This is a genomic window from Paenibacillus sp. TC-CSREp1, from assembly GCF_050171015.1.
Taxonomy (GTDB): Bacteria; Bacillota; Bacilli; order Paenibacillales; family Paenibacillaceae; genus Paenibacillus; species Paenibacillus silvae.
This window is the reverse complement of record NZ_JBNOKM010000015.1, coordinates 1-115,343: the sequence shown is the minus strand read 5'-3', so window position 1 is coordinate 115,343 and position 115,343 is coordinate 1. Positions and strand designations below refer to the sequence as shown.

The following is a 115,343-nucleotide window of genomic DNA, read 5'->3' as shown; positions in this document are numbered from 1 at the left end:
CGTTACCGATTTCGGAATGGTCACGATGCCGTTCTGAAGGTCCCAACGCAGAATGATCTGTGCCGGAGATTTGCCGTGTTTGGCAGCGATGTCCTGAAGCAAAGGGTGCTCCATCAGATGACCTTGTCCCAGTGGAGACCAGGCTTCAATCTGAATTTCGTGTTTGCTGCAGTATTCACGCAGCTCTGTCTGGGTGAGCAGCGGATGAAGCTCGACCTGATTGACAGCAGGTATTACGGTGGCATCCATCAAGAGGTCCTCCAGATGATGAATCTGAAAGTTGCTCACGCCGATGGCGCGTACACGTCCTTCTTTATATAACTTTTCCAGTGCTCTCCAGGTATCTTTATACTTACCTTTGACAGGCCAGTGAATCAGGTAGAGATCAAGATAATCAAGCTCCAGACGTTTCATGCTGTCTTCGAAGGCAGCAAGTGTGCTTTCATACCCCTGGTCACTGTTCCATACCTTGGTTGTAATAAACAGATCCTCACGGGCAACACCGGCTTCACGAATACCTTGCGCGACACCGGCTTCGTTATTGTATACTTTGGCGGTATCAATGCTGCGGTATCCGGCCTCTATCGCTGTTCTTACAGCGTTTACGACCTCGTCGCCATCCTTCACCTTGAATACGCCAAACCCAAGCCAAGGCATTTTGACCCCGTTATTAAGCGTTGTTGTGTCCTGAACGTGTTTCATGATCTGTCATTCCTCCTCTGATTCTTCGGTTCAACATAATGTTATTACCCTGCAATTGGGAAGTTATGCCCTGCAGGCTGGCATACAATCGTATGTATGCCAGCCTGTCCTCCCATATTATACTAAAGTTTACCTGCACTTGAAAAAGCATATTAAGCTCACAGAGAAAAGACTCCTGTTTTATCCTTTTCCGGCAGCCGCAGGTTTGGTTTTAGCGCTTCCGGGTGATAAGATGAAGTATACGAGAAAAAGAATGAAGCATACTCGATATAAAGGCTCTTCATGAACGGGGAGCTGTCCAGTCGAGCGGCAGGAAGCTTTTACATAATCCTAACTGACAAGATGCGGTTATTTCGGTAACTACCCGTGCCGCAAGATGAATGATAAAGGAGCAATATGAATTATGGCTAAACCTAAAAAAACCAAAACAGCAGCAGCCTGGTCTCTCGTTATTATGGGTGCCGGCTTCGCGGCATCCTTGCCATTTCAGGGGGTTCCCGTAGGTAAACTTCTGGTAGGGTCTTTTGAGGCGGGGCTGGTAGGAGGACTTGCGGACTGGTTTGCAGTAACGGCACTATTCCGCCATCCGCTTGGTATTCCCATTCCCCATACGGCACTGCTGCCTAAAAACCGGGATAAGATGACAGAAGGTCTGGTCTCTGCTGTTGAGAATAATCTGCTGAACAAGGACAGCATCACAGAGAAAATTGCTGGCTTCAAAGCAGCTGAGATTGTACTGGACACACTGGGTCGGGAACTGCACAGTGACGGCATCAAAACGATGATCGATACGCTGTGCAAACGCATTTTGGCAGGACTGCCGCTGGAGCAGATTGCTCCGATGGTTGCCAAAGAGATCAAGTCACAGGCCGGGGCGTTTGACCTGGGGCCTATTCTGGAACGGGCCGCAGTACAGGTCACGGAGCGAGGATATGATGCTCGGGCTCTGGATTATGCGCTCAAGCAGGCGGAAGAGTGGCTGGTGCAGCCGGAGACCATTCTGTTCCTCGGTGAAAGCGGCATGAAAGCGATCAGTGGTATCCAGATGAACGGACTCATGCAGTTTGCGATGAACGCGTTTATGGGTTATTTGAATGAAGACCGTCTGGGCAGCATTATTCAAGGATATCTTTTTGACCGGGTAGAGGATATGAAACGGGAAGGCAGTGCGCTGCGCTACAAAGTGCTGAATATGCTGCGTATGCAGGCGATGCGTCTTGCGGCGAGTGAAGCTGTGCAGGATGGCCTTAACGGCTGGAAGAACAATCTGCTGGATGGCTGGAATGCCGAGGAAACCGTGCTGAACAAACTCACTGAGATGCGGGATAAAGCGTTGGTGGCGATGGAGGATGGTCGTTACGTAGATACGTATGCACTGCCTGCGATTGAGAAAGTTCTGGCTGATCTGCGTGCGGATGAAGCGTTAATGACAGGTATGAATGCGAAAATTGTAGAAGGCGTCACCACGCTGCTGGAGAAAAACCATTCCAAAATCGGGAATCTCGTTCGTGAAAATGTAGATAAAATGGACAATGCTTCGCTCATCTCGCTAATTGAAGACAAGGTGGGGCAGGATCTGCAGTGGATTCGGATCAACGGCGCAGTGACCGGATTTATTATCGGGGTTGTGCTGACCGCGCTGCGAATGGTGCTGGAATGACAGGAAAGGCCGAGCCGATCTGGCTGGCAGATGAAAAGAGCTGCTTGTTTGTAGAGCAGGCTCTTTTTAGAACATTCGAGCTTCAGTGGAGCATAGCAAACAAAGAAGGCTTTCTTTTGACACCGAACGGTGTTCGAAAGAAAGTTTTTTGCTTTTCATATGGAAAAAGTTAGGGTTTTGCTGGTACAACAGTCTTAGAACCGGGTAATATACACCCAAATATAGGCATGAATCATCTAGGAGAAAAGTTTCAGGAAAACGCTCCTGTGAGCGGATGTGTCTTATGTTGATTTTGTACTATGATGCATGTAACAGGTGGAGGGGGCGCTCTTTACTTACACAGGTTTGAGCCAAAAGGGGGAATTGCTATTCCGCGCACGAAATGGATGAGAAGTTTATTCGCACTGATGATGGTGTTCACTATATTGCTGGGAGGGTGTCAGAAGATGACCGAAAGTGAGAAACAGGCGTTGTACCAGGAGGCTGAGAAGGTTGTGGTGCAGCACTTTAAAGAAAAGTTTGAACTGGATGTGGTCGTTACAAGCAAGGAACTGCTGCCAGAGATGGCGATGTCGCAGATCGGACTTAAAGGGCATGTGAAGGATCATGAGGATCAGAACTTTGGCATATCGTACGACTATAAGAAAAAAATTACCAAAAATCTTGTAATCAGTCCTGAGCTGGAAGAAGTCATTAAAGCTAAAGGTCATGATCCATACGCCAAATAAAAGGGGAGGTGCAGTGATTGAGTAACGGCAGGAACATCGATGATGAAACGTACAAAACTTTATCGGAGTTAGCCTATCAGGATCAAAAGGCAGGTGACCGCCTGACCGAGCTTCCCGGGTGGCAAGTGCTGGAGGGCACAGAGAGCAATAAATTTTCCGGCTTCGATGCCGTGACGTTCTATAATCCGGAGACAAAGGAGGCTGTCATTGCCTACCGAGGAACCGAGGGGAGTGCCTCTTTGGACCGCTCGGTGCCTGACTTTGTGATGGATGCACGCATCGGGGGCGGAGAGTTGATCCGTAAGGGACAGCAGGAGACAGCACGAGTTGTAGACAACCTGACACCGGAATGGCTTGATAAAAGTGTCCAGAATGTCAAAGATTTCACAGGTGTTTCCAAAGTGGAGAGCTGGGCAGGCGACCGGGTAAGAGATGTACAGAACTGGACGGGCGATCGAGTGAAGGATATTGAAAAAAACGTGTCTCCTACGGGCTGGGCTAACCAGATGTATCAATCCGAGGATTATGCGAACCGGATGAAAGACAAGTACAGCGACTTGAATTTCTCCCTGACAGGACACTCTCTTGGTGGTGGGGATGCACAGTATGCCTCTGCTTATACCGGCCTTCCTGCGGTTACATTCAGTGCACCTTCAATTATGGGCAATCTGACGCCCGAAATGCGTCGCAGGGTCGAAGCGGGCGAACTCGATGGTCAAGTTGTGAATTATGCGAGTCCGGGCGATCTGGTCGCTAGCGGAACGTTGGGCGGATATGATCGTCATGTAGGTTCTACGTACTATATTGATTCAAATTATGCAGATGCCAACAATGGCGTAAGTTTGATTGATAAAATCAAGAATACCTTTGGCGGGGAAAACTACCACAGCCTCGATCAGTATGACTTCAAGAATGGTTATATCTCCAACGAGTTGTATGATCCGGTTACGGGTGAACGAGTACGTTATTCACCAAGGCTTATGGAGAATCTCGGACCGCTCAGCAAAGCGGTGGGTCCGATGGGACTAAGAGGCGGTGCGGGCAGAGGTATGGCAGCTGCGCTGGGGTCTGGTCTAATCCAGGTTACGCCGGAAGAACTGAAAAGTGTGGCTTCCCGCTGGAAACAAAATGCCCAGCAATGCAATGCCGAGCTGAATCAGGTGCGGACACGTATGGCTCAATATTTACATTCAAGTCGTAGCCGCAGGCTGGAGCCTATTGTGACTCAGTTAGACGCATCCATCCAGGAGCTGAGCACGTGGCATATGAAGCATACAAGCCAGTTCCTGAACTTTATTGAGGAAAAGGCGGAGGCTTTCCGGCAGGCTGATGAGAGCCCTGTACATTTTAACTAATGTTAAAAGGCCGGCTGGAGAGATGAGCATTCAAGGTAAGAACGTGCACTGAGGGGGAGGGAACCACGGATGAGCGGACAATTGCTGGTGGAACTGAATGATCTGCGGATTGCGGAGAAAGAGCTGTCACAGCTGCTGGTTCGCATGCAAGCGGATGAGCAGGAGGCAAGAGCGCTGTACAGCCGTCTGAACGATTGGAAAGGACAATCTGCCGATCATACGAGGCAGCAGATTGAAGAGTTTTTCGCAGGCCTGGCCAAGCGTATTCAAGCCATTGAAATGCAGAAGCGGAGCTTGAATCAGTACATTGAAGTGATGATTCAAACGGATCAGCAGCGTTAAAAACCAGCGTGTACTGCCATATTGCGGGTGGCATGCATCGCATCATCATTCATGTAAAAAGGAGTCTTGCACCAAAGGGATGTTCCCTTATGGCGCAGACTCCTTTTTACATGAGAGTTAGCTGTTTATTCAATAATGAAGCTGCGTATTCAATTGTGAATTAACGCTTTTTGCGACGTGTTGCGAGTGCGATGCCCAGGAAGGACATGATCAGAGCCAGAATGGAAACGATCAGCGTTGCTTGCTGTAGCTTCAGCGTTCCCGTATCCGTATCCGTGTTGTTAGGTTGACCTGTTACCGTATCGGAGAGCGCATCTCCGAGAGTAGTGTCATCATTTGCTTTCTTGTCATCCGTTGCTGTGTCAGCAGCTTTGTCATCTGTTGCGGTTCCCGCTGTACCTGCACTGTCATGTCCGTCACTTGCAGCGGCATTACCGGTAACTGCAGGGTCTTCACTAATTGTGGTGATGCTGTGCGGATTGTTGTCGCCAGGCTTTCCTGTCCATTCTACAATGCTTCCGTCGCTGTAATATTGAAACGCATCCCAGGCCACTTCTGCTTCATTCTTCGGGTTTTGTGCAACAAAGTTGAACTGCTGGAATTGTCCAGCCAGAATGCCCTGGTTATCTCCGTCAACCTCCCATGTAATGGAGGTCACTTCGTTCGATTCGTTCTTTTCGGTCGAAATTTTCCAGCCCGTTAGCGGCTGATATTGCTTGAACGTAACCTCTTTCGGGACTTTCAGTGTAATTTTGGTGGTTGGCAGTTCTTTCTCGGATGGCACCTTAATGGTGTACATCTGCCATGCGCTTGTCTGTGCATTGGATGGATTTACGGTGACGTGAGCGCTCGCAAAGCTGGCAAACAGCAGAAATGCTGCTGTACCTGCTGCTACAGTTGATGTTAGTTTGGATACCCATGATGTTTTCTTCAAAGATATAACCCCTCTCAATTGTTGTAAAAAAAATATGCTGTTCTGCTTAAACATTGAAGGCAGAACTTATGGCTTCGCTGCTTTGATGCTGAACTCGGCATCGAGCGCATCGAGCGATCGTGTCAACGCATGCACTTTAATGCTCCAGTTACCTGGCATGGAGATGTAGTCATCTGCCTTGTAGATGCCGGTATCATTTTTAGGAATGGTGATCTCGTAGATGCCCATATCCATATCAAGATGTGTCAGGGACAATGTGACCTGTTCAAGGTCCTTGACTACACTGCCGTCTGCTCTCTTGATGCTGACTTCAAACTGGTTCTCTCCCGTCACGTTTGGGCTGATCTGAAGTGTAATTACCGAGCCATCTTCTGTTGTCTCTGTTCCTTGATAAGGTCCGGCTGACGCTGGCTGGCCTGGAGAGAGATGTGTCAGGATTGCAGCCAGTGCAAGTATAATGGCACCTGCAGCAAGTTCGACCTTGAGGCTGCGGAATAAACGTGATCCCGTGGCTGCTCTTGCCCGTTTGGTATGATACCATGCAAATACAAGCATCACCACAAGCAGCGCGATTTTGCCAATCAGTACGAGACCATAGGCAGTCGTAAAGAGAGAGGTTAGCACTGGTGCAGGCAGGATGACCAGACTGCCATAGATGCCGGTAGCGACCAGAACGGCGACGGCACCCATTCCCCAAGCCATAAATCTGCGCAGAGTAACCCAGTAAATCTCGCCACGTACTTTGGCAGGAAGCCGATTTGTAAGCAGCGGCAAGCATACAGCCATGGCGGTGAGAGCCCCGATCCAGAATGCAGCGGCCACCAGATGTACGAAGTTCATAGTCACTGCAAGCACACGCTGCTCCGCAGCTGCAGGATGTCCTGTCATGGCGTGTGTGAGCAGCCAGCCCAGTACAAGCAGCAGTGTTCCGTATGAGGACCAGATGCGCACACGGATGGTTCGGTCCAGATCGTAGCCGGATAAAAGCGTTACGGCGATCAGCAGGGCGATCAGCATCTGCAGCATCCAGATCTGCCCGAAGGATGTGAGCTTCAGTGCGCTGCCCATCAGAGCCCAGCTGAATTGATTCAGATCGACACCAGACTCGTACAGCGTGTTCAGTGGAAGGCTTACCAGTGCGGCGAAGGATGCAGCACTATAGCTGATCCACAGCAGCTTGTAACTGCCTGGCACATCCATCGGTTCTCGCTGCAGCGATGCGGGGGCAATTCGCAGCAGTAGAAAGGCCAGAATGCCCAGCATAACGGATAGTCCAAGATATTGAATCCAGTCCGTAAACGAAACGATCCATTTCAGGGGTCCGCCAGTTGCACCCGAACCGGATGCAAGGTCCTTCAGACCCGCAGGTGAACCGGATGGTTCGCCGATATGGAACACATACACTCCAGAGATCGGGTGGCCATCGGCAGATACCGCTTTCCAGCTGACAGTGTAGGTGCCATCGCCTAGCCCGGAGCGTAGACCGGTTTCCAGAATATGCGGGCGCTGCGGGTCGATCTGTACATTGCCGTCGTCCGCCTGATTACCGTCCGGGCTGGTAATTTTAATATTATAAAAGGCGGTCTGCAGTGATTCATTAAACTCCAGCGTCAAGCGCTGGGGTGCGGTGACGAGCAGTTCATTTTCTTCCGGCGACGCCTTTACCACGTAAGCATGAGCAGAGGCCCATTGCGGCATCACAAGGCAGAGCACCAGCAACAGGCTGGTGAGCAGTACCCAATGACGCTTGTTCCATCGCAGGGTCAAGCTCTTAGTATTCAAAAAAATCATCACCCTCAGGTTATAGATTTACAGATTATTCCCATGATTGTTCATTCGCGCACAATCTATACCATTATAACTTTGTCCAAAATGAAGGCGTATGACTACATTGGGCTATAAAAAATCATGGTTTTCCGCATAATTGTGACAAATGCATGAAATGACATGTGTGCTGCTGCTTGCGCTATTACATAGCGCACAGCATAACCTGCTGAACGCATGTTATCATCCATTGTTCGTGTGTTCATATTTCGTTGTTCGTGTCATTCAGGCGTCCGGACGATTCGGAGCTATCTTACTTACGTGGCTTGCGTCCGGCAAGCCCGCTCTCCAGCGCATAACGGGTAAGCTGGACCCGGTTCTCGAGCTGTAGCTTTTGCAGAATGTTCTTCAAATGGTTTTTCACGGTCTGATCGGAGATGCCTAACTGCTCGGCAATTTCGCGATTGGTATACCCGGCTGATACCCACTGTAAAATCTCCAACTCACGCGCGGTTAACGGGCTTTCCTGTACTTCCTCATGACGAGGGGGCGGAAACTCCTGCAAAATGCGATATGCCAGCTCCTTGCTGAGCGGAGCATCGTCACTGACAATCGCCCGCAGGTATTCCAGCCAGGTGGAGGGAGACAGATTTTTGCGCAGATAACCTTGAGCGCCTTGCTTCAATGCTTCAAAGAGATAAGTGACATCATCCGATACGGTCACCATCACAATGATAACGTACGGGAAACGAAGCTTGATTTGTCTGGTTGCCTCCAGTCCATCCATATCAGGCATCTGCACATCCATAAGGATAAGATCCGGCATCCATTGCTCTGTCAGCTCCAGTGCCTCTTGTCCGTTCCTCGCGGTGCCAATGACCTCAAACAGGCTATCCTCGGATAAAATGCTGCAGATCGCTTCACGTGCATGCGCGTGATCGTCCACGACAAGTACACGAACCAGTGCCATATTATGTGCGCCCCTTTCCAATGATCATTCGCGTATCACCGGGCCTGGATTCCAGCCGGAATATCCAGCCCATCTGCTCGGCTCGCTCCTTCGTAATTCGCAGGCCGTAGCGGTCCTTGAGCAGCATCGGGTCTCCCTGAAGACCAATGCCATTGTCTTGTATGTGAACAAACCAGTCAGAGAGGCTGCCTTCTGCGTGAACTAGCACTTTGGTAGCCTTGGCATGCTTGCGAACGTTCAGAAGTGCTTCCCGAATACAGGCGAGCAGCTCTACTTGTTCCTTGGCGGAGAGAGAAATCTCAGTCCAATGCCATTGCACGTCTGCTTCAGGAACAGTATCGCTGACGATGGATTCAACCTGTGCTTGCAGGGCAATTGCGTCAGGATCAGCGATGGGGGAAGGTACATAACGTAACTGAGCAATAGCCTGTCTTACATATGTATTGACTTCGTGTACCGTTTTCTGAATCTCGCGGATTTCCTGCTCGTGACTTGTGCCGCTAAGGCTCCGTCCTGCCTTGTCGGCTTTGACAGAGAGCAGGAACAAGGATTGTGAGATGCCATCATGCAGTTCGCGCGCCAACTGATCACGGGCTGCAAGAGCAGTCTTGGATGCTCTTTCCTGCTCCAGAGCGGCCCTTGCACTTTCCAGCATGCGGAACAAACGGCTCAGCAGCGTCACACTAACCAGGTAAACGATGACAGGTGTCAGCCAGTTCCCGGCATCCATCGACAGATAAGGCATCAGAAACTGGTGGCGAATGTACTCCCATAATCCCACAGTGATCGTGGGGATCAGCAGGATCATCCATTTAATCTGTTTGTAGGACATATATACATAACTCCTTTTAAGGGCTGGATACATCATACTGCAGCTGGCTGTAACTTTTCCATACAGGACGTCAAGTTATTCATGGAATGAGGGTAATGGGATCATTATAACGCAACCTTGTCCAAGACCCTAGTCCAGGCCATTGTCAGGAAAGCGGGCAGGATCACGGAGCATATAGAAGCATATCTAAGAATGACACAGGGTGAAATGTTGTCACGCTAGGTGAGGCTACATGTGCTCTTCTCAGGAGGGCTCTGCCCGTTTTCGCTATGAAGGAAGCTCCTCTATACTTATATAGAACGAGAAATCATTACAAAACATGTTAAGGAGTGACGCAACAACATGAGTCAAGAAGTATTGGAACGCCGCAGTGAATTGCTCAAGAAAAACATTCACCAGATGCTTATTCAAGACAATCAGCACGGGATCAGTCGCCAGGACAACATGTTTTTGCAGCAGATGATCAAAGAGCTGCATCAGACCTCACATGAACTCAATACGATGAGCAGCGAAGAAACATCACAGGACTGAATCCAGCATGCATTCAGTGCATCTGATATGAGATTAACTTCACGATGAAAATGAAAATGGCGCTATCCCTGTATGCATGGGATAGCGCTTTGACGTTTCGGAGCCGGGTGTCTACGGTGATCGCTGATGAGCGGTACGTTTCTCGATATAACCGATAAACAATTCCGCAAGCTCCGGGTCAAATTGTGTGCCAGAGCAGGCACGAAGCTCCTCAATGGCTTCTTCTATATTTTTCGTCTCCTGATATGGACGCTCGGTTGTCATGGCATCAAAGGAATCAATGACGGTCAGCATCCGGCACAGCTTCGGAATCTCTTGCCCTTTCAGGCCATAAGGATATCCTTGACCATCGTAGCGCTCATGATGCAGTTCGATATACGGAATCAGATCGGCGAAGCGATCGTTCGTCATCACCATTTTTTTGCCCCAGGTCACATGGCCTTTAATCGTATCCCATTCTTCTGAGGTCAGCTTTTCCTTTTTGTTCAGAATTGACCACGGAATCTCCAGCTTCCCGATATCATGAATCAAGGCCCCGAGCACAAAACGCCGCTTCTCTGCATTGTCCAGCTTGAGCACCTCGCTAATATCCAGCGCGTACTTGTAGACCCTCTTGGAATGTTTGAACGTATCCATGTCTTTATATTGAAACAGGTTAAGCTGCTGCTCGATGTCACGGACGTCCTGAACCAGATCGATCTCGTGCTCCATGCCGTCATTGCTTCCATGGCGATGCACGTTGTTTTTGCCCTGCTTTTTGGCATAGTAGAGCGCTTTGTCGGCTTGATCCACCAATTGAGACTTGTTATACATATCCACTTGATATGCGGCAACTCCCCCGGAGAAGGAGAGACAGCCATGTGGCAGCACCTCGACTCCTTCAAATGGCGTATCATTCAGCTGCTTGCGCAGCTTATTCATGAATCGGTAGGACTCATCGAGATCCATGCCTGGCATCAGGAGGGTGAACTCCTCGCCTCCATAGCGAAAAGCGGTAACGGGAGTACCCGCTGTTTTGCGAAGCAGAAAATCTCCGAGCAAGGCCAGCAGGCTGTCACCCTGAAGGTGACCAAACTGATCGTTGTATTTTTTGAAATCATCAATATCCAGCAGTCCGAGACAAAGCGGTGTTCCCTGTGTGCGTGCTGTATTCAGCTCGATCTCCAGCATGTTTTCGAAATAACTATGATTAAACAGACCTGTTCGCTGATCCGAATTTGCCTTTTCTTCAATGGACTGGTACATGATGAACAGCTGTTTGAAGGCGTGGGATAACAGAATGCCGAGACTCAAGTATAAAAGCAGACCGAGCATGCCGTTATGCACGACCAGAATGGTAAGCACCAGCGCCAGAATAAGCGTACACAGATACACCAGAAGGGATTCGGTCACAAATACCCGTTTCATCTGCTGCAATGCATCCTTGGTTGAAAAAAGAAAGAACAATCCCAGTGTGATGGTATTAATCATAAAATAAGCTGCCAGGGCCGCAAAATAAGGGAGCAGGTTATACCCGTCAATAGCTCCGGTTTGTCCGCCTGTCCACTCAAACACGGCGGAAGCTCCCGTAATCATGAGACTGTAAATACTGAAGTTGACAACATGCTTCCACCATGCGAGCTTGCGGTCCTTGATTAACAGTATGATGGAGATTGGCAGCAGCACCGAGAGACTGAAGGCCCCGCCGAACATAAATATACAGGCAAGATACACTGAGGAATCCATGGATTGCTGATTGCCCTTCGGGGGAATCTGGAATGTAAAATAGTCGAGGATGAGCGCAGCTCCCAGCATAGTATAGACCATGACCCATTCGGCTGTAGTCAGGTGGAAATAGGACCACTGGTTCGTATAGATAAAAACGCCAATCCCGGTACAGCTGAGCAAAAAAACATACATTTTGCTTCGATCTGTTTTGCGGATAAGGTTACGAATAAAGTTCATAAAAAAATCTCCTGCTTGGGTTTAGTCATCTCGTGATGTTAGGTATAAATGAACGCTGCAGCACAACGTCTCGTATACGTATGAGTGACTCGTTGCATTTATATTGATTATTGTTGTACAGGTTTATACTATACGTTGTTTAACATAACAAGATCGCTCCCGAAAATCCAGCAAGAAAAAACAGGCCGCTCGCAGCCTGTTTGTCTGGTTGGCAGTAGAACCTAGCCGCCAAGCTTGTATCCCGAAGTTAATGCCACAACGACAGAAGCTACGATAATGGCGTTGATCACAATGCGGGAATATTTAATACCCTCAAATTTCTTCATGGAAAGACCTCCCTTCCTTGGAGTCTGTCTGGTCAGTCTGATGCTCATTGAGGTTGGTATGTTTCTGATGTTTCTGTCTTTGCGGATGGCACCGCTTTCGTGCCCCGATCCACCATCATGTATTGGATGAACAGGAATATACCCACATTCATCACAACATCACCGATGCTGATGACCTGTGTTCGTGGATACGGATTGGACAGCGGAATGATATCACCGAGAAATGCCAGGTGAGTCGAGGCGTCCATCATGTAATGTTTGGATACAGCTCCACCTTCCCGAAGCAGATCGACATAATAGGGACCAAGCACTGCGGAAGCTTCCACAGATACAGGCATTCGGCCTCCATTGACAGCCATCACGAGGAAATTGAGAAACACCCCGATCCAGATTAGCGTAAACCCCCGATGATGTCGGTTAAGCCACAGAAAAACAAGACCGGTGACATATACAGCAGCAAACAGATAACCATTAATCGATGCGACCCAGCTCCATCGTTCCTGAAGATAGAAAATGCCAAATTGAAAGAGCAGCAGCAGAGGGAAGATCCAGCCGCTGCGCAGCCGGAGTGTAGCAAACTGGTGGAGTCCATATCGGACACCTCCTCTGAACAGACCAACAATCAAGCCGATCAGAATACCGTCATATACCATGATTAACTCCTGTTCTTGCGGAGATGCGCAACGATGATTGCGTGTTTGTGTACCTAAGAAATTCGACCTGTTTTTGGCAATTCCTGCATTGATCATCTGATTTTGAGAAAGAATTTTGTAAAACCATATACAAAAACCGTGCTCCCGAAAACATAGGTCGAAACCTGAATGCAATTCGGTAAGCACGGTTCTTGTTTTTTGCTATAAACAGAGCAGTTCAGACATAAAAATATGAAAGCTGGTTATTCAGAGCCACCATTCAAATAATTGAAGAAAGGCTGATCCACCCAGAAGTTATATGAGGTGATCTTTGCTTCAGGGGCCAGCTTGCGGAAGCCGTCCTGAATCGCTTTGGCATTTTCTTTCAGTGAGAAGGATTGAGCATAATAATGTCCAAGCGTAATTTTGTTATTGGTAATCACCGGGAAGTTCGCCAGTGCCGTTGGTGAATAATACAGCGGCTGCCACCAGGAGTTGATAATCAGCGGCGAGGTGCTGTTGCTGTTCTTTTTGGCGTAGTTCAGTACGATGTCGTTAAAACGGGCTTTGTCTGCTGTGTTATTGAACTCGAACTGAATATCATATTCCTTCGCGTAGGCAATGTAGTTGCCATTTTCGATCTGCGTAACTTTGTAGTCCGGTGTTTCTTTGGGCTCGCCCCATTCTTTCAAATAAATGAAGGCAGAGGTTTTCGGTTGGAACTGCACATCCGCGTCAATGCCTTCACTGCGAAGCAGTCCGATCAGCTGCACGGCATGGTTGATGCTGTCATGACCATATGTCAACGTCAGCTCATCAATAAAATTGGAGTCGAAGCGGCTGTCTTTGAGGTTGTACCCTGTAACCAGATCCTCGCGGAGCGCCTGATCCACAATCTTTCTCAGCTCGGGAGCTTCAATCAGATCTGCTGTGCGATATGCAGCATACAACTTGGAGTAGATATCTGCATCATTGGAGCGTCCAATTTCATTTTTATATTTACCTTGGCTTATCAGCACACGTCCAAGCAGAATGTTCGCTGCATCCTTGCTTGCAGCGCCGCCCTTAACAAGAGCGGGATACAAGCTCTCCGGAACCAGTCCTGTATCAATTGCTGCAGCTAGTTCCTGCCCGGCTTGTCCTTGCAAACGGTTAGGCTTGATGCCAGCCTTTGCAAGTGCTTTGGCTGTTTTGTCAGCAGGATAAGTATATGCGAGTTCTTTAAATCCCGCTGCTTTTACGGCAAGGAACACTGCTGTGTAAATGCTCAGTTGATCCTGGGCATGCACCTCGGTTCCGGTCAAAACTCCGTTATGGAACAGGGCAACAGCTGCATCGTAGGCTGCATCACCCGATTTAAGATCGCTAAAGGCAGGTGCCTGTGCGGCCTCCTTATCTGAAGTGTCGGCTGTGCTGCTTGCTTCTGTAATGGCAGCAATCGCTTGAATAAAGTCACCTTTGGTCGTTTGCTTTGGCAACTGAATGCCATATTTGGCTTGCAGGAATTGAGCAAAATCTGCTGCGCTTTCGGTGTAGACAGCGGCTGGTTTGGCTGCTGGTGTTTGTACAGTCAGGGTAGCCTTAGGTGCAGCCGGAACCGGAGTTGCTGTGGCAGCAGAAGCAGGCAGACTAAAGCTGAGGCTGCCGAGTGTTACCGGAGCTGCCAGCAGGGCTGCCAGCGTAATTTGCGTGAACTTTTTCAAATGAAAGGCCTCCTTAAAAATGAGTTGAATAGAATAGAGGAATATGCCATAATTCTGACAAATCCTATCAGAAATATAATAATTGGATTGACTTTAGCACGGAGTCGCGCCAGATGTCAACGAAAAAAAAGCCATTCACGGCAAGGCTTCCAGAGGCTGGAAACCCACATTTTACGACGATGTTCCATATGAGTGTAAACGCTGAAAGTTGTATTGACAAGGATCGACATTATCCGCTAGGATATAAAAAAAGAATGTTGAAAAGGGGAATTTTCGAAAATGAAAAGAGGTTTATCGTTCGTCTTATCAATTGTAATGCTTGCTATTTTGCTGGCTGCTTGTGGGAATTCGGCTTCTAAAGACGAACAATCCGCTCAATCCGCTCAAGGCGGAGATTCTGAAAAATCCCTGCGCATGGCACTTGTACTTCCTGAAAAAATCGGGGTCAACCCTTTCTTTGTACAAATGGATGAAGGCTTCAAAAAAGCAGGCAAGGAGTTCAATGTCGATACCAAAACGATTGAATCCACTGACCCTGCTGCATTCGAGCAAAATCTTCGCGCAGCTGTTGCCGAGAACTATGATCTGATCATTACGGCAACATTCCAGGCAGAAGATGCACTGAAAAAGGTTGCTGCCGAGAATCCGAACAAGTCGTTTGCGATTGTAGATACAACGGTTGATCTGCCTAACGTTCGCAGCGTTGGTTTCCGTGAGTATGAAGGCGCGTATCTGTTGGGTGCTGCAGCTGGACTTTCTACCAAAACAGATAAAGTGGGCATGATTGCCGCAATGGACGTGCCATTGATCAAAAAATATACAGAAGGTTTCAGAGCGGGTCTGGAATCGGTTAATCCAAAAGCAGAATTCCTGGTGAACTATGTGGGTGGATTCAATGACCCGGCCAAAGCTAAAGAGCTGGCGCTGGTGCAATTCGGTAAAGGGGCTGACTTCATTGCGGGTGCATCTGCTGTAGGCGACCTCGGCGTGTTCGAGGCTGCCAAAGAAAAAGGCTTCTACACTTCGGGTCAAGATACAGATCGTACAGTGGAGGATCCGGAGCATATCGTGCTTTCCCAGTTGAAATCAACCGATACGGTTGCTTATGAGACGGTGAAGGACTTTGCAGAAGGTAAATTCAAAGCAGGTGCAGTGAACTACGGCCTGAAAGAAGACGGTGTAGGCCTGACATACGTTACACGTGACAGTCAGTCTCCGCTGAATGCTTTTGTTGGACAAGAGGTTATCGACAAAGTAAAAGCGATCAAAGATGACATCGTATCCGGTAAAATTGTAGTGAAAGATCCACTGCAACAGTAGTTTATAATTGTCCCTTCATGGGTGAAAAAGAAGTTTATAGCCGGCTGCCCAACCAGGCAGCCGGTTTTGCTACTGTTTACAGTGACCATATATGTTGAACTTAACGTTTACACGATAACGGAGAGGACAGAAAAAACCTAAAGAAGCGAAGCGTTCGCCTGAAAGCTTTCTGCAAGAAAGCTGCATCGGAAGCATACGCTTAACCCCGGATTTTCTCCTATATAAATGGAGTTCTAAAAAATCCGGGGATAACAGCGATCGAAAGGTTGTTCTGTCATCGGAGTGCCCAGTGTAACCATTTCACGTTGAACTGATATCAACCGAGAGGAGCGAACGCAAGATATGCTGTTGGAGATGGAGCAGATTACGAAGAAATATGGCAGCTTCACGGCGAACCGGGAGATCCACTTTAATCTGCGCGAGGGAGAGATTCATGCGCTTGTCGGGGAGAACGGAGCGGGCAAAACAACCTTGATGCGTATGCTGTACGGGATGGAGCAGCCCACATCAGGCACGATCAAGGTTCGTGGACGCGAGGTTAGCTTTGCAACACCATCGCAGGCGATGGCCAGCGGGATCGGAATGGTGCATCAGCATTTCATGCTGTTTCCATCCTTTACGGTAGCCGAGAATATTGTAATTGGGCGAGAGCCCGCGGCAGCAGGGGTATTTGATCGGAAAAAAGCTGCTGCTCAGGTTGACGAATTAGGCAGACAATATGGCATGCCAGTTGATCCATGGAAAAAAGTAGCTGAATGCCCGCTGGGTATGCAGCAGCGCGTGGAGATTCTCAAGGTGCTGCATCAGGGTGCAGACATCATTATACTGGACGAGCCTTCTGCAGTGCTTACACCGCTGGAAGTGAAAGAGCTGCTGGCCAATATGAAGTCTTTGGCGAAGCTGGGCAAAACCTTTGTGCTCATTACACACAAGCTGCAAGAGGTTATGGATGTGGCAGACCGGATTACCGTGCTGCGGGATGGTCAAGTTACTGGTACATTGCAGGCTCAGGATACCAATGTGGAGGAACTGTCCCGTCTGATGGTAGGACGTGAACTGGTACGTATGGACAAGCAGCCGTCTGTTCCGGGTGAAGCTGTGCTTCAGGTGGAGGGTGTTCAGCTGTCAGGGGCAAAGGATCGGTCAGCACTCAAGGATGTTCATATGCATGTTCGAAAAGGTGAAGTAGTTGGGATTGCTGGTATCTCGGGCAATGGCCAATCTGAATTGATTCAGGTGATTGCAGGGCTTCGTAAGCCGGATAGCGGGCGTGTGCTCTTATCGGGACAAGATACGACAAATTGGCCGGTTCGCAAAATTCGGGAGCAGGGACTTGCCCATATTCCTGAGGACAGATACATGTGGGGAGCAGCAAAGGATGCCAGCGTGAAGGAGAACGGACTGATGGGTCACCATCACCGTCTGCAGAGACGGGGCATCATCAAGGCCAAAGCGGCCAAACTTCTGGTGGAGAGCTGGATTAAACAGTTCAGCATCAAGACAGGCTCTGCGGAGACGAAGGCGCAATTTCTGTCGGGCGGTAATTTACAGAAGCTGATTGCAGCACGTGAATTCGCTCAGGATACCCCGTTTTTAATTGCAGCTGAACCGACACGCGGAGTGGATATCGGCGCGATGGAAACGATTCATGCCGAATTGCTGCGCAAACGTAATGAAGGGGCGGGTATTCTGCTCATTTCATCCGAGTTGTCCGAAATTTTGCAATTGTCGGATCGCATTATTGTGATGTACGAGGGTGAGATTGCCGGAGAACTCGCGGCAGCGGAAGCGACAGAAGAACAGATCAGCTTGCTGATGGCAGGAGGGAAAGAGCGGGTATGAATCGGGTAAAAGAAACACTTCGCGGACTTGTACAGCCGCTGCTTGCCGTACTCATTGGCTTGCTCGCCGGGGCGATTGCTATTCTGGTCGTGGGCGGCAACGTTATAGATACGTATGCAGAGATGTGGAAGGGAGCCTTCGGCAACTTCTACTTCTTCACGAATACACTGGCTCGTGCAACGCCGATTATTCTGGCCGGTCTTGGTGTAGCGCTGGCATTCCGTGCCGGATTTTTCAATATGGGTGCGGAAGGTCAGATGATTCTGGGCGGACTCAGTGCGGCACTCACGGCACTTTATCTGCCAGGGCCGGGCTGGTTCGTCTGTATTGCTGCCATCCTGGCGGGAATTATCGCTGGCGGTGTGTGGTCTCTTTTTGCAGGCTGGCTGGATGCTCGCTTCGGGATGAATCTGTTAATTACGACATTGCTGCTTAACTATATCGCAACTTATTTTGGCGGGTACATGGTTTCGTATCCATTTAAAGACCGGACAGGCTCGGCAGCGATGGCACAGACACCGATGATCGATCAGAGCATCTGGCTGCCGAAGCTGTTTCAGGGCATGGGACTGCATGCCGGTTTTATTATCGCGGTTGCAGCAGCGATTCTGATCTACTGGTTTACACACAAAACAGTGACCGGTTATGAGATTCGTATGCTGGGCAGCAATCCGTCCTTTGCGGCATATGGCGGTGTGCGCCGTATTCGCATGATGATGCTGTCGATGGTCATCAGCGGTGGTCTCGCGGGTCTGGCAGGAGCCGGAGAAGTGCTCGGTACACAGTACCGTTTTCTGGACGGCTCGTTATCCTCGGCCAGCTATGCATGGAGCGGGATTATGGCTACGCTGCTCGCTCGGTCTCACCCACTCGGCACGGCTCTTGCCGCGATTCTGCTGGCAGCACTGCAGACTGGTGCGATGGGTATGGAGCGGAACACGGATGTACCGCTGGAGGTTGGTAGCGTCATTCAGGCTGTCTTGACGTTATTTGTATCAGCACAGATCGGTTATTCCTTCCTGAAGCGGAGAAAGGAGAAAAAGTCCAATGCAACAACTGTTTGATGCAGCCATGTTTGGCTCAACCTTGCGCATCATGACGCCGATTCTGCTGGCAGCGCTTGGCGGGGCTTTATGCTCGCGTGTCGGTCTGTTCAACGTGGGTCTGGAGGGACTTGTGCTGATTGGTGCGTTCTCTGCTATTGTTGGTAACTATCTGTTTGGCAACGTACTGCTGGCAGTACTGTTCTCCATTGTCATTGTGATGTTGTTCTCGGCGCTCTTCGCGTTTATAAGTATTAACTTGAAGGCCAACGCCATTGTGGTCGGTATATCGCTGAACTTCCTGGCGGCGGGACTCACGACGTTTGCCCTGCGGGCGATCTTTGATGTAAAAGGTGCATACTACGACAAGAATATGGTGGGACTGCCGAAATGGGACATTCCGCTGATCAAGGATATTCCTTGGGTGGGTACGGTGTTCTCAGGTCACAGCCCGCTCGTTTATCTCGGCATCATTATTGTCATTGCGCTGCAGTTCTATCTGTTTAAAAGTGTATCTGGCTTCCGCCTGCGTTCCGTGGGTGAGAATCCGATCGCAGCACAGAGCATCGGCATCAAGGTGCGTGGCATTCAATATGGCGCGGTTCTGATGTGCGGTGTGCTGTGTGCACTCGCCGGAGCACAGTTGTCACTCGGTCAGGTAACGATGTTTACGGAAGGCATGACTGCAGGCCGCGGCTTTATCGCTCTGGTTGCTACGATGCTGGGACAAGCCAATCCGCTCGGCGTGATGGGGTCCAGTGTGCTGTTCGGATTCATGGAAGCACTTAGTATTCGTCTGCAGGGTTTCTCCCTGCCAACTCATTTCACGATGATGCTGCCGTATATTGTAACCTTGGTTGCAATGTTCTTTTTCAAAGACCGGACGTATGCGCAGGATGCATTGAAAGCTGGCGGAAGCTCGCGTTAACAAGGAGGAATCACAACATATGCATAACAAGGCTGAACGTTTGAAAAAAACGAAAACACCCCCGCCGAAAGCAGGCGTCGATTACGGAGATCGGCTGCCGCCGGGCCAGGTGCTGACGGAGAAATTCCCGATTCTGCATGAAGGGGAAGTGCCGGAATATGACCTGTCCACATGGGACTTGAAGGTTTTTGGCGAAGTGCAAGAAGAGAAGGTCTTTTCTCTGGCGGAGCTTCAGGCGATGCCGCAGGTGAACACGGTCAGTGATATTCACTGCGTTACACGCTGGTCAAAGTTTGATACACCGTGGGAAGGTATCCGGTTCTCTGAATTTGTGAAGCTGCTTGGGGTTAAACCGGAAGCAAAGTATGTCATGATCCATGCTGATCATGATTACGAGACCAATGTACCGCTGGAAGAGCTGATGCATGATGATGTGCTGCTTGCGTTCAAATATAACGGTGAGCCGCTCACGCCCAAACACGGCTTCCCGCTGAGACTGGTTGTGCCGCAGCTCTACTTCTGGAAAAGTGCAAAGTGGGTGCGTGGCCTGGAATTTATGACAGAGGATCGCAACGGCTTCTGGGAAAGCAATGGCTTCCACCATTTTGCCGACCCGTTTAAGGAGCAGCGCTTCTCAGGCGAGGATCTGCCGATTCCTGAGGATGAGTGGACGAAGAAGGAGTTTGATTAACATGTTGATGCCGATATTGCAGATTCATTCGGAAGATATGCCGGCTTATGCCATTGTGTGTGGTGATCCTGCCCGGGCAGAGAAGATCTCCCGCAAGCTTGAGGATGCCAGAGAGCTGGCATTCAGTCGCGAATATCGTACATTTGTCGGAACGTATGAAGGTGCTCAGCTTGCTGTTGTCAGTCATGGTGTAGGATCACCGGGGGCAGCCGTCTGCTTCGAGGAACTGATTCGTGCCGGGGTGACAACGCTGATTCGTGTAGGCACAGCAGGTTCATATACTACCGATTATCCGGCAGGCAGCGTAATTGTCAGCACGGCAGCGGTCCGCTCGGACGGGCTGACCCGTCAGCTTGTACCAGACGGGTTCCCTGCAGTTGCAAATATCGACGTGACCAGTGCACTGGTTGCGGCAGCTCGTGAAGTGGGCAGCGAGAAAGTCGCTTCGGAGGACGAGGCTTCTTCCGTGGATGCTCATGTACCCAAGGTTGGCACAGGCATTACGGTTACGCTGGATGCATTCTTTACAGGTGTGGAGGACATTCCACATCGCAAGTACAAGCAGGCTGGAGCGATCGCTGCCGAGATGGAGATTGCAGCGCTCTACATCGTAAGCACCTTGCGCGGCGCGCGGGCTGGAGCGATCGTGGCGATTGACGGCTTCGCAGACAGTGATCTTGCTGCCGAGTATGATCCGCATACAGATGCGGTTGCCAAGGCCGTAGAGCATGAGATCGAAGCTGCGCTTCGTGCGCTCGCTGCGCTTGCTCGTCAGGATCAGGCGCAACAATAATAATAGAGCAGAGCATGCTGAGTAGCGTCCCTACGGTTATGAACCGGAAGGGACGCTATTTTTATTTTGTACCTTTTACGAGTAGAGATGTTTGTTAGTTGTATACGATACGGATGGAATAGAAGACACCATCGGAATTGAAGTTGCCTTCCACGGTAGGAGCGCCTTCTTTGGTGAAAATGGCAACATCCGAAGGGAAAGCTTTCTTTTCCACCATATGGCCATTCAGATCAATGCCGAGCAGCAGCTCTGCCTGTGCCACACCTGTCTCCTGTAATTGTCTGGCGGTGATGGCCTTCATTTTTCGATGATACTCATCTACGACCTCCTGCCCCTTGTTAAAAATATCATCTCTGAGGCCAATTGCATTCACAGCAACGACCTGATGCGAGGATTTATCTACCCCGATCCAGGTGCCGAATTTTTCATTTGTATACATAAACTCGTAAATTTCTTTGTTCCCTTTGTGTTGCAGCACTACACCGTTTAACTCATCCACAGGTAAATCGAGCTTGCCAAACACCTCTTCGGCTGCTTCAATGTCCTCTTTGGCTACATCCTTGATCGATACGTCCACTTGGGTGTAGCTGAGTTTGTTGTTGTCAAAAAAATAGGAAATTTCATTCTCCTGAATGAATCCGGAGTGAATATTGCCTTTCAGATCAACCAGCAGTTGGCTTGGGAAAGGTGTGCCAAGGACATTGAAATCCCAACCGAGGCCGTCGAGATAACTGCCTTTATCCAGCTTGTACGTTTTTTGAGTCAGCTTTTTGAGCGTTTGTTCTACTTTTTTAATAATTGCTGCCGGGGCTTCGGTTGTTTTGCTGGATGCTGCTGGTGTGGTAACGGTGGTGGCTGCTTCAGCTTTTGTTTTTGCAGCGCTTGCCGAAGGAGAGAATGGAACGATGGATATTGTGCCGATGATTCCTGCTAACGCCATGGTACTGAATACTTTGTAGATTGGCTTCACGATAAATACCTCCAAGTATAATAATTTGTCTATCCATCTATATAACACTTATAGGCAGGGCTTTTGTGACATATCACATCAATTACATCAAAAAAAAGTTAAAATTTTGCTCTGCTGAACGTGGAGAATGGCGGGTACATTTTGGCGTATTTCGAATGATATTGAAATCATTGGGTAATTATATACAGGAACAGAATCCAACATGAAATTGCAAAAGGAGGACTCACCCGATGACACAGAACAATCAACCTCAGGATGAAGCAGCGATTCGCAACAAGCTGGACGAAGATGGAGATTCCTTGATGGAGAAAAAGAAAATTTTGAACGGTGTGGATATTGAGCCGCAGGCAGATGATTGGGCAGCCAAGCCGTCACCGGTTGCTTTTAATGAAGGGAACCAGACGTCTTCCAAAAAATAAGGCCTATTCGAATAACAGATCGACAGAGCAGGTACCCCGGTGTGGTATCTGCTTTTTCATCCTTGTATAATGTTGTAAAAACGTCATTGGAAGGGTGGAGAAGAGGAAAATGGATAATGCAGTACGGATTCGAAGTGCGCAATTGGCGGATTATGCCGGAGTGTCAAGGCTGCTGGATGATCTGCATGAGATGCATGTGCAGGCAAGGCCGGACATATACAAGCCTTTGCAGACCAGGCTGGGGGAGCAGGAATATGCGGATTGGCTTGTTATGGAGCACCGCTATTGTTATGTCGCGGAGCATGTGGAAACAAAGCAGTTGATCGGATTCAGCAGCGCACAGCTGAGCGTAATTCGGGAGCATCCCCTTTTTACCGATCGCAAGATGCTCTACGTTCATGAACTGGTGGTGGATTCTACCCATAGGGGGTATGGCACGGGTAAACGCTTGATGCAAACGATGCTGGATCTGGGCCGAGAGCTGCAGGCAGACCACCTGGAGTTAACCGTGTCCACGTTTAACTCACATGCGCAGAGTTTCTATGAACAGATGGGGCTGAAGGTGCGCAGCAGCAGAATGGAATATGAGTTGTAGATACATGATGATACATACACAGAACATTCATTTTTTAAAAGAATAGAAAACTCTTGAATACCCCATGGGGGTATGTTATGCTGAGGAAAGAATGAATGAAAAGGGGTGTTATGATGGAACATCAAAGCCATCCCGAAGAGCCTGTATTTAATGCTGGGGAGGGTTCTGCCAAAGTTATGCAAGCAGATGCACCAGTGCAGACAAATGCACATGAAGGCGGAATTTCAGCCTCCAATGATCAGGCGGGTTCAGTACAGCAGTCTGAGCAGCAAGCAGCTGATACATGCCACGCGGTGAATCTTGATCAGAACGGCAAGCCTGTTCGTCAAAGCCACCATTCCCAGGAGATGAAGAGCAATCTGATCTCTCGTTTGAACCGGGTCGAGGGCCAGATTCGCGGCATCAAAGGTTTGATTGAGAAGGACACATATTGTGATGATGTGTTAACCCAGATCGCGGCAGCGCAGTCTGCGCTGAATTCCGTAGGCAAGCTTCTGCTGGAAGGGCATATGAAGAGCTGCATTGTGGAACGTATCCAGGCTGGTGAACACGAGGTTGTGGATGAATTGCTGGTTACTGTCAGGAAGCTGATGAAGTAAGCCGCAGGTGATACCAGTTGATAAAGCTGTGAAATCAAATACAAATATATCCGAGGAGGAATAGAATATGTCTAATGTTACGTTGAATGTCAAAGGAATGTCTTGCAATCACTGCGTGAAGTCCGTTGAAGAAGCGGTGAAAAGCGCTGGGGCAAGTGGTCAGGTGGATCTGGCAGCCGGAACGGTAGCCGTAGAATATAATGAGCAGACCGTTACAGTAGATCAGATCAAAGCTGCAATTGAAGACCAGGGATATGACGTAGTGTAAGGTGGTCCAAAGGATCATTTTAAGATGAGATAAATATGTATAGCTGTTATAGCGGTGAAAGGCTTAAGCCATATGAATTTAGGGCGGTTTAAGCCTGATTTTCCGTCTGAAATATACCCCTACAGGGTATATGGGATTTGGATTTTTTGAAAGGAGATGACATGATGACAAACGCATCTGAACAAGCAGAGCCTGCTCACACTCCGGCGGCCCAGCCGGGTCTGAAGACAACGCTGCACATCACGGGCATGACCTGTGCAGCATGCTCAACACGTGTGGAGAAGGGGCTTTCCCGCATGGAAGGTGTGCATGAAGCTAACGTGAACCTGGCCATCGAACAGGCGACAATCTCATACGATCCCAAAACAACAAACGTCAACGCTCTGCGAGACAAGGTTGCGGCACTGGGGTACGGTACGGTGACCGAATCCGTGGATCTGGATATTACGGGCATGACCTGTGCGGCCTGTTCTGCACGGATCGAGAAGGGGCTGTCCAGGCTTCCGGGCGTGACACAGGCCAACGTCAATCTGGCACTGGAGACAGGGCATATCGAATATGCCGCCGGAACGCTCAAACCTTCCGATATCACGGCCAAGATCAAACAGCTCGGCTATGGTGCACAATTACAGTTAACACAGGAGGAATCGACCTCGGTTCGCGAGCAGGAGCTGCAGCGCAAGAAGTGGAAGTGGATCATCTCTGCAATTTTGTCCGTTCCGTTATTGTGGGCCATGGTAGGGCATTTCTCGTTTACTTCGGGAATATATGTGCCAGAGCTGTTTCTGAATCCGTGGTTCCAGCTGCTGCTCGCTGCCCCGGTGCAGTTTGTGATCGGATGGCAGTTCTATGTGGGTGCGTACAAGGCGCTCCGCAACGGCAGTGCAAATATGGATGTGCTCGTTGCACTCGGGACCAGCGCCGCATTTTTCTACAGTCTTTACCTGACATTAACGAGCGGATATCTGCCTGCTCTCGGTACAGGTCAAGGAATGGATCATGGTGCGATGGGCAGTGATATGGGCGTTGCTGCCGCTCCAATGCCTATGGTGGAGCTGTATTATGAGACCAGTGCCATTCTGATTACATTGATTTTGCTTGGAAAATGGTTCGAGGCTGTGGCGAAGGGCCGCTCTTCACAGGCAATCAAAAGCCTGATCGAATTGACCCCGCGTGAAGCACGCGTTATTCGTGACGGAGAGGAAGTGCTGGTTCCTGCCGCTTATGTAGCTGTGGGCGAGCTGGTTCTGGTCAAGCCGGGAGACAGCATCCCGGTAGACGGGATTGTAGAAGAAGGGCTATCGTCTGTAGATGAGTCCATGCTGAGTGGTGAAAGCCTGCCTGTAGATAAAAAGCCTGGTGACCCCGTTACCGGCGCAACAATGAACAAAAACGGTGTTCTTCGCATCCGGGCAACCCGGGTAGGCTCGGACACAGCTCTGTCGCAGATTATCAAGGTGGTTGAGCAAGCACAAGGCTCGAAAGCGCCAATTCAGCGGATTGCCGATGTAATCTCGGGGATATTTGTACCCATTGTTGTGGGGATTGCAGCACTGACCTTTGTGATCTGGTATCTGTTTGCAAGCCCGGGTGACTTTGCTGGTTCGCTCGAGAAGGCGATCGCTGTGCTCGTTATCGCTTGTCCATGTGCGCTTGGGCTTGCAACACCAACCTCTGTCATGGCTGGATCGGGCCGGGCGGCGGAATACGGCATCCTGTTCAAGGGTGGTGAGCATCTGGAATCTGCGCAGCAGATTCAAACGGTCGTGCTCGACAAGACGGGAACCGTTACCCAGGGCAAGCCTGTGTTAACCGATGTGATCACCGCACCGGGCTGGACGGAAGCGGAGCTGCTTCAACGTGTCGGAGCGGCGGAGTATAGCTCGGAGCACCCGTTAGCCGAGGCGATTGTAAGCGGCATTCGGGAGAAAGGTTTGCTTTTAAATGCAGCAGAATCGTTTGAGAACATGCCAGGATATGGCGTGCGTGCTATGGTTTCCGATGAGGAAATTCTGGTGGGGACCCGCCGCCTGCTTGCCGATGCACAAGTAGAAGTGCCAGAGGAAATGCTGCAGCAGATGAATCAGCTGGAGGAGCATGGACGCACAGCAATGCTCGTTGCTGCTCGGGGGCAATGGGCAGGTATCGTTGCGGTAGCGGATACGATCAAGGATACTTCCCGGGAAGCCATTGCACGACTTCAGGCTATGGGAATTGATGTCATCATGATTACAGGAGACAATGAACGAACAGCCAGAGCTGTAGCGGAACAAGCGGGCATTGGGCACGTACTGGCAGAAGTGCTGCCAGAGGGCAAAGCGACAGAAGTGAAGAAATTACAGGAGAGCGGCCGCAAGGTAGCGATGGTCGGAGATGGTATCAATGATGCTCCTGCGCTGGCTACTGCGGATATCGGCATGGCGATTGGAACCGGAACGGACGTAGCGATGGAAGCGGCAGATATTACGCTGATGCGCGGTGACCTGAACAGCATTGCAGATGCGATTGAGATGAGCCGCCGCACGATGGGCAATATCAAGCAAAACCTGTTCTGGGCGCTTGGTTACAATGTCATTGGCATACCGATTGCAGCAGCAGGGTTCCTGGCTCCTTGGCTAGCCGGTGCTGCAATGGCGTTCAGCTCGGTGTCGGTTGTACTGAATGCGCTGCGTTTGCAGCGGTTGAAGCTGAATCGGGAAAAACTTTAAACGCAAAGAAAACAGTGTGTGAAACAAACCGGATAACAGCTTGATAGAAATGCGCGGTTGGCTTCACGGCGGACCGTGTATTTTTTTTCACTACATATGGAGGATAAGATGGAAGATATGGAATCGGAACCAGGGTTGAGGAGAATAATGTTTGGAATAAACATATTATTTCCTGAAAACAACGATAAATTTTCTGAATTTCATGAAAATGTATTGACAATATAGACATATGCCTTTAAAATTTAAACGATTGTTTGATTCAAACGATTGTTTGATTCAAACGATTGTTTAAATCAAATTAGAACTATTTCGAAGATGGAGGAACCTATTATATGCTGCAAGCTTTACGTACATTATTTAAAAAACCGCCAGTGATTGTAGGCATAGCTACTGCACTGATGTTTCAGGTTATCTTTAGCGTGATCTGGATGACTGCATATTCCGGTGTCAATGACCGAACCAAGGAATTGACCGTAGCCATTGTAAACGAGGATGGTGAATTATCCAAAGGTATTGCCGATCGGTTGGCAGAGACGCTGCCATTCCACACGGTTGCCAATCTGAGTGCAGCTGAGGCGCTGGATCAGTTGGAGCATCATCAAGTGCACATGGTATTGGACATTCCGGCTGGATTCAATGAGTCCCTTCAGACGGCTGGCTCCACTGCCGAGATCAAATACACCATTAACGAAGCCAACCCGGTGACGATTAAAAGCATGATGCAAGGTGTGTCGCAGAGCGTAACCAACACAATGAACAAACAAGCTTCTGCCCAAGGAGTGCAGACCGTTCTGACCGCTTCGGGTGCTCCTGCGGATCAGGCCGCTCAGGCAGCAGCGAATCTGACAAACCGTGTAGAAGGCAAAACAACATCCATCAACCCGGTGAACGGCATGAACAATCAGATGGTACCTATGATGATGGTGCTTGCATCTTATGTCGGTGCGATGATCATGGGCATGAATCTGCAGATAGCAATGGGAATGTTGTCTTCGATGTTTTCCCGTCTAACGCTGTTCGGTGCCCGGGCAGTAATCAATGTGGGTTCTGCACTTGTGGTATCCTTGCTCGGATCTTCCCTCATTGTGGCTCTCGGTGGACAGATTGAACAAGGGTTTGTTGCATTCTGGTTATTCCAGGCATTGTTCCTGTGTACCTTTATGTTCTTCTCCCAGTTCTTCCTGATTTGCTTTGGTCCGGCAGGCAGCCTGTTTAACATCATCGCATTGTCCCTGCAGCTGGTATCATCGGGTGCTATGGTACCACGCGAACTGCTGAACAGCTTCTATAGTGGAATTGGTCATTACTTGCCTGCGACTTATGCGGTTCAGGGCATTCTAAGCGTTCAGCTCGGAGGTCCTGGCGTGCAATCTGCAGCAGGCTCCATCGTGATTGTACTGCTCGTTGCTGTGGTGTTGTCTCTGGCCGTGACATTGTTGAAAAAAGGACGTAAGCCGGCGGTTGCACCAAGCCCGGCTCCAGCAAACAGCTAAGCTTCGCAGATGCTGTAGCAATCGCACTATACACACACCAAGCACCCCGGTGATTTTCATCGGGGTGCTTGGTGTAATATAATAGATAGAATGAAGTGAGTGCTTGCAGCCGGAGGGATGGGCTGAAGCAGCTGACACTGAACGGATAAGAGGAGAGAAACAAATGACGGAACCGGAATTGGATATTAAAACAAGGATATTGCTTGCAGCCAAAAAACTTTTTGCTCTGCAGGGGTATGACGGGACAAGCGTTCGTCAAATCTGTGATGAGGCGGGAGCGAATGTGTCGCTGGTATCTTATCACTTCGGCGGCAAAGAAAAGGTGTTTGATGCGTTATTTGAGCATTTTTTCCCCGAGCATATTCTGAGTAGGCTGGCTGCAGAATCGATGTCTCCAATTGAAGGTATCCGCCGAATTGTCGGTGAGGTCGTGAGGTTTACGATGACGGATCGCGAGATGAGTGACATTGTGCAGCTGGAAATTACACTTCGCACTCACCGGACCACAACCGTATTTCAGTACCTTGACCCGGTCTGGAATAAAGTGAAGGAATACCTGCAGCAAGGCAAAGATCAGGGATTGTTTCAAATTGAATCCGCTTCGTACGCCATGCTTCAGGTTATGGGAGCAGCGCTCGCACACAAGCGGGCCAAGCACTCGCGGTTTGGTTTTGATTATGAGGACATGAATACAGAAGAGCTTGCCGAACAGACGGTGGAGTTCGTACTTCGAGGATTGGGAGTGAGCAGCCATGAATGAAACGATTGAATTAATGATGAAACACCGCTCTGTGCGCAAATTCAAGCCGGACCCGGTTAGTGAAGAGCAGCTCGCTGCCATTGTTGCAGCGGGACAGATGGCATCCTCATCAAGCAATGTACAGGCGTATTCGGTTATTGCTGTAACGGATCAAGAGCGGAAGGCCAAACTGGCCGAGCTTGCAGGAAATCAGGCGTATATCAATGAATGTCCGGTGTTTCTCGTATGGTGTGCTGACTTGTACCGTCTGCAGGATGCAGCGAAACGACACCTTCCCGAGAAGGAAACATATGCGGATTCAACCGAGAATTTCATGGTAGCTACGATTGATGCTGCACTGGCCTCCCAGAATGCCGCGCTTGCAGCGGAATCCCTTGGCTTTGGTATTGTATACATCGGTGGACTTCGCACCCGTATTGAAGAAGTGGCTGAGCTGCTCGAATTGCCAGATGGCGTATACCCTGTATATGGCATGTGCATCGGAGTTGCGGATCAGGAGACGGGCATTCGTCCACGGCTGCCGCTCAAGGCCGTACTCCATCATAACCGCTACCAGCCTGAGCAGAGCTTGCAAGGGGTTCAGGAGTACGATGTTATAACGACGGAATACTTGAAGGAGCGGACGAACGGGGAACGCACAACCCCATGGTCTGAATTGATGGCAAAGCGTCTGACCGAACCGGCACGTATGCAAGTAAGAGCATTTCTGGTGCGCAGAGGTTTCCTGAAGCGGTAATGCGAGGTTGTCTTCAAGATGAAAAATAGCCAGTCGGTCATGACTGAACGGTATCCCCTTCGTTCGTTGGATTCTGCCAACGTATAACTTAGGTGAGAGAGTTCAGAATGAGGTAGACTGGCTCTTTGCTTTGATGTACGATAGCGCTACAATCACTGTATAAGTTGAACTATTCGTTTACACGTTAACGGAGAGGACAGAAAAAAACTGAAAAAGCGAAGCGGTCGCCTGAAAGCTTTCTGCAAGAAAGCTGCATCGGAAGCATACGCTTATCACCGGATTTTCTTTTGCTATTCCGGCAGACGGTAGAAGCGTTTCGTATTCCGGTAAAACAGACGTGCTGCTCGCTCGGTGCCCATCCCCGTAATCTCACTCCAGGCCTGAATCACCTGACGAGTCATGACGGGATGTGTCATACGTCCCTGAAACGGTCCTTCAAAGGGCCATGGCCCATCCGTCTCTGCCATCACTTGCTCCGCAGGATACTGCCGCGCCAGCTCGCGAATCTCGGTTTCATACTGAATATCCGGTGTGAAGGAGATGAAATATCCGTTGTTTGCCATGCGCCGGATGGTCTGCTTGGCTCCTTTGAACCAGTGGAAGTGTGCTCGCGTAAACTGATGTTTTTCGAGCAGATCGCAGGCTATCTCTGCATCCTCATACACAGCATGCAGAACAATCGGTTTATTGTGCCTTTTGGCTAACAGAATGAACTGCTCCAGCAGATCTACATAACCACTCTGATCAAAGTCTAGGCCTGCTCGGCGGGCTTCTTCACGATTATAATAGGGCAAGCCGACCTCTCCAATGGCTGCAGCATGTTCAATGTGCTCTTCGATCCAGCGAAAGAGCTGCTCTTGTTGGTTTGCGGATGGCAGCGGCTGCTCGGGATGATATCCGAAGGCTGGAAAAATGGAACGTGCATACTGCTTGGCAAGCTCCAGGTTCGCCTGAGCAGAAGCTAAATCCATAGAAACGGCGATCACGGCTTCAACCTGATGATTCGGCAAGCTGAGTAGCAGCTCAATTCGTTCCTCTGGAGTATACTTATCCAAATGAATATGAGCGTCGATTAACGGTGCGAATGCTTGAGAGTGCATGAGGGAATCCTCCTTGTATCGGTTTACATAGTATATAACGCCAATTCCCATCACATGGATCACCTAATGGAGGAAAAATTAACTAAAAAACCCGCGCTATCCAAATATCAAGATAGGCGGGCTTTCTGCTGTTCTTCTTTCATCCACTGGGCAATTTGCCGTTTGCGTTCGAGAAAAGCAGGGTCCTCGGTTATCTCCTCTCGTCTTGGACGTTCAAAAGGAACCTGAACCTCGTGCAGCACAGCTGCTGGCCGATTGGATAACACATACACCCGATCCGCCAGCAGCAGCGCCTCCTCGATATTATGCGTGATGAACAGCACCGAGCGGCGGTTCTGTTCCCAGATATCCAGCAGCCAGCGCTGCATGTCGCTTCGGGTCAGGGCATCGAGCGCACTGAATGGTTCATCCAGCAGCATCAGCTCCTGCGGGCTGAGCAATGCACGCAGGAAAGCCACACGCTGCTGCATCCCGCCTGACAGCTGATGAGGATATGCCCGCTCGAATCCGGCAAGACCAACGCTGCCTAGCCACTGCCTGGCCTCGGCGAGAGCCTCGGGGCGCTGAGCCGGTAGAGCATTGGAGGCAGTGAAAGCTGCGGCAGAGGCTACCTCGCCCGCGAGCAGCACATTGTCCTCAATCGTCCGCCAAGGGAAGAGGGCAGGCTGCTGCGGCATATAACTGATATGCCCGCGCTGCCCCGTAACCGGCTTGCCGTTCATCCGCACCTCGCCCGCCTGCGGATTCAACAAACCGCCAATGATGTGGAACAAGGTGCTTTTACCGCAGCCGGACGGGCCAACGATGGCGACAAATTCCCCCTTCTCCACCGTGAGGGACAGCCCGTTTAGCACGGGCAGCTTACGCCGCCGTTCCTTGAAAGATACATGCACATCCACGATATCCAGCGCAGGCGGAACAGATGCAACTGCCGAATTAGACGTGCGTGCAGTATCGGTTGGACCAGCAACCTGAGTGGCGACAGAAGCAAGGCGAGCATCATGCGTATTGGATATGCCTGCTCCAGTCAACGCTGTGTGACCGTGTTTGGTCGCTTCTATGCCTGTATCTGGTTTGTCCTGTAGCTGTTTCATTTGGTGATCACATCCTAAGTACAGACTCGTGGTACAGGTTTAACGTTTTTGCGGACGCCAGCGTACAAGTAGCTTTTCCAGCAAGGCAATGAGCAGGAACAGCAGCAGGCTGAGCGCCACAATAATCATGATCGCTACAAAGAGACGATCTGTACGGTACGCTGACTTTTGCAGCATCATATAATAGCCGATGCCTTTGTCTGCACCGATCCATTCGGCAATGATTGCACCCATCACGCTGTAAGTGGCGGCAATTTTGATGCCGGAAAATACCGATGGCAGGGCATGAGGAAGCTCCAGCTTCCAGAAGATATGATGGCGCTTCGCGCCAGCCATACGCATGTAGTTCATCATCGCAGCATCGGTGCGTGTGAGTCCGTCCATAGCGGCGACCGCTACCGGGAAAAAGCAGACCAGAATAATCGTAATCAGCTTGGGTAGCAGGCCAAAGCCAAACCAGATCAGCAGAAGCGGTGCCAGCGCGATGGTCGGAATATTTTGACTAAGAATAAGTAAAGGATACAAGGCTGATTTGAGAAAAGGAATGAGATGCAGCACCATCGCAATGACCAGGCCAACGGCTGTTCCGGCCGCAAAGCCGATCAGGGTTAATTGGATCGTTGCAGAGGCATGCATGCCGAGACGATCGGCCTGTGAAGCTGCTTCACGAGCGATGTCGGACGGCGCAGGCAGCATCCATTTCTCAATATGGAACAGGGAAACCGCCCCTTGCCATATCGCAATAAAGAGAATAACCGCCACAAGTGGCGGCCATACACTTTTGAAATAGGCAGACATTAGCGGTATTTCTCCGTCAGCATATCCATGCTGAACCCGTCTGGACTGTGTGCGATTTTGATCTGGGAGATGATGCTTGGACTGCCGGCTTCCACAAGCACCTCATGCATTTTGCGGACCACTTCCAGTAGTTCCTCAAGTTCGCCCTCCATCGTGGTGTCGAGTGCATTAACCTGATATTTCAAGCCGGACTGCTGAATCACTTCAATCGCGCGGTCTACATAAGGGTATGAATTCTCGCCGTTTGGCGTTTTCGGTATCACTTGAATGCTGAGTAACGTGCTTGCCATGAGAGATCAAGACTCCTTTCGGGTGTGGGGGGGATAAGTAGAATAGTGATTGTACACATTGCCACTCCGAGTGCAGTCCCCTCTACGATCGCTGTTATCCCCAGATTTTTTTGATTCCCTTTTCAAAGGGAAAAATCCGGTGATAAAGGCGACCGCTTCGCTTCTTCTGAGGGGTCTGTACTCTCCGTTCTTGTGTACAAAAAATCAACTTATCCATTGTGTTTAGCAAATAAATCAAGAGAAAGCGCAAGCTTCCGATGTAGCTTTCTTACAGAAAAAGCTATAGGCGATCGCTTCGCTTCTACACTTTACGTTTCTGTGTAAATATCAAATTACGTTTTTACATAAAGTGATAATATTACCTAAGGTAATATTATTAATAGCGATTTTTACTGCGGTAAAAATTCGTTTGTATACGCCTTGGATACGTCAATTTCTTTATCCAGAAGCTTCTTGCTAAACATCCAGTCGGTGTAGTTCTTCCACACTTCTTCCTTCTGCTCGCCCCAGCGAGGTGCGTCGTCCTTGTATTTCGGGCTGAGCCATTTCTGGCTTGCCAGCACCAATTCCTTATCCAGATCAGGTACAGCCTTGATCAGAATGTTCGCAGCCTCTTCAGGATGGTCAATCGCATACTGATACCCTTCGGAAGTGGCTTTCAAGAAAGCTTTCACCAATTCAGGGTCCTTCTGAATCGTCTGCTCGTTAGTCACAAGCACAGGTGTGTAATAGTCCAGCGCTTTGGCGTAATCTTTTACATATAACATGTCGATGGGTTCACCGCGGAGTTCTGCTTCGATCCCGGTCCAGGCATAGAAAATCCAGGCAAAATCAATATCCCGTTTGACCGCTGTGAAAAAGTCCGCGTCGCCCATATTAATATTTTTGACTTTGGATACGTCAGCACCTTCGCCCTCCATAATGGATTGCATCACAGCCTCCTCAACCGGCGAGCCCCAACCGCCATACGTTTTGCCTTCGAAATCCTTCGGCGATTTAATCTTGCGATCCACTGGAGCGGCAAAACCGGATGTATTATGCTGAATCACTGCCGCAATCGATACGAGAGGTACGTCCTGTGTGCGCGCCTGAGTCACACTCTCCTGGTAACTGACACCAAACGGTACTTCGTTAGAAGCGACCATTGTATCTGCACCGCCAGCTCCTGGCTGCACAATCTCGACATTCAGACCTGCTGCTTTATAGAATCCCTGATCTACGGCTGCATACAGACCGGTATGATTGGTATTTGGGGTCCAGTCGAGCACAACCTTTATATCTTTCAGTGCCGCGCTGCTGCCTTCACTTTTGCTGTCTGTGCTGGCACCTCCGTTCTGATCGGCCGGTGCGGCTTCTTTACCGCCACATGCTGCAACGGTCACCAATAGTACACACATGAATAACATTCCCAACATTTTACGCCAGTTCATTCGATTCTCTCTCCTTCGTTCTGTCCGGCCGGGTGGCACGGGGTACTCCTTGGCTTCATATCCAATCCCTTTGCATAAATCGGCTGATTTATACCTCGCGGGTTATCCAGATGACGACATTTTTCTGTTTCTGCTTGTCAAAAGAAAACAAAAAAAGCGCCCCCGTAATCCGGGACGCGTGCAGGTTTGAGAGAAGGGCGTTCAGCTTATAGCTGTGCCTCTTGCAATATACTCCGATTCCTACGCTGGCATGATCCAGATCAGGTCTAAGGGTTAGTATCTTGATGGGATACACTCTCAGCCGGCCAATTCCGACTCCCCTGGGAAACTATGAAGTTACGGGCATTACTAGGTGTAATTATAGGCCAGTGACGAGTATGTGTCTAGGGTGGGTCTTGAAAACCGCTGGAGATGCATCTTTTGCCGCCTTTTCAACCCTTGCTGCGTCACTTTCCCTTGATGTGTCCCGGCACGCCTGAGGTAAACGTTCAGTTTGGAAGGGGGATTCAGCGAAGTGGGCTTCATTCCGTGTTTTCAGATATACTCTATTCGCCAAACGTTCACATAATGTTCACTTATGAGAGGGGAGTGCAATTGTCTATAATGATCCAAGTTACAGAAAGGATGAGTGTAATGCCAGTAAGCAAGAAAGAACAAGTTATTTTTGGAATCATGATGTGTACAGGAATGGTTCTCGTGATGATGACCTTTAATCTGTGGCACACGGGAATGTTAGACCAGATGTCTATGATGCAGATCCTGCTTCAATTCGTGATCTGCTTTATTATCGCATTTTTGGTGGAATCCTTCATTGTTGGTCCTGTTGCGAAAAAAATTGCCTTTTCCCTGCCATTTGCCAAGTCAGGTAAAGTAAAAGGCATCATTACCATGTCATTGTTTATGGTCATTGGTATGGTTCTGATCATGTCTCTGTATGGCATTGTGACTGCCTATATTGCCGATCAATTAAATGGTGTATCTGTATTTGGGGCGTATTTGCATACCATAGCACGTAACTTTAGTCTGGCTCTGCCACTGCAGCTGCTTATTTTAGGACCGCTCGTGCGATATTTGTTCAGCAGATTGTTCAAGGGCGGGAAAACAGCTGTATCTGCTTGAATCCATCGTTGAATAGAGCGGTTATCTCTCAGGAGAAGAGTGGTTTATCAGTATTTCCTGGGCAATTTATATTGACCCTTCTCTTTTGAAAATCAGATTAATTTTTGTTTTTGGGGCGAATGACTCAGGAAGTTCTGATATAAGCAATCCAATAAAATAGGCCAATCAAAATTACAGCACTAACGATTGTGGTCAGGATGCCACTAGCCCATATACTGCGTTTAGCTTGTTGGACGAGTTCATCTGCTCTTTGGTTGGCAGCCTCGGCCTCTGATGAAATCAGGTTGTTTGGATTCATGTTCATCGAGAAACAGCTCCATTCTATAACATATACTCTATTGTATAGAGGAATATTTTGAATTCAGACCTTTTACCGTTGATCTCCTCCTGAAGGCAAACAATTGTTGGATGGAAAATTAGTCATTTAATCACTTTATACGATTATAGCTGTATCTGATTTAACAATGCAAAGCTGCGTAAGAGGAGCCTGTGTTAACAGGGATCAACGAGCATAAGAACTCATTTTTCTGGTTTTTACTAAAAATCGGGCTTGAGAGATTGCAATTTTAATCTGTCTTCGTATATACTGGTAAACACAATTACAGATCGGATCATGCCGTTGAAGAGAATCCAACTCGGAGGCGTTTTCGCCAGGGAGCGAATTGAAACTTTCCCAAGTTAACCGGAACCGCCCGTTATCGCGGACCAAGAGGCTGAATCAGAAGAATTTGAATGATTCGGCAAGTTGGGTGGCACCGCGAGCAGAGCGCTCCTCGTCCCAAGGGATGAGGGCGCTCTTTGTATTTTTTTAACCAAAGGAGACGGTGACCATGTTAGATATGAAGTGGGTTCGGGCACATGCAGAAGAGGTTCAGGCGGCAGCTGACGGAAAAAAAATCAAAGTGGATATTGCGGTGTTAATCCAGCGGGATAATGAACGCAAAGCACTGCTGCAGCAAACAGAGGAAGGGCGGCGTCTGCGTAATACATTGTCGGCAGAGATCGGGAAGCTGATGCAGACGGGAGAGCGGGAGCAAGCAGAGACGATGCGGGCACAGGTGAAACAGCTTAATGATGAGCTGGAGCAGAAAGAGGCAGAGCTGGCGTTGATTCAGGAGGAGGTAACCAGACTGCAATGGCTGGTGCCGAATGTGGTATCACCGGATACACCTGCAGGTCTGTCGGACGAAGATAATGTGGAGCTGCGGCGGGTGGGCGAGCTGCCCGAGTTTGACTATGCAGCAAAGGATCATGTCGAGCTTGGGGAGCTGCATGGACTGATTGATATTCCGCGCGGCGTGAAGATTGGCGGAACGCGAAGTTATGTGCTGAAGGGCGCTGGTTTGCTGCTGCACCGGGCAGTACAGCAGCTTGCGCTGGATCTGCTGCTGAGGCACGGATTCACACCGCTTGAGGTTCCGCTTATGGTCAGAGAGGATGCTTTGGTGAATACCGGATTTTTCCCGACAGGCCGGGATCAGGTGTATGAGCTGCAGGGTGAGAACAAGTGGCTGGTAGGTACATCCGAGGTGCCGCTGGTTTCGTATTATGCGGATGAAGTCATTGATGTGAAAGAGCCGGTAAAACTGGCGGCAGTATCGACCTGTTTCCGCAGTGAAGTAGGCTCGGGTGGACGGGATGTGCGAGGATTGTACCGTGTGCATCAGTTTGCCAAGGTGGAGCAGGTGATTCTGTGTGCACCGGACGCAGCGGAATCGGAGCGTATGCTGCAGGAGATTACGGGACATGCGGAGGAACTGCTGCAGCAGTTGGAGCTGCCGTACCGTGTGGTGGCTGTATGTACAGGCGATATGTCGCAGAAAACGTACAAACAGTATGACATCGAAACGTGGATGCCAAGCCGCGGCGCTTACGGCGAAACTCATTCGTCGTCGAATCTGCATGACTTTCAGGCTCGCCGTTCGAATATTCGCTGCCTGGATGAGCAGGGCAAGCTGGTTTACTGCCATACGCTCAACAATACAGCCGTAGCATCACCGCGTATTCTGATTCCACTGCTGGAAAACCATCAGCAGGCCGATGGCAGCATTCATATTCCGAAAGCGCTGCGACCATACATGGGCGGACTCGAACGTTTGATGTTGCCGGTGTGTGAGCAGGGTGAGGAACAAAAAGAAGAGATATGACGATGAGGATGCAGCTTCCATTCACGCTCGTTAATAATTTCAATCTGGCCCGATTGCAGTGCTTTTTCGAAACGGTTGCGGGCGGTTTTCATTAATAAGATCATCTCATCTTCCGGGCGAATCTTGGTAGACGTTGAGGTGGTGATAGCCTTCATACGTTTTCTGGTGTTTTTAACAGCAACCATGTCCAGCAAACTTTTCTCAATCATACAAGCCTCACCCTCTTATATGGTTTGTATTACAACAGTATTTCGTCACTTTTGTATATTATACAATGAAAATCAGAAAAGGGGCCTCACTCTCTTTCCGATCCTGTCATTAACTTTAACCACCTCTTGTCCGATATAAGGTATAGTTGCAGTAAAATATTGGATGTTAGAGAAGGCGAAAAAAAGATGACAGGAGAGAGACTGGACATGAGTAAAATGAAATGGGCTTTACGAGGCATGCTCGCACTGATTCTTGCACTCACCGTTACAGTGCCATCGTCTGCCTGGGCAGCGACGGGTGATGTAATCTCAATTGAAATTACCGGCGGCAGTTCACAGAAGATGAGTGTAGGTGAGACTGTATCATATCAGGTGATGGCAACGGTTGAAGGTTTTGATAACAAACAGGATGTTACGGGAGGAGTGACCTGGTCTACAAGCAATGCGAAGGTTGTAACGGTGACGAAGGGCAAAATCAAGGCGATCGCGGCAGGTGAAGCAACCATCATTGCGCAAGTGAGCGGAGTCAAAGCGCAAGTCACTGTTCAGGTACAAGATAAGATCAAAAGCATCAAGGCTTCACCCAGTTCCTATACGTTTGTAAAAGGGAATGAAGGCACACTCCCGAAGGTAACGATTACACGTGCTAATGGCAAGGAAGAGGATGTCACCTCGGACATTGTGTGGGCTGTATCCAATAATCTGGCTGTGCTTGAAAATGGAAAAATTAAAGGAGTCACACCAGGTCGGGTGCTGCTGCAGGGGAAATACGGTTCAACCACCGTTAAAGTACCTGTCGCGGTGACTGATATCATCACCAAAGTAGAGGTTACACCGGCAACAATGGAGCTTAGCCTCAAGAAATCCAAGGCACTGAAAGTGATTGGAACGTACTCCAATGGCAAAACAGTTAATCTGTCCAAATCCATCGTCTGGACTTCATCCAATCCGAGTGTAGCTTCGGTGAAAAATGGTACAGTCAAAGCGCTGACTGAAGGACAAGTTACTTTGACAGGTACATATCAGAACCAGACTGTAACTGCAGTAGTGAGTGTAGTACCTACGCTCAAGAAACTGATTTTGGGCCAGAAGAGTCTGGTGTTGTCTCCGCAATCCAGTATAACGTTGGGTGTGATGGCTCAGTATGACACTGGCAAAACAACGATGGTGACAAGTAGCGCAGTGTGGAGCAGCTCCAAACCGAGTGTAGCCACAGTCGCCAATGGCAAAATTGTCGCGGTATCCAAAGGCAAGACAAGCATCACAGCCAAATGGGGCAATAAAAAGGTAACGATACCTGTAACGGTAAAATAATAAACACAAGTAAGGCTTCTGCGGCAAGCGGTGAAAGGCCATTGAAGCGATATTGCTCTGTTTCAGAGTTGATTCATGTCGATCAATGCGAAGTGGAACAATGATATATAATGGGGAGGCGTGTATAACGCCTCCTTTTTCGAACTTAAAATACCATTGTAAGGGGCGATTATGGACATGAAAGATGAGATGAAACCGGAGAACTGGCCTGCATGGGCAACAGAATCCGTAGAGGTTGTAGAAGCTAATCCCGCCTGGAGTCTGCAGGCTCAGGAAGAAATCAGGCAGTTGAGCGGGCTGTTACAAGGACTGGATATGTATACATTTGAGCATATTGGAAGCACGTCAATTCCTGGTTTGCCAGCCAAGCCGATTATTGATCTGATGGGTGAGGTAAAGTCCTGGAATGGCATGCATCTGATTGCCGAGTGGCTGAATCCATTGGGGTGGAATTATGTACCTCCTGAACTGGATGTAAGGTTATGATGGATGGAATATGAACAGGGTGTTAGTTAGACAAAGATGCTTATATCTGGTTGCCGTAATCATTACGATGGCAGCTGGGCTGGCTTCGAGAACATATGGAGCCGTATTGCCGGACTTCGTTCACGAACATTTTGGTGATGCCCTTTGGGCAGGCATGATCTACTATGGCATACGTATGGTATGCATCCAGTGGAGTCGTGCAAGAGCCGTCTTGATCAGTGTTGTATTCAGTTGGTCTATTGAATTTTCCCAGATGATTCAGGTGCCTTGGCTGACCGCATTGCGTTCAACCTTATGGGGAGCTCTCATTTTGGGTCGTGGATTTCTTGTTATGGATTTGATCAGATACCTGATCGGCATTGTATGTGTTTATCTATTAGATCGTTTTTTGCTGAGTAAGATCCTGCGCCTTTAAATTTATAACAGGAGGTATTTAGAATGGATATTGACAAGCTTTTTGCCGAATCACCTGAATTTGAAACACAGCGGCTGTATCTCAGACGCCTTACGATGGATGACCTCGATCAATATTATGCGTTTGCGTCCGACCCCAAAGTAAGTGAGCAAAGCTTGTGGCATTGCCATCAGACCAAGGAGGATTCCATCGGGTACCTGGAGCGAGTGCTGCGAAACTATGAGCAGAAAACGGTATATATCTGGGCCTTTGTGCTGAAAGAAACCGGCAAGCTTATTGGTAGAGGTGGCATTTTCGATCTGGATGAATCCATGCAGAGCTGTGAACTTGGCTATGCTATCGGCAGTACATATTGGGGCAAAGGGCTTGCGGTGGAAGCGATGCAGCCAGTTATGGATTACTGCTTTGAGCAGTTGGGCTGTAATCGCGTCCAAGGGAAATGCAATGCGGGCAATATCGGTTCGGCACGTGTAATGGAGAAACTAGGCATGGTCCAAGAAGGATTGTTACGTAAGCAGTTGAAAATTAAAGGTGTATTTACAGACCAGAAATTGTACGCCCTCATTCGGGATGATCTATAATATTCTCATAAAAGACAGGCTGTAAGACAGCGGCGAAGGAGGCAGTAATCTATGATCTACAGTATTATTTCCCGTGCATTATGGGAGGAAGTATCCAAAGGAGACACGTATGCACCCGAGAGTCTGCAAACGGACGGTTTCATTCATTGCTCCACTGCTGAGCAGATTCCATGGGTAGCCGGGCAGTATTATGCGGGCCGAACCGATCTGTTATTGCTTGGCATTGAGGAGCGCGTCTTGAAGGCAGAGCTGGTCTACGAAGATCTGTATGAACTGAATGAGCTTTTTCCACATATCTATGGTGAATTGAATCTGGATGCTGTGAGCAAGGTTATGGTTTTTGAACCAAATGCGGATGGCACGTTTTCTTTTCCGGCATAATGCATGTTCCATTTCTATTTCATAATTCGATAGGGGGCGATACGGATGGATATGAATCAGGTTTTTCTGGAGACAGCCGAGAAGCAGTTTATGTATTACAAGCAGCTGGGTGAACGGGCCATGGAGCAGCTTGAGACTGAGCAGTTGTTTCATACGTGGAATGAAGATACCAACAGCATTGCGGTCATTGTCAAACATTTGTGGGGAAATATGCTGTCCCGCTGGACCGATGTGCTGACAACGGACGGAGAGAAGCCTTGGCGTGAACGGGATGCCGAATTTGTAGGAGATTTTCATACCCGGGAAGAGCTATTATTCAAGTGGGAAGAAGGCTGGAACTGTTTGCTGACAGCTCTGCGTTCGTTGACTCCGGATCACCTGTCCCAGATCATATACATTCGTAACGAAGGTCACACCGTAATGGAAGCAATTATGAGACAGCTGGCTCATTATCCCTATCATGTCGGTCAGATTGTGCATACCGCCAAGATGCTGAAACAAGGTGCCTGGGATAGTTTGTCTATCCCGCGCAACGGGTCGAACAGCTACAACGAGGGCAAGTTTACGAAGCCGAAGACCCGAAAACATTTTACAGAGGACGAATTGCGATAGCGAAAGACAATCAAAATGAACAGAGCTCTAATAAGGAAAAGAGGGAACACAAAATGACGGAGATTGCATTAATACGTCACGGAAGCACGGCGTGGAACAAAGAAAAGCGTTCGCAGGGACAGACAGATAATCCGCTCGATCAGGAGGGCAGAGAACAGGCAGTTTTGCTGGCAGCAAGACTGGCCGAGGAACAGTGGGATGCCATCTATGCCAGTGATCTGCAGCGAGCAAGTGAGACAGCCCGTATAATCGGGGAGCGGCTGGGCATTCAGGAGATTCATCTGGACCCGAGGTTGCGCGAGATGGGCGGAGGACAGGTGGAAGGAACGACAGAAGAGGAACGCATTGCGAAATGGGGCTTGGACTGGAGTACTCTCGATTTGGGAAAAGAAGAACCAGCTTCAGGTGCTGCGCGTGGCACAGAGATGCTTGAAGAAATCCTTCGTCAGCACCCGGGTGCAAGAGTCATCGTAGTGAGTCACGGGGCGGTGCTTCGAAATACGCTGCGGGCATTGGTGCCAGAGCAGGATATCAGCGTGAAGCTGGACAATACCTCCATTACGCGAGTGGTGCATCGCGATCAGGCGTGGCAGTGTGAATTGTATAACTGCAGCACACATCTGAAGCAAGGGGAAGGGAATCTGTAAATGGACGCTCTCACATTAAAACATAAGCTGCAGCAGCTTCAGATTGAGCCGTTCCCGTTGGTTCGCTCGTTATTGCTGAGAGCATTGGACGGCAGAGAAGATTAAAGGAAAGACAAGAAGAGGGGGAGGAAGCCGTGACGGCAAGCAGCTATACATGGACCCAAGACATGCTGTCTCCACTTGGAGAGCAGGCCATCGTCATTCGCTGTGGTGATGTACTATCGGAAGAAGTGCATCATAGAGTGATGACGGTGTGTGCCTTGTTGGAAAATAGATCATTGACATCACTGGTGGAATGGGTTCCCTCTTATTTGTCTGTCACACTGTTTTACGACCCGTCGAGTTTGTCTTACGAGGAAACATGCAGGCGGTTGCTGCAGCTTCTGCATCATCCGAATCACTTATATCAACAGAGTCAGCCCAACAAGGATGATGAGCCTGGCAAGTCTGAAGACATGGAAACGGGCGGTACTCCGTCTGCCTCCAGAATCGTGACTATTCCGGTATGTTACGGTGGAGCGTTTGGGCCCGATCTGGAGCATGTGGCTGAAGAAAATCAATTAACGATAGAGGAAGTCATTGCGATACATACATCTGCAGACTACCTCGTACATATGATCGGATTTGCTCCGGGATTTCCGTATCTGGGTGGATTATCCGAGCGGATTGCTACAGCCAGAAGGGCCACCCCGCGGCTTCGAGTGGAGGCGGGAACGGTGGGGATTGGCGGATCACAGACGGGCATCTATCCAGTCACCTCGCCTGGAGGCTGGCAGTGTATCGGTCGTACACCTGTCCGTCTGTTTCGCCCGGAAGAGAATCCACCGAGTCTGCTTGGAGCGGGAGACGTTGTTCGGTTTCAGTCAATCACGATGCAGCAATACAAGGAACTTGCGCGAAAGGGGGAGAATGATGGGTTTTGAAGTCATTCGTCCCGGCTTGTTAACAACAGTGCAGGACGAGGGCCGAATCGGATATCGTCGTTACGGTGTACCCGTAGGCGGGGTTATGGATGCTTTTGCGTCCAGAGCAGCCAACATGCTTGTCGGCAATGCAAGACATTCAGCTGTCCTTGAGATTACGATGTCAGGGCCGGAGCTTCACATGCTGAAAGACCAGTTGATCTCAATCTGTGGTGCCGATCTGAGTGTGACGGCAGATCAGCAGCCTGTGCCGATGTGGCGCCCTGTGCTGCTGCGGGCTGGCAGTGTATTGAAATTCGGTACAAGTCGACATGGCTTGCGTGCTTATCTGGCACTGTCAGGCGGAATAGATGTGCCTCAAGTGATGGGCAGTCGAAGTACAGACCTCAAAACAGGACTAGGCGGCTATCTCGGAAGAGCCCTGCGTACTTCGGATGTGCTCGGAACCGGGGTGATTAATGGCGAAGTGCAGCAGTGGATACACTGGATGACAAAGCATCTCAGTACAAACAAATGTATTGCAGCCCCGGCATGGCTCTTATCGGAACGAGAGCGGCCCGACTATTACGGTAAACCTGTCATTCGAGTCATGCGTGGTCAAGACATCTCCTGTTTCCGCTCGGAGAGTGTGGAGCAATTCTATACCGGATCGTATGTGGTCTCTCCTCAATCGGATCGCATGGGTTATCGCCTGCAGGGGCCGCGGCTGGAACTGGAGAAGCCGATGCATCGCTTATCCGAAGCGGTTACTTATGGCACTGTGCAGGTCCCGCCGGATGGACAACCGATTGTACTGATGGCAGATCATCAGACCATTGGGGGATATCCTGTCATTGCACAGGCTGCCGCTGTGGATTTGCCGATTCTGGCCCAGGTCAGGCCAGGGGCACGAATTTCTTTTGTACAGATCACGAATGAAGAAGCCCGCCGCCTCTATGTAAAAAGGGAACGGGAATTTCAGCTGCTGGAGAAGCTGATTCGCAGAAAAATGGCAGAAACGGAGGGCACATGATGCATGGTTATACATTAGATATCAATTGTGATCTTGGTGAGAGCTACGGGGCTTACCGTAACATGATGAAATCCGATGAAGCGATCCTGCCCCTAATCACCTCAGCCAATATTGCCTGTGGTTTCCATGCGGGTGATCCGGCAACGATGCGGCTTACTGTAGAGCGAGCCATGAAGCATCAGGTCGCTATCGGTGCCCACCCCGGATTGCCGGATTTGCAGGGGTTCGGGCGCAGAACGATGGAGATTACAGCGCGGGAAGCCTATGATATGGTGGTGTACCAGATTGGTGCACTGGATGCTTTCGTTCGTGCTAATGGGGGGCGACTGCATCATGTGAAGCCGCATGGAGCGCTGTACAATATGGCAGCAGCCGACATCAAGCTTGCGGAGGCTATTGCCGAAGCGGTCTATCAAGTGCAGCCGGAGCTGTATCTGTACGGTCTGGCAGGAAGCGAGCTGATCATGGCGGCAAACCGAATCGGTGTGCGTGGTGTGAGTGAGGTTTTCGCGGATCGCACCTATCGTTCAGATGGCAAATTAACACCCCGCAGTCAACATGGAGCGCTGATTGAACAGCCGGAAGCGGCTCTGGCGCAGGTGCTGCGAATGGTTAAGTACGGCAAGGTTATCGCTTTGGATGGTGCTGAGGTGCCTATCCAGGCAGATACAGTTTGCATTCATGGTGATGGAGAGCATGCTTTGACGTTTGCGCAAACGATCCGTGAAATGCTGGAAGCTGAGGATGTAATCGTAACTGCGTATCAGGCGGATTAAGTTTGGATAGCGATTGGAAGGTTATTCTGTCATCGGAGTGGATTGTGTGAAATCTTTAGTCCAACTTATATAGATGTGAAATGAGGGATGATATACGATGAAACCCATACGAAATTCGGCCAAAGCGGTGATCGTTCAGGAAGGCAGGCTGTTACTGATTCGTCTGAAAGACCAGTATGGCGATGCTTATGTTTTTCCTGGAGGCGGGCAGGAGAAAGGCGAGGAGCTGAAGGATGCGGTTGCCCGGGAATGTCTGGAAGAAATCGGACAGGCCGTGGATGTGGGAGAACTGCTGCATATCCGGGAATACATCGGTGCAAATCATGAATTTGCCGAGTGGGATGCGGATATCCATCAGGTAGAATTTTATTTTGCATGCAGCCTGGTTGATCCGAAGGCTTCTGTCTTTGAAGGCTCGAACCCGGATGATCATCAGGTGGCGGTAGAATGGGTTGCACTTGAAGCGCTGAAGGACATCCGCCTGTACCCCAAGACAATCGGTGAATTGTTGCTGAAAAAGGGAGAACCGCGTATTTACCTTGGGGATCTAAACTAGAAGTTCCTTTTATGAAAAATAAATCTTCATCATGTTTATGCATACATTCGGGTTCAGGGATTCAACATAGGTGAGGCGGGTACACTATAAGTACAGCTGTTTGTACATCAAACAGGTTACTGTGAACTCTAAACAGATAGTCTATGTCTGATTAAAAGACGTAAATCTACTACAAGATTAAACCTAAGATGTTTAAAGAGCTTTTGGGCTTTGAGTTGCTTATACCATTGGAAGCATGCAGAAGTAGTGGAAGGGACGAAATCGATTCTGGAGAAGCGAAGCGTTCGCCTTTATCACCGGATTATGCCCCACTGAAAAATATTCAATAATAATCCGGGGATAACAGCGATCGAAAGAACGATTCGGCACTGTAACGGTTACCCTGCATAAGTTTTTGGTTCTGAGCCTCAAAGCCAAGCTTGCAAACATCCCCCCCAAACCGAAAGGAGCATCTCCCATGAACCAGAATGAATTGGAACAAAACATTGTGAAGGCTTTGGAACATAACCCGTTTTGCAGCTTCTCGACCGTTGAGAATGGAAAACCGAAATCCCGCTATATGGCTCTTTTCAACGATGGTCTGAATATTCACCTGGCAACCAACCGCCGTACACACAAGGTGGAGGAATTGGAGAACAATCCGAATGTCAGCCTGCTGCTTGGTTACGAGGCAGGAGGTTCCAAGGAAGTTGTGGAGATCGAGGGAACCTGTGAAGTGACCAAAAATGAAGGCCTGCGTGAGCAAGTATGGAATGATGAGCTGAAAGCTTGGTTCGATGGACCGAATGATCCCAACTATGTCATTCTGGATATTACTCCTTCACGAATTGAATATACAGGTAAAGACCACGAGCATCATGTGTGGGAGCAGTAATGCACAGCCACGTCTTCGTAATTCAATGATTGCGCAGACTTGTTGTCAGACGATGAATAACATCAATCCTATTAACCGTGATCCCTTTATGGGTTCACGGGTTCTTTGGTATGCAGATTATGACTAATCCGTGCGTGGTGTTATAATGATGTAACATTTGAAATTTGAATGAAATATTCCCTATATTTTGGCTAAAAAACCGAGAAAATTGTCGAAATTACGCATGAAAATATAAACCCGTCCAACTATGTACGGATAATGTAAAAATTAATGCTTTTCAACCGTTTAACATTACGTTATGATTTGAGGTGTAAATAACGCGCACAGATATGAATAGATGTTCATGTGAGATAAACTAACCTGATAATTACAGATGAATGCTCATCCGATTATCAGCATGCACAACGCATGAAATCTATTATTTTCTGTGCCTGTTGTTTGCTAATATGGCATGATTCGATGTACATAACCGGGAGGGGTTATTTTGAAGAAGAGTAAAAAAGTATTATCAAGCCTGACTGCCGCTTTCGTTGCATTAAACGTGCTTGCGGTATTTCCGGTACCTGTGTCGGCTGCAGATGCGGCCAAAGTTAAATTGCGGATCATGGAAACAACGGACATTCATGACAATCTGATTAACTACGATTATTATTCAGACAAAGCGACAGATCAGTATGGTTTGGCGAAAACAGCTACGCTGATCAAGAAAGCCCGTGCAGAAGCGAAGAACAGCCTGCTGTTCGATAATGGTGACCTGATTCAGGGGAACCCGATGGGTGATTTTGTAGCGAAGATTGATCCTCTGAAAAAGGGTGAAACTCACCCTGTATATAAAGCGATGAATCTGCTTGACTATGATGCAGGCAATATCGGTAACCATGAATTCAACTATGGTCTCGATTTTCTTGACATGACGCTGGAGGGAGCCAACTTCCCTTATATCAACGCTAACGTCTACGTAGACGATGGTGATCAGGATGAAACCAATGACAAAAACTATTTTACACCATACAAAATTTTGGACAAAAAAGTAACGGATGAAAGTGGCAAGGAGCATACGATCAAAGTAGGTGTGATCGGCTTTGTACCGCCACAAATCATGCAATGGGACAGCGCTAACCTGCAAGGCAAGGTCATTGCCAAGGATATTATCGCTACCGCGAAAAAATTCATTCCAAAAATGAAGGCCGAAGGTGCGGATATTATCGTTGCTATTCCTCACTCCGGCTTTGAGGATATTCCTCAAACCGATCTGATGGAGAACTCTGTGCTGTACCTGAGCCAAGTGGAAGGCATTAACGCCATTTTGTTTGGACATGCCCACAAAGTATTCCCTAGTGCAGACTTCAAAGACAAAAAAGGTGTAGACCTGGAGAAGGGCACAATTAACGGCGTTCCTGCGGTGGAGCCAGGTTTCTGGGGTGATCATCTCGGGATCATTGACCTGGATCTGGAGCAAGTGGATAGCAAGTGGAAAGTTGTCGATTCCAAAACAGAGGCTCGCCCCATTTATGACACAGCAAACAAAAAGCCGTTGGTAGATGCTGACCAGGCGATTGTGGATGCGGTTCATGATGAGCATGAAGGTACACTGGAATATGTGCGTGGTCCGGTTGGCGAAACAACGGCACCAATCAATAGCTTCTTTGCTTTGGTGCAGGATGACCCATCCATTCAGATCGTAACCAATGCACAGAAATGGTACGTGGAGAAGAAGCTGCAAGGTACGGATTATGAAAATATTCCGGTATTGTCAGCCGGGGCTCCATTCAAAGCAGGTGGACGTTCCGGTGCATCATACTACACCAACATTCCTAAAGGTACAATTGCGATCAAAAACGTAGCAGACCTGTACGTATATCCAAATACGGTACATGCTGTAATGGTTAATGGTGCTGAGCTGAAAGAGTGGCTGGAATGGTCAGCAGGCCAGTTCAACCAGATCGACCCGGCTAAAGGTGGTCAGCAGCAGTTAATTAACATGGATTTCCCAACGTATAACTTTGATGTTATCGATGGGGTAACCTACCAGATTGATGTCACACAGCCAGCTAAATACGACAGCAAAGCAACGGTTGTCAACGCTTCAGCAAGTCGTATCAAAAACCTGAGCTTCGAAGGCAAACCGGTTGATCCGGAGCAAAAATTCATCGTTGCTACGAATAACTATCGTGCGTCTTCATCCAAACTGGCTAACCCGGACGGCAAACGCATCGTTCTGGCTGCACCGGATGAGAACCGTCAAGTGATTATCGACTATATTCGTGAGAACAAAACGATTAATCCAACAGCAGATGGCAACTGGTCATTGGCACCAATCAAACCTTCTGCAGGTGTAACCGCTGCAGCACTGAATGATCTTGAAGTGGTATTTGCTTCTTCTCCAGATGCCAAAGAACTGGTGGAAGCGAATCCGGCAATGTCCTTTATCGGTACGAATAAAGACGGGTTTGCGGAATACGGATTGAAGCTGACAGGGGAGGCTGCAACTACGCCAAAACCAGAAACCAATCCGGCGCCAACACCGAAGCCAGAACCAACCCCGGCACCAACGCCGAAACCTGCACCAGCACCTAAACCGCAGCCGGAGAAGCCGGCAGTGAATTCAAAAGTGGTTTATGTTGTGAAAAAAGGAGACAACCTGTACCGCATCGGCTTGAAATATGGTGTGGACTGGCGTGTACTTGCTAAAGCCAACAAAATTACAAATGTGCATAACCTGAAGGTTGGACAAAAAATTGTCATTCCTGCTTCATAGAGTCTAATAAAGGGTACAGATGAAGACTGGCAGTCATCCGACTGCCGGTCTTTTTTGTGGAATGAGCGCATACATCTGTTTCTATAACCGTCGTATAGAAGTCATGAAAACATTAGAGATTAATTTCAAGACCCATGATATACTATTTACAAACTTTGGGTATAAACTTGGTAACATTAATGATACAGCTTGATAAACTGGCAAGGGGGTTCTACATGAATTGCAGTGGCTGCAGTCCGATCTATCCGATAGAGGGTCAAGGTACGCTGTACCTGCGCCCCGTCTCCCCTGCTTTGCTGGAAGCGCTGCAAGCCAAGGGAAGGCAGGTTGAATTTTCTGAGAAAATGCTCTGGTTCCATTTTTCCGACACGCAAGATCTGCTGGATCGGTTGGAAGAGATTATGGAGATGGAGAAAACGTTATCAAATGCTGTGAGCGTTCAGTTAAAACCTGCTGTGGAAAGACCATTCAGTGATGCTGGGGGGGATTGGATCAGTTTATCCATGCAGCACTCCAGAATCAAACATGCGGATATTGTTTCTACTATTTTGGAGCGGCAATTCAGCAGCTATATGCAACCGATCGTAAATGCCTCAGAGCATATTATCGGATTTGAATTTTTGCTCCGTCCGGGTGAACATGGCAGATCATTTAGCTCATATGAACTGTTTGAAGCGGCTAGAGAAACGGGACTACATTCCTTTCTGGACCGAACTGCACGTATTACAGCGATTGAAACCAGTGCCAGACACCTGCCTCAAGGTGTTAAACGTTTTGTTAATTTTCTGCCTTCCTCTATCTACAATCCTGAATATTGTTTAACACATACATTCGAAGCCATTGAACGCCTTTCGCTGGACCCAAAGGATTTTGTTTTCGAAGTTGTCGAGACCGAACAGATCCAGCATCTGTCGACGCTACAGCATATTTTTCAAGTATATCGTTCTAACGGCATGAGCGTAGCATTGGATGATGTCGGTGCCGGATATTCCACGATTGATTTAATGAGCAATTTAGAGCCGGATTTTGTCAAAATTGACCGCAGTCTGATTGATCATTGTGATCAGGATCGGGCAAAACAGCAGAAGATTCTGAATATAATGCAGGTATCGAGCCAATTTGGTGGTAAAGTACTTGCTGAGGGTATTGAACGAATTGAAGAGTTTGATTTCTGTCGTTCCGTAGGAATTGAGCTGGCTCAAGGCTATTATTTTGGTAAACCTGCAGCTCATCCGCCGGATGGTCCTTACCTGGGACCGTCTTACAGAGCGGCAAAATAAATATTCAGTTACATCCCGTAACGCCAGGCTGGTCGCTTTCTTGTGGAAGTGGCCTGCTTGGCGTGCGCTTTTTTTATCAAATAAATCTCGTTGTTAGCCGATATATAACATAAGCCATAAGATACTTCATACATAGAGAGAAAAATCGGCTTGGAAATTATAAGGGGGATATGCAAATGAATGAAATCCAGAAGCATCAGGTAGGGAAAGCCGGAAAAAAATCCAAACCAGTACCAGCTAAAAATAAAAAGAAGAGTAAGAAAAAAGCATTTGTCTGGAATATTCGAAACAAAATGCTGCTTTCCTTTCTGATCGTCTTGATCGTGCCGAGTTTGGCCATTAGCTTCGTGACCTTAACGATCTCGGAGGACACAGTACAAGAGCAGTTAAACGATAGTGCGATGCAGAGCGTAAAAACCGTGAATAAAATTATAGAGAGCCAGGTGAATAGCAAAATTTATGATATCAATTATTTCTCGGACTCTCTCGATCCGGCCCTGATTAAAGGAGAAAATGATAGTACAGAGCTTCAGACCAAGCTTGCTCAGTATTTGGGATTACATCCTGATGCTTTGAATATTTTTGTAGGCACGACAGAAGGCGTCATGGTTCGGGGAAAACCCACAGAAAGCAGTCAGCGCGGAGAAGCTTTTGATCCCAGAGAACGAGAGTGGTATACACTGGCAATGAGCCAGCCGGGCACTGTTGCAGTCTCCCCGGTCACCAAAAATACCGACGGAGCAGCAGTTGTGTTTATTTCCAAAACGTTAAAGGATCAATCAGCTGTCATTGGTCTGTCACTCGACTTAACAGATCTTCGTGAACAGGCCAACATGAAGGTAGGTAATGAAGGATATGTCATTATTCTTGATGCAAATCAGAATTATGTCGTCTCCCCTGTACAGGAAGTAGGTACGAAGGATACCAGCGGTGCAATGGATCAAATGTATAAGAGTAAAGAAGGTCAGTTCGAATACATATTTGATAAACGCGCCAAAACGATGATTTTCTCTACAAATGAAGCAACAGGCTGGAAAATTGCAGGAACGATGTTCAAAAGTGAAGTAACGGACGCAAGCAAGGAGATTCGTTTGGCTACGCTTATTGTTTTGCTTGCTTCTGTACTTCTGGCGATCATTTACATTATCTGGTTCACTGGATCGATGATCCGTCCGATCAAACGGCTTCAGGAAAATGCACGAGCAGTCAGCAAGGGTGATCTGACCGTGAAGATGGACAGTACACGCAAGGATGAAATCGGTGAACTGGCAAAGTACTTTGAACGTATGGTGGATAATTTGCGAATGATGATTCTGGGTGTTCAGGAAACCGCAGAGCAGGTATCAGCATCCTCACAAGAATTGTCTGCGAGTGCGGACCAAACGACGAAAGCGATTGAGCATTCAACGATGGCGATCCAGGAGCTTGCCGAGGGAGCAGAGCAGCAGGTAAGCAGTGTGAAGGAAGGCTCTGAAGAGATCAATCATATGGCAGAAGATGTGAGGCTGATGTCAGAGCGAGTACAATCCATCACAACTTCAATGCGGGATACATCCGGGGCAGCTTCTTCAGGGAATGAAGCAGCGGGACAAGCTGTGGAACAGATGAACATTATTCAGGAGACGGTTGAGCAATTAGGTCATGTTGTACAATCCCTTCATATTCGTACTACTGAAATCGGCGGTATGGTTGACGTCATTGCATCGATCTCGAAGCAAACCAACCTGCTGGCATTGAATGCTTCCATTGAAGCGGCCAGAGCAGGAGATGCAGGACGCGGATTTGCCGTCGTTGCTGGCGAGGTTCGTAAGCTTGCTGAAGAGTCAGGCAGCTCTGCAGGGCAGATTGGCGAGCTTGTGCACAATATACGTCAGGATATGGATTCAGCTCTGAAGGCGATGAATGCGGCTCAAAGCCGGGTAGATGAAGGTCTCCAGGCTGTGAATACATCCGGACAATCCTTTGAACAAATTCGTAAAGCGGTTGAGGATGCGGTTCACACACTGGATGAGCTGTCAGAGACGACAAAGCAATTGGAGAAGGGGGCCTCCCATGTTGTGCAAACGATGAACGACATATCGAATGTCACGCAGGAATCAGCAGCAAGTACCGAGTCCGTCTCGGCATCATCACAGGAGCAGCTAGCTTCCGTTGAAGAGATCGCCTCATCTTCTGCACATTTAAATAACATGGCAGAGCAGCTGCAAGGTCTGCTGGGTATGTTCAAGATGAATGATGATAAAGCCAAAGACAGTGATAAGTCCTGATGAAGTCAGGCTAAGTACATTTTTTCATAAGCTTGCAGAAAATAAAGATAGACATTCCTCCTGCGGACCTGTATAAATATATCGTCTGGTTCTTACAAGCCAGTGTACGTTGTACTTTTATTAATAGAACGATACGCATATCGAGTCAGGATAGCAGCAGGAGGAACTATGGTATATGTAGCGATACTGATTTTTGTTTTGACAATTACAATGGTCATCTGGCAGCCGCGTGGAATCGGGATAGGCTGGAGTGCCTCAGGAGGCGCTCTTCTTGCTCTGGCCGCTGGTGTTGTTAGTTTAAATGATGCTTCGGATGTGGCTTCCATTGTGTGGAATGCTACGCTTGCCTTTGTCGGCATTATTATGATTTCTTTGATTTTGGACGAAACCGGGTTCTTCGAGTGGGCCGCTCTTCATATGGCCCGGCTGGCAGGAGGGAACGGACGCAGGCTGTTCCTGTACTCTATTTTACTTGGAGCAGCTGTGTCTGCCTTGTTTGCGAATGATGGAGCAGCGCTTATTCTGACACCGATCGTACTGGCAATGGTGCGTGCATTGAAATTTGATGAGCGTATGGTGCTGGCTTTTGTAATGGCGAGTGGTTTCATCGCAGATACAACTTCGCTGCCGCTGGTCGTCAGCAATCTGGTGAACATTGTCTCTGCCGATTTCTTCGGCATTACATTTGTAGAATATGCCGTACGTATGATCGTGCCCAATCTGTTCTCCATTGCGGCGAGTACGGCGATGCTGTTTTTATTTTATCGCAAAAGCATTCCGCTTACGTATGATGTCACAGCTGCTCGTGATCCAAAGGAAGCAATCCGTGATCCGCGGGTGTTCAAAATCGCCTGGTTTATGCTGGGACTGCTACTGGTGGCTTACGCCTCCAGTGAGTTTCTGCCGATTCCTGTCTCCGTGATTGTAGGCGCAGTAGCGCTGCTGTTCGGTATTCTTGCACGTAAAAGCGAAGCGGTTGATCTGAAGCGGGTAATCAAGGAAGCACCATGGTCCATTGTTGTCTTTTCGGTGGGGATGTATATCGTCGTGTATGGTCTGCGCAATGCCGGATTGACCGATTATTTGAGCGGCTGGCTGGATGCTATAGCCGATTACGGCCTGCTGGCCGCATCATTGGGGATGGGTGTAATCGCTGCTGTATTATCATCAGTGATGAATAATCTGCCAACCGTATTGATTAATTTGCTCGCCATTCAAGGAGCACATACCGAGGGTATCATACGTGAAGCGATGATCTATGCCAATGTCATTGGTTCCGATCTGGGACCGAAGATGACACCGATCGGGTCGCTGGCGACCTTGCTGTGGCTGCATGTATTGTCCCGTAAAGATGTGAAGATTACGTGGGGATACTATTTCAAGGCAGGCATCATCCTGACTGTTCCAACGCTGCTGATTACTTTGGCAGGGCTGGCACTGTGGCTTTGGATTTTGGGGTAAAAGAGATGCGTTGATCATATCAAACATTAAAAATGAACATATGATTCTGTAAAAAGGCTGTTTGACCAGATGTGCGATGCACATTCGGGTGAGACAGCCTTTTTTTGCTGTTTATTGAACTATTTTTTTCGTTCTTATCTGCCTGACATAGAAGACTGTTATATAGAAGAAGACAATCATTTCTTCTTCTAGCGATCTGAGCGCAGCCAGTGCCGAAGTAGCGAAGGGAACGGAACGATTGTGGAAAAGCGAAGCGGTCGCCTTTATCAACGGATATATTCCTTGGAAGAATGGAATCCAATATATCCGGGGATAACAGCGATTGTAGCAACGTCCGTTCCCGAAGCGGCTACCCGGCGCTTTTTGAAACTTGTCCGCATATTGAATAATTCTGAAGAAGCGAAAGTGTCGCCTTTGTCTCCGAATGTTTACATTTAGAAAATAAAATCAATAAAAATTCGGAGACAACAGCGATCGGAAGAACGATCCGTAGCCGGAACGACTGCACAGAGTCCTATTTTAAACGCATTATACTAGTCCAACTTCATTCATACACAGCCCGAATTTTTAACATTGCGTTTACAAAACATTGATTTTCGGATGACATACCAAAACTACAATGATTAAAGAGTTGATGGTGATCACACAAATTTACAAAACGCCATCACTACATTGGGGGAGGAAAACAAAACATGTTTAAAAAGTTGCCGTTTATTTTGATGACCTTAACGTTCGTACTGGTGCTTGCAGCATGCGGATCGAAAAACGACGCAGGTACTACAAATGGTGCCGCAAGCAATGGATCAGGAGAAGGTACTGCTGCAGCTGAACTCAGCGGTAACATTCTGGCTGTTGGATCAACAGCACTGCAGCCACTGGTAGATCAAGCTGGACAAAAATTTATGGCAGTTGATCAATATAAGAACATCACTGTGCAAGTGCAAGGCGGCGGTAGTGGTACTGGTCTGACTCAAGTATCTGACGGACAAGCGACCATCGGTAACTCTGACGTGTTTGCAGAAGAAAAAATCGATGACGCTGCTAAAGTAAGTGAACTGAAAGATCATCAGGTTGCTGTAGTTGCGATTGCTCCTGTAAGCAATAAAGATGCAGGTGTGACGGATCTGACCAAACAACAACTGATCGACATTTTCTCTGGTAAAGTGAAGAACTGGAAAGAAGTTGGCGGTAAAGATCAAGCAATCGTTATCGTAAACCGTCCAGGCAGCTCCGGTACACGTGCAACATTCGAAAAATTTGCGCTGGGTACGAAAGTTGAAGATATCCAAGGTTCGATTCAAGAGGATTCCTCCGGTACAGTTAAGAAGCTTGTAGCTGAGACTCCAGGTGCAATTGGTTACCTGGCCCTGTCCTACCTGGACGACAGCCTGCAAGTTCTGAAATATGAAGGTGTGGAAGCAACTGTAGAAAACGTAGAATCCGGTGCTTATCCAGTGTGGGCATACGAGCATATGTACACAAAAGGTGAGCCGGATGCTGCAACCAAAGCGTTCCTTGACTACATCCTGAGTGATGAAATTCAACAAAAAGACGTAACAGAGCTGGGCTACATCCCAGTGTCTGGTATGAAAGTTAAACGCGATGCAGCAGGTAACGTGACGAAATAATCTTTAACTTGCGCATACAGCGAGAGAGGCGGACTCAGGTCCTGCCTCTTTACGCAGTTTGCTCTGAAAATATCCCATATTTTGCATCAATTCCACTATAGAAGGATGGTTGTTATGGAACAGACCGGAGGGGGAACGGCAATGAATAGCAAAGTGAAGTCACGCCGACCCTTGAGAGAGAAGCACTACTGGGAAGAGTGGACGGGACGAATCTATACGTCGATTTGTGTCGTTTTCCTGATCGTTGTCATGTTTTCCATCGTATATTTTGTAGCCTCAAAAGGGCTGTCGACATTTTTCCAGAACGGCATAAGCATGAGTGATTTTCTAACAGGAAAAACATGGAATCCAACAGGAGAACCTGCGGCCTATGGCGCGTTGCCTTTTATAACAGGTTCGTTTATTACAACTTTTCTGGCAGCGCTGATTGCAAGTCCGCTTAGCCTGTGTGCAGCACTCTTTATGACAGAGATCGTACCGGGTAAAGGTAAAAAAATACTGCAGCCTGCGATCGAGCTTTTGTCTGGTATTCCTTCGGTTGTTTACGGTTTTATTGGTCTTAGTGTCATTGTACCTTTGCTGCGCAGCATGTTCGGCGGTGCGGGTGTCGGGATTGCAGCCGGATGCCTTGTATTGTCCGTCATGATTCTGCCAACAGTGACCAGCATTATGGCAGATGCACTGTCTGCGCTTCCTAAAGGGCTGCGTGAATCGTCCTATGCACTGGGTGCAACACGCTGGCAAACGATCTATCGGGTCATTATTCCGACTGTTCTGCCTGCGCTGCTTACCGGGGTTGTTCTGGGCATGGCCCGTGCCTTCGGTGAGGCACTTGCGGTACAGATGGTTATCGGTAATGCACCGCATGTACCAACATCTCTGCTCGAATCGGCTTCCACGTTGACCAGTGTAATTACACTGAGTATGGGCAACACCACGATGGGCTCTGTCCATAACAATGCACTTTGGAGTATGGCGCTTGTGCTTCTGGTAATGACCTTTGTCTTTGTCATTCTGGTTCGCCTGCTTGAAAGGAGAAACCGGGTATGAAATTAAAGGCAAAAACAGTAGATAAAATTGCAACAGGTGTCATTGTTGTACTCGCTCTTTTCATCGTTGTGCTTCTGCTCGGGCTGCTCGGATTCATTCTTTTCCGGGGAATCGGCCAGATCAACTGGCACTTCCTGACGAGTGCTCCACAATTGCTCAAAGGCGGCGGCGGTATTGGGCCGCAATTGTTTAACTCTATATTTTTGCTCGTGCTCACGTTAATTATTACGATCCCGCTCGGCTGGGGCGGTGGTATTTATATGGCGGAATACGCCAAACCGGGACGGATTACAAGTTTCATTCGTCTGGTTGTTGAAGTATTGTCGTCCTTCCCATCTATCGTTATTGGTTTGTTCGGACTATTATTAATTGTTAATACGTTCGGTCTTGGTTTCTCTCTCTTATCGGGTGCTATGGCGCTGGCTATTTTCAACCTGCCGCTGATGGTGCGTACGACGGAGCAAGCTTTCCGTGCTGTTCCGAAGGAGCAGAAGGAAGCGGGGCTGGCTCTTGGTTTGTCCAAATGGAAAATCATTACGTCAATTCTGCTGCCTGTGGCACTGCCAAGTTTGATCACGGGAACGATTCTGGCCTCTGGCCGGATTTTCGGTGAAGCTGCTGCTCTGATGTTTACCGCCGGAATGAGCAGCCCGCCGCTGGACTTCACGGATTGGAATCCGACAAGCCCGAGATCGCCAATTAATCCGCTCCGTCCTGCTGAAACATTGGCTGTGCATATCTGGAAAGTCAACAGCGAGGGCATTGGACCAGATTCCAAAGAGATCGCAGCAGGTGCATCGGCCGTATTGGTTATTCTGGTGCTTGCGTTTAATCTGAGTGCACGCTGGATCGGCCGTGTTGTATATCGCCGGATGACAGCTTCGAAATAAGGAGGAACCGACATGGCCATACCTTTCGGTACGGAACAGTTAAGCATATATTATGGGCATTTCCAGGCGGTCAAACAGATCAGCCTTACCTTCCCGGAGTCCAGTGTAACAGCACTGATCGGGCCTTCCGGCTGCGGCAAATCCACCTTTCTCCGCTCATTGAACCGGATGAATGATGAGATTGCCGGTTCTCGCACGGAGGGACATATCTGGATGGATGGCAACGACCTGAATGAACCGGGCACTGATGTAATCAAGCTTCGGCAGAAGATTGGTATGGTGTGGCAGAAGCCTAACCCTTTTCATAAATCCATCTACAACAATATCGCGTTTGGCCCCCGCTACCGTGGTACAAAAAACAAGAAAGCACTGGATGAGATTGTGGAAAAAAGCTTGCGTCGCGCCGCTCTGTGGGATGAAGTGAAAGACAGGCTGCATGACTCGGCTCTGGCACTGTCGGGTGGTCAGCAGCAGCGTCTCTGTATCGCACGGGCGTTATCCGTAGATCCGCAGATTCTGCTGCTCGATGAGCCGGCATCTGCGCTTGACCCGGTATCAACAGGCAAGGTAGAAGAATTAATTTCCGAGCTGAAGCAGGAGCTGCGCATTGTCATTGTTACGCATAATATGCAGCAGGCAGCGCGCATCTCGGACTATACGGCTTATTTTTACCTGGGCAGCCTGGTTGAGCATGGGGATACGGAGCATATCTTTACCAATCCGGACAACCGTCTGACACAGGAATATATTATGGGTCGTTTTGGTTAATGATTGCTGGATTGGTGTATGAAAATTTCACAGTAAAACATTTTAAACAGTACCTTATAGAGCAGACACTTGATACGTCTCTCTATGGGGTATTTTTTTTATGATGCAGTCATTTGTTGTGATATGGTCCCAGCTGTTTGTCGGAGAAATGGAAGGGTGAATGGATATCCTTCAGCCACATATTTCCTTTAATAATGAGGAGATACACAGCGATTACAAAGTACACCAATCCGATGATCCAGTCGGTGGTGCTTGCCAGCTTGTGTTCTGTAATGTAATACAGATACCATCCACCGATTGGGAAATGGAAAACCAGCACGGCGAACAGGCCGGGATTGTACCATGTTTTGGCTTTGATATTGGCGAATAGACCATGCCAGACAAACTGAAAAAAACCCATAAAGATCGGGGCCAGTGCCATCCAGATGAAGGTTGGGAAAAAGACGGGCAGAAGATAAAAAACATAGGCGATAACCAGGTTAATGACCATGGCAGACTGCGGGTTCAGCGGATAATGCGTAGGTTGTTCGCTTTTGAATATAACGATGTTAAATAAACCGCCAAAATAGCCGGGCCAGCGATACTCTTCGAATTGATGCACCAGAATGGCGATGAAGCTAAGCCACAAGATCATACTCAGTTCGGACATGGTACGAAGATTCATAACGATGCCGATTGCGGTTACTGCCGCGAACAGCATCCCCAGATCAGGCCAGTATTTACGCAGCATATTCATGAGTAATCTCTCCTCACATCTTATTTTCTGAAAAAATAACGTTCCAGCAGCAGGTCAATCTGACGCTCGACAGGCTTCATTTCGATGCCTGAGCCAGCCTCAAGAGTCTGTCTCATCAGTGCAGGCATGAACACGGCACCGAAGACTTGCATCACCATCATCATTAGAATGTCTTGATCCTGTTCGTTGGTCAGCTCTTTCAGCAGACTCTTGATTTTGTCGAATCCAATCATCCGCATAAACTTTCCATACTCCTGCTGTGACGCAAATAAATTGGCGCCCATGGTAATGACTCGTGACAGCAGTTCAGGGTACTGCTCTATTCCTTGTACATAATGCAGCAAAAAACGTTTCAAGCGTTGCTCGGGTGGCAAAGTAAAGTCATCCAGTACCTCGAAAGATTCCTGAAAACCAGAAAGCAGAATCTGTATCACCTCGCTAATCAGCTTATCCTTGGAGCCAAAGTAATAATTCACCAGTGATACGTTTGTATTCGAACGTTGGGCAATGCTGCGAATGGTGATCTTCTCGAATCCTTCCTGTTTGATCATCTCCAGTGCAGTTTGAAGAATAGTCTCTTTGGTTTCATTGTTCTTGTCCACAGCTTCTTGTTCCCTTCTCGTTATATTTAAACATTGTTTAAAACGTTGTTTGATACATCTTAACATTCAATTTGTCTAAATTCAATAAACTTTTTCCAACATTTGGGGTAACATCTATAGTGAGGTTTGACCTGAAATAACAAAAATGCAAGGCTTGAAGCATTGTAATGGGGTTATTTTCCTGCTAAAGCTTTGCGTAATTGGCATTTATAAAGAAAGTATTAACTTTACAGAATCTTATGGATTGTTCGCTACACTTTAAACATGGGAGGATGAAAGCGCAATGACAGACAAGGATAACATACTGCTGGTAGAGGATGACCCGGAAATAGCCCGTATTCTGCTGGATCATCTGCGCCGTGAAGGGTATGCAGTAACCTGGGCATCAAGTGGACTGGAGAGCTGGGAGGACTTCAGACAGGGGGAGTATCAGCTTGTCCTGCTTGATCTGATGCTGCCGGAGATGGACGGATTTACCGTATGCAAACATGTCAGGTTAATCAGTGATGTTCCCGTATTAATCATGAGTGCACGTCACCAGGAGGAAAGTAAACTGAAGGGGCTCGGCCTAGGTGCGGATGATTATATCACGAAACCCTTCAGCCTGGCTGAGCTTACAGCGCGGATTGAAGCCCATCTGAGCAGATATCGCAGATATCAGGGGAGCCACCCCCGTTCCTCATCCAGTTCTGTTTTTCAGCAGTACAATGACGGATTATCCATCCACCCGCTGAATCAGCAGGTGATGCTGAATGGTACCGAGCTGCAGCTGACGGGAAAAGAAGGAGCGCTGCTTATGCTGCTGGCTTCGCATCAAGGCCGGGCATTCACGAAAACGGAAATTTATGAACATGTGTGGGGCCAGCCGGCAGAGGGAAGCTCAAGCACAGTCACTGTACACGTGAAAAGTCTGCGCGCAAAGCTGGGAGATGAGCCGCATCAGCCGCGCTGGATTCAAACGGTATGGGGCAGCGGCTACCGCTTTATTGGGGAGCGGATCGAATGAAGCTGAAATATTGGCTGATGCTTGCGTTCCTGATTGTCATGTTATTGCCTGTGGCTGCGGGCTGGGCATTGTTTTCCTTGTATAACTATTATGAAAGTCAGCGCGCAGTAGCTGAGTACGTGGAGTTATCCGGACGTTTCGCTCCTATAGAGAAGGCACTGGATAATCCGGAGCTGTACCAGCTGCAGTCTCCCGAGCATCAAATTCTCCCTGAGCTTGCCAGTGAACAGGTGAGTTTCAATCTGTATCTGCCCTCTGGCATTCGGGTGTACAGTTCTGGCGGGGATACATGGTCATCAAGCGGATACACGGTAAGAAGCTCTGAATTATACCGGAACCTGTACAACCTGCAGATTCGTCACCGTACATTTTCACTGAAGAAACCGGTCTGGAATCATGGAGAACTGGCGGGCATTTATGAGATAACGATGCTGCGTCAGGACTGGCTTGAAGGCATATCGATTCGAACAACCTGGGTTGTCGGCGGAGCAGTGTTATTCTTTGTACTGTTGTATGGGACGGTGTTGTGGCTGCTATCCCGAAAGCTATTCTTTCCCATGAGAGCTTTGATGAACAGGATGCATGCGTTTGCCCGTGGAGAACAACCGGATGTTGTACGGGCAAACATTCGGAACGATGAGATGGGTACGCTGCTGCAGCAGTTCGATGCGATGCAGCAAACGGTCAGGCAGACTCAGGCAGAGGTGGAGAAGCAGCAAAAAGAAAAAGAGATGATTGTAGCCTCTCTGTCTCATGACCTGAAAACACCGTTGATGTCCATCAGTGCTTATGCGGAGGCAATCAGCATGGACAACCGTTCTGAACGATTGGAGAGACAGGAGTATAAAGATGTTATTGCGAGAAATGTGGAACGTATGAAACAGATGATCGGTGAGCTTGAGATGTATACAGCGCTTGGCTCCAGTGATTCGGAACTCGCTATGGTTGAGGTGGAAGGGGAAGAGTTTTTCGAGATGCTGCTGGGCAGTTACGGAGGACTTGCGGAACGTGATCATTACAACATGCAGGTGTCTGTACGCACGAATCATCTCTACCGGATTCATCCTGAATCACTGATGCGCCTGACCGATAATCTGGTGCATAATGCGCTTCGTTATACGCCTCCCGAAGGTAGAATCGGACTCGCTGTAATTGATTCAGTGGAGGAGCTCCCCGAATGGATGAATCCGTTACTCGGAGCGGAGCTTGATCCTTACAGAACCGGGGCAACGATCATGGTGGTTCAAAATGAAGGTCCTGCAATTCCTCCAGAACAGCTGGAACGAATTTTCGAGCCGTATGTTCAATATCACAAGCAGGAGAGACATGGCTTCGCAGGAGGCTCGGGCCTGGGATTAAGCATAGCCAGAAGGATTGCATTAAAGCATGGAGGGGATATGCGCATGTGGTCCTCGGAACAATACGGGACTGCGGCTGTGTGCCGATTGCCGGAACTGTAAAAATACACAGAAATTAAAGAAGGAGGATGATCGTTTATGATGAAGAAAGGATGGAAGCTGCTCGGAGCTGCCTTGATTGCCACTTCAATGTTAACAGGATGTTCGGAAAAGGAGGTGCTTGGCATGTCGGGGGATGACATGATTGAGAAGATTATTGCTGCCGAGTCAGAGCCGGCTTCCTACTATGCGGAAGGTCTTTTGAAGATGTGGACGGATGGGGAAATCACAAATACCGTACAGGTGAAGGAATGGGTAGATGGGAAAACAGGACAGCAGCGGGTTGAGACAGAGGAAGATGGAAATGTAAGTTATGCGGTTCATAACGGATCAGAGATTCTGATTTATGAGAAAGAGGCCAAGACCGCTTTTTCAATGGACTCCTCCTCGTTTCAGCAAGAGCCTAACCAAACCCAAAAGCAGATGCTGGTGGATCAACTGGAACGGATGCGTGATTCCCACAACGTGAAGACGCTGGGCCAGGAAACGCTTCAAGGTCATGAGGTAATTCACATTGAACTAACACCCAAGGATGAAAATTCCCTGTCGATGTCATCCGAATACTGGATAGACCCCAAGAAGTGGATGGTTATTAAAGCGACCAGTACGTACGGGGATACCAAATCGGAGGTACTGTATGACCTGATTGATTACAATCCTGAATTCACGGACAAGACGTTTACGCTGGACATCCCTGCAGACGTTGAGATCCAAAAGATGAATGATGTGATGAATAACAAGGAGATAACACTGGAAGAAGCAGAGAAGGCAGTGGGGCAGCCGTTTCTGCAATATGTAGGGAAGGATCTGGAATTGTCGAGAATCGAGATGACTTCGTCCGTGAGTGAAAGCCGGGATGAGGTGACGTTATATTATGTGAAGAATAACAAGCCTGAGATCAGTATAACGGTATTCCAGGCACCTGAGGAAAATGTAGATGAAAAGCTGCTGCCAGAGGAAAAGAAAGTAACAATCCGTGATACGGAGGGTTCGTACATGTCCATGATTCGCAATCTGTCATGGAGCGAGGAAGGTTTGCGATATTCGATCATGGGAGAAAATGATGCCTGGACACAGGAGAAGCTGCTGTCGTGGGTGGATGCGCTCCAGCTTGCAAAGCCAAACAAATAATATCCTGTGAATAGTGAGCCTTGAACAATATTAGGGCGTGTCTTGAAACCTACTGAAGTGCATCTTTTACCGCCTTTTCGCCCCCTGCTGCGTCACTTTCCCTTGACGTGCCCCGGCACGCCTGCGGGAAACTTCCTGGCTTGGAACGAAAATTCAGCAAAATCTGCTTCCTTCAGAGTTTTCAGACACGTCCTAGTGAAAAATGCATATTATTATAGAAACGAAGGAATCCTTACTTTCTGACAGTCAGGGATTCCTTTTTATTACAACAGGCATGTTGCGTCACTTTAGTTGACATAAATTGAGCGGCATATTAATCTGTATATGATTGAATGAATGCCAAAAGCGTGATTCGTAATGAAATAACAGAATAAAGCGAATGATAACGAGCGGGAGAGACCTGAGCGGACTGCACGTAATGTACAGGCCGGGTTCAGGCACCGAAGGAGCAAGCTGTTATGCACCCGGCATAGCGGTTAATCTCTCAGGTAAATGTACCATCGTTGGACGCAGCTCTGGAGAGTGCGCAGAAGAAGCGCCACCCAAGGGGTATATGATTGATCAGCTCGGTAACAGGCGGGTACTGGAACGTACTTGACTTTGTTCTGACGCTGCTGCGATCATGAAACTCTCAGGTATCAAGGACAGAGAGAGGGCTAACGGCCTTCTTCTGTCCTTTTTTGATGTCATCATTCAGTAAATCAGGAACATTATGGCGGTCTTGTCTGAATAACGATGACGAAACCAATTGGAGGGTTACAACGTGCGATTTAAAGATGTTTTCTCAATTATCGGTCCGTCGATGACAGGACCATCCAGTTCACATACAGCAGGTGCTGCAAGGCTCGGCCGTATTGCCCGCCAATGGCTGGGTTGCACACCGGAACGTGCGCGGCTCACACTGTACGGATCATTTGCAGATACGTACCAGGGACACGGGACTGATCTGGCACTCATTGGCGGCTTGCTCGATTATGTTACGGATGATCCGCGGATACCGGATGCAGAGCAGTATGCAGCCGAAGCGGGTATGGAGGTTGAATTTTATACGAGTGGTCTACCAGCTCCCCATCCTAACACGGTTAAGATTGAACTCTGGCATGGTGAACGGCAGTGCTCATTAATGGGGGCTTCCATTGGCGGCGGCAGTGTGTCGGTGAATGCGCTGAATGATTTTCGCGTGCAGATCAGTGGGGAATTTCCGACCTTAGTGTTAAGACATGCGGACAAGGCAGGTGTGCTCGCCTCGGTCACTTCAACGATTAGCTCATCTGGAGTGAACATAGGTTATATGCAGGTGGATCGAAAGGCGCGTGATGGAGAGGCTCTGACGGCGATGGAGATGGATGCTCCTCCGAGTGAAGAGGTTCTGAAAAAACTGCGTTCGCTGGATCACGTGCTGGACATTCGTGTGATTGATCTGAAGAGAGGGGTTGACCCGAATGCGGTTTAAGCATTTGCATGAATTAAACGCGATCTGCACAGCCGAGTCCAAAACGATTGCGCAGCTAATGATTGAGGAGCAGGTGCAGGAGACGAACACACCGGAGGCAGACGTGGTGAAGCAGATGTCGGAATACTACCAGGTAATGAAGGAAGCCGTGCGCAAGGGGCTCACTGAAGATACGACCTCGCGCAGCGGACTGACGGGTGGAGACGGGAAAAAGATGGCCGAATACATTCGCCAAGGGCAGACCTGCTCCGGTGACGCTTCTGCGCTTGCTATGGCCTACGCTCTGTGTGTATCAGAAGTGAATGCTTCTATGGGACGTATCGTGGCTACGCCAACAGCGGGCTCCTGCGGTATTATTCCGGGTGTGTTCATCAGCTCGCAGGAACGCTTTGGCTGGACGGATGAACATCTGGTGAACGGACTGTTCTGCGCCGGGGCTATCGGTTACGTTATTGCCAACAACTCCTTCATCTCCGGTGCGGAAGGCGGCTGTCAGGCCGAGGTAGGGTCTGCAATCGGTATGGCTGCGGGTGCGATGGTGGAGCTGCGCGGCGGCACGCCGGAGCAGGTCGTGCATGCGGTCGGGCTGGCTTTGAAAAATACACTGGGCCTCATCTGTGATCCGGTGGCTGGCCTGGTAGAGATTCCATGCATCGTGCGTAACGGACTCGGTGCTGTTACCGCACTGGCTGCGGCAGATATGGCTCTGGCAGGGGTGCGTAGCGCCATTCCTTCCGATGAAGTCATCGATGTTATGCTGGAGGTGGGCAGTGCGATGCCTAGCCGTCATCGTGAGACAGCGCAAGGCGGGCTGGCCCAGACCCCTACAGGACGCAAAATGATGGAAAAGCTGGCTAAGCCTAAGGCGAAGCGGGCAGAGCCGGAAGACAAACCTGATATCCCAGGTACCGATTAAGGCAAAACAAGACAAAACGAATACAAAATCACATGACAAAAAAAGCGTCCATCCACCTGTGAATCAGATCAGGTTATGATGAACGCTTTTTTATATGGACTGTCTGTCCCGTTTGTCGACCTGTAGCATCGTTGTGAACATATACTTAATCCATGCCAGGTGAAGATTATGGCTATTATTATTGCTCCGCCAGTTCCGTACGCATAACGGCATAGCCATAGGCAGGCAGTTCAATGGCGAGAACCCCTTGGTCTATAGCGGTGCGGTGATTGCCTTCAAACAGCTCGGTCCAGGGCTGATCGCCTGCTTCCAGCTCAACGATGGCGGTTTCCTCCGAGCGGTTGAACAGCACCAGAATGCGCTCGGTATCACTCTTGCGTTCCATTACGAGCTGACTGCCGCCCGCACGGGCTTGCAGAAAGCGAACCGTGCCTTCGGCTCGCAATGCCGGATGTGCATGACGAAGGGCAATCAGCTTTTGATAAAAGCCGAGCAGTTCCCGGTCCTGCTTCGCCTCATCCCACTCCATGCATTTGCGGCACCCCGGATCATGTTCCCCGTCGAGGCCAATCTCGTCACCATAATAGATGCACGGTGCTCCCATATAGCTGAACTGGAACAATGCGGCCAGCTTCATCTTGCGCTGATCTCCCTCGCACAAGGTAAGCAGGCGTGGGGTATCATGACTGTCCAGCAAGTTGAAGGCTACCTCACTCGCCTGAAGCGGATAGCGGGATAACTGGCGGCCGATGGAGTTGGCGAATTGTTCGGCGTGCATCTTATCTTCAACAAAGAAAGCATTCACAGCTGCCGTAAACGGGTAGTTCATTGCGGCATCAAACTGGTCACCCTGCAGCCAGGCAGATGATTCATTCCATATTTCGCCCAGAATATAGGCGTCGGGGTTAGCTGCTTTCACGACTCGGCGGAAATCACGCCAGAAAGCATCATCCACCTCATCGGCCACATCGAGGCGCCAGCCGTCCGTGCCGATTTCCTTGATCCAATACTCGGCTACTTCAAGCAAGTAGGCTTTAACATCGGGGTTTTCGGTATTCAGCTTGGGCATATGAGCTTCAAAGCCAAACGTCTCATAGGTTGGAATGCCATTCTTCACGGTCAACGGAAATTCATGAATGTGAAACCAGTCCTTGTATTTGGATGCCGCACCGTGCTTCTGCACGTCGAGGAATGGGGCAAAGGTTTTGCCAGAGTGGTTAAATACCGCATCCAGCAGGACACGAATGCCTCGTTCGTGGCAGAGCTTGACCAGACGTTTCACCGTATCTGCATCACCAAAATGACGGTCCACGCGCAGATAGTCCTCGGTATCGTATTTATGGTTTGTCGTAGCCTCAAAGATTGGAGTAAAGTAGATCGCATTAATGCCAAGTTCGCTAAGGTAATCGAGATGATCCATCACCCCTTGAAGATCACCGCCAAAAAAATTAAACGGTGTAGGCTCACCGCCCCAGGGTTCGACCTTCTCGGGATTGATGGCAGGATTACCGTTCGCGAACCGCTCGGGGAAAATCTGATAAAATACCGCATCCTTCACCCATGCCGGGGGTGTAAATACAGCTCCTGCATGAATATAAGGAAACTGAAACATTCGCCCCGGATCATCCGGCTCCTCTTCCTGGAAGTCCGTCTCGGTCATCCAGATCTGTTTATCTCCGCTTTTAAGCAAAAAAGCATACTTCAATCGACGATACGGAGGTTTCACTTCCCCCTCGTAATAATCAAACATGGAATCTGACGTGAATTTGGTCAACGGCACGATATCCCGTGTTTCCTCCCACGCATATTTATCCCCGGTCAGGGCATAAACCTCGGTCAAGTCATTCTTTTTGGCACGTAGGCGCAGGTGAATGGTATCCCGGTCATAGGCATAGGCCCAGTTCCGTTTGGGTTGGTGAAAGATGGCTTCGAGCAGCATGTGAAATTCCTCCCGTCAGATGTGTATAGGATATGCAGAAGCAAGTGTGGTATATGTAATGCTTATCGGACTATTGTGAAGCTGAATGATTCGGATAATATTACGTCAACACAGATTGCGTTATAATAACCTTGAAGGCAGGTCATCTGTAATGATGATGAAGTGATGCGGATATGCCAAATCTGCCCAGATATATCATTAACCCAAAGGGTAGTGAAAGGAAACGAGTACATATATGAAAAACAAATTGTTATACATTGAAGACGATACCGAAATTGCGACATGGGTAAGAGAGGATCTGGAGGACCGCGGTTATGAGGTCATGTGGCTGGGCAGCGGAGAGGGGGCTGTTGAGGCGGCGACAGGCTGTTCTTTGGTGATACTGGACGTTATGCTGCCAGGGCTGGATGGATTTACAATAGGACAGCGTTTGAAAAAGGAGTATCCTGCTGTGCCGATCGTTATGCTTTCAGCCAGAACGTCGATTGACGACAAGCTGCATGGGCTTGATTTTGCCGATGACTATGTGACCAAGCCCTTTCATCCAGACGAGCTTGCTGCCCGCATTGAGGTGCAGCTGCGCAAGGCAGGTGCGGCTGTATCCAGCAATAATGTTTTGAAGCTGGATCATCTGGCGATCTATGAGAAGGATAACCGGATCGTTAACGAGCAGACGGGAGAAGAAATTATTTTATCAGGCAAACAGTTTCACATTTTCTCGTATCTGCTCAGAAATATGGGGATGATCCGTACCAAAGAGCAGATCTATGAGGCGGTATGGAACGAACCTTATCTGGATGGAGACAAGACACTAATGGTACATATCCGGCATCTGCGGGAGAAGCTGGAGCTTGATCCGGCGAACCCGGTCATTATTCAGACCGTGCGTGGTGTAGGATATAGGGTGAAGAAGCCATGATCAGCTGGCTCCGGAAACGAAAAGTAAAGAGAATGGAACGGAATGCGACATTACAGCCCTCTGTCCGGCCCAAAATGAAGTTCGGACGTTCTTTGATGACAAGATACATGCTTCTCATTTTGGCGGCTGTGTTGTTTGTGCCTGTTGTGGTTCCTTTGGTGGCATCGGTTTTCATTGTGGTCATCAGCAATACCAGCGATAGTATAGACGCACCTTACGGTAACGCTGATAACATTACCAATCTGTGGGTTAGTGAATCCAAGAAGCTGGATGGGGCATCGGATCAGAATATTAATACACGAATGAAACAGCTGCAGGAGAAGTACCCCAGATCGGCCATGTATCGTGTGAATGCAGAAGGCAGAACGGTGCTAATTCTTGGTGGCGAAGAAGCCCGGGTGTTGAAGTCAAAACCATCCGACACTTCACAGGTCATGCCCGGGACCTCAGATACAGATGTCACACTGCAGTGGCCTTCCGTAATTGGAAAGGAGGAAGAGACCTTAATTCCTGCAGCATGGACGGCAAATTATGCCATACAGTTCATGAAGAAGGCGCCCTATCGCGATCCACTAACCGTTGTTGCTTATATTGGAGGTGGAAATGAAAACAAAGGACAAGGTTTCATGGTGATCGAGGTCCCTCGTAAATTCATTCAAAAGACTTCCAGTAGCGGGGTAGTAGAATTCATCTATTTTGGCGTAGTTATGCTGCTTGTTTTTGTTTTATTCATCGTGCTGTCTATTCTGTTTTTCGCTCAAATCCGCAAGCGGCTCGTTCGCCTTCAGACGGCGATGGCTGCCCCGGATCATGAGGGTATTCCGAATCCTGTCCATATCCGGAGAGCGGATGAAATCGGGCATCTGGAGGAATCCTTTAATCAGATGGTGTATCGGTTGACGGACAGCATCCAGCGGGAGCGGGAGGAAGAGCAGCTTCGCAAACGGCTGGTTGCGGGTCTCTCTCATGATCTGCGCACACCCCTGACGGTTATTCGCGGTCACATGCATGCATTGCACAAAGAAAATCTCAGCGAGCAGGGCATTCATGCACTGGTTCGTATGGAAAAGAAGATGCAGGATCTCAGTGAGCTCATAGATAATATGTTTTCATATAATCTGCTGACGAGTGGAAGGTACACGCTGAAGCTGGAGCAGAAGGATGTGCTGCGTATGGTCAGAGAAGCCGTGGCTTCGTGGTATCCCGTGTGGGAGAAGGAGAACTTTGAGATTGATATTGATCTGCCGGAAGCACCATTGATGTGGGATGTGGATGAGCAGGGAATGAGGCGTGTACTGGATAATCTGTTTCAAAATGTAGTTCGTCACGCGGCGAGCGGCAAATATATCCGCATATCGACCGAGCAGGTGCAGGGCAAAACCGCCCTGGTCATTGAGGATCATGGGCCAGGGATTCAGCCGGATTCAGGAACGAAGGGTACGGGGCTCGGGCTATCGATCGTAGATTTGTTAATTCGCGAGATGGGCCTGCGCAAACGGGTTGACAGTTCCGAGGCAGGTGTCCGTACCTATCTGTACAGCGGGAGAGAAGGATAGGCAGTCGGGAGAATAGACGAGTGTTCTATCATTTATGTCGGGCCGCTATACCGAGCCTCTTTTTAAACTAATCTTAAACTTGCACGCAGGCTTGCCTTAACCTTGGAGGGTTACGATAGTTCCGAGGTGATTAATAGTGAGTGAAAATATTATTCAAACGGCAAATTTATGGAAAACATACAAGGACCGTGCAGCGGTTCGTGAACTTGATCTGCATATTAAAAAGGGAGATATCTACGGCTTTCTCGGTCCGAATGGTGCCGGTAAAACTACAACCATCCGCATGCTGCTCGGCTTGATCAAACCAACCAAAGGTGTCATCCGTGTCTTTGACAAGGATATTCGCAAGGAACGTATGGACATTTTGCGCCGTGTAGGTTCTCTGGTGGAGTACCCGTCCTATTATGGACATCTGAATGCGGTGGAGAATCTTGAAGTGCTGCGTCGTATTATCAACGTGCCCAAGTCCAGAATTGACGAGGTATTGTCTATTGTTGATCTGACCAAAGATGCCAAACGGGCCGTCAAAGGATACTCCCTGGGTATGAAGCAGCGTCTGGGTATTGCCAGTGCACTGCTGGGTGATCCCGAATTGCTCATACTGGACGAGCCGACCAACGGACTCGATCCGGCAGGTATTCAGGAAATTCGTGAGCTCATCAAACGTATGCCGCTGGAGCATGGCATTACCGTACTGGTCTCCAGTCACTTGCTGAGTGAAGTGGAGCAGATGGCAAGCCGTGTCGGCATCATTCGGGAAGGGAAAATGGTGCTGCAGGATACCATCGCAAGTCTGCAAAGCCAGACGGGAAGCACTATTAGACTTATGGTATCAGCGCCGGAGGAAGCGATTAAACTGGCTCGTGAACAGGGTCAATTCGGTCAGCAGCAGGGCGCAGTACTAACCTTCCCTTATATGGATAACACTGCGGTTGCCCTTCTCATTCGCCGCCTGATTGAACAGGAGCATGACGTGTATCGGGTGGAAGAACAGCGCCAGTCTCTTGAGGATCTGTTCCTGCGTGTTATTGGTGAGGGGGCGTCTGTATGACCGGGCGTGCATTATCTTCGGATTGGCTCAAGATACGTGGGAAAGGCATCTGGTTTCTGGTATTTCTGGCTCCAATCGGATTAACGGCCATGCAGGCCTTGAATTTCGGTTTACGGCTGGATTATTTGAAAGAGCAGTACGCAGGTAACCTGTGGGGTGGTTTGCTGGGCAACGTCTTTATTTTTGTACCGCTTGCATTAATGCTGGGTGCGACAATCCTTAGTTCCATGATTGCCGGAATCGAGCATGAGCAGGGCTCGTGGAAGCAGCTGCTCGCACTGCCCATCTCCAGACCTGCAGTCTATCTGGCAAAGTTCCTGCTGGCTTGCGTGCTGCTGATCATCTCCAGTCTGCTGCTGACGGCTGGTGTTGTTGGATTAGGACTGGTGCTTGGCTTCGATGCCAAAGAAATACCTTGGGCACAGGCGCTGAAGCTCGGACTAATGCCTCTGGCCGGTGCGCTTCCGGTATTGTCCATTGAATTGTGGTTTACGCTGGTATCCAAAAACCAGGCGCTGCCGGTTACGTTCGGCATTATTCTTGCCATTACCGGCATGTTCTCCTTAACCATCTCCCCACACTTTCCACTGGCTTGGGCGCAAATGGCATGGAGTTCACCGACTCCCTACTTGTACGCGGGTATGGGCGCAGGCTTGGGAATTCTGATTATGCTGACGGGCATGATGCACTTCAGCAGAAAGGATGTGGCCTGACATGAGCTTTACGACGACCTATTTTCGTATTCTTTCTGCTGAACGATTGAAAATGGCCAAATCGCCGGTTTGGCTCCTTGTACTGATCAGTCCGCTCATTTCCTTGCTTATCGGTCTGTTGTCTTCTACGGGGGATTGGAATGCTTTGATGTCAGTAATGGTTATGCTGCATGGGTTGCTACTGCTACCGATGTTGACAGGTGTCTTCACTTCGTTTGTTTGCCGATTCGAGCATGCAGGCGGTGGCTGGAAGCAGTTATTGGTTCTACCACTCACACGAGCAGGTGTATATTGGGGCAAATTCACCATCGTAATGGCTCTGGTGGCTGGCACACAGCTGCTGCTGCTCGGCAGTATTCTGCTGACAGGCATGATCCAGGGCATGGCAGATCCTATCCCATGGAGTCTGATTTTGGGCAGATTGCTGCTCGGTTTTCTGGCTTGTGTACCGCTGGCTGCATTGCAGATGTTTGTTTCTCTGATCTGGAGCAGCTTTGCCGCACCATTGGCATTAAATTTTGCACTAACCATTCCGAATATTCTGGTTGCGAATTCAGCTACGTATGGACCCTATTATCCATGGGCCCAGCCGATGATTCTGATGGTTCCGATCGATGGAGCAGGATTCGGGGCATTCAATGTTCCGCTAAGTACACTTCTGTCGGTAGTAGGAGGCAGTGCTGTTTTGTTTATCGCCATGGGCATGATCTATTTTTCCAAAAAGGAAGTATAAAGGGCTTGTCACTTTCAATATCTCTCTTGGGACCGCTGCATCGTTATTCGTATGCGGGCGGTCTCAGGGGATTTTTTTATTTTCGGCTTCCACATGTTCCATTTTTTTCATCATGATAGCTGTGAATTTTATCATAGGATATAGGCAAAATGAGACGAGAATCTGGTAAAATAAAAAAAGCTGTTTCTAGTCGGTCTTACATGGTTATTCGAGGGTAAGCCTTGTTACAGCCAAGAGTGGGGTATATTGAAATAAAGGTGAAAAGAAGATTTGGCTGAGAAAAGAGGGGTAGGCCTTTGGAATTGAATAAAACGGAAACCCTGAAACGAATTATTTCTGAGGGAAGCTCTTATCGGTCATTGTTTTTTAACCACCCGGATGCCATCTATGTCATGGACATTGAAGGAAACCATATCGATGCAAACCCTTCATTCGAACGGTTATCCGGCTACAAGATTGGAGAGCTTGCAGGGGTGAGTCGGGATCGCATCAGCCCGCCTGAAAGTGAGACAAGACGAGAGCAATTCATTGAAGAGGTGCTGGCTGGACATTCGGTCAGTGAATCCATGGCGTTTTATCATAAAGACGGTTCTGTGAAGCATGCACAGGTTACTTATATACCCATTACCGAAGGTAAAGAGGTTGTCGGCATTTACGGCATTGCCAAGGATGTGACGGACAAGGTGAAAATGGAGCGGGAGCTGCAGGAGACACAGGAGAAGTATCAGGTGTTGGCGGAACATGCACAAGACCTGATAACTACCTGTACTACGGATGGCACGTTGTTATATGTTTCTCCATCGGTTTATACGCTGCTGGGGTACGAGCCGGACGAGGTTACGGGTAAATCGTTCAAGTCCTACTGTTACCCGGGAGATTATCCTGATCCAATGGAGCTTTCGAGTATTGGAAATGGATGCAAGATGAGAGTGCTGCATAAGGAAGGGCATTATATCTGGATGGAAACACTGGCGAAACCTGTAGCTGGAGAGCAGGGCGAGGTTAGCCAGATTGTCAGCATCAGTCGGGATATCACTCAGCATAAGGATGCAGACCGGCGTCTTCGCGAAAGCCGCCAGAGGTACAAGTCATTGTTTGAATATAATCCCGCTGCCGTATACTCCTTGAACCTGGAAGGCGAGTATAGTGCGGTGAACAGCAATATGGTGCAAATGCTGGACATTCCGCGCAGCAAGCTGATCGGACAATCATTCTTGTCCAATCTGGAGAAGAGTGAGAAGAACAAAGGAGAGGCCTTCTTTGAGCTTGTAAAACAAGGAGAGCCTCAATATTACGAGACACGTGTCGTTAGTTCAAGCGGCCGCAAGATAGAAGTATCGGTAACGAATGTTCCGATTATTGTAGATAAGGAAATGGTCGGTGTCTACGGCATCGTATCCGACATTACGGAGCGCAAGGAGTATACGGAGAGGATTCAGGAGCTGAGCAAGCAGCATGAGTTGATTCTGAATACCGTAACGGAAGGCATTTACGGCTTGGATACAGACGGCATTACGATGTTTATGAATCCGGCGGCTGCTTCAATGTTTGGATATGAAGCCCATGAGTTTATCGGCAAAAGCTCACATCCCATTATCCATCACTCCCGAGCCGACGGCAGCTATTTTCCTAAAGAGGAGTGCCCGATCCATATGACAGTAATGGATGGGCATGCCCGGTCGGTGATGGAGGATGTGTTCTGGCGCAAAGACGGCAGCAGCTTCCTGGTCCAATATCAGGTGACTCCGATCATTGATGAGGGACAGATTCGTGGTGCAGTTATTGTATTCAATGACGTTACCGGAGAGCGCGAGATTGTTCGTGCCAAGGAGACGGCCGAGCTGGCTGCCCAGGCAAAATCGGAATTCCTGTCGCTTGTGAGTCATGAGATTCGTACACCGATGAACGGCATCGTGGGTATGACCGAGCTGCTGGTAGGCACGGACTTGTCTGAGGAGCAGCGCGAGTATGCACAGATCATTCAGGAGAGTGGCGATGCATTGCTGAATATTCTGAATGATATTCTCGACTTCAGTAAGCTGGAATCCGGTAAAATGGCACTGGCCTATGAGCCGTTCTCGCTGCGCAAGATGCTGGAGCAGGTCGCGGAGCTGTTCAAGCCGCGCGCGGATGAGAAACATCTGGAGATTCGCTTCCGCCTGAATCCAAGCATTCCTGACTACATGGCAGGGGATGCGATGCGAATCCGCCAGATTCTGGTGAACCTTGTTGGCAATGCGCTCAAGTTCACCGATCAGGGAAGCATTGAAGTGACGGTTGATATGATCAAGGGCGGCAGACCGGAAGATACGGTACTGGATTTTGCTGTAGAGGATACAGGGATCGGGATTCCTGCGGATAAGCTGGATCAGCTGTTCCAGTCGTTCTCCCAGCTGCATCCAGTTATTAACCGCAAGTACGGCGGTACAGGGCTGGGGCTGGTGATATCCAAAAGGCTTGTGGAGATTATGGGTGGATCGATCAGTGTAGAGAGTACGGAGGGTAAAGGTTCTATTTTCCGATTCGCGATTCCCGCCGCACGGGTGGAAGCGTCTGGAGAGAAATCGGCGAGTGAGTTCCAGCATGACCGTACACGTCAAAGTGACAAGGTTGCCATGCGCATTCTTGTGGCGGAGGATCATCCGGTCAATCGAAAGATTCTGCAGGAATATCTGGAGAAGCTGGGTTATCAGGCCGATGTGTGCACTAACGGTGTGGAAGCTATTGACGCGATTTCGCAGAATGTTTATGATATCGTGCTGATGGACATTCACATGCCTGTCATGGATGGGCTCAAGGCCACCGATCTGTTACACAGGCTTATCCCGGAGGATCGGATTCCTCCGATTATCGCCGTAACGGGCAATACGAAACGCGAAGATAAGGAAGCTTGTCTGGAAATCGGCATGCGAGATTTCATTAGCAAACCGGTGATGCTGAGTGAGTTAAAGCGTGTCTTGCAGCAATGGGGTCCTTCCGATGAACCGCGGCTTGCTCCGAATTAATCCATAGAAATTAAACAACCTCAATATCCACAGACTGTGTGGTGGATATTGAGGTTGTTTTGGTTGTTTTGGTTGTTTTGATTGTACGCCTGGCATCAGGGTGGCTGCCTTTACCCAGAATCCCTATTCAATACTAAGGATTCAGGCGATGGTCAGACGGTTGATATTGCCTGATAAAATTTCGCAGGAGCGATTAAACTTGTCATATTCCGCTCCGTCAAGATTCAGTTCGATAATCTCCTGAATGCCGCCTTCGCCAATGATGGCAGGGACACCTGCACAGACATTTTGTTGTCCATACTCTCCCTCCAGAATCGCGGAGACGGCAATGATTTTATGCTCATCGTTCAGGATGGAGCGGGTAATATGGGCGAGGGCATTACCGATGCCGAACTGGGTTGAGCCTTTGCGGGTAAAAATCTCCCAGCCGGCGTCCTTTGTTTTTTTGGCGATATCGTCCAGATCGAGATGTTTGAAGCGCTCCTTGTGCTGCTCCAGAATGTGCAGGATCGGTTTGCCGCCGATTGTCACATGAGACCAGGCGACAAATTGGGATTCCCCGTGTTCCCCCAGTGCGTAACCGTGCACACTGCGCGGGTCGATGGAGAATACCTCGGACAGCAGCGTTTTGAGCCGTGACGAGTCAATGGAGGTTCCGGTTCCAATGACACGCTCGCGCGGCAGCCCGGATAGTTTCCATACCATATACGTAACGATGTCTACAGGATTGGCCGCGACCACAAAAATGCCGTTGAAACCACTGTTCATAATGGGAACGACGATGTCTTTGGCAATGGACTCCGCTTCCTCCAGCACATCCAGTCTCGTCTGTCCAGGCTTCGGATTAGCCCCTGCGGTCAGAATGATCACGTCCATGCTGCCGCAATCAGCATACGTACCTGCGTACACTTTGGTCCGGTTATGCGTGAAGTCCATACAATGGGAAAAGTCCAACGCCTGTGCAACAGCCCGATCATACGTCCGATCCACCATCATAATTTCCCGGCAGATCGATTGATTAATCATTGAATATGCACAGCTTGAACCGACCAGACCTGCTCCGATCACCGCTACTTTACCTGATTTGCCTAACACTGCCTTCAGCCTCCGTTTACATTGGATTTAATCCGTTACTTGATCATTATTATGTTAAGTATAGTCCTTTATTTTATGCTAAAATTCAATTCCACGTTACATAAGATAACACATGGAAAAGCAATACAGCAATGAATCCCTCTGTCGCGGGAGCGTATTGGAGTAATGGAGTTAACAATATTGACATCAAACACATGCACAAAATTTAGACGGCATTTGCATATCCCCTTTTCGACATGACAGCATTCCTGCAGCTTGTCGGATGAAGGGCTTTTTGTACGAAATATACACCTGACAAAAGTTCTTACCAATCCGCAGAAATAGAACTAAACCGTCAAAGGGATCTGCAGACCGATGAACGAATACATATCGACAAGCAAGAGAGGTGCACGGATGGATGATGGGCAGATAGATCTGATTCCAGGTCTACTCGTGTGCAGGAGAAAGGTCACCCGATCCGACGACAGTTTGTTGCAGTGACGTTGAAGCCAAAAAAGCTTCATATCATGGAAGCGTACCGAAAACACTTTGTTACGGGAGGGAATTAACGATGATTGAAGAAGCAGGAGCAACAACGGAAACGGCCAAGAGCCTGGGAATAGGCGCCAGTACTCTTCGTAAATATGCGGCAGCATTGGAGGAGCAGGGATATCGCTTCGAACGGTCTGCGAATAAATCCAGATTGTTCAAATCCGATGATATCGAGTGCATTGAACGTCTGATGACAGAGCTCAGGGAGCATAACATGCCGCTGGTGGATGCGGTGGTCACTGTGCTGTCCCCGGCAGGAGGCAAAAACGGAGGTGTATCCGAGCAAGTCCTGGAGGGAAGCTCGGAGCAGGAGTGTGCTGCCGCCAGTGATCTGCCATCTGCGGCAGCATCTTCGCAGGACTCTGCGTTGGAACAGTCAGAAACCTTGTCGCCTGATTCGTTAGCTCCGTCAGGACTGGAGCAGCATGCGCAGCTTCGATCCTACGAAGGGCTCGGCCAGCTTGTAAGTGAAGTTACTTATGGTGCTGTAGAGCCTAAACAGGATGATCGTGTGCAGCTGCTCCAGCACCGGGTGGATGAGCTGGAGCTGACACTTCAGCATCTTGCGGAGACCCATCTTGCGCTTCAGGAGCAGATGGAGAAGCAGCGCCAATGGATGAATGACAAGCTGGAGGAGGAACGGGACCGCGAGCTGGTGACGAATCTGCGCAGTTATCAGGGCCGGAAGCGCAAGTCCAAAATCTCTTCCCTTCGCATGTTGTTTGGCTTGCTGCCCAAAAAACATAAGGAAGCATAAGCTTCTCAATCGTTGATCGTGATTTCACTAGCCCAGCCTGATATAATGGCTCCAATACAACATGAAGTCCAGCCGCTGATCTGTCTGTTTGCGAATATAGAAAAGGGGACAGGGATCGGAAGCTGGCGTAGGAGGCAATGTGGAGCTGCGTCGAGTCTGGCAAAGGTGGATTGGCCTATGGACAGACCGTCCTGGTCGTCAGGGAACGATATTAGGGAGTCGTTATGTTATACAGGAGCTGCTTGGCATGGGGAGTTACGGGCTGACCTATCTGTGTACGGATATGCAGACGGGAGAAGAAGTAGCTCTGAAGGAAGCGAAACCCAGCAAGGGGAAACTTGCTGTACAGCTGTTACACCGGGAGGCGGATGTGCTTCAGCATCTGCAGCATCCGGCGATTCCCGAGCTGCTGCACACGTTTACGGTGCGTAGACGGCACTATATGGTGACAGAGTATATTCGTGGACAGACGCTGGAGCAGTTGATTTTTGAGCAGGGGCAGCAATATACAGAACGGGAATGTATAGAGCTTGCTCTTCAGCTTCTTGCCCCTGTAGCCCATGTGCATGAACAGGGATATATCCACGGGGATGTACGGATTCCTAACGTTATTTTACGGGAGGGGCGGGTGCATCTGATCGACTTTGGCCTGGCAAGACGCTTGGGGGAGCCGTTGTTGCCGGAGCTGAAACGTCGGTTGAAGGATGTGCCTGAGCCTGAAGACGTGCGAGCCGTACCGGACCAGGACCTGCAGGATATCGGTCATTTTCTGCTTTTTTTGTTATATTCATCGTATGAACCGCAAAAAGGCCATGAGCCTGCCAGCTGGCAGGAGGAGCTTCGGCTTGCACCTGCTTTACATGAGATGCTGGAGCGGCTTCTCGGGCTGCGTCCTGCGTACGAGGGAGGAGCAGCAGAGCTGCAGCGCGAAATGGATCGTTTGAGACTGCTGCTGTAGGTGAATAGTAACACAGAGAAGGGGCTGAACTTGGCCAAACGTGATTATACAGCGAAGCAGTTCGCTTGGAGTCGAGTGCTGAGTGGGGGAATGCGAACTGCACACGATACAACCACCACGCACGGTACGAATTACGTGCGGTGTTTATAAAAAGGAGTGTTCGCTGACCGTGTATAGTACGGTGCAGTGAACACTCCTTTGTTGTGTCTGAATGTGAGTGACAGGATCACGAGCGGGAGGTGTTTTTTTTCAGAGGAGCATGCCTTGATTTTGGTTTAACTGGAACTGTACTTTCTGCTCTTGTAATAACCGGAACCGTGGCGTTGATCCCTGTATTTCATGTCTGAGGAGGAGTAGCGCCTGTAGGAGCGTTTGCCTGAGGAGCTGCTGTATTTTTTGTAAGAGCGTCTGTCTGAGGAACTGTAGCGTTTATGGTGAGAAGAGGATTTGGAGTCCATAAGTTTGCCTATGATCTTCTTGAACATGAGCGTTCATCCTTTCGTCTTCAGCTGTTTTAGGCTAATACGCAGGTTGTCTTGATGGGGTTTCGTGTTTTTATGAGAAAAAAGTATTCATTCACGGGCAGCTTGGCGTATAATAGGATGCTTGCTTTATCATCGGAATTTTTTATTTTCAGTGTTTCGCGTTACAATAGAAGACAGGATACGATCATAACGGACAAGGAGTAGTTGGAATGATTATTATAAAGACGAACGAACAGATTGAACATATGAGAAAAGCTGGCGAGATTCTGGCTGCGTGCCATCGGGAGATTGCCAAAATGATTCGTCCGGGGATCACAACACAGGAAATCGATCAGTTTGCCGAAGCATTTATGAAGAAACATGGCGCCACGCCGGAGCAAAAGGGGTATAACGGGTATCCTTATGCGACATGCGCGTCGGTTAATGACGTGATCTGTCATGGCTTCCCGGGAAAATACGTACTGAAAGACGGCGATATCGTCACCATCGACATGGTCGTTAATCTGAACGGCTGGCTGGCTGACTCGGCTTGGTCGTATGCTGTAGGTAATGTAAGCCCTGAAGCACAGCATCTGCTGGATGTGACTAAAAACTCTCTGTATAAAGGCATTGAGCTTGCGGTTGTGGGCAACCGGATCGGAGATATCTCCAATGCGATTCAGGTGTATGCTGAAGGGGAGGGACTGTCTGTTGTTCGTGAATTTATCGGGCACGGGATCGGAGAGAAGATGCATGAAGAGCCGCAGGTGCCTCATTACGGCCCGCCGCATCGTGGACCACGTCTCAAGGAGGGCATGGTTATTACAATCGAGCCGATGCTGAACATCGGAACGTTCCGCAGCAAGCTCGATTCGGACGGTTGGACTGCGCGTACACTGGATGGAAGTCTGTCGGCTCAGTATGAACATACCATTGCCATTACGGCAGATGGGCCCGTTATCCTGACTGCACAATAAAATCGGGTTGTTTGACACAAGTGTATTCTGATCGGCACAACATATTTGCATATTTCCAGGCGGCCCACGTTTGTGATCCGCCTGTTTCGGTTTAAACTATTATGGAGGTTTGAAGCTTGAGCAATAAAGCTTTGAACAATGCAGGTTAGACATAGAACCAGCGGTACGTCGTTTCATGGCGGCTTGATCGAGCTGACTTAAAGCCGCTGGGTAATCAGGAGGTTGTTTTTGATGACAGTAAACAAACAGATCGTGCTGGCGTCCCGCCCGGAAGGTGCTCCTGCCCGAGAGAACTTTAATTTCGTAGAAGCACCGCTTCCTGAGCCGGAAGCCGGACAAGTGCTGGTGCGTACATTATATTTGTCGGTTGATCCGTACATGCGAGGACGAATGAAGGATACAAAATCGTATGCACCGCCATATGCGCTGAATGAAGTAATCAAAGGTGGAACGATCGGACAGGTGGTGGAGTCATCCGAGCCCAACCTGCGTAAAGGCGATCTGGTCACCGGGATGTGGGGCTGGCAGCAGTATGCTGCCGTGAATACAGGTGATCTGGCGTTGATTGATACAGACGAGGCTCCGATTACCGCTTATCTGGGTGCACTGGGTCTGACGGGACTTACTGCATATTTTGGTATGGAGGATATCGGCAAGCCCAAAGACGGCGAGACGGTTGTAGTCTCCGGTGCGGCAGGTGCTGTGGGCATGATTGCGGGGCAGATCGGTAAAATTGTCGGAGCACATGTCGTCGGTATTGCAGGATCTGACGAAAAATGTGCTTATCTGAAAGATAAGCTGGGCTTTGACGTTGTACTCAACTACAAGACGGAGCAGGATATGTCGGCAGCTATTGAAAAAGCTTGTCCGAACGGGGTTGACGTGTATTTCGACAACGTTGGCGGTGACATCTCGGATGCGGTGCTGCGCCATATTAATCGTAATGCGCGTATTCCGTTATGCGGACAAATCTCGTCTTACAATCTGGAAAAGCCGGATATCGGCATGCGTCCGCAAACGCTCCTGTTAACCAATACAGCGCTGATGAAAGGGTTTCTGCTGGGAGATTATACAAAGTCCTTCAAGGAAGGCCGGGCGAAGCTGGCCAAATGGATCAAGGAAGGCAAGCTGCAATATGAGGAAAACATTGTGGAAGGCTTCGAACGCACCCCGGAAGCATTCATGGGTCTTTTCTCAGGCGACAATCTGGGCAAGCAGCTGGTGAAGGTTGCCGATCCTGAGTAGAAGTTAGGAGCTGAGGAGAGTCAGAGACGGTAAGGCATCAAACCTTAGCTGTAAACCGAAACCATAGAAGTATGAACGATCAAACACAAACCGTAAAACAGTAAACTCTTATAAGAAAAATTTCAGAGTATATAACCGAAATAGCAAAAAGACACGTTCTATGTGCACATTGGGTGCGGCGGACGTGTCTTTATTTGTAGTTCTTGCTGTATGCATCTGAAGCTTTACGCATCTGTCAGTCGTTTGGAAAGCATCTGTATATAAGTCTAGGGCTGAACAGCCAGCACTTCCTTGTAATGCTTATACATATATACGCGCCAGCGCACAATCATGCCAAAGGCCAGCAGGAAGAACAAACCACCCGTTTGCGGAATGGTGACATATTGCTGGATTACTTCATGCAGAATGAGCCGTACAGCCAGCAGTCCCAGTAAAATAAAGGCAAAGCTGCGGGAGCGTGTGGCAAAAATCTCTTCGCCTACGCGTTCAAACCGGGTGCTGCGAATGAGCGGATACGAGAAAATAAACCAGCCCACCAGCAGTGCGATTAGTGCCCATAATAGCGGAACATGGGTCTCGGGTACAACAAACATAAAAAAGCCTGTGCTCATGCCGAGCGGTGGAATCAATATTTTACGGATCGTGACCGGCCTGTGGCTGGCTTTCATACGGATGAAGATGGCCAGCAGAGCCATAACAAGCATGCCGACGGTCGCCCCGATTTGCAAATAAAACGGAGAGATTTGAGCCACGTAAACGCCCTCTTTCTGGAATAAGATGTTTATTCGGGAATCCGGAATTCTCGAAGTGTTTGGTGTAACCGGATTTTTCAGTTCCTATTATAGCACAAACCGAAGTGCCCGCTAGAATGTATGTCTTTGGAGCGGCTGGCCTTTAATTGAGCATTGTTGCAATTTGAAAAATATGTATTATTGTTCCCGCGTAGCGAGGGTTTATTCGATAATGTAGAGATAAAAAGGGAGACTGGATGAGGGGGAGACAGGGAGGCAACAGGAGGTAACGGTAAGGTGACAGTGAAGGTAAAATGCCGACTCACAAGATGCTTCATGTCGCTAACGATTCCCAGAAAGCTTATTTGCCCTATTTTCCACCTATTTGAAATGTAACGAATCGCAGAAAGCTTATTTCTTGGATTATCGGCTTATTTCAGCACTTCCAGCCTATTTCTGATGGAATAGCGTTTGTAGGAATCGTTAGATTTTCAAAACGCTGAATATCGGGCATATAACGTTTCTGGGGATCGTTAGAATCGAACAGGCCTAACAGCCGCTACCAAAAATAAGCGATTGCACCGCGTCCCCCTCTATGAGGTAATAAAGATAAGCAGATCACAGGTCGGTTGAATTTTGGAGGAACACTCCGTGATAGAATCGAACCAACTGCAACCACGAGAACCGCCGATTGTGACTAAGAGTACGAGTATAATCCCCGGCGAAGCCATTCGTGACTTGCGAGACGTTACTCGTTGTCGTCGTAAGCTTCTGCAGAATGTCATTCAAAAGAAGAACCGGATACACAAGAATTTGCAGGACGCCGATCTCAAACTCATGACGTATATGTCCGACGTCTTTGGCATATCTGGTCAGTTATTACTGGATACGATCGTGAATGGCGAAGTGCTGACCTAGCGTCAGATACGTGACCTGGCGAAGTCGACGCTGGAACGCAAAGTGCCCGAGCTTGTCGAAGCGTTAAATGGTCGCTTGCACCTGCATCATCGGAAGATGATCCACAGACATATTGTGGGAATTCGTTTTTCGTATAAATTCAAGCATACGTATGACAATCCCAACTTTGTTGAGGGGGAATTATAGACTTGTTAGATTTATAGGATCAGGCAGGGTTAGTCCTGCTCTCGTTTATACGTCTTTGGACAGGTGGCCCAGCCCGTAAAGAAAAGCGGATACGGTCAGACGCAGGCTATCGTCAGGACTGAAATCCATGCCGAAGCCACCCTGTGCCTCAATCGAGGCAAACCCATGGCAGAGGCTACGCAACCCCCGAACAGCATGCAATGCTTGTGCTTCGGTAAGGGTATATGGCTTCAAGGTATGCAGCAGCCTGTTCAGTAGCGCTGTTTTGCATGCCGCGAGCTGCGGTTCATTCAGGTCGGGAGCATGGTACGAGGCTTCATAGAGCCCTGGATGCTTGCGAACGAAGCCAAGGTAAGCGGCGGCAATGGCTTGAATCGCCTCGTCGCCAGTGCGGTCAGCCGTAGCCTCATTTATGGCAAGGCCAAGCTGTTGCACAGACATCAGCGCCAGTTCCTGCCGAAGCCCGGGGAGTCCGCTGATGTGGTTGTAGAGCGACGGCGAGCGCACATTCAGCCGCTTCGCAAGAGCGGCGAGGGTCAGCATCTCCAACCCGTCGCTGTCCACGATCTGGGCCGCGGCGTCAAGCAGTGCGCCGCGGTCCAGACCTTGCCGGGGGCTCATCGCTGCCCCCCGGCTGGATACATTCGCTGCTGGGCATCAGCGACTGCCTCGCGCATGGCCGCTGCGGGCTGGCGGAGCATCCGTCCGTGGCCAACGGCCAGCACGGATGGCTCCAGCTCCGCTAGGCGCTTCGCGCTGGCTAGTGCCGCTTCGCGATTCCACGTGGCTAGCGCTGGGAACGGGAAGAGCGTGCGCACACGGCCGGACACGGCGAGGCCTCCGTGCACTTGATACGCATCGCCGACGATCAACACTCGGCTGCGTGTATCCATGAAGGCCATATGCCCAGGCGTATGGCCTGAAGAAGAAATAGCGACCAACGATCCGATCTGGTCGCCATCCTCGAGCAGGCGATCCGGTTTCGTACGGATGCCTTTGGGCACGCTGCCGCGTACCGGGGTCTGCGGCTCGTGCGGCAATAGCGCCTTGTCCCCGGTTAACAGCTTGGCATCTCGGCTGGAGATGCATACCTCAGCATCGGGGAGTGCATCCTTAAGAGCATCAAGCGCCCCAATGTGATCCGCATGAGCATGGGTTAGGATGATAGTGGTAATGGGCTTACCCAGCGAAGCAGCAACAGATAAAATCCCTTTGAAGCTGAATGGCATGCCTGCATCAATCAGGGTCAAGCCTTGCTCCTCTTCAACAAGATAGACATTTACAGGGAATAGACGGGGAAGAAAAGAGACTTGGTGAACATCGTACTCGCGAGTGATTCGCATCGGAAACCCTCCTGAAACTAATGATGTTAGTAATATAACTAATGATATTAGTTTTCGCAATATAAATTTTCAACATAACCGGATAAGTCTTAAATCAGCTCAAAATCACGCTTTACAAAAAAAGCGTTTTCAAATAACGATTTACCGATTATAATAATCACGTAAGCCCTTTCATATGTCTATCTTATTGGAGCCCTTCGCGCAGCGGAAGGCTCACTTTTTTTGTGCAAAGAGCTATCGAGCGCCGTGATTTGGAGCGAGTTTTCAGGAGTTCTGAGCAGATCGCAAGGAGGCTGTAAGTATTGATATATCGGGAAAATTCATCTCTGGAGCATATCCGATACAAGTGTTGACAAACATAACTGTTATTCCTATAATGACAGTTATACTTACCTTGGATTGAAGTTCAACGGTGCATTAAGCCGGGAAGGGAGTAAGTTATGAACAGCGAATTTACCATTGCGGTGCATTGTCTTGTTTTTCTATCTATGAGAAGCGAGTGCATGGCCAACAGTGAAGACCTGTCTCAAAGTGTGGGTACACACCCGGCCAGAGTCCGCAAGGTACTTAGTGTTCTGCGTAAGCATGGTTACCTGACCACAAAGGAAGGTGCTCATGGTGGATATTTGCTCAGCCGTCCGAGCGAGGAGATCAAGCTTGGGGAGCTGTACAGGCTCGTAGCTGGAGGTTCTCTTGGCCCGAGTTGGTGTTCGGGTGAATCGGGTTCACCGTGTAAAGTATCCTCCAACATGCAGGGGGTAATGGGTGCCATATACGATGGAGGGGAAGAGGCGCTGAGTGCTTATTTCGACCGCATATCGATTCTTGACGTGCAGCAAAGGATTGAGCGTGGAGAAAGTCCTTTGTCTATGAAGGCATGTTCAGAGTCAAAGCAAGAGCAAGAGAAGTCCTGACGGAGTGCGGCGCTAGGCTGGACTTACATTTAACTTTTTTCAATAATAGGATGCTGATCCTGCCCAAAAATCATTTCTATGAAGTGACTTGCAGGACAGGCGTATGCTCGGTGTAAGGTTAATTTGAATGACGGTCATTCCGGGCATAACGTGAACACAGATCGGATGCGTTCGTCTGCGCTGATGTTATTTTCGGAAGGCCTGTGCTTGAGGCGGAATGGCTTTCAAGGCGTGCTTTGCGAACGTAAAAATAGATAATCCAAACAGAACTAAGGAGTGGAACACATGTCGGCTACTGAAAAAAATGAAACACTTCGCGTCATTAGCGAACGCCACGCGGTTAAGAAGTATGAAAAAGGTTTTGCAATGCCTGAGGCGGACCTGAATGCCATTCTGACGGCAGCTTCCGAAGCACCGTCTTCCTGGAACCTGCAGCACTGGAGATTCCTTGTGATTGAATCCGAAGCAGACAAAGCCAAATTGCTTCCGATTGCTTATGGTCAAACACAAGTTGTTGACAGCTCTGTAACGATTGCCGTTCTGGGTGACCTGGAAGCAAACCGCAATACATTCATCTATGATCAGGCTGTTGAAGCTGGTGCACTGCCTGCTGAAGTTCGTGACGCATTGGTGGGTCAAATTAACGGCGCTTACCAAAACCCGCAAATTGCTCGTGATGAAGCGATTCGTAACGCATCCTTTGCTTCCCAGAACATTATGCTCGCGGCACGCTCCCTTGGTTACGACACCTGCCCAATGGGTGGATACAATCCGCAGCAGTTGATTGAAGCGTTCAACATTCCAGCACGTTTTGTACCTACATTGCTGATCACTGTAGGTAAAGCTGCTGAGCCGGCTCGTCCGTCAGGCCGTTTCCCACTGTCCGAAGTGGTTGTAAAAGGTTCTTTCTAAAGTCCAACTTGATGCGGTCATTATAGACGCTTTTTCCCAGCGAGTACATTCCTTTTAACGAGGTGTACTCGCTTTTTGCTTTTTGGCTTGGCTGGCGCAGGAAGATAGATAGTCTGTCCTATCGACAGCAGGTGACTTCAATGACGGTGGTATTGATGCAATTTCTAGCAGATCATGAGCTGATTACGATAGAACCTTTTCAGGAGGATGGCTCGCTCAAAGAAGACTTGATCGTGGTGGAGATATTCAGAAGACGATCATGCTGTTAAAGGGACTGGACAACTGAAACTGGCCACCAGTCAGCAGAGAAGAAAACGAGACAGGTTCTGCACGTTGATTAAGACTCGAAAGGCATAAAAAAATAACAAAGCCTGCAACCCTTCTCCGCAGAAAGGTGCAGGCTTTGTTGATTTGTACGCATTTGCATGGAGAAAACTATTTCTCCGGCGTTTCTGGAATTTGCGGTGTCGTGAAGGAATTCATGTGCTCAATCGCGTTATACATCATTACCGCAGCTTCAGCGCGGGTGATGGCTTGTTGCGGGTGGAATTGTCCGTTTGCATCCAGTGAGCTGATTTTTAGTACAAGGGAACGTTGTACGGCACCTTGAGCATCTGGGGTAAGCTCGCTCTCGTCGGTAATATCTACTGGCTGGATTTTGATCATAGGCAGACCTCCTTTAGCCTCAATCGCCTGCATCAGGAATACGGTGTACTGTTCACGAGTCATTGGTTTGGACGGATCGATATTCTGCGGCAGCTTGATGCTGTTGTACTGTGCACGGATAAAAGCATCACTGTACCAGACACCGTCTTTGACAGCCTTAAAATAGTCGCTAGGCACTGGCATTTTGATAAAACGAATCGCATTCAGGTTAAGGTCCAGTCCGTCCACAATCAGTTGGACCCCTTGAGCTGTATTCAGCTGTTCTTCCGGCTTGAACAAATGATCACTGACCCCCTTGATCAATCCTTCCTGATGGAGGGATTCGATTTTATCTGCCCCAGGTACGCCCTGAATATCGGTAAACTTGGCTGGCGCAGCATGGAGAGGACCTGCACTTAATGTGAGCGTGAGCAGAGCTCCTGCGGTGAACGCAGCAATGATATTTTTCTTCATCTCGGTGTCGCCTCGCTTTTCCAGGGAAGTTTTTTTCCCTTTGTTTTAAAGTGATTTGCCCTATAGACGACCCTTCTGCTCAAAAGGTTGCTGCAATTTTCCTTTACATTATCCTTTGGATTGGTTTCGGTAATCGGTTGGTGATCGTCCCATGATTTTGCTGAACAGTCTTGAAAAATAGTACGGGTCACTGAACCCCAGCTCAGAGCTGATCTGCTTGACGGTCCAATCGGTAAAATCGAGATATCGGCAGGAATGCTGGATTTTCAGCCGCAAAAAATAATCGATTGGTGAATGCCCTGTCACTTGTTTGAACAATTGAGAGTAATGCGGAACGGACAAGCGGGCATGAGCTGCAAGCTCCTTGAGTGTCACTCCGCTCTCCAGATGCTCCAGCATATATTGCACGGAATGCTCTGCTGCCTGTTTACTGCTCATCAGACCGTTGTCTGCTCCAGGAGCATGAGGACCGTAAGCGAGCAGGCCGAGCATATACCCGACAATCTGGGAAGCAAAGGTCAAGTTCTGTAAGGAATATCCGGTCTCCAGTACACCATAGCATTCATGAAAAAGCTCGAGCCATCGCTGCGCCTTCGCCGGCGGCATCGTGGATATCTGCTCCTGCTGTGTTAACAAGGGGGAGAGGCATGTGTGGGCATGTTCTCCGCGCAGGTGAAGCCAGAAAATACTCCAGGGCGCCTCTGTATTGGCCCCATAGACGTGAGGAACGTGTGCCGGCAGAATAATCAGGTTACCGGGCTGTACGTTATATGTTTTGCCGTCACCAGTGGAGTACCACCCGGAGCCTTCCGTGCAATACATCAGAATGTGTGAATCACATCCTTCCGGGCGGTCGCGGTAATGATGCTCGGCTTCATGAAAATAACCGATGTCTGTTACATATAAACCTGATGTGATTGGAGCAGCAGCAGCATCCTGCAACAGTGATTCGGGGAGCACGATTAATTTTTGCCGACGAAATCCGTCAGATTTACGTAATAAAGGGGGTCTGTGTGTAGGTCTCATATTTAGTATTATGGTGAGCGTGGGTAGAGGAGTCAACGTTAATATGAAAGCGTTATTATGTCTTAGTATCCGCAGAGATTAGAAAAGGGCTTGAATGAGGGGGGGAGTGGAGGAGCTGGATGGAAGTGCCGGATGGAGGAGTTTGATGAAAGGTGTTTGATGAAAGTGTCGGATGGAGGAGTTTGATGAAGGGTGCTTGATGAAAGTGCCGGATGGAGGAGTTTGATGAAAGGTGCTTGATGAAAGTGCCGGATGGAGGGCTTGGTGAAAGTCTTGCTGAAAGTACTGGACGGAGGGCTTGATGAAGGAGATGAGTCTGCTAACGGTTTTAACGATTCCAGATGAGCTTATTTAAGCGAAATAGGGTTCTCTGGAATTGTAACGATCCCCAGAAACCTTATTTCGCTGAAAACACGAGTTCAACGCCTGTTTTTGTACTGATTCGCCAGAATAAGCTTTCCTGGGAGCGTTAAAAATTAAAACGTTGAAAAATCACCCGAATAGCGTTTCCTGGGATCGTTAGAACAGTTTCATCCGAACTCCAGGCCGGTGAACGAAGCGGGAGACAAAGGGATGGAGAAAGATATTTGGCCAGATACCAAGGGGTGGCTATGAGCAAGGTTTATTAACTAACTACAATCACTAAGTTTGAAGAAGCTTCCCAAGTTTGAGAAAAAAATTACTAAGTTAGATTATCAAAGATAGATTATCAAAGATAGATTATCAAAGATAGATTAACTAAGCTAAAAGCAAATTACTAAGTATAGAAGCAAATGATTAAGTTTGACCACAAACGTGAAGGTCCATGTTTTAAAAAAGACCACATCCATTTACTAAGTAAGACCTATAGATGGAATTTTATGAATAATTTATAATTAAGAAATTAAAGCGCTTACATAAATCTGATATAAGGTATATTGCGATATTACTCATTCTAGATGCGCTACAGGGCATTGGGCTTACCAATTCAATTGGGGAGGCAATGAAATATGGGACAATTATCGTTATGGAAGCGCACATGGCGCACGATTGGCATGACACTTCTCGGTTCGGCGATGCTTGTGACTTCGCCTGGTTTGAATCACATGCCTGAAGCACATGCAGCGGGTCCGAGGCAGATGGAATTTCTGGATCGCGGCGTAGTCGCGGTAAAAACAGGGAATGGTGTATTTGTCAGCTGGCGGCTACTTGGAACGGAGGGTTCCAATGTGGCCTTCAATGTGTATCGGGATGGTGTGAAAGTGAATGCATCACCCATCACAGGCAGCACCAATCTTCAGGATGCGGGCGGAACCAACAGTTCGAAATATACGGTTCGTGCCGTCGTTGGCGGGACGGAGCAGGCTGCGTCTGCAGCTGCAAGTGTGTGGGGCAGCAATTATTTGACTGTGCCGCTGCAAATTCCTGCTGGTGGAACGACACCAGATGGCGTGGCCTACACTTACAGTGCTAATGATGCGAGTGCAGGTGATCTGGATGGTGATGGTCAGTATGAGTTGATTGTGAAGTGGGACCCTTCCAACTCCAAGGACAATTCACAGAGCGGTTATACTGGCGAAGTATTCATTGATGCCTACAAATTAAACGGTACTCGCCTGTGGCGGATCAGTCTGGGCAAAAATATTCGTGCAGGCGCGCATTACACTCAGTTTATGGTGTACGATCTCGATGGAGACGGCAAGGCCGAGGTTGCGATGAAAACAGCGGATGGCACCCGCGATGGCACAGGCACGGTGATTGGAGATGCCAGCAAGGACTACCGGAATTCGAGCGGATATGTGTTATCCGGGCCGGAGTTCCTGACCGTCTTCAACGGACAGACGGGAAAAGCAATGTCCACGGTAAACTATGAGCCGGCACGCGGCAATGTCTCGGATTGGGGAGATAATTACGGCAATCGGGTCGATCGTTTTCTCGCAGCCATTGCTTATCTGGACGGTGAACGTCCGAGTCTGGTTATGGCCCGTGGATATTACACGCGAACGGTGCTGGTAGCTTACAACTGGCGGAATGGACAGCTGTCCAAGCTGTGGACCTTCGACTCGAACACCTCCGGCAATTCCGGGTATGCCGGACAAGGGAATCATAATCTGAGTGTGGCTGATGTGGACGGGGATGGCAGAGACGAGATTGTATACGGCGCGATGGCTGTGGACGATAACGGGAGAGGATTGTATACGACCGGATTAAAACATGGGGATGCGATGCATCTGAGTGATCTGGACCCGGACCGTCCAGGGCTGGAGGTATTTCAGGTTCATGAGACTCCATCCAACGCAGGCATATCGTTCCGCGATGCAGGCACAGGTCAGCTCATCTGGGGGATCAAAACGACAAAGGATATTGGACGAGGTATGGCAGCGGATATTGATCCAAGGTACAAAGGTGCTGAAGTGTGGGCAGACGGCAGTCTGTACACAGCCAAAGGTCAGAAACTGGGTTCAACGCTTCCTTCTTCCACGAACTTTGGCATCTGGTGGGATGGCGATCTGCTGCGCGAACTGCTGGATAGCAATCGGATCGACAAATGGGATTATGCCAACGGCAAAACCATAAACCTGCTGACCGCTTCTGGCGTATCCTCCAATAATGGCACCAAATCTACACCAAGCTTGCAGGCCGATCTCTTTGGAGACTGGCGCGAGGAGGTCGTATGGCGTACGAATGACAGCTCGGCTCTCCGAATCTACACCACAACGGCCCTTACAGACAAACGCATCTATACCCTGATGCATGATCCGGTGTACCGCCTTGGCATCGCCTGGCAAAATGTAGCCTACAATCAGCCGCCGCACACCGGCTTTTATCTGGGTGAAGGCATGAACCCGCCGCCGGTGCCCAATATCCGGTACGCGGGCAGATAAGGAAAGGCGGGGGAATGGCGCCCGCTTCCAGTCTTTAAATATGAACAGCGAAGTTTTGAGCTTCGCTGGAGAGAACAACGAGCGCTGGTTCGTTGTTCTTCTTTTTTTCAAATGGGAATTCTCTATAAATGCTTCTAAATAAAATTCGGTAAAAAGCGGAAAAAAGGTTTGACAGTCCTATAGACTGCCTTTATTATACGTATATAACTTACTAAACAGGTAGGAATAATTAAAAATGACTGGATTTTTGCAATCGGTCATGACAGACAGATGATGAATTTGAACATTTGAACAGCATAACGTTCTCACCGTATGGACGGAGGAACACCGCAGCGCATCTTACCGGATGAAGCATACACGGCCTTGGGGTCGGCATGACTTGATGAAGGAGGGAGCGTGCAGGGGTTCCTCTGTCCTTTTGCTTTTTTTCGGGGCGTTCTGTTGTTCTGCCGACCTGTAGTTGATCACGCAAATATATATCGGGGGGAGTGTACGTTGATGAAAAAGAGAGTTCACAAGGGTATTCTGGTTGGGTTGGCACTGGTGTTAACAGGGGTGCTGGCGGCTTGCGGATCGGACAGCGGAGGATCAAGTACAACAGGTGCGGCGACGGGAACAGGAACAGACGGAACGAAGGAAGGCGGCAAAGCGATTGAACTGCTCAACGTCTCCTATGACCCGACACGGGAACTTTATGAGGAATATAACAAGGCATTTGCGGCGCATTGGCTGAAAGAGAAAGGCCAGGAAGTGACCATTAAACAGTCTCATGGAGGTTCGGGCAAACAGAGCCGTTCCGTCATCGACGGACTGGATGCAGATGTGGTGACGCTGGCACTCGGATATGATATTGATGCGATTGAAGATAAAGGTTTAATTAACGCAGGCTGGCAGGATAAATACGAGCATAACAGCTCACCGTATACGTCCACAATTGTGTTCCTGGTGCGCAAGGGCAATCCGAAGGGCATCAAGGACTGGGACGATCTGATCAAAGGAGACACCCAGGTCATTACACCAAACCCGAAGACATCGGGCGGAGCGCGGTGGAACTATCTGGCGGCGTGGGGTTACGCCCTGAAGCATAACAACAACGATGAAGAGAAGGCAAAGCAGTTCGTGGCAGAGCTGTTCAAGCATGCGCCTGTGCTGGATTCGGGAGCACGCGGGGCAACGACAACATTTGTGGAACGAGGTATTGGCGATGTGCTGCTGGCTTGGGAGAATGAGGCATTCCTGTCGGTAAAGGAGCTTGGGCCGGATAAATTCGACATTGTTGTGCCTTCGATCAGCATTCTGGCAGAACCCCCTGTAGCGATCGTTGATAAAAATGCAGACAAAAAAGGGACACGGGACGTGGCGGATGCCTATTTGAAGTACCTTTACAGTGAGGAAGGGCAGACGATTGCAGCGAAAAACTACTACCGTCCTACGCTGGACAGCGTGAAGGATCAATTCAAGGATCAGTTTCCGCAGCTGGAGCTGTTTACGTTAAAAGATGTATTTGGAACGTGGCGGGATACCCAGGCCAAACATTTCAATGACGGAGGCATCTTCGACCAGATTTATGTTCCGGGCAGCTAAGGCAAACCAATAAAAGCACTAATTGCGCTGTACGCGGCCAACCAGCCCTACCGGCTGACGGCAGAGAGGATGAATAAGCATGAGCAAGGGAATTGCGGTCCGGGCAGCAGGACGTACATTACCGGGATTCGGGTTGTCGATGGGGTACAGCGTGCTGTATCTGAGTTTGGTCGTATTGATACCACTGACCGCACTGCTTTTTAACTCTACGGGATTGACCTGGGGAACCATGCTGGAGGTGGCCTCCAATCCAAGGGTGCTGGCGTCGTTTCGGGTCAGCTTTCTGACAGCGGGCATAGCGGCTTTGATTGATCTTTTTCTGGGCCTGTTACTGGCCTGGGTACTGGTTCGCTATAATTTTCCGGGCAAAAGGTTATTTGATGCCGTTATTGATCTGCCCTTTGCGCTGCCGACAGCGGTTGCCGGGGTAGCTTTAACGGCAATCTATGCCGGAAATGGCTGGATCGGGCAGATTTTCGAGCCGCTGGGCATCAAGCTGGCATATTCTCAGGCGGGTATAACTTTAGCACTGATGTTCATCGGAATCCCGTTTGTAGTACGGACGGTGCAGCCCGTTCTGGAGGAGCTTGAGGCTGAAGTTGAGGAGGCTGCGGCGACGCTCGGTGCAGGGAGATGGAGAATATTTCGTACGATTCTGCTGCCTGATCTGATCCCGCCGCTGTTGACCGGCTTTGCATTAGCTTTTGCCAGGGGTATAGGCGAGTATGGATCCGTTGTTTTTATTTCGGGCAATATGCCGATGAAAACAGAAATTGCCCCGCTGCTCATCATGTCCAAGCTGGAGCAGTTTGATTATGCAGGTGCTACAGCTGTTGCTTTACTGCTCTTGCTGATCTCATTTATTTTGCTGCTGATCATCAACACACTGCAGCGCTGGAGCCGGAAGGCGGGCAGAGTGTGATTGAGATTAAGGCAGGGGAGAGAAGATGAGAAGATGAGATGAAAGAGAAGAAAAGTGATGAGATAAACAGAAAGAAAAAGATCAGAGCAGAGTAGGGCAGAAAACAAAAGCGTTTCATTATAACCTCACGTCCTGTTGTGCGGCTTGCCTGCTCAGAGCAGCCCCAACGGGATATACTGCCGCTTCGTGGCAAACTCATCTAAACTGAAGGAGGTTATTACATGGCAGGGTCTGTCCCTCTAAGTCCGAGTCCTGTTCCACCTGTAACAAGGAGCCATGGTACAAACCGTGCAACCACAGAAGCGCCATGGGTAAAATGGTCACTCATTGGACTGGCAAGTCTCGTCCTGTTATGGCTGCTGATTCTTCCGCTCGTCATTGTGCTTATGGAAGCTTTGAAACAGGGCTGGGGCGTCTATATCGCTGCGCTAACTGAGCCGGATGCATGGTCTGCACTGAAGCTGACCCTGCTCGTCGCTGCGATCACCGTTCCATTGAATACGATCTTTGGTGTAGCTGCAGCGTGGCTGATTACTAAATTTCAGTTTAAAGGCAAAGGCCTGCTGATTACACTGATCGACTTGCCCTTTTCGATCTCGCCTGTTGTAGGCGGTCTGATCTTTGTTCTGGTGTTTGGTTCAAATGGATGGTTTGGCCCATGGCTGTCCGAGCATGATATCAAAATTATTTTCGCTCTGCCGGGCATTGTGATTGCAACGTTGTTTATTACATTCCCTTTCGTGGCCAGAGAGCTGATCCCGCTCATGGAGGATCAGGGCACCCGGGAAGAGGAAGCGGCCGTAACGCTTGGAGCCTCCGGGTGGCGTATCTTCTGGAGTGTAACACTGCCTAATATTAAATGGGGCTTGTTATATGGGATTATTCTGTGCAACGCTCGTGCTATGGGGGAGTTTGGAGCTGTGTCAGTGGTGTCCGGTCATATCCGTGGGGAAACAAACACACTACCGCTGCACGTTGAAATTTTGTATAACGAATATCAGTTTTCGGCTTCCTTTGCTGTGGCATCGCTGCTGTTGATACTGGCCTTGGCTACGCTGCTGCTCAAAAGCTGGCTTGGACATAAAGCCATTTCGGAAAAGGGATAGTGTGGAACGAGAGCTCGGAAAGATAGCTCAAAAAGCAAGCTGCTGTTTGGGATCAAAATATCAATTGACAGCTGCTGGAAGCCCTGATAATGTATAAACCAAGTATATAGGTTGGATAAGAATGAATTATAAATCTTAGATTAAAACAATAACAATTATTGCGGGTAATGACCCGAGAAGGGGAGGCGGCTCTATGGCTAAGCCGTTAAAAGTGGATGAGGTATGGCTGGATCGCATTGCCGGGCAGCTGAATGACATGGAGTTTGGCTCGCTGCACATCGTTGTGCACGAAGGTCAGATTGTGCAGATGGAACGAACCGAACGCAAGCGTTTTGAGAATACATCCTCAAGCGGCGTCTCCAAATCGGGCAATGCTGCCCGAAGCAGCTCCGCGCGTTCTTCGCTTCGTGGGTCAAACGCAAGTGCCAAGGGGTAAAGAAGCAGCAACCAAGGAATAAGATTCAAATGAATCGAACCTAATGCAGTAAGCCAAGGAAGTAAATCGAATGAAATGAACTCAATGCAGCAAACCAAGGAAGCAATTCAAATGAAACAAACCAAAAGAAACTCCATTCAGCAAACCAGATGAGCCTAACTGGATGAATTGAACTAAATGCGTTAACTAAATGCATCGACTAAATGCATTAAGGCAAGTGATCATACAGGATGCAACAAACAAATCAGCCTAAACAATTGTGGTAGATATATTTAACGCTGCAAAAATAACAGTCAGGATCATATCACAGATGATAACAAAAATGACAAAAGGCCGGACTTCAAGTCACTGATGTGACCAGAGGACAGCCTTTTTTTGTTATGAGAACGCTGAATATTTCCTGTTGAGGGCTCGAATGAATGTGTTTATGTTTGGGTTTCCTGATGCTCCACATAGCACTTCGAATCATCATACAGCTAACGAATCCCAGAGACGTTAAATGGACTAAAAACAGCCCTGAAAAAAGCTAACGATTCACAGTAACGCTATTGCACCATAATGTGGTAATTTAGGTTACTTTTTTGTTCAGATTGCCCAAATAACGTTACTAGGAATCGTTAAAATAAATTAGGCCTGATTTATCGCGAAATAAGGTCTGTGGGAATCGTTAGCGTTTATGAAGAGGCGATAGCTCGATCACAACCTCAAGCACAACCTTGAGCTAAAGCAGCCTAATCATCTAGAACTGTCGAATCTGCTAAAGCTACCGCGTGAGTTAGGACGAAGCTAAAAAGTAGAGAAAGCAGCCGCCAAAGTTCGGGCCAAGCTAAAGTAGAGAAAGCTACCACCAAGGTAGGGCGGAGCTAAAAGTAGTGAAATCACCGCGAGAGTTAGGAACAAGCTAGAAGTAGTGAAAGCCGCACGAGAGTTAGGACCAAGCTAAAGTTAAGAAGGCTACCGCCAAGATAGGGTCGAGCTAAAAGTAGTGAAATCCATCGCGAGAGTTAGGGACAAGCTAGAAGTAGCAAAAACCAACACCAAGGCTAGAGAGAGCTAAAGTAGCGAACCCCCTCAGTCACAGTTACTTTTAGTGGTGAAGGAGTCAAATTCCCAGACTAAAGCAACTGTCGTGCCAAGGCCTCGAGCTTTGCTTAAAATACTGTCACAGCTACTTTCAGTGAAAAAGCCGAAGCCCCAATTTTTAAAGCGCCAGCTAAGTCGTAGCCCTCTGTACTAGCACTTTCACTCCCGCTGCCTGAAATCCCGTTCTTGGGTGTCCGTTTCCCTTCATCTACTACTGTGACTACTATATCATTGTAATAGGCATAGTCACTCTCTCGAATCAAAGGTGCTCCAGCTCTAGAAATACCCTACTGCAATCAATCGTCTTTACGCAGCAAAACGCCGTGCACTTTGAGCAGCACACGGCGTAAAGGATAAAGCGAGTTACTTGTCGGAACCTGATATGGCTCTGCGAGGAATGGTTGGGTAAATGTTCTCCTCTACCACAGGTTCGATTGTTGATGCGACTTCATGAACGTTGCTGATATCTTCGCTGTTGGTATGTCCGGCATAGGGACGTTCACTGCGGGAACGTGACCCGGTTAACCCGAAGCCAGAGGCAAACAGAATTAGCTGCAATGCAAGAGCATAAGGGGCTGCCTCAAGTCCGATCAGGTGAAGCAGTGAGCACAGCGCAATTAGCAGCGACAGCCATTTGATTATTGTGCCGGATGTTCCCCGTCTTGGACTGGCCCAGAGCAGATAGCCGTATACGATCGTAAGCATGAGGGAGACAGATTGCATCCAGGGTAAAAGTCCTTCCCAGGAATCCAGATGTATACCTTCTCTCTGAAGCTTGTTGAAGAAACTTCCGAGCAGCAGTGCAGTGGCTGCGAGTGCAGCAGGTTCAGCAGCCGGGCGAATAATGGTCCAGAGTGATCTGCCCCAGTGTACGGAGTGGGTATTCCGGCTAAGTTCCTCTGACAGAGCAGTGCATTCACGTTCCAGCGCTTTATGCATAAGAGCAAGTCTGGCAGTATCGTGGTCTTTGACGCAGTCCCGAATCTGGTCCTGAAGCTGCGGGGAGAGGCATGAAGCCGATTTGCAGGCCAGCATTGCTTTTAACAGCTCGTGATGTTCGTGTTCGGATGCTTCATATTTTCGCTGTTCCCAGAGGGTGAGTTGTCCCAAAAGTTCTGTGCTTATGTATAATGTATCTCGTACCTGGTGTATTCGTCGTTCCTGTCCTCTGCGGACCTCACTGGCCGACCACAGGTAAGCTGCCAGAAGCAAGGCAATCATTCCGATCAGTGCCGCTTCGGCACCCGGATATGGCGACAGGTTATCCAACCAATGTTGAAACACAACTTTTCCTCCTTTGTACCAACTTGACGTATTAAACACGTTCCACGCAAGCTTTCTCTCACTATTACACAGGAAGTCGATGAATTCAAGCAGATAGAGGGACATCCTTTTTAAACTGATGTAAACATAATTTGATCCATAAAATAAAAATATCCTTGTTACACTTCCTTATTCGACTTCATATTACAAATATCGACAAAATATGTGATTGATTTAATAGATTACAAAATCTATTATTAAGTGGTCACAGAATTATTTGTATAAATGTGGTAGTAAAAGTCGAACTAGGAGGAATTTTGTTTGAGAAGTTTAAAGAAAGTATTTTTGTTGTTATTAACACTTTCTGTTCTGCTCGGGAACTTTGAAGCTTCAATTGGTTTTGCTGCTTCAGGAATTGGTGGTGGTGACACCTCAAGTCCAGTATCTCCGCAACAACAGCAAGACGGTGAAATAACGAAAAATGTCGAAGAAACGCCCGTTCTACCTGATGGGAATGAAAGTGATCTAACGAAAGAAGAAACATTACCTGCAGAGGAACAAGAAGGAGAAGCGGTTAAGCAAATAGAAACATTGCCTGAAGAAAAGCCTGTGCAAGTCGAAATCCCAAGAAATGATGTAAGCGACATTATAAACAATATTAGCAGTTTTGAAGATGTACATAAGAGTAACAAGCCGCGAACCAAATTTTTGGTTCGTCTGAAAAAGGAATACTCGGCTCAACTTCCTTCACCAATTGAAGGCGTTGGTCAGGATATACTAAATCAGAAAAGCATGAGAACTCAAAGTATAGTAACGGAAGTACAGCCTAGCTTAGACCAGGATTTAGAGAACAAGCTTGATCTGTATAATGTGAAAAGTTTAGAAAGTGTAAATGCCCTATCTATGGAATTAAACAGTGAAGAGGTTAATCTTCTCTTGTCTGATCCTAAGGTAGAGTCGATTGAAGAAGATAAACCTATCGAAATTGCTGCCGATCAAGTAACAGAAGTAGAAGATAAATCGGTAAAAGAGAGCGCACAAACGATTCCGTGGGGGATTCATTCCACTGGCGCGTACATACTCCAGTCCAAAAAAGGAACGGGTGACCAAGTTGTTAAGGTAGCTGTATTTGATACAGGAATTGCTGAACATCCGGATCTCAATATTGCCGGAGGCGTGAGTTTTGATGAGTCATCAACCAGCTACACAGATGATAAAGGACATGGTACACATATAGCAGGTACCATTGCGGCGATTGACAATGGAATCGGCGTGGTGGGTGTCTCCCCGTCCACAGAAGTGTATGCGGTTAAAGTCATGGATGGTGCAGGGAATGGTTATACGAGTTCGGTCATTCAGGGCATAGAGTGGGCGATCGATAATAACATTAAGATCATCAATATGAGTTTTGTTGCATCGCAATACAGCGATGCGTTACATGAAGAGATTTTGCGAGCAAAAGAAGCAGGAATCATTATTGTAGCAGCAGCGGGTAATAGCGGCTTAGGAGAAGATACAATCAAGTACCCAGCCAAATACCCTGAAGTTGTTGCAGTTGGTGCAGTTGACTATTCCCATCACCGAGCAGATTTTTCGAGCACAGGTAATGAATTGGATCTGGTTGCACCTGGATTCGGAATTATTAGTACAACGATGGATGGTTCATACGGAGTTTCCTCAGGAACTTCAAATGCTGCGGCACATGTAACCGGGGCGGCAGCGCTGATATGGAGCCATAATCCTTCATTGTCTAGTGAAGAAGTTATTCAGAAAATGTATGACACGGCTACACCTCTGGAAGATGCGCATGAAACTGGCCGTGGACTTCTCAATGTGGCTAAAGCAGCAGGTGTTATTGAAGGTTCGATCGCACCGCTTTCAGAGGAAAACTTATCGGGTTTGAATACGGTGATTCCGGTCGAGCCAGAAGAAGAGATTTCTACAGCTTCATACGATCTGAAGAATAATGGGGCTACGATTGAACCTGGACAGTCAGTGACCGTATCGCTTAAATTGGAAGGCGATCAGAATGGAAGTAATCCACACCGGCAAATCATTGTTGAGGTGACGGCAGCTTCTAACCCGAATAGCATCATTGCTACACAAACGATAACTAATCCAAGTTTGAATGTGGATATACCATTTACTTGGCGCACATCTTCTTCGACGCCAACAGGAACTTATTATATCAAGTATAGATATCCGAATGTGAGTTCTGGAAGATTCGATGACACATTTATCATTAATGTTGCACAACAAGGGCCGGGACAAGACACCTATGAGCCTAACAATACCATTCTTACAGCCAAAAGTGTAAATCCGGGAAATAGTTATATTTCATATATTTCATCAAGTAGTGATATCGATTATTACAAATTGACGCCCGATAAAGATGGACAAATCTCCATTACGTTAGATATCCCTTCTTCAGTAGATTATGAGATGGATATCTATAATGAATCGGGGATTCAGGTCGGTGAATCTTCTAACGGAACGGGTATAACTGAACGTATCGATTTTGAGGTCACAGCTACCAAGTCATATTACATTAAAGTTACGGGGTTCAGTGGCCAATTTAGCACTTCGCCTTACACATTGACACTGAGTAATATAACCACCCAGGCCTATAAGGCACCTACAGGGCTTGAAGCAGTACCTAATGCAACAAGTATTAAGCTTTCCTGGGATAGTATGCCGAATGCTACATCATATGTAGTAAGACTGGACGGAAGAGAAGTTGGAACAGTTAATGCGAGTCCATACACTTTCAGTAGTCTTGAGCCTTTGAAGGCATATAAACTTGAAGTTGCTGCAGTTTATGCGGGGGGTAAAAGTTCTTTTTCATCCATTCAGTCATCAACGACGATTCCTGAACTGTTCGTTTCAAGACCAGAAGATATTGATCAGCCTGCGGGCAGAGATCAAGTATACAGTTTCACACCAGCGACAACAGGTGTATATCGTATCCGTACCAGTGCATACCAAGGATCGGGTCCTGAAGTTGACACGGAGTTGTCGATCTATTCCAGCCTTCAACTTACGAAGCAGATGGCTTCTAATGATGATGCCAATGATTCGGTGTTTTCAGAGATTACCATTAGTCTTAATGGTGGACAAACCTATTATGTTAAAGTAAATGGGTTTGATACAACACCGTTACGAGCAAGGATAACAGCAGATGTTGTTAGTTCAAGTATCCCTTATATTTATCTGAACCAATCTCAGGATATCAATGAACAAGCAGGTAATAGCAATGTTTATGTATTTGTTCCTGCAACCAACGGTAAATTCAGAATTGCTACAAGCAAATACAATGGTAATGCAAATTCCAAAATCAATGACACTGAATTAAATGTTTTCTCGGATGCAGATATGCTGACTCCGATAACGAATGGATACAATGATGACAAGGGAGACTCTGTATACTCGGAAGTCATTGTTAATCTCAGTGCGGGTACGCCTTATTATATCCGAGTAAACGAAGCGAATAAAAGAAAGGTATTTGCCAGACTCCAGGTCACCGCTGCAGGGCAGACCGGGTTTGACTCTCTGAAACTTGGTGAAGCAACAAGTCTGTCCAGACCGAGTGGTGAGGAAGCATACCTGCAGTTTACTCCGTCCACAACGGGCAAATATCGTTTCTTCACATCATATTATCCAGGCAGTAATGAAGTGAATGATACACATCTTGCATTATATAGTGATCCAGAAATGGAACGACTCCTGGATTCCAACGATGATGTGAAAGGATATAGGCCTTATGGAGATTTATTCTCCAAACTGGAAGTGAGTCTGAATGCAGGTACTACCTATTACTTGGCTGTAAGCAGCTTTGGATCTGCACAAGGATTACGTGCCCAACTTACTGTAGAGAGTATGGCACATAATACAAGAGAAACAGCGCAGGTTGTTCCATTTGGTGAAGTTATCAACCAGGATCAATCCGGCAATACCTTGTCCATTTCTTCTCTTTATGATGTAGATTACTACAAAATTGTGTTGAGTAATCCTGAGCAACTAAGCATTGTATTGTCCGAAGGTGAAGGCATTCTGGAGGATGAGCGTGGCTTTACTCTGAGTGTTTCCAATTCCGAGTCCATGCAAGTTGTGGATCTGTATCCTGGAACATACTTCCTTAAGGTAACGTCCGGACAATTCAAAAACACGTTTAAGTCATATATCTATGATTTGGCTGTTGATATTAACAGAGTGGAGTACGAGAACTGGGCTGAGGAAGAAGAAGTTGTAACGACGATGCGTACAATGGCTAAGACGAGTGCTAGAGCCAGAAATGATGAGTGGTTAGATGCAACTCCGGGAGCAAAAGATAACTCAGCTACAATATACTATCGCGTGAAGACTCCAAATCAAAAACTGTACTTTGAAGTTAGAACAAAAAGTGATGCCCTACTTGTTTATGCCGGATTTAAAGAAGGTAATTTCAAAAAAGGTCAGGAAGTTCCCATCGTTTGGAATGGTCAAGTAGAAACATTTAGCAAGGATAAAGCACTATTCTCAAGATATGCAAAAATTAAAGGAAAAGATACGTATTGGGCCAAAGATGGGTCATACGATATTATTATTCACAGGTACAATGATAAGGATCGAAGCCGTAAAGATACACAGATGGCAACGGTTGTTGTCTCTAATAATCCTGAACTCAAATTGAATAGAGTGCCGCTCCCTCCAAGGAAATATGAAATTAGTAAAAAGCTTATCAAGGCTGGAGAGCAGGATCTATGTACGGAATGTAAAGTTTATTTCAATAGGTATGTTTATAAACCAACAATCAGTCATAATGACCTCCAATATAATGCCTGGTTTACTAAAATATATGGCAAAACAGGGTTGCAACAATTCTGGGAAGGGTCAGCAAATCTTGTGCTATGTAAAGATCTTAAAGGGTCAGAATTAGTGCATTGCACTATCGAAAATGTTGGAATGATTCCTATATTGGGTGAGCCATTTGATGGGATTAATGGGGTAATCTATTTAATAGAAGGCAATATAGCCGATGCGTTATGGTCCGCAGGAGCAATTATTCCAATTGCAGGTAACGGAATTACTGCCTTTAAGAAAAGTAAACGATTGTACGGAATTAAAAAATTCTGTGGTTGCTTACCGGCAGGGACTTTGGTCAAGACTCAAGATGGTGATAAGCCAATAGAAGATATTAAAGTTGGCGATCTTGTTCTTGCAAAGGATACTGACCGCGGAATTCAGTCGTATAAACCGGTAGAAGCGTTGTATAATACTGTCTCAGAGGGATTATACACACTTCAAGTAGATGGAACAGATATCAGAACGACAGGGAATCACCCTTTCTGGGTTCACACTAAAGGGTGGATAGATGCTGAGAATTTAAAAGTTGGCGACCAGCTTGAGCTTGAAGATGGAACACTCAAGTCAATAACATCAATTGAATATAGCGACGAGACTATTGAAGTCTATAATTTTACAGTTACTGACTACCATAATTACTATATATCTGGTTTAGGTATTTTAACTCATAACCTTACGCAACAATGTGATATTGGTAGTTATGCTAAAGTAACTAAGAAGAAATTAACAGATAGAAAAGCCGGAAGTCCGAGTGCCATACTTCAAGCCGAAATTGAGAAAGCGACTGGTATGAAGAAACCTGAAAATTGGGCTGCTCATCATATTTTTCCAGCTAATGATTCCAGGTTTGCATCCTCAAGAGATCTCATGAAAATAATGAAGAAACATAAAATTGATGTTAATTCATCAATTAATGGTGTTTTCTTGCCTAGAGATAAAGGTATTTCAACTACAATTATCGATGGCCAAACTATGTCCACTCATAACGGTTCTCATGCGGAGTCTTATTATGATTATGTTCTTAAATTGGTAGAGCCTGTTCAAGACAACGAAGCTCAAGTAATTAAAGTAATGGAGTATGTGCGTGGAGAGTTATTAGCAGGAAGATTAGAGTTGGGAAATATAGTTGATTAGCGAGGTGGACAATATAAAAATTTATGAATTAAAAAATGATGCAAAATCGAAATTATTAGCTGCAGTCGATAATGATGATCACCCTATTGAATCTTCTTTTCATGGACAACGCCAAGAAGATTCATGGTCTCTAATAAATGTAGAGACTCTTTACAAAAAAGTATATAAAGATTTTCCAAAATACCACATTGGAAAGCCTGTAATCTCAAAAAGAGTGAAAGAGGCGATGGACAAAGATCAATTATTAAAAGATGAAGTGGAGTTTCTACCTTTAACAAATGATAATGATGAATTGTTTATGCTCAATGTCGTTAATGTTTTGGATTGTGTAGACTACAATCGCTCAAATATAGAAAAATTTAAGGATGGGTCTTGGTTACGCTTTAACAAGCTTGTATTTGATCCTTCAAAAATACCTTATGGGACGTGTATGTTTAAGATTAAAGAAACTCCAGGTGTACAGGTTTTTGTTACTGAAAAGTTTAAACAATGGGTTGAGGAGCATAAATTCAAAGGGCTCAATTTTTCACAAGTGTACGATGCCGACTTTACAGAGGAAATGGAAGTGGAGCAGCAGCGCCTATACGACGCTGCGCTTGAAGAGATTGAACGCAATAAAGGACAAGAATATTCATATAAAGAAGCTCGTGAGCTGGTGGATCAGGGCGAAGCTATGGCTAGCGGTCTGTGGAAGATGCAATTGAACAAGCATGGACAATTCGTGCAGGGTGAGTTGCTGAAAGATCTGTCCTATCAATGGATGATCCCGGCGTATATCCCACCAGTGTTATTGTTAAAGTCCTGGCATAAGGTGAAGAAATCAGAAATTTAAATTGTTTTGGAGGATGAACATGAGAGGCTTGAGACGTAATATTGCTGTAATAACAGCAATGGCATTAATTATATCCTTGCTCTCTCCCCTTTTCGGGGGAGTGAGAACTGTATTCGCGGCAGATGTTCCAGGAGCACCGATCACAACACATGTGATCAAGGGAAATAAGAGCAACAGCGGCATTTATTATGGTGCAGTAGAGATGGAGTTGGTTGCTCAAAATACAGGTTCGGGTGTTTCTCTAACAAGATATAGTTTAAATGATGGTGCTTCCTGGTCTACGTATACACAACCTGTTGTGTTTTCGGATAAGAAAGTATATAACATCATCTATCAATCGATTAGTAACAATAGCCGAACAGAAACGCCTAAAGAATTAAGATTCACCATAAAGAAAGATACAAATCCTCCTGAGACTTCAGTACAAGTCACGGGGACGCAAGGACAGAACTCCTATTACATAAGTCCGGTTACACTAACCCTTCAGAGTACAGACACACAATCTTCCGTAGATTACACGGAATATAGCCTGGATGGCGGGATGACTTGGATGAGATACACCTCTCCAATTCCAGCTACCGAAGAGCAGAGTACGATATATTATCGTTCACGTGATCTGGATGGCAATGTGGAGAAAATGAAAAAAAGTAAGATTAGTATTGATACATCTGCACCGACTCCTCCCCTGTTTAATTACAAACCCGATGAGTGGAGTAATACTACGTTCCTCGTTACTATGTATCATGGTACCGATGAACAAAGTGGAATTATGAAATCTCAGTATCGGCTGGATCAAGGAGGGACTTGGACCGATTATACCGTTCCTTTTAATGTGAGTGGTGATAAATTCAGAACAGTCTACGTTCGGTCTATTGATAATGCAGGTAATATAAGTGAACTAGATGAATTTACGTTACAATTTGATAAAACACCGCCCTCTGTACCTAAAATTCTTTTGCAGTATGAAGACTGGAGAAGTCACGAAATCTACATATCAATTGATGAAGGTACCGATGAAGACAGTCAGGTGCAAGGCTACGAGTATCGAATTGGTTCTAGTACAGAATGGATGGAATATATTAGTTCATTCCCGGTAGAACAAGAGGGGAATACTAAAATTTATGCTCGAACGGTGGATAAAGCGGGCAATGTAAGTGCCACAGTGGAGGCCAACGTGAAGATTGACCTTACGCCGCCTTCACCTCCTGAAAAGCTTTATAAAGTAAGCCAACTCGGATCGAATGCTGTCATTCGCTGGTCACCTTCGCAAGACGCGTTGTCAGGCATAAAAGGATATGAAGTTTACAATGGTGACACTCTTGTAGGTGAGACTACGGACACTAAATTTACAATTACCGATCTTACGCTGAACGAAATGCAATCGATCTCCGTTGTAGCGATAGATCAAGCTGAGAATTCTTCAGTAAAAAGCAAACCGCTTGTGTTCTTTACTAATAACTTAGCAATATCCGCTTATCGAGATCATACTTTTGCTTGGAATCAGCAGGGGCAAGTTTGGGGTTGGGGGCTTAACAGCAACTACCAGTTAGGCGACGGAACTACAACGAATCGTACAAGTGCTACGAGAATAACAACCCTGGATGGTTTCTCAATGATTTCAACGGGTTTCAAACAAAATATAGGATTGCGTTCAGATGGAACCGTATGGACTTGGGGGGCTAATGATTATACTAATCAACGTCTCACGCTGACTCAAGTACCGGGTTTGGAGAAAGTAGTATCTATTTCTGCGGGTCTTCAACATTACATGGCACTTAAGGAAGATGGAACCGTATGGACCTGGGGAGATAATGGTTTGGGTCAACTCGGATCGGGTAACAAGTTGCCATACAACAGCCTTGAACCCATTCAGGTTGCAGGTTTACAAGGTGTTGTGGCTATCAACGGAAGTTACTACAACAGCATGGCATTAAAAGATGATGGAACTGTATGGATCTGGGGAGATGGAAGTCGAGCAATTGGTTACAAGACTTCAACCAGTACCATTCACTATTCACCTATCCAGATCGCTGGATTATCTAATATTGTTCAAATTGACATGATCTATCTGCATGGACTGGCTCTCCGCGACGATGGAACCGTATGGAGCTGGGGCATGAATGATTCGGGTCAATTAGGTTTGGGAGATTATATCGACCATCCGACTCCAACACAAGTACCTAACTTGAATAACGTTAATAAAATTACAGCGGGATACTCGCATAGTATGGCCTTGACCAATAGTGGGGACATATGGTCATGGGGAAATAACTATTATGGAGAAGTAGGGGATGCTTCAGCTATTCAAAAGCGTCCAAATCCAGTAAAAGCTGCACACTTAAAAGGAGCTACAGATATCGAAGCTGGTGAGATGTACAGTTATGCTTTGAAGAAAAATGGTTCTGTTTGGTCATGGGGGAATAATACTTATGGTCAATTAGGGAATGGAACAACGACTTCACAACCTACACGTGTTCTGGTGGGCGGATTCAGTTATCCAGTAGATAAAGTTGCTCCAACTGCACCAGCACAACTTAGAGTCGCGGGCAAGACTTCTGCAACAGCAGTGTTATATTGGGAGGAATCGGAAGATGATCATGCAGTGAAGGAATATTTGGTATATTCCGGGTCGACTCTATTCAGTACATTACCTGTAGATGGTAAATCATTAGAGTCCATTATTAATTACACTGCCAGTGGTTTGGCACCGGGTCAGACATATACATTCACAGTCAAAGCAAAAGATTATCAAGGTAATGTTTCAGAAGCAAGTAATAGTGTAACTGTGACTACGGAACAATCGTATACAAAGGAAATGTCAGGAGGTCAAAATCACTCACTGGTATTAAAAACAGATGGTTCTGTCTGGGCATGGGGATCTGATCAATGGGGACAATTAGGATCTGATAAGGTCTATTCAACCAAAACACCGACTCAGGTGTCCAACCTGTCTTCAATTACAGCCATTACATCGGGTCCGGATTATAACTTGGCTCTTAAAAGTGATGGAACAGTCTGGGCGTGGGGGAGCAACCAATCCGGGCAATTGGCCAATACCAATGCAATTATGTCAGATGTCCCTAAGAAAATCGAAGGCATAGACTCGGTTATAGCTATTGATGCAGGAACAACCCATGCTTTGGCATTAAAAAGAGATGGAACGGTTTGGTCATGGGGAAGTAATTACTATGGGGAACTGGGACTGGGGAATAACACAAGCCAATATGCTCCAACTAAAATTTCTTCATTAACAGGGGTTAAGTCTATTAGTGCTGGTGCGTTCTACAGTTTTGTAATCAAAACGGATGGAACAATCTGGTCATGGGGGGCTAACAGTTTTGGTCAACTAGGTAACGGTACAGAAGTAAGTAAGAATGTACCAACCAGAGTCACAACCCTATCTGGTGTGGAAAGTATATCCCTAGGTTTTTATCATGGACTTGCATTAAAACAGGATGGAACAGTTTGGGCATGGGGATATAACTATAACGGTCAATTAGGTGACGGGACCAATACTAATCGGTTAACACCCGTTAGAATTAACAGCTTGTCTGGAATAAGTCAGATAGCAACAGGCAATTTCTTCAGTTTAGCCAGAACCTCAAATGCAATATATAGCTGGGGTCAAAATAGCTATGGAGAGCTGGGTACCGGTGGAAGAACGGGAACCAATTCCCCAAGTCAAGTTGCTTCTATTACTTCTGTACAGAACATAGCGGCCGGAGTTTTCCATGGTATGGCTCTATCAAATAATAACTTATTGACATGGGGATATAATCAGGATGGACAGCTAGGTAACGGTACAACGACGAATTCATATGTTCCAGTTAGCGTTCTTGGGATGTCAGCCGCAAAGGCAAGTGCGGCTTCCAAATCAGCTCCAGTATCCAATACTCAATCTTTGAACAAAGACTCAGATAGACCAGAAATGCTAACTAAAATAATTTTGACTGATTTTATAGCTCCTACACCTCCCGAGAATGTAAAAGTAACTCAAAAAGGCGAGGGAGTTATACTGGATTGGTCACCATCAACAGATGATGTGAGTGTAAAAGAATATTGGATATATATAAACGATGAGTTGATATCAAAGACAGCTTCTCATACGAACGTAAAAGTTCAAGGTCTAACGGATAGTCTCATCAATATTACAATCAGAGCAGTCGATGAGGCGGGCAATGTTTCCGTTTCTAGTGCATCAGTAACGCTATGATTATGTAAAAGTTAAATTAATCTCCTGGTTGATTAAAAACCAGGGGATTTTCTTGTATAATGGAAAACTATACAGGCGTATGAATGGAACGATATAACATTTTAACATTGTATCAAAAGACATTTCAGGAGAAAGGGGACCAATGAATGGATGAGGTGAAAATTGAACATGCACCGCCTGCTGCGGTGGAATATTTGGCGCTGCGACAGATGGCCGGTCTTAGTCCGATGAGCCGGGAGGGAGCAGAGATCGGGCTGCCGCGCAGTTTATTTGCGGTATGTCTGCGAGAGGAAGATGTTCTAATCGGTATGGGGAGAGTTATTGGCGATGGCGGCTGTTTTTTTCAGGTGGTAGATATTGCGGTGCATCCTGATCTGCAAGGCAAGGGCTACGGAAAACTCATCATGATCGAAATTATGGATTATTTGCGTAAAGCCGTACCTCCGCGGGGGTTGGTCAGTTTGTTGGCAGATGTGCCTGCGGATCGTTTATACGCCCAGTTTGGTTTTACTTACACCAGTCCAAAATCGGAAGGCATGTGGTGGAGGCAAGGGGAATAGGTGATAAGAAATCTGGGTCAAACCTATTTAAATAAAGCAAGTCTTGGGTATGTGAAATAGCCTGATCACACTCCATCTAATATTTATCTCTTCAACCTTTGGTTTTCCAAAGGTTTTTTTGCTTTACATCCATTAAATTACATATATAATGTAATTTAAATACAATTTACGATTTACAAATTACACTGTTTTCAATATAAGCAACAGAATGGAGGAGACAAAGTTGGACAAAGACCAGCGGACTCAATTTAATCGAATGGTAGAACGATCCATGGATCAGGCAAGCAAAAATCTTTCGGGAACCAAGGGAGTTGTCTCCGTGAGATTAAGTCAGGAAGAAATTGATATTATTGATGAGCTTGTATTCCTTGAATTGGCCAAAAACCGTTCAGATGCAACGGCGATGTTAATCAGGGAAGGAATTAGGGCCAATCAATCGTTATTGAGCGAGATTCAGGAGTATACCGCAGAACTCGAGCGGGTAAAAGCCAAAATGCAACAGTCCATTCGCAATTCAGGGTTGTTGAAACGTCTGCAAAATGTAACTGGAAGCGAGATTAAGGGGGAAGGAGAGGGAACGGATGAAACAAACGAAAAATGAAATCCATAACGACAGTTACGGGTCCATTCTGCGCATTCCATCCTTTTGTGTACTTCTTGTAGGCAGACTGATATCCGGTGCAGGCCAGATTTTATTTTCTATGGCTACGATGTGGTATATTCTTCAGTTGACCGAGTCTGCACTCGCAGCAGCGCTGATCCCTATGTTACCTTACTTTATTTATGCTTTTCTGGGTATACCTCTCGCTACGATCAGTGATCGGCTGCCCAAGAAGCAGCTCTTGATCTGGACAGATATACTGAGAGCCTGCGTGGCTTGCATATTGGCGCTTTTATTCATGAGTGGTCAGATGGTACCGTTGCATATCTATGCTGCCAATTTGCTGATTGCCATTCTTGGATTTTTGTTTAATCCGGCAACCCAGACCGTCATCCCCGCCATTCTACCCAACCCATCGAAACAACTGGCACCAGCCAATGCACTACTCAACTCATCTTCCAAAACGATTGAATTGCTTGGATATGCTATAGGTGGCATACTGGTAGCGCTCATCTCTACTCAGTCGATCCTGTTCATCTACGCGCTCACCTTTCTGGTCTCTTCTCTCTCCATTGTCTTTATTCATATCCCGGTGACCAAAGTAGTGAAACAAAAAGGAATCTCCGGCTTTATGAGGGACAGTATGCAAGGGATTACCTTTTTGTTTTCGCGTAAAATTCTGGCCTGTTGCATCATTTTTGGTGCTATTATCAACTTCGCTGGCGCACCTCTGCACATCTTTACTCCGATCTTTGCCAATATGGTACTTCATGCAGGACCACAAGGGTACGGTCTTCTCCAATCCGCTTTTGCCGCCGGCAGTATTGTAGGCTCTCTACTCAGTGGGAAGTATGCCAAACGGCTTTCGCTCGCCCGATGGTTTCTGATCAGTTATCTGATCTCGGGAGCAAGCTTGTTACTTATGCCTATGTTTCCTAATTTGTACATCGCTATCGCCTGTTCGTAAGTCCTTTTCGAGAGGAGCAGGGTACACATAGCAAAACACAGAAAGCCTCAATCTCGTCAGAAATTTAATTTCATATTCTTCCTTTTTATCGAAATGATATTACAGGATTGCGAAGAGCAGATGGAAGGCATAACCTGTGGCAGATAGCACTATGTGCAGTATGCATTGCAGGAGAAGAAAGAAGTATTACAGCGGGCAAGCGGTATGAAGGGGAGGGGCAAAGCTCAGGTCTTTTTTTGCAAAAAGAGATCGGTGTACTGCTTGAGAATGAATCTGCCTTGAGGAGCCGAAGCCCGATAACATATGCTTCTGTGCTAAGCGGAATCGATTTCCTGTTCATTCACGGCCAGGCAGATCAGCTCTGTCCCGTGGAGCAGACGGTACGGTTATATCAGGAAATACGGGAATACAAGCTGGCGTTGGACGAACCATCAGGGAGACTGGAACTTCATATCATTGATGATTTAGGGCATGAAATGTATTCGGAACGGTTCTGGGCACAGAAAGCGGTCGAATTTATGACCTTCGCTAAGGAGGGTCAGGCAAAATACAAGTAAGCTGCCAAAGCCGCGTATGCGGCTTTTTGTTGATTCGCGTTTCTTTTACTGATCAGAAAAGGAGTTGTGATTACTATTTTGAGTACATCATGTATAGGGGAATGGGCAGTTGAGCCAGACCCGTAGTTTACAAGTGAGCACAGACGGTTTAAGATGGCGTGAGCCGTTTAAGGTATATAACAACTGGATTAAGTATTAGAATAACGGTATGAATCAGATGAGATGACATCTATAGAAGAGAGGGAATGAATATGAAGGTAGCGATTTTTGGAGCAACTGGAGAGATTGGCAAGACGATTCTGTGGGAATTGATGGACCGTGGGCATGAGGTCACGGCCGTGGTACGTAATCCTTCCAAAGTTGAGATGGTGCATGAGCGCCTGCGTGTAGAGCAGGGAGATGTGCTGAATCCGGATCAGGTCGCTGATTTTTCAGCCGGGCAAGAGGCGGTTGTGAGCGCTTATGGGCCTAAGTTTGGCGAGGAAGAGGAGCTGCTGGAGGTGACACGTTCCCTGATTGAAGGTGTACGCCGTGCAAACGCGGGGCGTCTGGTTGTGGTGGGCGGAGCAGGAAGCCTGCTGACCGATTCGGGCGAGATGCTGATGAATACACCGGGATTCCCGGAGGAAGTGAAGCCGCTTGCGCAAGCTCATGCGGATGCTTACGCGCTGCTGGAGGAGTCAAACATTCACTGGACCTATATGAGTCCGGCGGCAACGATTACGACAGGGCGGAGAACAGGCCAATTCCGAATTGGCATGAACCGTGTGATCACAGATGATCTGGGAGAGAGCTCGATTTCGGTTGGGGATTTTGCGGCAGCACTAGTCGATGAGTTGGATGATCCGCAGTTTGTTCAGGCTCGTTTTACGGTGGGATATTAGGTATCAGGAGGGAGGCCGTTTGGTTGATGCCCCGGTATGTGTGAACTGATCGGGAGATCAGAATCAGTCATTGTAAGGGTGAAACTGTGTAAATGCTTGTATGAAGAGGATCATGTATAGGCCGGAGGGATATAAGATCGGAAATTCAGGTCGAGATATAAGAGACGAATAATGGTGGGCAAGGTAAGGTGGGCGTTTGCAGGGGAGGTTAAGGAAGTTTGAAAGGATACGATCTTTTCTTGCTTTCTGCTATTCGATCCTTAGCTTACTAGGTATAGCCTCTTCTGCTTATCTGCTGTCATAAAGCCACTTTCAACTTGCATTCATTTTCTGACTCTCCTCCTTAGGGGCACGGCAGGTAATTACAAACTATGTAATGGGAAACAAGATGAGAATAATGAAATTGCAAGTTTAGAGCAGGGGATGTAAGGTCGAGTAGAGAGTCAGGTTGTTTGGTGCACGGATGTTGTGACAGTGGAGTAAAATAACCTCGTTTTGGTCAGATTACCCATTCGTATGATTTGGGGAACGGCTGCAAGTCAAATGCGGTTATTGAGGAGGGAACAGTGTTGTATATCGTAACGGCGGAGCAGATGAGGGCAGTGGACGAGCATACGATTCAACAGTTGGGTATTCCTGCGGTCAGCCTGATGGAGAATGCCGGAAGGGCCATTGCTGAAGAGGTGATCCGGCTGTGCCGGGAGAGTCAGCGCGGAGACAGTGTGGGATCACTTCGCCGACCTGATCGCGGCGATGACATGGAGACGGGCCGGGCACACACAGGGCCTGGCGATCGTGTGGGCAGTGGGGGCGACATCCTCGCTGATCCGGCGCTGATGATGTCGCATCCCGGTGATCAGCATTGGTACATGCTGATCGGCAAGGGCAACAATGGCGGCGACGGGTTGGTTGCGGCGCGCCATTTGATTGAAGCGGGGCTGGGCGTAACGCTTGTTTACGCCGATGCCCCTGAGGCACTGCGGGGCGAAGCCGCCGTGCAAAGGGATGCCGCTGCGAAGCTCGGCATGCCTGCCGTTGTCCACGGGCGTGAAGCCGTGGACTTCAGCCGGTGCACAGGCATCGTGGATGCGCTGCTGGGCACCGGCTCGCGGGGGGCGCCGCGCGGAGCATACGCGGCGCTGATTCGGGCGGCGAACGACAGCGGTAAGCCAGTCGTGTCCGCCGATGTTCCAAGTGGGCTGAACGCCGACACAGGGGAGGTGTACGAGCCCTGCATTCGAGCCCGGGTGACTGTATGCCTCGCGCTGCTCAAGCGCGGGCTGGTGCAATACCCGGGCGCAGCTGCCGCAGGGCGCATTGTGGTGCGCGCCATCGGCATTCCTGCGCGGCTCGCGCCGGAGCATGGCCCCTCGGTCCGTCTGCTGACGGACGAGGTGCTGCGTGATGCGCTGCGCGTGGACACGGGCCGTCTCCGTGACCCGGACGGCCATAAAGGCACCTACGGCCACGTATTGGTGGCCGCAGGCAGTATGCCGATGAGCGGCGCAGGCCTGCTCTCGGCCAAGGCCGCGCTACGCGCGGGGTGCGGGCTCGCCACATGGGCGCTGCCCGCGGCACTGCTGCCGCATGTCATCGGCACCGTGCCCGAGCTTATGCTCGCCGCTGCAGCCGATGGCAACAGCGGCGAATGGAACGCGGCCTCCGCCGCAGCTGTGCTGCGCCTTGCGGAGAGCCGCGACGTGCTCGCGACCGGCCCGGGGCTCGGTCGCTTCCAGAGTGACACCGACTGGCTGCGCAGTCTGTGGCAGCACACGGATCGCCCGCTCGTCATTGACGCGGACGCCCTCAACATGCTGGCAGACGCAGGCCCGGATGGGCCACGCGCCTGGGGCCAGCGCAGTGCGGCGACGATCCTTACGCCGCACCCTGGCGAGATGAGTCGACTGCTGGGCGTGTCGACCCTCGAGGTGCAGCGTGACCGGATCGGACACGCTGCACGGTACGCCCGCGAGCAGGGCGTGACCCTTGTGCTCAAAGGAGCACGAACGGTCATCGCAACGCCTTCCGGCGAGGCGTACATCAACACCACCGGCCACGCCGGCATGGCAACGGGTGGCGCAGGTGACGTATTGACCGGTATAATCTCCGGTCTGCTCGCCCAAGGGCTGAACGCAGAGCAGGCTGCCGCATTCGGCGTATACCTGCATGGGCAGGCCGCCGAACGAGCAGCGCTGCTGCGCGGCCACCCTTCATCGTTGCTGGCTGGAGATATCCTCGACGCATTGTGAGGCACATAGGGTAACTTGTGTGCCAACCACATGAAAGTGTGTCACACGTCATTATGGCACCTCTACCATAAACATATCAAAAGGAGCCTGCCATGATGTGATGGGCGGGCTCCTTTTTGATACTTTAAATGAAGTTACTGTTAAAATACCGATTCTGTTGCCTGCCTTAAGCAGCCTCAAACAGAGCTAACCAGCGTCCAACAGCCCTAAACAGCGTCCAACAGCCCTAAACAGCGTCCAACAGCCCTAAACAGCACCTAACACTATACTCTTCACTGCCAAAGTAGAAACCGAAGCTCTAGCACCGCTCAACTGACCAATACAAGTCCATCCCCATCAAGTTACTCGAACCCAGCTCAGCGCAAGTCCATCCCCATCAAGTCACTCGAACCCAGCGCA

At 48.3% G+C, this 115,343-nt stretch carries 99 protein-coding genes and 3 riboswitches (1 of these 102 running past the window's edge); of the genes, 74 read left to right on the top strand and 25 right to left on the bottom strand.

Annotated elements, in window-relative coordinates:
• Window positions 1–702 carry the 5' portion of an aldo/keto reductase gene (locus ACQSGY_RS22395; RefSeq protein ID WP_427180829.1) on the bottom strand. The gene continues 126 nt to the left of window position 1, outside the view, so 702 of the gene's 828 nt are visible here — the first part of the coding sequence; the start codon lies at window positions 700–702; its stop codon lies beyond the left edge, outside the window.
• Between the two features lie 403 nt (window positions 703–1,105).
• Here ACQSGY_RS22395 and ACQSGY_RS22390 point away from each other — a divergent pair, with 403 nt between their 5' ends.
• From ACQSGY_RS22390 to ACQSGY_RS22375, 4 genes are all read left to right on the top strand, one after another.
• Complete coding sequence (locus ACQSGY_RS22390) at window positions 1,106–2,362, top strand: DUF445 domain-containing protein (RefSeq protein ID WP_427180827.1); 1,257 nt, start codon at window positions 1,106–1,108, stop codon at window positions 2,360–2,362.
• A gap of 446 nt (window positions 2,363–2,808) precedes the next feature.
• A complete protein-coding gene (locus ACQSGY_RS22385) occupies window positions 2,809–3,090 on the top strand; it encodes a hypothetical protein (RefSeq protein WP_111269330.1) in 282 nt (93 codons plus the stop codon).
• A 17-nt stretch (window positions 3,091–3,107) separates the two neighbouring features.
• On the top strand, window positions 3,108–4,445 hold the full coding sequence (locus tag ACQSGY_RS22380; protein ID WP_427180825.1) for a lipase family protein: 1,338 nt from the start codon (window positions 3,108–3,110) through the stop codon (window positions 4,443–4,445).
• 69 nt (window positions 4,446–4,514) lie between these two features.
• A complete protein-coding gene (locus ACQSGY_RS22375; protein ID WP_111269329.1) occupies window positions 4,515–4,787 on the top strand; it encodes a hypothetical protein in 273 nt (90 codons plus the stop codon).
• 160 nt (window positions 4,788–4,947) lie between these two features.
• Here the strand turns inward: ACQSGY_RS22375 and ACQSGY_RS22370 are convergent, their stop codons facing one another.
• The 4 genes from ACQSGY_RS22370 to ACQSGY_RS22355 all read right to left on the bottom strand — a co-directional run bounded on the left by ACQSGY_RS22370 (window position 4,948) and on the right by ACQSGY_RS22355 (window position 9,287).
• The gene (locus ACQSGY_RS22370) at window positions 4,948–5,721 is read right to left on the bottom strand and encodes a YcnI family protein (RefSeq protein ID WP_427180823.1); all 774 of its coding nucleotides are present in this window, start codon (window positions 5,719–5,721) and stop codon (window positions 4,948–4,950) included.
• A gap of 66 nt (window positions 5,722–5,787) precedes the next feature.
• Window positions 5,788–7,503: a copper resistance protein CopC gene (locus ACQSGY_RS22365; RefSeq protein WP_427180821.1), complete on the bottom strand. Its 1,716-nt coding sequence runs from the start codon at window positions 7,501–7,503 to the stop codon at window positions 5,788–5,790.
• A gap of 295 nt (window positions 7,504–7,798) precedes the next feature.
• A complete protein-coding gene (locus tag ACQSGY_RS22360; protein WP_427180820.1) occupies window positions 7,799–8,455 on the bottom strand; it encodes a response regulator in 657 nt (218 codons plus the stop codon).
• A gap of 1 nt (window position 8,456) precedes the next feature.
• Window positions 8,457–9,287 (bottom strand): sensor histidine kinase, encoded by an 831-nt coding sequence (locus tag ACQSGY_RS22355; protein WP_427180818.1) that lies wholly within the window; start codon window positions 9,285–9,287, stop codon window positions 8,457–8,459.
• A gap of 342 nt (window positions 9,288–9,629) precedes the next feature.
• On the opposite strand from ACQSGY_RS22355, the gene ACQSGY_RS22350 reads away from it, so the two are divergent.
• Window positions 9,630–9,818, top strand: coding sequence for a hypothetical protein (locus ACQSGY_RS22350; RefSeq protein ID WP_111269325.1), 189 nt, complete (start codon window positions 9,630–9,632; stop codon window positions 9,816–9,818).
• A gap of 111 nt (window positions 9,819–9,929) precedes the next feature.
• On the opposite strand, the gene ACQSGY_RS22345 is transcribed toward ACQSGY_RS22350, so the two are convergent.
• The 3 genes from ACQSGY_RS22345 to ACQSGY_RS22335 form a co-directional block, all read right to left on the bottom strand.
• Entirely contained in the window at window positions 9,930–11,762 is a 1,833-nt protein-coding gene (locus tag ACQSGY_RS22345) for a bifunctional diguanylate cyclase/phosphohydrolase (RefSeq protein WP_427180816.1), read from the bottom strand.
• A 370-nt stretch (window positions 11,763–12,132) separates the two neighbouring features.
• Window positions 12,133–12,741 (bottom strand): DUF5317 domain-containing protein, encoded by a 609-nt coding sequence (locus ACQSGY_RS22340; protein ID WP_427180814.1) that lies wholly within the window; start codon window positions 12,739–12,741, stop codon window positions 12,133–12,135.
• A gap of 242 nt (window positions 12,742–12,983) precedes the next feature.
• Window positions 12,984–14,423 (bottom strand): hypothetical protein, encoded by a 1,440-nt coding sequence (locus tag ACQSGY_RS22335; protein ID WP_427180812.1) that lies wholly within the window; start codon window positions 14,421–14,423, stop codon window positions 12,984–12,986.
• A 279-nt stretch (window positions 14,424–14,702) separates the two neighbouring features.
• On the opposite strand from ACQSGY_RS22335, the gene ACQSGY_RS22330 reads away from it, so the two are divergent.
• From ACQSGY_RS22330 to ACQSGY_RS22305, 6 genes are all read left to right on the top strand, one after another.
• Window positions 14,703–15,743, top strand: coding sequence for a BMP family lipoprotein (locus tag ACQSGY_RS22330; protein ID WP_427180811.1), 1,041 nt, complete (start codon window positions 14,703–14,705; stop codon window positions 15,741–15,743).
• 342 nt (window positions 15,744–16,085) lie between these two features.
• The gene (locus ACQSGY_RS22325) at window positions 16,086–17,585 is read left to right on the top strand and encodes an ABC transporter ATP-binding protein (protein WP_427180809.1); all 1,500 of its coding nucleotides are present in this window, start codon (window positions 16,086–16,088) and stop codon (window positions 17,583–17,585) included.
• Entirely contained in the window at window positions 17,582–18,649 is a 1,068-nt protein-coding gene (locus ACQSGY_RS22320; protein WP_111269319.1) for an ABC transporter permease, read from the top strand. The genes ACQSGY_RS22325 and ACQSGY_RS22320 overlap by 4 nt, the downstream gene beginning before the upstream one ends.
• The gene (locus ACQSGY_RS22315; protein WP_145405604.1) at window positions 18,633–19,556 is read left to right on the top strand and encodes an ABC transporter permease; all 924 of its coding nucleotides are present in this window, start codon (window positions 18,633–18,635) and stop codon (window positions 19,554–19,556) included. The genes ACQSGY_RS22320 and ACQSGY_RS22315 overlap by 17 nt, the downstream gene beginning before the upstream one ends.
• 19 nt (window positions 19,557–19,575) lie before the next feature.
• The gene (locus ACQSGY_RS22310; protein ID WP_145405605.1) at window positions 19,576–20,247 is read left to right on the top strand and encodes a sulfite oxidase-like oxidoreductase; all 672 of its coding nucleotides are present in this window, start codon (window positions 19,576–19,578) and stop codon (window positions 20,245–20,247) included.
• A gap of 1 nt (window position 20,248) precedes the next feature.
• Entirely contained in the window at window positions 20,249–21,040 is a 792-nt protein-coding gene (locus ACQSGY_RS22305) for a nucleoside phosphorylase (RefSeq protein ID WP_427180806.1), read from the top strand.
• A gap of 94 nt (window positions 21,041–21,134) precedes the next feature.
• Here ACQSGY_RS22305 and ACQSGY_RS22300 read toward each other — a convergent pair whose 3' ends face one another.
• On the bottom strand, window positions 21,135–22,010 hold the full coding sequence (locus tag ACQSGY_RS22300; protein WP_427180804.1) for a hypothetical protein: 876 nt from the start codon (window positions 22,008–22,010) through the stop codon (window positions 21,135–21,137).
• A gap of 230 nt (window positions 22,011–22,240) precedes the next feature.
• Between ACQSGY_RS22300 and ACQSGY_RS22295 the strand changes: the two genes are divergently transcribed.
• From ACQSGY_RS22295 to nfsA, 8 genes are all read left to right on the top strand, one after another.
• Window positions 22,241–22,429, top strand: a complete 189-nt coding sequence (locus ACQSGY_RS22295; RefSeq protein WP_111269315.1) for a hypothetical protein — start codon at window positions 22,241–22,243, stop codon at window positions 22,427–22,429.
• 109 nt (window positions 22,430–22,538) lie between these two features.
• Entirely contained in the window at window positions 22,539–23,024 is a 486-nt protein-coding gene (locus ACQSGY_RS22290; RefSeq protein ID WP_427180802.1) for an N-acetyltransferase family protein, read from the top strand.
• 293 nt (window positions 23,025–23,317) lie between these two features.
• Window positions 23,318–23,623 carry a metal-sensitive transcriptional regulator gene (locus ACQSGY_RS22285; protein ID WP_427180957.1) on the top strand — a complete coding sequence of 102 codons (306 nt, stop codon included), beginning with the start codon at window positions 23,318–23,320 and terminating at the stop codon, window positions 23,621–23,623.
• A gap of 67 nt (window positions 23,624–23,690) precedes the next feature.
• Window positions 23,691–23,891, top strand: a complete 201-nt coding sequence (locus ACQSGY_RS22280) for a copper ion binding protein (protein WP_111269313.1) — start codon at window positions 23,691–23,693, stop codon at window positions 23,889–23,891.
• 164 nt (window positions 23,892–24,055) lie between these two features.
• Entirely contained in the window at window positions 24,056–26,599 is a 2,544-nt protein-coding gene (locus tag ACQSGY_RS22275) for a heavy metal translocating P-type ATPase (protein ID WP_427180955.1), read from the top strand.
• A 332-nt stretch (window positions 26,600–26,931) separates the two neighbouring features.
• Window positions 26,932–28,092, top strand: a complete 1,161-nt coding sequence (locus ACQSGY_RS22270; protein ID WP_427180800.1) for a YhgE/Pip domain-containing protein — start codon at window positions 26,932–26,934, stop codon at window positions 28,090–28,092.
• A gap of 163 nt (window positions 28,093–28,255) precedes the next feature.
• Window positions 28,256–28,852 (top strand): TetR family transcriptional regulator, encoded by a 597-nt coding sequence (locus tag ACQSGY_RS22265; protein ID WP_427180798.1) that lies wholly within the window; start codon window positions 28,256–28,258, stop codon window positions 28,850–28,852.
• Window positions 28,845–29,588: an oxygen-insensitive NADPH nitroreductase gene (nfsA, locus tag ACQSGY_RS22260; RefSeq protein WP_427180796.1), complete on the top strand. Its 744-nt coding sequence runs from the start codon at window positions 28,845–28,847 to the stop codon at window positions 29,586–29,588. Before ACQSGY_RS22265 ends, nfsA begins: the two co-directional genes overlap by 8 nt.
• A gap of 290 nt (window positions 29,589–29,878) precedes the next feature.
• Here the strand turns inward: nfsA and ACQSGY_RS22255 are convergent, their stop codons facing one another.
• The 5 genes from ACQSGY_RS22255 to ACQSGY_RS22235 all read right to left on the bottom strand — a co-directional run bounded on the left by ACQSGY_RS22255 (window position 29,879) and on the right by ACQSGY_RS22235 (window position 34,300).
• A complete protein-coding gene (locus ACQSGY_RS22255) occupies window positions 29,879–30,688 on the bottom strand; it encodes a TatD family hydrolase (RefSeq protein ID WP_427180794.1) in 810 nt (269 codons plus the stop codon).
• Between the two features lie 107 nt (window positions 30,689–30,795).
• Window positions 30,796–31,782 carry an ABC transporter ATP-binding protein gene (locus ACQSGY_RS22250; RefSeq protein ID WP_427180792.1) on the bottom strand — a complete coding sequence of 329 codons (987 nt, stop codon included), beginning with the start codon at window positions 31,780–31,782 and terminating at the stop codon, window positions 30,796–30,798.
• A gap of 39 nt (window positions 31,783–31,821) precedes the next feature.
• Window positions 31,822–32,580, bottom strand: coding sequence for an ABC transporter permease (locus ACQSGY_RS22245; RefSeq protein WP_111269307.1), 759 nt, complete (start codon window positions 32,578–32,580; stop codon window positions 31,822–31,824).
• Window positions 32,580–32,870 (bottom strand): MTH1187 family thiamine-binding protein, encoded by a 291-nt coding sequence (locus ACQSGY_RS22240; RefSeq protein ID WP_427180790.1) that lies wholly within the window; start codon window positions 32,868–32,870, stop codon window positions 32,580–32,582. The genes ACQSGY_RS22245 and ACQSGY_RS22240 overlap by 1 nt, the downstream gene beginning before the upstream one ends.
• A gap of 389 nt (window positions 32,871–33,259) precedes the next feature.
• Window positions 33,260–34,300 carry an ABC transporter substrate-binding protein gene (locus tag ACQSGY_RS22235; protein ID WP_427180788.1) on the bottom strand — a complete coding sequence of 347 codons (1,041 nt, stop codon included), beginning with the start codon at window positions 34,298–34,300 and terminating at the stop codon, window positions 33,260–33,262.
• Window positions 34,301–34,519: 219 nt separating this feature from the next.
• Window positions 34,520–34,632, bottom strand: a riboswitch (TPP riboswitch).
• A gap of 301 nt (window positions 34,633–34,933) precedes the next feature.
• Between ACQSGY_RS22235 and ACQSGY_RS22230 the strand changes: the two genes are divergently transcribed.
• The 22 genes from ACQSGY_RS22230 (at window position 34,934) to pstB (ending at window position 58,454) form a co-directional block, all read left to right on the top strand.
• On the top strand, window positions 34,934–35,419 hold the full coding sequence (locus ACQSGY_RS22230; RefSeq protein WP_427180953.1) for a hypothetical protein: 486 nt from the start codon (window positions 34,934–34,936) through the stop codon (window positions 35,417–35,419).
• Between the two features lie 830 nt (window positions 35,420–36,249).
• Window positions 36,250–37,566, top strand: coding sequence for a serine--tRNA ligase (gene serS / locus ACQSGY_RS22225; RefSeq protein ID WP_427180786.1), 1,317 nt, complete (start codon window positions 36,250–36,252; stop codon window positions 37,564–37,566).
• Between the two features lie 416 nt (window positions 37,567–37,982).
• Window positions 37,983–39,089 carry an Ig-like domain-containing protein gene (locus ACQSGY_RS22220; RefSeq protein WP_427180784.1) on the top strand — a complete coding sequence of 369 codons (1,107 nt, stop codon included), beginning with the start codon at window positions 37,983–37,985 and terminating at the stop codon, window positions 39,087–39,089.
• Window positions 39,090–39,266: 177 nt separating this feature from the next.
• Complete coding sequence (locus tag ACQSGY_RS22215; RefSeq protein ID WP_427180782.1) at window positions 39,267–39,575, top strand: GrpB family protein; 309 nt, start codon at window positions 39,267–39,269, stop codon at window positions 39,573–39,575.
• A 67-nt stretch (window positions 39,576–39,642) separates the two neighbouring features.
• Complete coding sequence (locus tag ACQSGY_RS22210; protein ID WP_427180781.1) at window positions 39,643–39,990, top strand: DUF2809 domain-containing protein; 348 nt, start codon at window positions 39,643–39,645, stop codon at window positions 39,988–39,990.
• A 23-nt stretch (window positions 39,991–40,013) separates the two neighbouring features.
• On the top strand, window positions 40,014–40,571 hold the full coding sequence (locus ACQSGY_RS22205) for a GNAT family N-acetyltransferase (RefSeq protein WP_427180779.1): 558 nt from the start codon (window positions 40,014–40,016) through the stop codon (window positions 40,569–40,571).
• Window positions 40,572–40,622: 51 nt separating this feature from the next.
• Complete coding sequence (locus ACQSGY_RS22200) at window positions 40,623–40,952, top strand: DUF952 domain-containing protein (protein ID WP_145405631.1); 330 nt, start codon at window positions 40,623–40,625, stop codon at window positions 40,950–40,952.
• A gap of 45 nt (window positions 40,953–40,997) precedes the next feature.
• Window positions 40,998–41,564 carry a DUF1572 family protein gene (locus ACQSGY_RS22195; RefSeq protein WP_216518384.1) on the top strand — a complete coding sequence of 189 codons (567 nt, stop codon included), beginning with the start codon at window positions 40,998–41,000 and terminating at the stop codon, window positions 41,562–41,564.
• Between the two features lie 53 nt (window positions 41,565–41,617).
• The gene (locus tag ACQSGY_RS22190; protein WP_427180776.1) at window positions 41,618–42,211 is read left to right on the top strand and encodes a histidine phosphatase family protein; all 594 of its coding nucleotides are present in this window, start codon (window positions 41,618–41,620) and stop codon (window positions 42,209–42,211) included.
• 134 nt (window positions 42,212–42,345) lie between these two features.
• Window positions 42,346–43,134: a 5-oxoprolinase subunit PxpB gene (gene pxpB / locus ACQSGY_RS22185; RefSeq protein WP_427180774.1), complete on the top strand. Its 789-nt coding sequence runs from the start codon at window positions 42,346–42,348 to the stop codon at window positions 43,132–43,134.
• Window positions 43,121–44,146 (top strand): biotin-dependent carboxyltransferase family protein, encoded by a 1,026-nt coding sequence (locus tag ACQSGY_RS22180; protein ID WP_427180772.1) that lies wholly within the window; start codon window positions 43,121–43,123, stop codon window positions 44,144–44,146. Before pxpB ends, ACQSGY_RS22180 begins: the two co-directional genes overlap by 14 nt.
• Window positions 44,143–44,922: a 5-oxoprolinase subunit PxpA gene (locus tag ACQSGY_RS22175; protein WP_427180770.1), complete on the top strand. Its 780-nt coding sequence runs from the start codon at window positions 44,143–44,145 to the stop codon at window positions 44,920–44,922. Before ACQSGY_RS22180 ends, ACQSGY_RS22175 begins: the two co-directional genes overlap by 4 nt.
• A 97-nt stretch (window positions 44,923–45,019) precedes the next feature.
• Window positions 45,020–45,478 (top strand): NUDIX domain-containing protein, encoded by a 459-nt coding sequence (locus ACQSGY_RS22170; protein ID WP_188593612.1) that lies wholly within the window; start codon window positions 45,020–45,022, stop codon window positions 45,476–45,478.
• 457 nt (window positions 45,479–45,935) lie between these two features.
• Window positions 45,936–46,352 carry a pyridoxamine 5'-phosphate oxidase family protein gene (locus tag ACQSGY_RS22165; RefSeq protein ID WP_145405636.1) on the top strand — a complete coding sequence of 139 codons (417 nt, stop codon included), beginning with the start codon at window positions 45,936–45,938 and terminating at the stop codon, window positions 46,350–46,352.
• A gap of 484 nt (window positions 46,353–46,836) precedes the next feature.
• A complete protein-coding gene (locus ACQSGY_RS22160; RefSeq protein ID WP_427180768.1) occupies window positions 46,837–49,110 on the top strand; it encodes a bifunctional 2',3'-cyclic-nucleotide 2'-phosphodiesterase/3'-nucleotidase in 2,274 nt (757 codons plus the stop codon).
• 215 nt (window positions 49,111–49,325) lie between these two features.
• The gene (locus tag ACQSGY_RS22155) at window positions 49,326–50,390 is read left to right on the top strand and encodes an EAL domain-containing protein (RefSeq protein ID WP_427180766.1); all 1,065 of its coding nucleotides are present in this window, start codon (window positions 49,326–49,328) and stop codon (window positions 50,388–50,390) included.
• A 176-nt stretch (window positions 50,391–50,566) separates the two neighbouring features.
• Window positions 50,567–52,657, top strand: a complete 2,091-nt coding sequence (locus ACQSGY_RS22150) for a methyl-accepting chemotaxis protein (RefSeq protein WP_427180764.1) — start codon at window positions 50,567–50,569, stop codon at window positions 52,655–52,657.
• A 168-nt stretch (window positions 52,658–52,825) separates the two neighbouring features.
• The gene (locus ACQSGY_RS22145; protein WP_427180762.1) at window positions 52,826–54,118 is read left to right on the top strand and encodes an arsenic transporter; all 1,293 of its coding nucleotides are present in this window, start codon (window positions 52,826–52,828) and stop codon (window positions 54,116–54,118) included.
• Window positions 54,119–54,810: 692 nt separating this feature from the next.
• Window positions 54,811–55,746: a phosphate ABC transporter substrate-binding protein gene (locus ACQSGY_RS22140; protein ID WP_111269282.1), complete on the top strand. Its 936-nt coding sequence runs from the start codon at window positions 54,811–54,813 to the stop codon at window positions 55,744–55,746.
• Window positions 55,747–55,887: 141 nt separating this feature from the next.
• Window positions 55,888–56,796, top strand: coding sequence for a phosphate ABC transporter permease subunit PstC (pstC, locus tag ACQSGY_RS22135; RefSeq protein WP_184189150.1), 909 nt, complete (start codon window positions 55,888–55,890; stop codon window positions 56,794–56,796).
• Complete coding sequence (gene pstA / locus ACQSGY_RS22130) at window positions 56,793–57,686, top strand: phosphate ABC transporter permease PstA (RefSeq protein WP_111269280.1); 894 nt, start codon at window positions 56,793–56,795, stop codon at window positions 57,684–57,686. The genes pstC and pstA overlap by 4 nt, the downstream gene beginning before the upstream one ends.
• A 12-nt stretch (window positions 57,687–57,698) precedes the next feature.
• Window positions 57,699–58,454 (top strand): phosphate ABC transporter ATP-binding protein PstB, encoded by a 756-nt coding sequence (gene pstB / locus ACQSGY_RS22125; protein ID WP_145405643.1) that lies wholly within the window; start codon window positions 57,699–57,701, stop codon window positions 58,452–58,454.
• Between the two features lie 109 nt (window positions 58,455–58,563).
• Here the strand turns inward: pstB and ACQSGY_RS22120 are convergent, their stop codons facing one another.
• Window positions 58,564–59,190, bottom strand: coding sequence for an HXXEE domain-containing protein (locus ACQSGY_RS22120; RefSeq protein WP_427180759.1), 627 nt, complete (start codon window positions 59,188–59,190; stop codon window positions 58,564–58,566).
• Window positions 59,191–59,210: 20 nt separating this feature from the next.
• Window positions 59,211–59,792, bottom strand: coding sequence for a TetR/AcrR family transcriptional regulator (locus tag ACQSGY_RS22115; RefSeq protein WP_427180757.1), 582 nt, complete (start codon window positions 59,790–59,792; stop codon window positions 59,211–59,213).
• A gap of 283 nt (window positions 59,793–60,075) precedes the next feature.
• On the opposite strand from ACQSGY_RS22115, the gene ACQSGY_RS22110 reads away from it, so the two are divergent.
• The 5 genes from ACQSGY_RS22110 (at window position 60,076) to sdaAA (ending at window position 65,755) form a co-directional block, all read left to right on the top strand.
• Complete coding sequence (locus ACQSGY_RS22110) at window positions 60,076–60,798, top strand: response regulator transcription factor (RefSeq protein ID WP_427180755.1); 723 nt, start codon at window positions 60,076–60,078, stop codon at window positions 60,796–60,798.
• A complete protein-coding gene (locus ACQSGY_RS22105) occupies window positions 60,795–62,258 on the top strand; it encodes a sensor histidine kinase (protein ID WP_427180754.1) in 1,464 nt (487 codons plus the stop codon). The genes ACQSGY_RS22110 and ACQSGY_RS22105 overlap by 4 nt, the downstream gene beginning before the upstream one ends.
• A 36-nt stretch (window positions 62,259–62,294) precedes the next feature.
• A complete protein-coding gene (locus ACQSGY_RS22100) occupies window positions 62,295–63,386 on the top strand; it encodes a LolA family protein (RefSeq protein ID WP_427180752.1) in 1,092 nt (363 codons plus the stop codon).
• 380 nt (window positions 63,387–63,766) lie between these two features.
• Window positions 63,767–63,895: riboswitch (glycine riboswitch) on the top strand.
• Window positions 63,896–63,899: 4 nt separating this feature from the next.
• Window positions 63,900–64,036, top strand: a riboswitch (glycine riboswitch).
• Between the two features lie 113 nt (window positions 64,037–64,149).
• Window positions 64,150–64,839, top strand: coding sequence for an L-serine ammonia-lyase, iron-sulfur-dependent subunit beta (gene sdaAB, locus ACQSGY_RS22095; protein ID WP_427180750.1), 690 nt, complete (start codon window positions 64,150–64,152; stop codon window positions 64,837–64,839).
• Window positions 64,829–65,755, top strand: coding sequence for an L-serine ammonia-lyase, iron-sulfur-dependent, subunit alpha (gene sdaAA, locus ACQSGY_RS22090; protein WP_427180748.1), 927 nt, complete (start codon window positions 64,829–64,831; stop codon window positions 65,753–65,755). The genes sdaAB and sdaAA overlap by 11 nt, the downstream gene beginning before the upstream one ends.
• Window positions 65,756–65,933: 178 nt before the next feature.
• Here sdaAA and ACQSGY_RS22085 read toward each other — a convergent pair whose 3' ends face one another.
• Window positions 65,934–67,694, bottom strand: a complete 1,761-nt coding sequence (locus ACQSGY_RS22085) for an alpha-glycosidase (RefSeq protein WP_427180747.1) — start codon at window positions 67,692–67,694, stop codon at window positions 65,934–65,936.
• 235 nt (window positions 67,695–67,929) lie between these two features.
• Here ACQSGY_RS22085 and ACQSGY_RS22080 point away from each other — a divergent pair, with 235 nt between their 5' ends.
• The 6 genes from ACQSGY_RS22080 (at window position 67,930) to ACQSGY_RS22055 (ending at window position 75,671) form a co-directional block, all read left to right on the top strand.
• Window positions 67,930–68,613 (top strand): response regulator transcription factor, encoded by a 684-nt coding sequence (locus ACQSGY_RS22080; RefSeq protein WP_216518356.1) that lies wholly within the window; start codon window positions 67,930–67,932, stop codon window positions 68,611–68,613.
• A gap of 95 nt (window positions 68,614–68,708) precedes the next feature.
• The gene (locus ACQSGY_RS22075) at window positions 68,709–70,169 is read left to right on the top strand and encodes a HAMP domain-containing sensor histidine kinase (protein ID WP_427180745.1); all 1,461 of its coding nucleotides are present in this window, start codon (window positions 68,709–68,711) and stop codon (window positions 70,167–70,169) included.
• Between the two features lie 136 nt (window positions 70,170–70,305).
• A complete protein-coding gene (locus ACQSGY_RS22070; RefSeq protein ID WP_427180743.1) occupies window positions 70,306–71,220 on the top strand; it encodes an ABC transporter ATP-binding protein in 915 nt (304 codons plus the stop codon).
• Window positions 71,217–71,933, top strand: a complete 717-nt coding sequence (locus ACQSGY_RS22065) for an ABC transporter permease (protein ID WP_248064064.1) — start codon at window positions 71,217–71,219, stop codon at window positions 71,931–71,933. The genes ACQSGY_RS22070 and ACQSGY_RS22065 overlap by 4 nt, the downstream gene beginning before the upstream one ends.
• A 1-nt stretch (window position 71,934) precedes the next feature.
• Entirely contained in the window at window positions 71,935–72,666 is a 732-nt protein-coding gene (locus tag ACQSGY_RS22060; RefSeq protein ID WP_427180741.1) for an ABC transporter permease, read from the top strand.
• A 296-nt stretch (window positions 72,667–72,962) separates the two neighbouring features.
• Window positions 72,963–75,671, top strand: a complete 2,709-nt coding sequence (locus ACQSGY_RS22055) for a PAS domain S-box protein (protein WP_427180739.1) — start codon at window positions 72,963–72,965, stop codon at window positions 75,669–75,671.
• Window positions 75,672–75,812: 141 nt separating this feature from the next.
• On the opposite strand, the gene ACQSGY_RS22050 is transcribed toward ACQSGY_RS22055, so the two are convergent.
• Window positions 75,813–76,766, bottom strand: coding sequence for an L-lactate dehydrogenase (locus ACQSGY_RS22050; RefSeq protein ID WP_427180737.1), 954 nt, complete (start codon window positions 76,764–76,766; stop codon window positions 75,813–75,815).
• A 550-nt stretch (window positions 76,767–77,316) separates the two neighbouring features.
• Between ACQSGY_RS22050 and ACQSGY_RS22045 the strand changes: the two genes are divergently transcribed.
• From ACQSGY_RS22045 to ACQSGY_RS22030, 4 genes are all read left to right on the top strand, one after another.
• A complete protein-coding gene (locus ACQSGY_RS22045) occupies window positions 77,317–78,054 on the top strand; it encodes a MerR family transcriptional regulator (RefSeq protein WP_427180735.1) in 738 nt (245 codons plus the stop codon).
• 139 nt (window positions 78,055–78,193) lie between these two features.
• A complete protein-coding gene (locus tag ACQSGY_RS22040; protein WP_427180733.1) occupies window positions 78,194–79,012 on the top strand; it encodes a serine/threonine-protein kinase in 819 nt (272 codons plus the stop codon).
• Window positions 79,013–79,706: 694 nt separating this feature from the next.
• Window positions 79,707–80,453: a type I methionyl aminopeptidase gene (gene map, locus ACQSGY_RS22035; RefSeq protein ID WP_111269262.1), complete on the top strand. Its 747-nt coding sequence runs from the start codon at window positions 79,707–79,709 to the stop codon at window positions 80,451–80,453.
• Between the two features lie 231 nt (window positions 80,454–80,684).
• Window positions 80,685–81,698, top strand: a complete 1,014-nt coding sequence (locus ACQSGY_RS22030; protein ID WP_427180732.1) for an NADP-dependent oxidoreductase — start codon at window positions 80,685–80,687, stop codon at window positions 81,696–81,698.
• A gap of 266 nt (window positions 81,699–81,964) precedes the next feature.
• Here ACQSGY_RS22030 and ACQSGY_RS22025 read toward each other — a convergent pair whose 3' ends face one another.
• Window positions 81,965–82,450: a CcdC family protein gene (locus ACQSGY_RS22025; protein ID WP_184189123.1), complete on the bottom strand. Its 486-nt coding sequence runs from the start codon at window positions 82,448–82,450 to the stop codon at window positions 81,965–81,967.
• A gap of 672 nt (window positions 82,451–83,122) precedes the next feature.
• Between ACQSGY_RS22025 and ACQSGY_RS22020 the strand changes: the two genes are divergently transcribed.
• The gene (locus ACQSGY_RS22020; RefSeq protein WP_427180730.1) at window positions 83,123–83,347 is read left to right on the top strand and encodes a hypothetical protein; all 225 of its coding nucleotides are present in this window, start codon (window positions 83,123–83,125) and stop codon (window positions 83,345–83,347) included.
• Between the two features lie 231 nt (window positions 83,348–83,578).
• Here ACQSGY_RS22020 and ACQSGY_RS22015 read toward each other — a convergent pair whose 3' ends face one another.
• A complete protein-coding gene (locus tag ACQSGY_RS22015; RefSeq protein WP_427180728.1) occupies window positions 83,579–84,040 on the bottom strand; it encodes a TetR-like C-terminal domain-containing protein in 462 nt (153 codons plus the stop codon).
• Between the two features lie 110 nt (window positions 84,041–84,150).
• Entirely contained in the window at window positions 84,151–84,876 is a 726-nt protein-coding gene (locus ACQSGY_RS22010; RefSeq protein WP_427180727.1) for an MBL fold metallo-hydrolase, read from the bottom strand.
• 440 nt (window positions 84,877–85,316) lie between these two features.
• On the opposite strand from ACQSGY_RS22010, the gene ACQSGY_RS22005 reads away from it, so the two are divergent.
• From ACQSGY_RS22005 to ACQSGY_RS21995, 3 genes are all read left to right on the top strand, one after another.
• Complete coding sequence (locus tag ACQSGY_RS22005; RefSeq protein ID WP_427180725.1) at window positions 85,317–85,790, top strand: RrF2 family transcriptional regulator; 474 nt, start codon at window positions 85,317–85,319, stop codon at window positions 85,788–85,790.
• A 285-nt stretch (window positions 85,791–86,075) separates the two neighbouring features.
• A complete protein-coding gene (locus ACQSGY_RS22000; RefSeq protein WP_111269259.1) occupies window positions 86,076–86,702 on the top strand; it encodes a nitroreductase family protein in 627 nt (208 codons plus the stop codon).
• A 140-nt stretch (window positions 86,703–86,842) separates the two neighbouring features.
• A complete protein-coding gene (locus tag ACQSGY_RS21995) occupies window positions 86,843–86,971 on the top strand; it encodes a hypothetical protein (RefSeq protein WP_289376000.1) in 129 nt (42 codons plus the stop codon).
• Window positions 86,972–87,137: 166 nt separating this feature from the next.
• Here ACQSGY_RS21995 and ACQSGY_RS21990 read toward each other — a convergent pair whose 3' ends face one another.
• Both ACQSGY_RS21990 and ACQSGY_RS21985 read right to left on the bottom strand, forming a co-directional pair.
• The gene (locus ACQSGY_RS21990; protein WP_427180723.1) at window positions 87,138–87,821 is read right to left on the bottom strand and encodes an S-layer homology domain-containing protein; all 684 of its coding nucleotides are present in this window, start codon (window positions 87,819–87,821) and stop codon (window positions 87,138–87,140) included.
• 108 nt (window positions 87,822–87,929) lie between these two features.
• The gene (locus ACQSGY_RS21985) at window positions 87,930–88,781 is read right to left on the bottom strand and encodes an AraC family transcriptional regulator (protein WP_427180722.1); all 852 of its coding nucleotides are present in this window, start codon (window positions 88,779–88,781) and stop codon (window positions 87,930–87,932) included.
• 1,121 nt (window positions 88,782–89,902) lie between these two features.
• Here ACQSGY_RS21985 and ACQSGY_RS21980 point away from each other — a divergent pair.
• The 5 genes from ACQSGY_RS21980 to ACQSGY_RS21960 all read left to right on the top strand — a co-directional run bounded on the left by ACQSGY_RS21980 (window position 89,903) and on the right by ACQSGY_RS21960 (window position 95,759).
• Window positions 89,903–91,711 (top strand): rhamnogalacturonan lyase, encoded by a 1,809-nt coding sequence (locus tag ACQSGY_RS21980; protein ID WP_427180951.1) that lies wholly within the window; start codon window positions 89,903–89,905, stop codon window positions 91,709–91,711.
• Window positions 91,712–92,209: 498 nt separating this feature from the next.
• A complete protein-coding gene (locus tag ACQSGY_RS21975) occupies window positions 92,210–93,295 on the top strand; it encodes a sulfate ABC transporter substrate-binding protein (RefSeq protein ID WP_427180720.1) in 1,086 nt (361 codons plus the stop codon).
• Between the two features lie 79 nt (window positions 93,296–93,374).
• Window positions 93,375–94,217, top strand: a complete 843-nt coding sequence (gene cysT, locus ACQSGY_RS21970) for a sulfate ABC transporter permease subunit CysT (protein WP_427180718.1) — start codon at window positions 93,375–93,377, stop codon at window positions 94,215–94,217.
• Window positions 94,218–94,438: 221 nt separating this feature from the next.
• A complete protein-coding gene (gene cysW, locus ACQSGY_RS21965) occupies window positions 94,439–95,323 on the top strand; it encodes a sulfate ABC transporter permease subunit CysW (protein ID WP_216518340.1) in 885 nt (294 codons plus the stop codon).
• A 193-nt stretch (window positions 95,324–95,516) separates the two neighbouring features.
• On the top strand, window positions 95,517–95,759 hold the full coding sequence (locus ACQSGY_RS21960; protein ID WP_111269251.1) for a YezD family protein: 243 nt from the start codon (window positions 95,517–95,519) through the stop codon (window positions 95,757–95,759).
• Between the two features lie 1,151 nt (window positions 95,760–96,910).
• Here ACQSGY_RS21960 and ACQSGY_RS21955 read toward each other — a convergent pair.
• Window positions 96,911–97,105 carry a hypothetical protein gene (locus tag ACQSGY_RS21955; RefSeq protein ID WP_427180716.1) on the bottom strand — a complete coding sequence of 65 codons (195 nt, stop codon included), beginning with the start codon at window positions 97,103–97,105 and terminating at the stop codon, window positions 96,911–96,913.
• A gap of 100 nt (window positions 97,106–97,205) precedes the next feature.
• On the bottom strand, window positions 97,206–98,126 hold the full coding sequence (locus ACQSGY_RS21950) for a hypothetical protein (RefSeq protein ID WP_427180714.1): 921 nt from the start codon (window positions 98,124–98,126) through the stop codon (window positions 97,206–97,208).
• Window positions 98,127–98,426: 300 nt separating this feature from the next.
• Between ACQSGY_RS21950 and ACQSGY_RS21945 the strand changes: the two genes are divergently transcribed.
• From ACQSGY_RS21945 to ACQSGY_RS21905, 9 genes are all read left to right on the top strand, one after another.
• Window positions 98,427–104,081 (top strand): S8 family serine peptidase, encoded by a 5,655-nt coding sequence (locus ACQSGY_RS21945; RefSeq protein WP_427180712.1) that lies wholly within the window; start codon window positions 98,427–98,429, stop codon window positions 104,079–104,081.
• A 4-nt stretch (window positions 104,082–104,085) separates the two neighbouring features.
• Window positions 104,086–104,913, top strand: a complete 828-nt coding sequence (locus ACQSGY_RS21940; protein ID WP_427180711.1) for an imm11 family protein — start codon at window positions 104,086–104,088, stop codon at window positions 104,911–104,913.
• Between the two features lie 19 nt (window positions 104,914–104,932).
• Window positions 104,933–109,126 carry an OmpL47-type beta-barrel domain-containing protein gene (locus ACQSGY_RS21935; protein WP_427180709.1) on the top strand — a complete coding sequence of 1,398 codons (4,194 nt, stop codon included), beginning with the start codon at window positions 104,933–104,935 and terminating at the stop codon, window positions 109,124–109,126.
• Window positions 109,127–109,272: 146 nt separating this feature from the next.
• Window positions 109,273–109,686 carry a GNAT family N-acetyltransferase gene (locus tag ACQSGY_RS21930; RefSeq protein ID WP_427180707.1) on the top strand — a complete coding sequence of 138 codons (414 nt, stop codon included), beginning with the start codon at window positions 109,273–109,275 and terminating at the stop codon, window positions 109,684–109,686.
• A 223-nt stretch (window positions 109,687–109,909) separates the two neighbouring features.
• Window positions 109,910–110,287 (top strand): hypothetical protein, encoded by a 378-nt coding sequence (locus tag ACQSGY_RS21925; RefSeq protein WP_427180706.1) that lies wholly within the window; start codon window positions 109,910–109,912, stop codon window positions 110,285–110,287.
• Entirely contained in the window at window positions 110,268–111,254 is a 987-nt protein-coding gene (locus tag ACQSGY_RS21920) for an MFS transporter (RefSeq protein WP_427180704.1), read from the top strand. Before ACQSGY_RS21925 ends, ACQSGY_RS21920 begins: the two co-directional genes overlap by 20 nt.
• Before the next feature lie 107 nt (window positions 111,255–111,361).
• Window positions 111,362–111,811 (top strand): alpha/beta hydrolase family protein, encoded by a 450-nt coding sequence (locus tag ACQSGY_RS21915; RefSeq protein WP_427180702.1) that lies wholly within the window; start codon window positions 111,362–111,364, stop codon window positions 111,809–111,811.
• 251 nt (window positions 111,812–112,062) lie between these two features.
• Window positions 112,063–112,695, top strand: a complete 633-nt coding sequence (locus ACQSGY_RS21910) for an NAD(P)-dependent oxidoreductase (protein ID WP_427180700.1) — start codon at window positions 112,063–112,065, stop codon at window positions 112,693–112,695.
• Window positions 112,696–113,264: 569 nt separating this feature from the next.
• Window positions 113,265–114,944, top strand: coding sequence for an NAD(P)H-hydrate dehydratase (locus tag ACQSGY_RS21905; protein ID WP_427180698.1), 1,680 nt, complete (start codon window positions 113,265–113,267; stop codon window positions 114,942–114,944).
• Window positions 114,945–115,343: the final 399 nt, after the last annotated feature.

Coding starts and splice junctions, on each gene's coding strand:
- ACQSGY_RS22320 (WP_111269319.1), top strand. CDS start 17,582: ATGAATCGGGTAAAAGAAACACTTCGCGGACTTGTACAGCCGCTGCTT.
- map (WP_111269262.1), top strand. CDS start 79,707: ATGATTATTATAAAGACGAACGAACAGATTGAACATATGAGAAAAGCT.
- ACQSGY_RS22220 (WP_427180784.1), top strand. CDS start 37,983: ATGAGTAAAATGAAATGGGCTTTACGAGGCATGCTCGCACTGATTCTT.
- serS (WP_427180786.1), top strand. CDS start 36,250: ATGTTAGATATGAAGTGGGTTCGGGCACATGCAGAAGAGGTTCAGGCG.
- ACQSGY_RS21980 (WP_427180951.1), top strand. CDS start 89,903: ATGCTTGTGACTTCGCCTGGTTTGAATCACATGCCTGAAGCACATGCA.
- ACQSGY_RS22080 (WP_216518356.1), top strand. CDS start 67,930: ATGAAAAACAAATTGTTATACATTGAAGACGATACCGAAATTGCGACA.
- ACQSGY_RS22345 (WP_427180816.1), bottom strand. CDS start 11,762: ATGAACTTTATTCGTAACCTTATCCGCAAAACAGATCGAAGCAAAATG.
- ACQSGY_RS22340 (WP_427180814.1), bottom strand. CDS start 12,741: ATGGTATATGACGGTATTCTGATCGGCTTGATTGTTGGTCTGTTCAGA.
- ACQSGY_RS22250 (WP_427180792.1), bottom strand. CDS start 31,782: ATGAAACAGCTACAGGACAAACCAGATACAGGCATAGAAGCGACCAAA.
- ACQSGY_RS22085 (WP_427180747.1), bottom strand. CDS start 67,694: ATGCTGCTCGAAGCCATCTTTCACCAACCCAAACGGAACTGGGCCTAT.
- ACQSGY_RS22105 (WP_427180754.1), top strand. CDS start 60,795: ATGAAGCTGAAATATTGGCTGATGCTTGCGTTCCTGATTGTCATGTTA.
- ACQSGY_RS22205 (WP_427180779.1), top strand. CDS start 40,014: ATGGATATTGACAAGCTTTTTGCCGAATCACCTGAATTTGAAACACAG.
- ACQSGY_RS22305 (WP_427180806.1), top strand. CDS start 20,249: ATGTTGATGCCGATATTGCAGATTCATTCGGAAGATATGCCGGCTTAT.
- ACQSGY_RS22230 (WP_427180953.1), top strand. CDS start 34,934: ATGCCAGTAAGCAAGAAAGAACAAGTTATTTTTGGAATCATGATGTGT.
- ACQSGY_RS22195 (WP_216518384.1), top strand. CDS start 40,998: ATGGATATGAATCAGGTTTTTCTGGAGACAGCCGAGAAGCAGTTTATG.
- ACQSGY_RS22325 (WP_427180809.1), top strand. CDS start 16,086: ATGCTGTTGGAGATGGAGCAGATTACGAAGAAATATGGCAGCTTCACG.
- ACQSGY_RS21930 (WP_427180707.1), top strand. CDS start 109,273: ATGGATGAGGTGAAAATTGAACATGCACCGCCTGCTGCGGTGGAATAT.
- cysW (WP_216518340.1), top strand. CDS start 94,439: ATGGCAGGGTCTGTCCCTCTAAGTCCGAGTCCTGTTCCACCTGTAACA.
- ACQSGY_RS22210 (WP_427180781.1), top strand. CDS start 39,643: ATGGCAGCTGGGCTGGCTTCGAGAACATATGGAGCCGTATTGCCGGAC.
- ACQSGY_RS22240 (WP_427180790.1), bottom strand. CDS start 32,870: ATGGCAAGCACGTTACTCAGCATTCAAGTGATACCGAAAACGCCAAAC.
- ACQSGY_RS22100 (WP_427180752.1), top strand. CDS start 62,295: ATGATGAAGAAAGGATGGAAGCTGCTCGGAGCTGCCTTGATTGCCACT.
- ACQSGY_RS22140 (WP_111269282.1), top strand. CDS start 54,811: ATGTTTAAAAAGTTGCCGTTTATTTTGATGACCTTAACGTTCGTACTG.
- cysT (WP_427180718.1), top strand. CDS start 93,375: ATGAGCAAGGGAATTGCGGTCCGGGCAGCAGGACGTACATTACCGGGA.
- ACQSGY_RS22235 (WP_427180788.1), bottom strand. CDS start 34,300: ATGAACTGGCGTAAAATGTTGGGAATGTTATTCATGTGTGTACTATTG.
- ACQSGY_RS21990 (WP_427180723.1), bottom strand. CDS start 87,821: ATGAAGAAAAATATCATTGCTGCGTTCACCGCAGGAGCTCTGCTCACG.
- pstB (WP_145405643.1), top strand. CDS start 57,699: ATGGCCATACCTTTCGGTACGGAACAGTTAAGCATATATTATGGGCAT.
- ACQSGY_RS22265 (WP_427180798.1), top strand. CDS start 28,256: ATGACGGAACCGGAATTGGATATTAAAACAAGGATATTGCTTGCAGCC.
- ACQSGY_RS22245 (WP_111269307.1), bottom strand. CDS start 32,580: ATGTCTGCCTATTTCAAAAGTGTATGGCCGCCACTTGTGGCGGTTATT.
- ACQSGY_RS22155 (WP_427180766.1), top strand. CDS start 49,326: ATGAATTGCAGTGGCTGCAGTCCGATCTATCCGATAGAGGGTCAAGGT.
- ACQSGY_RS22120 (WP_427180759.1), bottom strand. CDS start 59,190: ATGAATATGCTGCGTAAATACTGGCCTGATCTGGGGATGCTGTTCGCG.
- ACQSGY_RS22110 (WP_427180755.1), top strand. CDS start 60,076: ATGACAGACAAGGATAACATACTGCTGGTAGAGGATGACCCGGAAATA.
- ACQSGY_RS22165 (WP_145405636.1), top strand. CDS start 45,936: ATGAACCAGAATGAATTGGAACAAAACATTGTGAAGGCTTTGGAACAT.
- ACQSGY_RS22175 (WP_427180770.1), top strand. CDS start 44,143: ATGATGCATGGTTATACATTAGATATCAATTGTGATCTTGGTGAGAGC.
- ACQSGY_RS21995 (WP_289376000.1), top strand. CDS start 86,843: ATGACGGTGGTATTGATGCAATTTCTAGCAGATCATGAGCTGATTACG.
- ACQSGY_RS22215 (WP_427180782.1), top strand. CDS start 39,267: ATGAAAGATGAGATGAAACCGGAGAACTGGCCTGCATGGGCAACAGAA.
- ACQSGY_RS22145 (WP_427180762.1), top strand. CDS start 52,826: ATGGTATATGTAGCGATACTGATTTTTGTTTTGACAATTACAATGGTC.
- ACQSGY_RS22030 (WP_427180732.1), top strand. CDS start 80,685: ATGACAGTAAACAAACAGATCGTGCTGGCGTCCCGCCCGGAAGGTGCT.
- ACQSGY_RS21960 (WP_111269251.1), top strand. CDS start 95,517: ATGGCTAAGCCGTTAAAAGTGGATGAGGTATGGCTGGATCGCATTGCC.
- ACQSGY_RS22005 (WP_427180725.1), top strand. CDS start 85,317: ATGAACAGCGAATTTACCATTGCGGTGCATTGTCTTGTTTTTCTATCT.
- ACQSGY_RS22375 (WP_111269329.1), top strand. CDS start 4,515: ATGAGCGGACAATTGCTGGTGGAACTGAATGATCTGCGGATTGCGGAG.
- ACQSGY_RS22180 (WP_427180772.1), top strand. CDS start 43,121: ATGATGGGTTTTGAAGTCATTCGTCCCGGCTTGTTAACAACAGTGCAG.
- ACQSGY_RS22060 (WP_427180741.1), top strand. CDS start 71,935: ATGAGCTTTACGACGACCTATTTTCGTATTCTTTCTGCTGAACGATTG.
- nfsA (WP_427180796.1), top strand. CDS start 28,845: ATGAATGAAACGATTGAATTAATGATGAAACACCGCTCTGTGCGCAAA.
- ACQSGY_RS22360 (WP_427180820.1), bottom strand. CDS start 8,455: ATGGCACTGGTTCGTGTACTTGTCGTGGACGATCACGCGCATGCACGT.
- ACQSGY_RS22170 (WP_188593612.1), top strand. CDS start 45,020: ATGAAACCCATACGAAATTCGGCCAAAGCGGTGATCGTTCAGGAAGGC.
- ACQSGY_RS21975 (WP_427180720.1), top strand. CDS start 92,210: ATGAAAAAGAGAGTTCACAAGGGTATTCTGGTTGGGTTGGCACTGGTG.
- pstC (WP_184189150.1), top strand. CDS start 55,888: ATGAATAGCAAAGTGAAGTCACGCCGACCCTTGAGAGAGAAGCACTAC.
- ACQSGY_RS22330 (WP_427180811.1), top strand. CDS start 14,703: ATGAAAAGAGGTTTATCGTTCGTCTTATCAATTGTAATGCTTGCTATT.
- sdaAA (WP_427180748.1), top strand. CDS start 64,829: ATGCGGTTTAAGCATTTGCATGAATTAAACGCGATCTGCACAGCCGAG.
- ACQSGY_RS22150 (WP_427180764.1), top strand. CDS start 50,567: ATGAATGAAATCCAGAAGCATCAGGTAGGGAAAGCCGGAAAAAAATCC.
- ACQSGY_RS22075 (WP_427180745.1), top strand. CDS start 68,709: ATGACAAGATACATGCTTCTCATTTTGGCGGCTGTGTTGTTTGTGCCT.
- ACQSGY_RS22045 (WP_427180735.1), top strand. CDS start 77,317: ATGATTGAAGAAGCAGGAGCAACAACGGAAACGGCCAAGAGCCTGGGA.
- ACQSGY_RS22190 (WP_427180776.1), top strand. CDS start 41,618: ATGACGGAGATTGCATTAATACGTCACGGAAGCACGGCGTGGAACAAA.
- ACQSGY_RS22385 (WP_111269330.1), top strand. CDS start 2,809: ATGACCGAAAGTGAGAAACAGGCGTTGTACCAGGAGGCTGAGAAGGTT.
- ACQSGY_RS21920 (WP_427180704.1), top strand. CDS start 110,268: ATGAAACAAACGAAAAATGAAATCCATAACGACAGTTACGGGTCCATT.
- ACQSGY_RS22000 (WP_111269259.1), top strand. CDS start 86,076: ATGTCGGCTACTGAAAAAAATGAAACACTTCGCGTCATTAGCGAACGC.
- ACQSGY_RS22280 (WP_111269313.1), top strand. CDS start 23,691: ATGTCTAATGTTACGTTGAATGTCAAAGGAATGTCTTGCAATCACTGC.
- ACQSGY_RS21935 (WP_427180709.1), top strand. CDS start 104,933: ATGAGAGGCTTGAGACGTAATATTGCTGTAATAACAGCAATGGCATTA.
- ACQSGY_RS22350 (WP_111269325.1), top strand. CDS start 9,630: ATGAGTCAAGAAGTATTGGAACGCCGCAGTGAATTGCTCAAGAAAAAC.
- ACQSGY_RS22290 (WP_427180802.1), top strand. CDS start 22,539: ATGGATAATGCAGTACGGATTCGAAGTGCGCAATTGGCGGATTATGCC.
- ACQSGY_RS22270 (WP_427180800.1), top strand. CDS start 26,932: ATGCTGCAAGCTTTACGTACATTATTTAAAAAACCGCCAGTGATTGTA.
- ACQSGY_RS22315 (WP_145405604.1), top strand. CDS start 18,633: ATGCAACAACTGTTTGATGCAGCCATGTTTGGCTCAACCTTGCGCATC.
- ACQSGY_RS22355 (WP_427180818.1), bottom strand. CDS start 9,287: ATGTCCTACAAACAGATTAAATGGATGATCCTGCTGATCCCCACGATC.
- ACQSGY_RS22010 (WP_427180727.1), bottom strand. CDS start 84,876: ATGCGAATCACTCGCGAGTACGATGTTCACCAAGTCTCTTTTCTTCCC.
- pstA (WP_111269280.1), top strand. CDS start 56,793: ATGAAATTAAAGGCAAAAACAGTAGATAAAATTGCAACAGGTGTCATT.
- ACQSGY_RS22200 (WP_145405631.1), top strand. CDS start 40,623: ATGATCTACAGTATTATTTCCCGTGCATTATGGGAGGAAGTATCCAAA.
- ACQSGY_RS22065 (WP_248064064.1), top strand. CDS start 71,217: ATGACCGGGCGTGCATTATCTTCGGATTGGCTCAAGATACGTGGGAAA.
- ACQSGY_RS22255 (WP_427180794.1), bottom strand. CDS start 30,688: ATGCACTCTCAAGCATTCGCACCGTTAATCGACGCTCATATTCATTTG.
- ACQSGY_RS22295 (WP_111269315.1), top strand. CDS start 22,241: ATGACACAGAACAATCAACCTCAGGATGAAGCAGCGATTCGCAACAAG.
- ACQSGY_RS22275 (WP_427180955.1), top strand. CDS start 24,056: ATGACAAACGCATCTGAACAAGCAGAGCCTGCTCACACTCCGGCGGCC.
- ACQSGY_RS22390 (WP_427180827.1), top strand. CDS start 1,106: ATGGCTAAACCTAAAAAAACCAAAACAGCAGCAGCCTGGTCTCTCGTT.
- ACQSGY_RS22310 (WP_145405605.1), top strand. CDS start 19,576: ATGCATAACAAGGCTGAACGTTTGAAAAAAACGAAAACACCCCCGCCG.
- ACQSGY_RS21910 (WP_427180700.1), top strand. CDS start 112,063: ATGAAGGTAGCGATTTTTGGAGCAACTGGAGAGATTGGCAAGACGATT.